The organism is Nonomuraea sp. NPDC048901 (assembly GCF_040649695.1).
Classification (GTDB): domain Bacteria; phylum Actinomycetota; class Actinomycetes; order Streptosporangiales; family Streptosporangiaceae; genus Nonomuraea.
On sequence record NZ_JBEZFW010000003.1, the window covers coordinates 876,365 to 964,349 of the forward strand.

At 69.9% G+C, this 87,985-nt stretch carries 73 protein-coding genes; 47 read left to right on the forward strand and 26 right to left on the reverse strand.

What is annotated here, in order from left to right; genetic code table 11:
• Positions 1-641 precede the first annotated feature (641 nt).
• The 4 genes from AB0C30_RS13570 (at position 642) to AB0C30_RS13585 (ending at position 5,537) form a co-directional block, all read left to right on the forward strand.
• The gene (locus tag AB0C30_RS13570) at positions 642-1,391 is read left to right on the forward strand and encodes a sulfite exporter TauE/SafE family protein (protein WP_357942957.1); all 750 of its coding nucleotides are present in this window, start codon (positions 642-644) and stop codon (positions 1,389-1,391) included.
• Positions 1,392-1,570: 179 nt separating this feature from the next.
• Complete coding sequence (locus AB0C30_RS13575) at positions 1,571-3,133, forward strand: cellulase family glycosylhydrolase (protein ID WP_357942959.1); 1,563 nt, start codon at positions 1,571-1,573, stop codon at positions 3,131-3,133.
• 1,024 nt (positions 3,134-4,157) lie between these two features.
• Positions 4,158-5,054, forward strand: coding sequence for a tyrosine recombinase XerC (locus AB0C30_RS13580; protein WP_357942961.1), 897 nt, complete (start codon positions 4,158-4,160; stop codon positions 5,052-5,054).
• Positions 5,055-5,327: 273 nt separating this feature from the next.
• Complete coding sequence (locus AB0C30_RS13585; RefSeq protein ID WP_357942963.1) at positions 5,328-5,537, forward strand: hypothetical protein; 210 nt, start codon at positions 5,328-5,330, stop codon at positions 5,535-5,537.
• A gap of 1,644 nt (positions 5,538-7,181) precedes the next feature.
• Here the strand turns inward: AB0C30_RS13585 and AB0C30_RS13590 are convergent.
• Positions 7,182-8,096 (reverse strand): M23 family metallopeptidase, encoded by a 915-nt coding sequence (locus AB0C30_RS13590; RefSeq protein ID WP_357942965.1) that lies wholly within the window; start codon positions 8,094-8,096, stop codon positions 7,182-7,184.
• A 519-nt stretch (positions 8,097-8,615) separates the two neighbouring features.
• On the opposite strand from AB0C30_RS13590, the gene AB0C30_RS13595 reads away from it, so the two are divergent.
• Positions 8,616-9,092, forward strand: coding sequence for a GNAT family protein (locus tag AB0C30_RS13595; RefSeq protein ID WP_357942967.1), 477 nt, complete (start codon positions 8,616-8,618; stop codon positions 9,090-9,092).
• Positions 9,093-9,406: 314 nt separating this feature from the next.
• Here the strand turns inward: AB0C30_RS13595 and AB0C30_RS13600 are convergent, their stop codons facing one another.
• Positions 9,407-10,783, reverse strand: a complete 1,377-nt coding sequence (locus AB0C30_RS13600; protein ID WP_357942969.1) for an MFS transporter — start codon at positions 10,781-10,783, stop codon at positions 9,407-9,409.
• A 68-nt stretch (positions 10,784-10,851) separates the two neighbouring features.
• Here AB0C30_RS13600 and AB0C30_RS13605 point away from each other — a divergent pair, with 68 nt between their 5' ends.
• The 6 genes from AB0C30_RS13605 (at position 10,852) to AB0C30_RS13630 (ending at position 16,075) form a co-directional block, all read left to right on the forward strand.
• A complete protein-coding gene (locus AB0C30_RS13605) occupies positions 10,852-11,460 on the forward strand; it encodes a winged helix-turn-helix domain-containing protein (protein WP_357942971.1) in 609 nt (202 codons plus the stop codon).
• 220 nt (positions 11,461-11,680) lie between these two features.
• Positions 11,681-12,610: a 30S ribosomal protein S2 gene (rpsB, locus tag AB0C30_RS13610; RefSeq protein ID WP_357942973.1), complete on the forward strand. Its 930-nt coding sequence runs from the start codon at positions 11,681-11,683 to the stop codon at positions 12,608-12,610.
• 300 nt (positions 12,611-12,910) lie between these two features.
• The gene (gene tsf / locus AB0C30_RS13615; protein WP_357942975.1) at positions 12,911-13,744 is read left to right on the forward strand and encodes a translation elongation factor Ts; all 834 of its coding nucleotides are present in this window, start codon (positions 12,911-12,913) and stop codon (positions 13,742-13,744) included.
• 123 nt (positions 13,745-13,867) lie between these two features.
• Positions 13,868-14,566: a UMP kinase gene (gene pyrH / locus AB0C30_RS13620; RefSeq protein ID WP_225290523.1), complete on the forward strand. Its 699-nt coding sequence runs from the start codon at positions 13,868-13,870 to the stop codon at positions 14,564-14,566.
• 43 nt (positions 14,567-14,609) lie between these two features.
• Positions 14,610-15,167, forward strand: a complete 558-nt coding sequence (gene frr, locus AB0C30_RS13625) for a ribosome recycling factor (protein ID WP_357942977.1) — start codon at positions 14,610-14,612, stop codon at positions 15,165-15,167.
• Positions 15,168-15,235: 68 nt separating this feature from the next.
• A complete protein-coding gene (locus AB0C30_RS13630) occupies positions 15,236-16,075 on the forward strand; it encodes a phosphatidate cytidylyltransferase (protein WP_357942979.1) in 840 nt (279 codons plus the stop codon).
• Between the two features lie 7 nt (positions 16,076-16,082).
• Here AB0C30_RS13630 and AB0C30_RS13635 read toward each other — a convergent pair whose 3' ends face one another.
• Positions 16,083-17,105, reverse strand: coding sequence for a suppressor of fused domain protein (locus tag AB0C30_RS13635; protein WP_357942981.1), 1,023 nt, complete (start codon positions 17,103-17,105; stop codon positions 16,083-16,085).
• A 132-nt stretch (positions 17,106-17,237) separates the two neighbouring features.
• Here AB0C30_RS13635 and rlmN point away from each other — a divergent pair, with 132 nt between their 5' ends.
• Positions 17,238-18,338, forward strand: a complete 1,101-nt coding sequence (gene rlmN / locus AB0C30_RS13640) for a 23S rRNA (adenine(2503)-C(2))-methyltransferase RlmN (protein WP_357942983.1) — start codon at positions 17,238-17,240, stop codon at positions 18,336-18,338.
• A gap of 24 nt (positions 18,339-18,362) precedes the next feature.
• Here rlmN and AB0C30_RS13645 read toward each other — a convergent pair whose 3' ends face one another.
• The 3 genes from AB0C30_RS13645 to AB0C30_RS13655 form a co-directional block, all read right to left on the reverse strand.
• Positions 18,363-19,064 (reverse strand): GDSL-type esterase/lipase family protein, encoded by a 702-nt coding sequence (locus tag AB0C30_RS13645; protein ID WP_357942985.1) that lies wholly within the window; start codon positions 19,062-19,064, stop codon positions 18,363-18,365.
• Positions 19,065-19,145: 81 nt separating this feature from the next.
• Positions 19,146-19,817, reverse strand: coding sequence for a hypothetical protein (locus AB0C30_RS13650; RefSeq protein ID WP_357942987.1), 672 nt, complete (start codon positions 19,815-19,817; stop codon positions 19,146-19,148).
• Positions 19,814-20,551 carry an ATP-binding cassette domain-containing protein gene (locus tag AB0C30_RS13655; protein ID WP_357942989.1) on the reverse strand — a complete coding sequence of 246 codons (738 nt, stop codon included), beginning with the start codon at positions 20,549-20,551 and terminating at the stop codon, positions 19,814-19,816. The genes AB0C30_RS13650 and AB0C30_RS13655 overlap by 4 nt, the downstream gene beginning before the upstream one ends.
• A gap of 142 nt (positions 20,552-20,693) precedes the next feature.
• Here AB0C30_RS13655 and AB0C30_RS13660 point away from each other — a divergent pair, with 142 nt between their 5' ends.
• Entirely contained in the window at positions 20,694-21,242 is a 549-nt protein-coding gene (locus AB0C30_RS13660; RefSeq protein ID WP_357942991.1) for a DivIVA domain-containing protein, read from the forward strand.
• A 44-nt stretch (positions 21,243-21,286) separates the two neighbouring features.
• Here AB0C30_RS13660 and iolD read toward each other — a convergent pair whose 3' ends face one another.
• From iolD to iolC, 4 genes are read right to left on the reverse strand one after another with little or no spacing between them, the layout of a single operon-like run.
• Positions 21,287-23,143 carry a 3D-(3,5/4)-trihydroxycyclohexane-1,2-dione acylhydrolase (decyclizing) gene (gene iolD / locus AB0C30_RS13665; protein WP_357942993.1) on the reverse strand — a complete coding sequence of 619 codons (1,857 nt, stop codon included), beginning with the start codon at positions 23,141-23,143 and terminating at the stop codon, positions 21,287-21,289.
• On the reverse strand, positions 23,140-23,979 hold the full coding sequence (gene iolB / locus AB0C30_RS13670; RefSeq protein WP_357942995.1) for a 5-deoxy-glucuronate isomerase: 840 nt from the start codon (positions 23,977-23,979) through the stop codon (positions 23,140-23,142). Before iolB ends, iolD begins: the two co-directional genes overlap by 4 nt.
• Positions 23,976-24,872, reverse strand: coding sequence for a deoxyribose-phosphate aldolase (locus AB0C30_RS13675; RefSeq protein WP_357943116.1), 897 nt, complete (start codon positions 24,870-24,872; stop codon positions 23,976-23,978). Before AB0C30_RS13675 ends, iolB begins: the two co-directional genes overlap by 4 nt.
• A 5-nt stretch (positions 24,873-24,877) precedes the next feature.
• Entirely contained in the window at positions 24,878-25,801 is a 924-nt protein-coding gene (gene iolC / locus AB0C30_RS13680; protein ID WP_357942997.1) for a 5-dehydro-2-deoxygluconokinase, read from the reverse strand.
• Positions 25,802-26,061: 260 nt separating this feature from the next.
• Here iolC and AB0C30_RS13685 point away from each other — a divergent pair, with 260 nt between their 5' ends.
• Genes AB0C30_RS13685 through AB0C30_RS13730 form a run of 10 tightly spaced genes read left to right on the forward strand, consistent with a single transcriptional unit; the run spans position 26,062 to position 37,403 of the window.
• A complete protein-coding gene (locus tag AB0C30_RS13685) occupies positions 26,062-27,456 on the forward strand; it encodes an extracellular solute-binding protein (RefSeq protein WP_357942999.1) in 1,395 nt (464 codons plus the stop codon).
• A complete protein-coding gene (locus AB0C30_RS13690) occupies positions 27,431-28,357 on the forward strand; it encodes a sugar ABC transporter permease (protein ID WP_357943001.1) in 927 nt (308 codons plus the stop codon). Before AB0C30_RS13685 ends, AB0C30_RS13690 begins: the two co-directional genes overlap by 26 nt.
• On the forward strand, positions 28,354-29,172 hold the full coding sequence (locus AB0C30_RS13695; RefSeq protein WP_357943003.1) for a carbohydrate ABC transporter permease: 819 nt from the start codon (positions 28,354-28,356) through the stop codon (positions 29,170-29,172). The genes AB0C30_RS13690 and AB0C30_RS13695 overlap by 4 nt, the downstream gene beginning before the upstream one ends.
• The gene (locus tag AB0C30_RS13700; protein WP_357943005.1) at positions 29,172-30,242 is read left to right on the forward strand and encodes an ABC transporter ATP-binding protein; all 1,071 of its coding nucleotides are present in this window, start codon (positions 29,172-29,174) and stop codon (positions 30,240-30,242) included. The genes AB0C30_RS13695 and AB0C30_RS13700 overlap by 1 nt, the downstream gene beginning before the upstream one ends.
• Entirely contained in the window at positions 30,239-31,423 is a 1,185-nt protein-coding gene (locus tag AB0C30_RS13705) for a CehA/McbA family metallohydrolase (RefSeq protein ID WP_357943007.1), read from the forward strand. The genes AB0C30_RS13700 and AB0C30_RS13705 overlap by 4 nt, the downstream gene beginning before the upstream one ends.
• Positions 31,414-32,307: a TIM barrel protein gene (locus AB0C30_RS13710; RefSeq protein ID WP_357943009.1), complete on the forward strand. Its 894-nt coding sequence runs from the start codon at positions 31,414-31,416 to the stop codon at positions 32,305-32,307. The genes AB0C30_RS13705 and AB0C30_RS13710 overlap by 10 nt, the downstream gene beginning before the upstream one ends.
• A 34-nt stretch (positions 32,308-32,341) precedes the next feature.
• Positions 32,342-33,433, forward strand: coding sequence for a Gfo/Idh/MocA family oxidoreductase (locus AB0C30_RS13715; RefSeq protein WP_357943011.1), 1,092 nt, complete (start codon positions 32,342-32,344; stop codon positions 33,431-33,433).
• Positions 33,430-36,219 (forward strand): alpha-mannosidase, encoded by a 2,790-nt coding sequence (locus AB0C30_RS13720; RefSeq protein WP_357943013.1) that lies wholly within the window; start codon positions 33,430-33,432, stop codon positions 36,217-36,219. The genes AB0C30_RS13715 and AB0C30_RS13720 overlap by 4 nt, the downstream gene beginning before the upstream one ends.
• Positions 36,220-36,268: 49 nt before the next feature.
• Positions 36,269-37,114, forward strand: a complete 846-nt coding sequence (locus AB0C30_RS13725) for a hypothetical protein (protein WP_357943015.1) — start codon at positions 36,269-36,271, stop codon at positions 37,112-37,114.
• 34 nt (positions 37,115-37,148) lie between these two features.
• On the forward strand, positions 37,149-37,403 hold the full coding sequence (locus AB0C30_RS13730) for a hypothetical protein (RefSeq protein WP_357943017.1): 255 nt from the start codon (positions 37,149-37,151) through the stop codon (positions 37,401-37,403).
• Between the two features lie 54 nt (positions 37,404-37,457).
• Here AB0C30_RS13730 and AB0C30_RS13735 read toward each other — a convergent pair whose 3' ends face one another.
• Positions 37,458-37,952, reverse strand: coding sequence for an Lrp/AsnC family transcriptional regulator (locus AB0C30_RS13735; protein ID WP_225290547.1), 495 nt, complete (start codon positions 37,950-37,952; stop codon positions 37,458-37,460).
• A 265-nt stretch (positions 37,953-38,217) separates the two neighbouring features.
• Between AB0C30_RS13735 and AB0C30_RS13740 the strand changes: the two genes are divergently transcribed.
• The 7 genes from AB0C30_RS13740 to AB0C30_RS13770 all read left to right on the forward strand — a co-directional run bounded on the left by AB0C30_RS13740 (position 38,218) and on the right by AB0C30_RS13770 (position 45,983).
• A complete protein-coding gene (locus AB0C30_RS13740; protein ID WP_357943019.1) occupies positions 38,218-39,651 on the forward strand; it encodes a gamma-aminobutyraldehyde dehydrogenase in 1,434 nt (477 codons plus the stop codon).
• 9 nt (positions 39,652-39,660) lie between these two features.
• Positions 39,661-40,728: an ABC transporter ATP-binding protein gene (locus AB0C30_RS13745; RefSeq protein ID WP_357943021.1), complete on the forward strand. Its 1,068-nt coding sequence runs from the start codon at positions 39,661-39,663 to the stop codon at positions 40,726-40,728.
• 39 nt (positions 40,729-40,767) lie between these two features.
• A complete protein-coding gene (locus AB0C30_RS13750; protein ID WP_357943023.1) occupies positions 40,768-41,961 on the forward strand; it encodes a spermidine/putrescine ABC transporter substrate-binding protein in 1,194 nt (397 codons plus the stop codon).
• Positions 41,962-41,964: 3 nt separating this feature from the next.
• Positions 41,965-42,816 (forward strand): ABC transporter permease, encoded by an 852-nt coding sequence (locus tag AB0C30_RS13755; protein ID WP_357943024.1) that lies wholly within the window; start codon positions 41,965-41,967, stop codon positions 42,814-42,816.
• Positions 42,813-43,598 (forward strand): ABC transporter permease, encoded by a 786-nt coding sequence (locus AB0C30_RS13760; protein ID WP_357943026.1) that lies wholly within the window; start codon positions 42,813-42,815, stop codon positions 43,596-43,598. The genes AB0C30_RS13755 and AB0C30_RS13760 overlap by 4 nt, the downstream gene beginning before the upstream one ends.
• 35 nt (positions 43,599-43,633) lie before the next feature.
• On the forward strand, positions 43,634-45,028 hold the full coding sequence (locus tag AB0C30_RS13765; RefSeq protein ID WP_357943028.1) for an FAD-dependent oxidoreductase: 1,395 nt from the start codon (positions 43,634-43,636) through the stop codon (positions 45,026-45,028).
• An 82-nt stretch (positions 45,029-45,110) separates the two neighbouring features.
• Positions 45,111-45,983, forward strand: coding sequence for an alpha/beta hydrolase (locus tag AB0C30_RS13770; protein ID WP_357943030.1), 873 nt, complete (start codon positions 45,111-45,113; stop codon positions 45,981-45,983).
• Between the two features lie 3 nt (positions 45,984-45,986).
• On the opposite strand, the gene AB0C30_RS13775 is transcribed toward AB0C30_RS13770, so the two are convergent.
• The 8 genes from AB0C30_RS13775 to AB0C30_RS13810 all read right to left on the reverse strand — a co-directional run bounded on the left by AB0C30_RS13775 (position 45,987) and on the right by AB0C30_RS13810 (position 55,568).
• Positions 45,987-47,507 (reverse strand): MFS transporter, encoded by a 1,521-nt coding sequence (locus AB0C30_RS13775; RefSeq protein ID WP_357943032.1) that lies wholly within the window; start codon positions 47,505-47,507, stop codon positions 45,987-45,989.
• A gap of 35 nt (positions 47,508-47,542) precedes the next feature.
• Positions 47,543-50,362, reverse strand: a complete 2,820-nt coding sequence (locus AB0C30_RS13780) for a BTAD domain-containing putative transcriptional regulator (RefSeq protein WP_357943034.1) — start codon at positions 50,360-50,362, stop codon at positions 47,543-47,545.
• Positions 50,363-50,431: 69 nt separating this feature from the next.
• The gene (locus AB0C30_RS13785) at positions 50,432-51,184 is read right to left on the reverse strand and encodes an isocitrate lyase/phosphoenolpyruvate mutase family protein (RefSeq protein ID WP_357943036.1); all 753 of its coding nucleotides are present in this window, start codon (positions 51,182-51,184) and stop codon (positions 50,432-50,434) included.
• Positions 51,181-51,966, reverse strand: coding sequence for a cytochrome P450 (locus AB0C30_RS13790; protein WP_357943038.1), 786 nt, complete (start codon positions 51,964-51,966; stop codon positions 51,181-51,183). The genes AB0C30_RS13785 and AB0C30_RS13790 overlap by 4 nt, the downstream gene beginning before the upstream one ends.
• Before the next feature lie 111 nt (positions 51,967-52,077).
• Positions 52,078-52,806, reverse strand: coding sequence for a DUF998 domain-containing protein (locus AB0C30_RS13795; RefSeq protein ID WP_357943040.1), 729 nt, complete (start codon positions 52,804-52,806; stop codon positions 52,078-52,080).
• Entirely contained in the window at positions 52,803-54,017 is a 1,215-nt protein-coding gene (locus tag AB0C30_RS13800; RefSeq protein WP_357943043.1) for a glycosyltransferase, read from the reverse strand. Before AB0C30_RS13800 ends, AB0C30_RS13795 begins: the two co-directional genes overlap by 4 nt.
• Positions 54,018-54,110: 93 nt before the next feature.
• Entirely contained in the window at positions 54,111-54,914 is an 804-nt protein-coding gene (locus AB0C30_RS13805; RefSeq protein WP_357943044.1) for a DMT family transporter, read from the reverse strand.
• A gap of 36 nt (positions 54,915-54,950) precedes the next feature.
• Positions 54,951-55,568 (reverse strand): DedA family protein, encoded by a 618-nt coding sequence (locus tag AB0C30_RS13810; protein ID WP_357943046.1) that lies wholly within the window; start codon positions 55,566-55,568, stop codon positions 54,951-54,953.
• Positions 55,569-56,006: 438 nt separating this feature from the next.
• On the opposite strand from AB0C30_RS13810, the gene AB0C30_RS13815 reads away from it, so the two are divergent.
• Positions 56,007-56,984, forward strand: coding sequence for a hypothetical protein (locus AB0C30_RS13815; protein ID WP_357943048.1), 978 nt, complete (start codon positions 56,007-56,009; stop codon positions 56,982-56,984).
• On the opposite strand, the gene AB0C30_RS13820 is transcribed toward AB0C30_RS13815, so the two are convergent.
• The 3 genes from AB0C30_RS13820 to AB0C30_RS13830 all read right to left on the reverse strand — a co-directional run bounded on the left by AB0C30_RS13820 (position 56,892) and on the right by AB0C30_RS13830 (position 59,716).
• Positions 56,892-57,521 (reverse strand): VC0807 family protein, encoded by a 630-nt coding sequence (locus AB0C30_RS13820; RefSeq protein ID WP_357943050.1) that lies wholly within the window; start codon positions 57,519-57,521, stop codon positions 56,892-56,894. The two genes, AB0C30_RS13815 and AB0C30_RS13820, sit on opposite strands and share 93 nt — an antisense overlap.
• Before the next feature lie 261 nt (positions 57,522-57,782).
• Positions 57,783-58,463 (reverse strand): leucine efflux protein LeuE, encoded by a 681-nt coding sequence (leuE, locus tag AB0C30_RS13825; protein ID WP_357943052.1) that lies wholly within the window; start codon positions 58,461-58,463, stop codon positions 57,783-57,785.
• 47 nt (positions 58,464-58,510) lie between these two features.
• The gene (locus AB0C30_RS13830; protein WP_357943054.1) at positions 58,511-59,716 is read right to left on the reverse strand and encodes a serine hydrolase domain-containing protein; all 1,206 of its coding nucleotides are present in this window, start codon (positions 59,714-59,716) and stop codon (positions 58,511-58,513) included.
• A gap of 196 nt (positions 59,717-59,912) precedes the next feature.
• Here AB0C30_RS13830 and AB0C30_RS13835 point away from each other — a divergent pair, with 196 nt between their 5' ends.
• Positions 59,913-61,007, forward strand: coding sequence for a putative sulfate exporter family transporter (locus tag AB0C30_RS13835; RefSeq protein WP_357943056.1), 1,095 nt, complete (start codon positions 59,913-59,915; stop codon positions 61,005-61,007).
• Positions 61,008-61,096: 89 nt separating this feature from the next.
• Complete coding sequence (locus AB0C30_RS13840) at positions 61,097-64,429, forward strand: BTAD domain-containing putative transcriptional regulator (protein WP_357943058.1); 3,333 nt, start codon at positions 61,097-61,099, stop codon at positions 64,427-64,429.
• Here AB0C30_RS13840 and AB0C30_RS13845 read toward each other — a convergent pair.
• Positions 64,402-65,985, reverse strand: a complete 1,584-nt coding sequence (locus tag AB0C30_RS13845) for a CocE/NonD family hydrolase (protein ID WP_357943061.1) — start codon at positions 65,983-65,985, stop codon at positions 64,402-64,404. The genes AB0C30_RS13840 and AB0C30_RS13845 overlap by 28 nt on opposite strands.
• Before the next feature lie 231 nt (positions 65,986-66,216).
• Here AB0C30_RS13845 and AB0C30_RS13850 point away from each other — a divergent pair, with 231 nt between their 5' ends.
• From AB0C30_RS13850 to AB0C30_RS13860, 3 genes are all read left to right on the forward strand, one after another.
• Complete coding sequence (locus AB0C30_RS13850) at positions 66,217-68,049, forward strand: M14 family zinc carboxypeptidase (protein WP_357943063.1); 1,833 nt, start codon at positions 66,217-66,219, stop codon at positions 68,047-68,049.
• A 392-nt stretch (positions 68,050-68,441) separates the two neighbouring features.
• Positions 68,442-70,130 (forward strand): carbohydrate-binding protein, encoded by a 1,689-nt coding sequence (locus tag AB0C30_RS13855; RefSeq protein WP_357943065.1) that lies wholly within the window; start codon positions 68,442-68,444, stop codon positions 70,128-70,130.
• Positions 70,131-70,428: 298 nt separating this feature from the next.
• A complete protein-coding gene (locus tag AB0C30_RS13860) occupies positions 70,429-72,093 on the forward strand; it encodes a carbohydrate binding domain-containing protein (protein ID WP_357943067.1) in 1,665 nt (554 codons plus the stop codon).
• Between the two features lie 56 nt (positions 72,094-72,149).
• Here AB0C30_RS13860 and AB0C30_RS13865 read toward each other — a convergent pair whose 3' ends face one another.
• The gene (locus AB0C30_RS13865) at positions 72,150-73,733 is read right to left on the reverse strand and encodes a molybdopterin-dependent oxidoreductase (protein ID WP_357943069.1); all 1,584 of its coding nucleotides are present in this window, start codon (positions 73,731-73,733) and stop codon (positions 72,150-72,152) included.
• Between the two features lie 117 nt (positions 73,734-73,850).
• Between AB0C30_RS13865 and AB0C30_RS13870 the strand changes: the two genes are divergently transcribed.
• On the forward strand, positions 73,851-75,242 hold the full coding sequence (locus tag AB0C30_RS13870; protein WP_357943071.1) for a hypothetical protein: 1,392 nt from the start codon (positions 73,851-73,853) through the stop codon (positions 75,240-75,242).
• Here AB0C30_RS13870 and erm read toward each other — a convergent pair.
• Entirely contained in the window at positions 75,231-76,052 is an 822-nt protein-coding gene (gene erm / locus AB0C30_RS13875) for an ErmE/ErmH/ErmO/ErmR family 23S rRNA (adenine(2058)-N(6))-methyltransferase (RefSeq protein ID WP_357943073.1), read from the reverse strand. The two genes, AB0C30_RS13870 and erm, sit on opposite strands and share 12 nt — an antisense overlap.
• Before the next feature lie 226 nt (positions 76,053-76,278).
• Between erm and AB0C30_RS13880 the strand changes: the two genes are divergently transcribed.
• From AB0C30_RS13880 to AB0C30_RS13925, 10 genes are all read left to right on the forward strand, one after another.
• The gene (locus AB0C30_RS13880) at positions 76,279-77,340 is read left to right on the forward strand and encodes a MoxR family ATPase (RefSeq protein ID WP_357943118.1); all 1,062 of its coding nucleotides are present in this window, start codon (positions 76,279-76,281) and stop codon (positions 77,338-77,340) included.
• Positions 77,337-79,115, forward strand: a complete 1,779-nt coding sequence (locus AB0C30_RS13885; RefSeq protein ID WP_357943075.1) for a hypothetical protein — start codon at positions 77,337-77,339, stop codon at positions 79,113-79,115. Before AB0C30_RS13880 ends, AB0C30_RS13885 begins: the two co-directional genes overlap by 4 nt.
• A gap of 41 nt (positions 79,116-79,156) precedes the next feature.
• Positions 79,157-79,837: a response regulator transcription factor gene (locus AB0C30_RS13890; RefSeq protein WP_357943077.1), complete on the forward strand. Its 681-nt coding sequence runs from the start codon at positions 79,157-79,159 to the stop codon at positions 79,835-79,837.
• Positions 79,834-81,222, forward strand: coding sequence for a HAMP domain-containing sensor histidine kinase (locus AB0C30_RS13895; RefSeq protein WP_357943079.1), 1,389 nt, complete (start codon positions 79,834-79,836; stop codon positions 81,220-81,222). The genes AB0C30_RS13890 and AB0C30_RS13895 overlap by 4 nt, the downstream gene beginning before the upstream one ends.
• Before the next feature lie 44 nt (positions 81,223-81,266).
• Positions 81,267-81,809, forward strand: coding sequence for a hypothetical protein (locus tag AB0C30_RS13900; protein WP_357943081.1), 543 nt, complete (start codon positions 81,267-81,269; stop codon positions 81,807-81,809).
• Positions 81,810-81,843: 34 nt separating this feature from the next.
• Positions 81,844-82,938 (forward strand): peptidoglycan-binding domain-containing protein, encoded by a 1,095-nt coding sequence (locus AB0C30_RS13905; protein WP_357943083.1) that lies wholly within the window; start codon positions 81,844-81,846, stop codon positions 82,936-82,938.
• On the forward strand, positions 82,938-83,642 hold the full coding sequence (locus AB0C30_RS13910) for an ABC transporter ATP-binding protein (RefSeq protein WP_357943120.1): 705 nt from the start codon (positions 82,938-82,940) through the stop codon (positions 83,640-83,642). The genes AB0C30_RS13905 and AB0C30_RS13910 overlap by 1 nt, the downstream gene beginning before the upstream one ends.
• Positions 83,639-84,841, forward strand: a complete 1,203-nt coding sequence (locus tag AB0C30_RS13915; RefSeq protein ID WP_357943085.1) for an ABC transporter permease — start codon at positions 83,639-83,641, stop codon at positions 84,839-84,841. Before AB0C30_RS13910 ends, AB0C30_RS13915 begins: the two co-directional genes overlap by 4 nt.
• Before the next feature lie 101 nt (positions 84,842-84,942).
• Entirely contained in the window at positions 84,943-85,803 is an 861-nt protein-coding gene (locus tag AB0C30_RS13920) for a hypothetical protein (protein WP_357943087.1), read from the forward strand.
• A gap of 59 nt (positions 85,804-85,862) precedes the next feature.
• The gene (locus tag AB0C30_RS13925) at positions 85,863-86,585 is read left to right on the forward strand and encodes a DUF6597 domain-containing transcriptional factor (RefSeq protein WP_357943089.1); all 723 of its coding nucleotides are present in this window, start codon (positions 85,863-85,865) and stop codon (positions 86,583-86,585) included.
• Here the strand turns inward: AB0C30_RS13925 and AB0C30_RS13930 are convergent.
• Entirely contained in the window at positions 86,542-87,582 is a 1,041-nt protein-coding gene (locus AB0C30_RS13930; RefSeq protein ID WP_357943090.1) for an AI-2E family transporter, read from the reverse strand. The two genes, AB0C30_RS13925 and AB0C30_RS13930, sit on opposite strands and share 44 nt — an antisense overlap.
• Positions 87,583-87,985 lie beyond the last annotated feature (403 nt).

Consider the following 87,985-nt stretch of genomic DNA (forward strand, 5'->3'; position numbering starts at 1 on the left):
GGGGCGAAGGGGCGAAGGGGCGAAGGGGCGAAGGGGCGAAGGGGCGAAGGGGCGAAGGGGCGAAGGGGCGAAGGGGCGAAGGGGCGAAGGGGCGAAGGGGCGAAACGCCTACCGATCTGGCCCCTGGGCGACCACCCGTTGTCTTATTTCCCGTATAACCACGCCATTCACGACGGCTCCCGCCGCTTCGCCCGATCTACGAACGCAGCCTCCGATCCGACGTCGTTGCGGCGGCGGCGATTCCGGTGGGGCGGATCAACGGGCCGGTGCTGCTGGTGACCGGAGAGGACGACCAGGTCGGGTCGGCCAAGCGTTTCTCCCGTGAGCCCGAGGCGTGGCGTGGCGTGGCGGGCCGGTCTGCTGACCCAGATGCGGATCGAGGCGGGGGCGGGGGTCACCGGGTCTTGCTACCGGGGGATTAGCTGCCCGGCCGGGCGATCGTCCACGGCGGCGCACCGGAAGCGGACGCGCGCCGCCGCTCGGCGGCCGCGTGGCCTGGCGGCGTTCGGGGCGCTGGTCCTGTACGGCCCTGGGCCACGCATCCGGCAAGGTCGTGATCTCCCTCTGAAACCACGCCCGATCATTCCCATATATTGGACTGATTTGTCTTAGAAAGAGAGATACGCTCTAGAGTTCCGAGCATGGCACCACTTGAGATGGTCGCGGTGCTGGCGGCCGGGATTGCGGGCGGAGCGATCAACACCGTCGTCGGCTCCGGGTCACTGATCACGTTTCCCACGCTGCTGGCCGTCGGCCTGCCGCCGATCACGGCGAACGTCTCCAACAACATCGGCCTGGTCCCCGGCGGCCTCACCGGTGTCATGGGCTACCGGGCCGAGCTGAAGGGTCAGCGGGAGCGGCTGCTCAGGCTGGCGCCGGCCTCCGTCATCGGCTCGCTGGCCGGCGGGCTGCTGCTGCTCACCCTGCCCGAGGGCAGCTTCAACGTGATCGTGAGCGTGCTGATCGCGCTGTCCTGCGCGCTGGTCATCACCCAGCCCAGGCTGAGCCGTCTGCTGTCCGCCCGGCCGGGGCACGCGCACGGCGGGCCGTGGCTGTGGCTGGGCACGCTCGCTGCCGGCGCGTACGGCGGCTATTTCGGCGCGGGCCAGGGCATCCTGCTCATCGGCCTGATGGGCATCATGCTGGACGAGGAGTTGCAGCGCATCAATGCGGCCAAGAACGTGCTCGCCCTGCTGGTCAACTTCACCGCCGCTGTCCTGTACATCCTGGTCGCGGACGTCGACTGGCAGGCCGTGCTGCTGGTGGCGCTGGGTTCGATGATCGGCGGCTTCTTCGGCGCACGCCTGGGCCGCAGGCTGCCCGCGCCGATCCTGCGCGGCGTGATCGTCTGCATCGGCGTCGTCGCGATCGCCAAGCTCCTGACGGCCTGATCAGCCGGAGGGTGGCCGCGGGCATGCACCGGTTGTTCCCCGCTCCAGAGCACTAGTCTGCCCAGTGAAACTTTCAAGCATTCTGCCTGGTCACAGCCATAGAACCCACGGTGCATTGACGAGCGTGAAGACAGCAGCCGAGCATGACGCCGCGTTCTCCCTCTCCGAAAGGCACCCCCATGCACTTGTCCAAGGCGATGACGGCCGCCCTGGCCACGCTGGTGGCCGGAGCGGCAGTCGCTGTCGCGGTGACCACGGCTGCCCCGGCAGGCGCAGCCGGCGGCACGGGCACCGGCTACCTGCACACCAGCGGCAACAAGATCGTTGACAGTACTGGCGCGACCGTGCGCCTGACCGGCCTCAACTGGTTCGGCATGGAGACCGACAACCGGACCTTCCACGGCCTGTGGTCGAGCACTCCCTGGAAGGGCCACCTCGACAAGATGGCCTCGCTGGGCTACAACACGATCCGCGTGCCGTACTCCAACGACGCGCTCAAGTCCGGCGCCACGGCCACCGGCATCAACGACTACGTCAACCCCGACCTGATCGGCCTGTCGCCGCTGCAGATCCTGGACAAGATCATCGCGTACGCGGGCGGCAAGGGCATGCGGATCATCCTCGATCGTCACCGCCCGACCGCCGCGGGCCAGTCCGCGCTCTGGTACGTCTCCGCCACGCCGGAGAGCACCTGGATCAACGACTGGAAGGCGCTGGCCCAGCACTACGCGAACAACCCCACCGTCATCGGCGCCGACCTGCACAACGAGCCGCACGCCGAGGGCACCAACCCCAACGCGACCGGCTCCTGCTGGGGCTGCGGCGACCAGGCCCGCGACTGGCGGCTGGCCGCTGAGCGGGCCGGCAACGCGGTCCTGTCGGTCAACCCCAACTGGCTGATCTTCGTGGAGGGCGTGAGCTGCCCGAGCGGCGGCCTGTCCAACGTGTGGGACGGCGATCCCAGCAACGACGAGGACTGCGGCTGGTGGGGCGGGAACCTGTCGAAGGCGGGCCAGTATCCGGTACGGCTCAACGTGGCCAACCGCCTGGTCTACTCGCCCCACGACTATGCGACCTCGGTCTACCACCAGACCTGGTTCGACGCCCCCGACTACCCCGCCAACCTGCCGGCCATCTGGGACAAGTACTGGGGCTACCTGTACAAGCAGAACATCGCGCCGATCATGATCGGTGAGTTCGGCACCACCTTGGCCGCGAACGTGGACAAGATCTGGCTGCAGGAGCTCCTGAAGTACACGGGTACCGGGGTGAACGGGATGTCGTTCACCTACTGGTCGTGGAACCCGAACTCCGGTGATACCGGGGGCATCCTCAACGACGACTGGACCACCGTCAACCAGGCCAAGCAGGCCATTCTCCAGCCGTACCTGATCCCGCCGACCGGCGGCACCGGGCAGCCCTCCGATACGCCCACGCCCAACCCTCCCGGGCAGTGCACGGTGACGTACAAGCAGACGAACTCCTGGCAGGGCGGCTTCCAGGGCGAGCTGACGGTGAAGAACACCGGCACCGGCACGATCAGCGACTGGACCGCCACCTGGACGTTCCCGTCGGGCGTGACGCTGGTCAACGGCTGGAACGCGGTCGTGACCCAGTCGGGCACGACGTGGACCGCCAAGGGCCCCGACTACGCCAAGAACCTCGCCCCCGGCGCGTCGGTCGCCGTCGGCTTCACCGCCAACGGCCCGGCCGTCCAGCCCACCAACGCCACCTGCTCCTGACCCTTCCTCCACGCCACCTGCTCCTGACCCTTCCCACCGTCCCGAACTCGCGCTCCTTCCCACCGTCACGGGCTCCCCGCTCCTCCCCACTGCCATGGGCGCTCGACTCTTCCCACCGTCAAAGGCTGCTGGCCTTACGACCGTCGCGAGTTCCTGACCCTCCCGCCGTCGCGGGCGGACGCGCTCCCGCCCGCGCCTCCGAACGAGCGCCCGCCTCGCGATCCACGACCGAGCACCGCGGGGCGGGCGCTCGCCTTCCCTCTTCAAGGGGCGGCACCCCAACGGCCCTCCCCCAAGGACGGCGAATTCCAACGCATCCGAGGTCTCTGGCTGGGGCTGCCGGGCGGCCGGCGCAGATTGCACTGACAGCCGCTGGGGGAGCATGGGTTGCTCATCCCTTCACGGGGGAGGCGCTGCCGCGAGCAAGGGATCATCGAGGGTGGGCCCAGCGGGTGTGGGCGCGTGATCGCGATCTGAGCCGCCTCGGGCCAGGGCGGCGGGTCGTGTCTCACCCCAGTGGTGGATCAACGATCTTGTTGTGTGTTTCCTACATGGCGAACAACGAGCGCGCAGAAACTACACCGCTCTGCGGGACGTCATCTTCGACCGACGACCGAGTGCGGTGGACAGGTTTTGCCAGAGGTGGAAACGGTCGGTGACCCGGACCGCTTCTGGCGCGCCGGTGCGAGCGGGCGATCTCGGCTTTCAGCTTGGCTAGATCACTGATCTGCCGGTGGCGTCCCACTGAGTGGTGGATCCACGAACTCGCCGCATGGCTTGGTTTCTACCAGGGAGGATCGGTCCGAGCGACCGAGAAACCACGCCACTCCGCGGGGCGTCATCGATTCGCGACCAACGAGACACCGCCCCATCGGTCGGCTGCTGGTCGTGGACCAATGTGCAAAGGTGAAAGAAACGAGGCGACGGTAGGCCGATATACGGGTACAAGCCCGGCCGTGGGCTGTCGATCGCCTGGTGCGCGTGGCTCCGGCAGCGGTCGGCTTCTGTGGGAGGGGAGGCACTTATGACCGACGGGTGGCTGGGGGCGGATGAGGTGACAGCCGAATTCGGCAGGTACTTGCGGTTTGAAAGAGACCTGTCCCCGCATACCGTGCGTGCTTATCTCTCCGACGTCACGGCCCTGTTCGAGCACCTGGACGGTCAGCTCCACGGTCTTGATATCAGTACGTTGCGCGAATGGCTGGCCGAGCAGCACGCTAACGGCAAGGCGAGGGCGACGCTGGCGCGCAGGACCGCCTGCGTACGTACCTTCACGGCCTACTGCCATCGCAGAGGCTGGTTGCCGGACGACCCCGGCCTGCTGTTGGGCAGTGCCAAGGCTCCCCGTCCGTTGCCTGCCGTACTCGATCTGGAGCAGGCTCAGGCCACCCTTGAAGTGCCGTCGGACGGAGAGCCCAAGGAATTGCGGGATCAGGCCATCCTGGAGCTGCTTTACGCCACAGGGGTGCGGGTGAGTGAGCTGTGCGCGCTGGACGTCGACGATGTCGATCGGGATCGGCACGTCATCAGGGTGCTCGGCAAGGGCCGTAAGGAACGGTCGGTGCCGTTCGGGTTGCCCGCGCTCCGTGCTTTGGACAGGTGGTGCGTCCACGGACGCCCCCGGTGGATCCGCGCCGGCTCGGGGGTGGCGGTGTTTCTTGGGGTACGAGGCGGGCGGATCGACGCGGGTACGGTGCGCCGGGTGGTGCACGCTCGCTTGCGTGAGGTCGAGGGAGCACCGGACATGGGCCCGCACGGGCTGCGACACACCGCGGCGACGCACCTGCTTGAAGGCGGCGCCGACCTGCGCAGCGTCCAGGAGCTTCTCGGACACGCATCGCTGCACACCACCCAGATCTACACGCATGTCTCGATCGAGCGCCTCCGCACGGCATACCGCCAGGCACACCCCAGGGCGTGACTGGACATCTGTTCGGGGCCCAGTGGGGGATTGGTTCGGGTCCTATCGCGGGAGCTTCGGCAAGACCGAGGTAGACACAGCTCAGGCCCCTCTCCGGGATCAAGGATGAGGGGCCTGAGTCCTTCCGGGAGCCAACGGGGGAGCCACTACCCAGCTTGGTCGCCGTTGCCGAAGACAGCATCCATGGTCTCAGCGCCATGGACGATGACCGGTCTGATCTGGTGTCGATAGACAGTTTGCGTGGTGGGCGTCGAGTGCCCGACGAGATCGGCGATGCGTTCCACCGAGACGTCCCCATCGCTCAAGATCGAGACGAAAGAGTGGCGGAGCTCTCGTACCTTCAAGGCGGCCCAAGGAGCCGCACGCGCCGCCGTCACGGCGCACGCCACCACCTCCCGCTGCGCTCCCGGCGGCGACGCGCAGAACGCCGGACGGCTGGCGCGGACGAGTGGAAGGGGCCGCCAGGCGACAGTACAGACCTGACCACACAGGGGGCGCACTTCTCGGTTCACGTGGACGAGCCAGCCAGCGCACGCGTGCGCGGTCACGGGGCCGGCCTCACTGCATGCCTCCGGCGGGGGCGCTCCGGCTCCGGGATGTCGATCGCACGCACGTGCGGGTTGTGGGGTGGCTGGTGGGGTCCATCCCGCCTGCCATCGACCCAGGCAAGCCCAGCAGACCGCCTCCTCCGCCGCAAGCCCGGCTGTAACCGTTGGCGGCCAATGAACGTGGAAGCTGCCCACGCTGAGGGACACGTCAAGCCGGGCTTGCACCTCCGTCGTCGGCCCGCTGCCGCTCCGCGGTGGGTCAACGGCAGGATGGACAGAAGAATGCGTGGTCGGCTCGGCTCCTCAGCTGATATTTCGGCCTGAGGATTAGTTTGCGTCGCGTAGATGCTGTTCCCATGCATCTATAAGATCCAGTCGGCGTCCAGGTGCACTTTCCCAGCCACACCTACAAGCCACCCGAGATTCTCCGTTGGAATCAGTCCACCGAGTCGCATCGCTCTCATCGTGCTCGAAATATGCACGCGCCTTGCGCAGGTGCTTTTGCCAAGCGTCTGCGGGCTCTCCCCAGTATGCCTTCTTTTGCCAGCCGCAAGAGCACCCAACGGTTGGAGATGACATGCTGTCGTCACCCAATATAAATTCGTGATCCAGCCAAGGCATGCAGCCCCCCTTCATCTCCGCACTAATACCCGTTAAGTCGCGCAGCTTGTATTGATTTCTGAATTTTTGACTTTTCGTAAGTCTCTGGGAGGGGGCATTTTGCGGACGGTTTAGACCCGCCGGCTGAAAGGTAGCCTGCTCGTTGCGAGCGCTCCTCGCGTGAGTGACTGTCATCGCGCTGCTGCGCCCTCGACAGCACAGTGGTTCAACTGCTGGCAGGACTCTATGCCCTGGCCGTCGGACACGCCCAAGCTGGAGAGGCGTGATTGGCTGAGAGCCCGAAGGGAGCCAGAATGGGAGCCACACAGCGTGAACGGGCGCGAACGGGTCTGGGCTCGATTGACCGGCCTAACCACGCACCTGAACTCGCGTGGACTCATCAAAACCCTGAACTCCTGGTTCGAGTCCAATAGCGGACTGAGTTCCGGGTTCAGCGGGGGCTTGGTTCCCTGGTTCGAGAGAGGGAGATGGTGTCCCGCCCAGTGGCGGAACAACGATCTCGTTGTGCCTTTCCTACGTGGGCGAACAGGGCCGAGGGGGTGAGAAACTTCACCGCGTTGCGGGACGTCAGCTCGAGAGGGCTGGGTTTCGGGTCCTGCGGGATTCGGGTTTCCAGTCCAGCGGGGTTGTTGCTGGGGCTGGGTCCGGCCGGGGGACGAAATTGTGGGGTTCGGCGGGGTGGACCTAGTGCGCGCTGGCGTATGACCGACTTCGCTCGGTGAGATTTGGCGGGTTCGTCGGACCGACTGGCCGCATGACCGTGTCAGCTGGGGTCCCGTGTGGCAAGGCCTGGATGACGTCCCGCGGAGCGGTGTCGCTTCTCGGCTCCTCGGCTCCTCGGCCCTGTGAGTCCCCGGTAGAAGTCCTATAGCGAGATCGTGGATCCACCACTCAGTGGGACGCTGCCTCACAGAGGCTGGCAGCAGCCATCAGCCATCAGGCAGGCGGGCGCCCTGGGTTATCGCTTGATGGGCCTGGCTCTGCGTCGGCGCTTTCGTGGGGGTCGATTTCGCTGCTGTTTGCGGTGTTGACCTCGTGTGGTGCGCGGGTGCTGCGTGCGCGTACTTCGATGGCGGCGGATCAGGGTCATCAGCAGTAATGCGCTGAACAGCGTGCCCACGCTGATGATTGAGATGGCGGGTGTCGAGGCGGAACGTGCCGCGAAGCGGAAGGCGGGATTGGCGTCGGGAGGCCAGGAGGGTTCGTTCGAAACGGTGGGGCCGGGCGCAGGGGTGCGACCTGGCTGAGGTGGCGATGTCAGCGGTCGGGTAGTTGCCGTTGTTGCCGTAGAGGGAGTCATGTCGGCGGATGCCGGGTGGAGGTGTTCGGTGCTTGAGGGTGGTGGCTGCGTCCAGAGGGCGGCGGTGTCCAGGGCGTCCAGGTTCCAGTAAGGGAGGAGGCGGATGTGGGCTTGTCCGAGGAGGAGCAAGGGGTCCAGGTAGTGGGAGCCGCGCAGGAGGCCCCAGTGAAGACAGGATTCTCGGCAGTGGCCAGTTGGCCGTTCGATGACTCCCAGGCGGGTGCCGGGCGTTACGCGCTGGTGCCGGCGTACTGATGCGTTGACCGGCAGATACGTCGTGCGTAGGCCGTCCGTGTGCTCGATGGTGACCACACCCCGGCCCGCGAGGGGGCCAGCGAAGCGGACGATGCCTGGGCCTGCGGCTACGACAGGGGTGCTGGGTGGGGCGCCGAGGTCGATGCCCCGGTGGCCCGACAGCCACGGCTCGGGTGGGGGTGCGAACTGGCGGAGGACTCTGGGGTGTCCGCCCAGTGGCCATCGCCAGGTGGGGCGGTCGGCAGCGGCGGCGGGGCTTGCGAGTGCCAAGGAGATCAGGGGGATGGCTAGGGCGAGGAGGGCGGCCAGAAGCGTCACCGGGTATGACGGCGCTCCTCGCTGAAGGTGCTTTGTTGGCGGGGGATGGGTTGACCTGCCGCCTTCGGAGGGGCGTGGGCGGATTGTGGGGGTTTCGTGGTTGAAGGGGTGGTGGTGAGTTGTGGGCTTTGGTGGGCGAAGAGGTGCGTGGGTTTGAGGCCGAAGAGGCGTGGAGCTGTGGGGCCGAAGAGGTGCGGGGATTCGGGGCTGGAGTGGCTGTTGGGAGTGTCAGGGCGGGAGTGAAGCGGATGGTTGCGATGCCGTGATGGAGGGGTGGGGTGGGAGCGATGCCGTGATGGAGGGGCGGGGTGGAAGTGATGCGGTGATTGAGGGGCGGAGTTGGAAGAGGTAAGAGGTGGCGGACAGCAGGGGGTGGGATGGATGGGCATGCGGTGAGTTTGCGGGAAAGGTGGGGGCGGTCGGAGGGGCGAACGTAATTCTGTGGAAAAGGAGGGTGCGGGTCGGTAAGCCTGTGGATTACTGCTGCCATCGTGGCGCAGGCGGGGTTGGGGAGGCGGCATGGTTGAGCTGCGTGGGTCCCGGGTGATACTGCGGGACGTCGTACGGGATGACGAGGCGCGGCTGCGGGAGATCGCGGGGACGCCGGAGGTGGCCAAGTGGTGGGGGCCGGTCGATGAGTTCGACGACATGCTCGCCATTACGGTCGGCGGCGAGGTGATCGGGGCCATCCAGTACGAGGAGGTCGAGGATCCGATGTATCGCAGCTCGGGGATCGACATCTTTCTCGGACCGCGGTGGCACGGACGCGGGTTCGGGCAGGAAGCCGTTCGTACGTTGGCGCGATGGTTAATCGAGGAGCGGGGGCATCACCGGCTGACCATCGATCCTGCGGCGCACAACACGGTGGCCATCAATGCCTACGAGCGGGTGGGGTTCAAGCGGGTGGGGATTATGCGGGCCTATGAGCGGAATCCGGTGACTGGAGAGTTTCACGATGGGTTGCTTATGGACCTACTGGCGGACGAGTTGATCTAGCCAAACGAGGGGCCGCGTCTGGCTGGGTGAAGGATTGTGTTTGAGGGCCTGTGCTCGAAGGGTTGGTGGCTGAGGCCGGGGTGTAGTTGCCTGAGCCGTATGTCACGGATGGCGACGCTGGATGCTCCACGCTGCGGTGTTCGCAGAGCTGGGCCGTCAGGTTGATGTTCGGTCGCCATGGTGCGTGGTGCGGATGGTGGACGTTGGTCGCCATGGTGCGTGGTGCGGATGGTGGACGTTGGTCGCCATGGTGCGTCGGTTCGATGGGGAACGTCAGTGGGTGGCGGTGAACGAGGCGTTCTCGTCTGGAAGGGTCAGGACTTCGAGGGCTCTGGTGAGGGCTGGGCCGATGCCGGGTCAGTGGGGTCCGCGAAGCGACGGCGGCGGCCAGGGCGCAGGGGAGAGGCCCAGATCCAGATCGTACTGAGTGCGATGCCGACCGCTGAGACGACAATGACGGGACGCAGGCCTGCGAACTCGGCCAGCGCGCCACCCGCGAGGCCGCCCAGAGCCATGACACCCTGTACGGCGAACGTCATGGTGGCATTGACGCGGCCACGGAGTTCGGGGGCGGTTTCGCGCAGGACGATCGCGCCCATGCAGGTCGCGAACGCGACTACGACGCCACCTGTGACGACGCCGGTGAGCGTGAGCAGAGCCAGCTTCCACCAGAGGGGTCCGCTGAGCAGCCCCACTGCCAGTATTTCGATCGGGAAGAAGAGTACGGAGGCGAGGAGCACGCGGTTCTCGCCGTAGCGTTTGGCGGCGCGGGTGGTGATCCAGGCGCCGATGAGCCCGCCGACGCCGCCGAGGGCGATGAGGGCGCCGATGAGGCCCCTGGGGATGCCGAGGGTGTTCACCATGTACAGCATGTAGACGGCCGTGTAGGCCAGGGCGAAGAAGTTGATGGTGACGCCCGCGCCGAGGAGGGCACGGAGTACGGGATGGGTGGCGCTGACGCGGAGCCCTTCGGTCACGTCTCGCCACATGCCTCGGGAGGGGGCCGGCTCGTTCTTCTCCGGGGTACGGATCGAGCGCAGCAGCAGTGCCGAGGCCAGGAACGACAGCGCCTCCGTGAACACCGCCAGCGGGGCCGTCAGCAGTTGTACGAGGAGCCCGGCCAGGCCGGGGCCGCCGACGGAAGCCACTGAGTAGGAGGCGTGGAAGCCGGCCATGGCCTCCGTTCGCTGTTCGGGGGAGACGATCGCGGCCACGTGCGGGAAGTTCGCGGCCCTGAAGAGCACGCCCGCTGAGCCGATGACCAGGGCGACGACGATGAGCCAGAAGGCGTTGAGCACGCCCAGGAGCCAGGCCACAGGGACCGTCAGTGCGGCGGCGCAGGAGACGAGTTCGCAGGCGATCATGAGGGGGCGGTGGCGCGAGAGGCGGTCGGCGATCGCGCCCGACTGGAGGCCGAGGAGCAGGGCGGGGAGTGAGGCCGCCCCAGTGAGCAGGCCCATTTCCATGGGGGAGGCGGCGAGCAGGGTGACCGCGGTCAGCGGCACGGCCAGCTTGGACACCTCGGAGCCGGTTATGGAGATGGTGCGAGCGGTCCAGAGCAGTCGATAGTCGCGCTGTTTGAGGAGCGGGGTGAGGTCTGGCGCCGGTGGGGCGTCCCCAGGTGAGGCCGGCGCGCCTCCGGGTGCGATCGGATCGCGAGTTGGCGCCGATTTGTGAAGGGAATGCTTCATAACTATGAAAGTAACCCTTCAGGGTTATGAAGGCAATGCTTCACATCACTTCCGGGTACCTTGGTGCCATGACGCGGGAGAGCCTCAGTGACCCCAAGGCGATGCGGGCCCTGGCGCACCCGGCCCGGCTGGCGATCCTGAACCGGCTGGGTGTCGACGGCAGCGCCACCGCCACCGAGGTCGCCGAGGTCGCCGGCATCACTCCGAGCGCCGCCAGTTACCACCTGCGCATGCTGGCCAAGTACGGGTTCGTGGAAGATGCGCCGCCGCGCGGCGACGGGCGGGAGCGGGTCTGGAAGCCGACGAGTACGCCCCTGTCGGTCGGCGTGCAGCCCGGCGATCAGCCGGAGGTGCGTGAGGCCAAGCACCTGCTGATCCAGGCGTTTCGCAAGGAAGCGGACGAGGAGGCCCGGCGGGCGCTGGAGAACATCGACCAGGAGCCCGAGGAGTGGCGCGAGGCGACCCGCTTCAGCCGCCTGATGCTGCGGCTCGACGCCGAGGAGATGGCGCGGCTCAATGTCGAGGTCGAGAAGCTGTTCGAGCCGTACCTGGCGCGCCATCGCGATGAGCGGGCGGCGCCTCCCGGTGCCAGGATCGCCGAGGCCCAGGTCAATCTCTTCCCGCATGTGCGGAGGGCGGCGCCGGGGCTGCCCACGGAGGACCACGACGCGGGCTGACCCGAGGCGGTCAGGCCGGGGCGGCGTGGGAGGTAGACTTTTGGGTGGCCTGCGCATCACAGGCCGACTTCGCATGCCCCATCGCGGACCGCCCCATCGGTCCGAGCCACGGCTCGGCTGGAGCGGGTTCGGGGCATCAGGGCGACAGCCACTGGGCTGTCGCGGCACAACCGAGAACCGCGCCCGCCCGCACGGGCGCCCAGACCTGGAGGACCATCACATGGCCCCCGTCGTCACCATGCGACAGCTGCTCGAGAGCGGCGTTCACTTCGGGCACCAGACCCGCCGCTGGAACCCGAAGATGAAGCGCTTCATCTTCACCGAGCGCAACGGCATCTACATCATCGACCTGCAGAAGTCGCTGTCGTTCATCGACCGTGCCTACGACTTCGTCAAGGAGACGGTCGCCCACGGCGGCACGATCCTGTTCATCGGCACCAAGAAGCAGGCGCAGGAGGCCATCTCCGAGCAGGCGGCTCGCGTCGGCATGCCGTACGTCAACCAGCGCTGGCTGGGTGGCATGCTCACCAACTTCTCCACCGTGCACAAGAGGCTTCAGCGTCTGAAGGAGCTCGAGGAGCTCGACTTCGACAACGTCGCCGCCTCGGGGCTCACCAAGAAGGAGCTCCTCATGCGCCGGCGTGAGAAGGACAAGCTCGAGCGCACGCTCGGCGGCATCCGTGACATGGGCCGCGTGCCCAGCGCGGTGTGGATCGTCGACACCAAGAAGGAGCACATCGCGATCAGCGAGGCCAAGAAGCTTGGCATCCCTGTCGTCGCGATCCTCGACACCAACTGCGACCCCGACGAGGTCGACTACCCGATCCCCGGCAACGACGACGCCATCCGCGCCGTCGGCCTGCTGACCAGGGTCGTCGCCGACGGTGTCGCGGCCGGTCTGATGGCTCGCTCGGGCGCCGCCCGCGGTGACGAGAAGCCCGCTGCCGCCGAGCCGCTGGCCGAGTGGGAGCGCGAGCTCATCGAGCAGGGCGCCGCCGAGCAGGCCGCCCCTGAGCCGGCCGCCGAGGCCGCCGCTCCCGAGGCTGAGGCCGTCGCTCCCGAGGCTGAGGCCGCTGCCCCTGAGGCTGAGGTCGCGGCTGAGGTCGCTCCGGCCGCCGCCGAGGGCGAGACCGAGCAGCAGCAGGCCTGACCGCTCACACCTCGGGTGAACACCGAGGTGGCGAGCAGTCGCCTACCCAGCCCGGCTCCGTGGAGTGACCCGCACGCGAGGCCGAGCGGAAATCGCAGACGCTGAGCCCGGCGGCGGGGGGTCGAGACCCCCGCCGCCGGGCAAGGCCGGAAGAGCCGGGCAGGCCGCGAAGGCAGGGCTGCTCACCAGGTAAGACGCTGAGCTCCTGTACGGCAGCCGCCGGCCGTTCGAACCATAGGGTGGGTGCCGGAAGGTCGGCGCCCACCCGATCCACGACGAAATCCCACAAGGAAAAAAGCAATGGCTTCCGTGAACATGGCCGACGTCAAGCGGCTTCGCGAGATCACCGCGGCCGGAATGATGTCTTGCAAGAAGGCGCTCGAAGAGGCTGACGGCGACATCGACCGCGCCATCGAGCTGCTGCGCCTCAAGGGCGCCAAGGACGTGGGCAAGCGCGAGGCGCGCACCGCCTCCAACGGCCTGGTCGCGCTCAAGCAGGACGGCGACTCCGCCGCGGCGCTGCTGGAGCTCAACTGCGAGACCGACTTCGTGGCCAAGGGCGAGCGCTTCCAGGAGCTGGCCGGTCAGGTCGTCGCGCACATCCTGGCCACCAAGCCGGCCGACGTGGCGACGCTGCTCGAGTCCTCGCTCGACGGCAAGACCGTCAAGGAACTCCTTGACGAGGCCAACGTCGCGCTGGGCGAGAAGATCGAGATCCGCCGGTTCGCGGTGCTGGAGGGCGGCTACATCGGCGCCTACATGCACCGTACCGACCCGGCGCTGCCGCCGGCCGTCGGCGTGCTGGTCCAGCTCGACAAGCCGAACTCCGAGGTCGCCAAGGACATCGCGCAGCACGCCGCCGCGATGGCCCCTCAGTACCTCAACGCCGCCGCCGTGCCCGCCGACGTCGTCGACAAGGAGCGCAAGCTCTTCGAGGAGATGACGCGCGAGGAGGGCAAGCCCGAGGCCGCCATCGGCAAGATCGTCGAGGGTCGCGTCAACGGCTGGTACAAGGACTTCACCCTGCTCCAGCAGGCGTTCGTCAAGGACAACAAGAAGACTGTCGGCAAGTACGCCGAGGAGAACGGTGCCGAGGTGCTGGCCTTCGTTCGCTTCAAAGTCGGCCAGGCTTAGGCTTGAACGAAATTCCAGCCCATCGAACCGCCTAAGAGGGAGGCCGCCGCCGTGCAGGAGAACCAGGAGCCAGCTACGTCGGCGGCTTCTTCGTATCAGAACCCGCTCCGGTGGAAGCGGGTCATGCTGAAGCTGTCAGGTGAGGCGTTCGCCGGTGGCGACCCGCTGGGGATCGACCCGCTGGTGGTCGACCACCTGGCCGACTCGATCGCCGAGGCCGTACGCGAGGGTGTGCAGGTGTCGGTGGTGGTCGGCGGCGGCAACATGTTCCGCGGCGCGGCGCTGTCCGAGCAGGGCATCGACCGCGCCCGCGCCGACTACATGGGGATGCTGGGCACCGTCATCAACTGTCTCGCGCTGCAGGACTTCCTGGAGCGGCGCGGCGTCGAGACCCGCGTGCAGACCGCCATCACCATGCAGCAGGTCGCCGAGCCGTTCCTGCCGCGCCGCGCGATCAGGCACCTGGAGAAGGGGCGCGTGGTCATCTTCGGCGCCGGGCTCGGCTCGCCGTTCTTCTCCACCGACACCGCGGCGTCCCAGCGCGCCCTGGAGATCGGCGCCGAGGCGCTGCTCAAGGGCACTCAGGTGGACGGGGTCTACGACTCCGATCCACGGAAGAATCCCGACGCGGTCAGGTTCGACCACCTCGACTACGGCGAGGTGCTGATCCGCGACCTCCAGGTCATGGACGCCACCGCGATCAGCCTGTGCAAGGACAACGACCTCCCGATCGTCGTCTTCGACCTGATGGGCGAGGGCAACATCCTGCGAGCGGTCCGCGGTGAGAAAATCGGCACGCTGGTGAGTCCCGCAGGCAAATGAGGGAGCGCGCCCGACATCGCCAGCCAGAAGACAGGGAGCCGCTGTGATCGACGAAACCCTCCTCGAAGCCGAGGAAAAGATGGACAAGGCCGTTACGGTCGCGAAGGAGGACTTCGCGGGCATCCGGACGGGCCGGGTAACCCCTTCGATGTTCAACAAGATCAATGCCGAGTACTACGGCACGCCGACCCCGATCCAGCAGTTGGCCTCGTTCCATGTGCCCGAGGCCCGCATGGTGATCATCCAGCCCTACGACAAGGGTTCGATGGCCGCGATCGAGAAGGCGATCCGTGAGTCCGACCTGGGCGTCAACCCCGGCAACGACGGGGCGGTGATCCGCGTGTCGTTCCCCGAGCTGTCGGAGGACCGGCGCAAGGAGTACATCAAGGTCGCCAGGAACAAGGGCGAGCACGCCAAGGTGTCCGTGCGCAACATCCGCCGCTCCGCCAAAGAGATCCTCGACAAGATGATCAAGGACGGGGAGGCGGGCGAGGACGAGGTCCGCCGCGCGGAGAAGGAGCTCGACGACATCACCCAGAAGCACGTCGCCAAGATCGACGAGCTGCTCAAGCACAAGGAAACCGAGCTGCTCGAGGTCTGAGCGGCGCGCCGCACGGCCCTCGCCCGGTGGCGGGGGCCGTGGCTCATGGAAGACCCAGGAAGAGATCTGTGGACGAAAGTACGGCTGGCACCAGCCCGAGCGGCGGCAGCCGTACCGGACGGAACCTTCCTGCCGCCATAGCGGTGGGCTTGGGGTTGGGCGCGCTCGTCATCGGCACGCTCTACACCGTCAAAGAACTCTTTCTCCTGGTGCTGGCGGGAGCCGTGGGCGTCGGGGTCATGGAGCTGATCCAGGCGTTCGGGAGCCGCGGCATCAAGGTGCCGGCCGTGCCCCTGCTCGGTGGCATGGTCGCGATGTTCGCCGGTGCCTACTGGGGCGGGCCTGTCTGGCTGCTCGGCGCGTTCGTGGTGGTCGTCTTCGTCCTGCTGATCTGGCGGATGTTCAGTGACGGCACCGACGGCTACGTACGCGACACGACCGCTTCGGTGTTCATCCTGGTCTATCCGCCGCTGCTGGCCGGGTTCGCGGCGTTGCTGCTGGCGCCTGGTGACGGCCGTGATCGGGTGGTCATCTTCATCGCGGTGACCGTGGCCAGCGACATCGGCGGCTACATCGCGGGCGTGCTGTTCGGCAAGCACCAGATGACCGTCATCAGCCCGAAGAAGACCTGGGAGGGGATGGCCGGGTCCATCATCGCGTGCGTGGCGGTGGGCGCCTGGCTGGTGAGCTGGCTCATGGACGGGCAGCTCTGGCAGGGCGCCCTGATCGGCGCGCTCGTGGCGGTGCTGGCGACCGTCGGTGACCTGATCGAGTCGATCATCAAGCGGGATCTCGGCATCAAGGACCTGGGCACGCTCCTGCCGGGCCACGGCGGTCTCATGGACCGGCTCGACTCGCTGGTGACCACGCTGGTGCCGGTCTGGCTGCTGATGACGCTGTTCTTCTGACGTGTCGCTAGTGGCGGTGTTCTTCCATCGCCTCGATGGTGATCGGCTGGAGCCAGAGCCAGCGGACGGCTTCACCGCCGAAGGCGAATCCTGATAAATCCGGCATGGCGGGTGGGTCGGCGACCATCATGACCCCCGCGTACTGCGGGCCCAGCGGGAACGTGGCCGGCTCGTGATACCACTTGGCGGTATGCCCGTGCCCTAGCCACGTGACCGAGTGCCACGGATACTGCGACAGCCACACCAGCAGCAGCGCCGCCTCACGCGGATCCTCACGGGTGGCCACGGCCAGCTCGATTCTGGCGTACGCGCCCGGCCGGTCGATCCACTGCTCGACGGTGGGCATCCGCTGGCAGCTCATCCCGACCGTGGAGAGCACCGTGAACCCCCGGCGCCCGTACGGCGGCCGCTCGGTGACGCCGACAGTCGGCAGCCGCTCCCCGCTCACGTCCCAGTAGCGCCCGGCCGGCCCGAGCCCCCGTTCCAGATGCCCCATGACGAACTCCTGGAACGACGCCCAGGACCCCTCCAGATGCCGCCAGCGCCAGTAGGACCTGGCGTTGGAGATGCGCGGCCGCAGCCCGTCGAGCGCCTCGGACAGCGCCCAGGCGAACGGCGTCTCACCCACGGCGTCACGGGCGTAGCCGGGCATGCCCCTGCTCATGTCGGCCCACCCGGGGATGACCGCCAGCAGGTCCTCGTCCTCATAGACCGCGACCCCGTCGCCCTCCTCGAACCACAGCGCCGTCAGCTGCCCGAGCGGCCGGCGCCCGGCCGGGTGCGTGGTGTTGGGCCGGGGCATGAGCGGCGGCAACCCGGAGTTGAGCCTGGCCAGATCGACCACCTCGGGCGCGGGACGGTGGTTGGCCAGCCACACGGCGCCGTGCACGGCACCGTCAGGCGAGCACAGGTAAGCTACCGAGGCGTCCTCGTCCCGCTCGACCACGAGCGTTCGGCTGCCGTACGGGTTGCCGGCGGTGAGGACGACCTCGGTCTGCCCCTCGCCAGAAGCCGACCGGAAAATCGCCATACGAAATGCACTCTAGATCGGCCCATACCCTCATGCGAGAGCTTCCGCCACCCGGAGCTCCCTCATGGAATGACACCTGGGAGCCGAACGTTCACTAACCTGGTCGGTAACCACCCAAGCAAAGGCAGGAACGTGTCCCAGCAGCCAGGCCAGCTCACCTTCGTCGCGCCGCGCAGGGCCAAGCCGGCTCGGCACCTGGCGGACCTGTCCATGCCCGACCGCCGCGCGGCGGTGACGGAGCTCGGCGAGAAGGCCTTCCGCGCCGACCAGCTGTCCCGGCACTATTTCGAGCGCCTGAACGCCGACGTGCACGCGATGACCGATCTGCCCGCGGCGGCCCGCGACAAGCTGTCGGTGCTGCTGCCGTCGCTGCTCACCCCCGTCAAGGAGCAGACCACCGACGCCGGCACCACCCGCAAGACGCTGTGGCGCCTGTTCGACGGCGCGCTGGTCGAGTCGGTGCTGATGCGCTATCCCGACCGGGTGACGATGTGCGTGTCGTCACAGGCCGGCTGCGGCATGAACTGCCCGTTCTGCGCCACGGGCCAGGCCGGGCTGACCCGCAACATGTCCACCGCCGAGATCGTCGAGCAGGTGGTCTCCGGCGCACGCGCGCTGGCCGCGGGCGACGTGCCCGGCGGCACAGGGCGGGTGAGCAACGTGGTCTTCATGGGCATGGGCGAGCCGCTGGCCAACTACAAGCAGGTCATCGGGGCCGTACGCCGGATGGTGGAGCCCGCCCCGCACGGCCTCGGCATCTCGGCGCGCGGCGTCACGGTCTCCACGGTCGGCCTGGTGCCCGCCATCGGCAAGCTCGCCGACGAGGGCCTGCCGGTCACGCTCGCCCTGTCCCTGCACGCACCCGACGACGAGCTGCGCGACACGCTGGTGCCGATCAACACGCGCTGGAAGGTGTCGGAGGTCCTCGACGCCGCCTGGGCGTACGCGGCCAAGACCAAGCGGCGGATCTCGATCGAGTACGCGCTGATCAAGGACATCAACGACCAGGAGTGGCGGGCCGACCTGCTCGGCAAGCTGGTACGCAACAAGCTGGTGCACGTCAACCTGATCCCGCTCAACCCGACGCCCGGCTCCAAGTGGACCGCCTCCCGGCCGGAGGACGAGCGGGCGTTCGTGCGGCGGCTCGAATACCACGGTGTGCCGGTGACCGTCCGCGACACCCGCGGCCGCGAGATCGACGGCGCCTGCGGCCAGCTCGCCGCCGCCGAATAGCCCCGGGAAGAGCTCTAGGAAGGCTCAGGAAGAGCGCACGACGCCCTCGATCAGGTCCGCGATCATCCCGGCGCCGCGGCTGTTCAGGTGGACGGTGTCCGTGGTCAGCAGCAGGCCGCGGCTCTTGGCGATCGAGTCGAAGCCGCGCCCGAGAAAGAAGTGCTGCATCGCGGCGGTGGGCGCCAGCAGGCTGTCCGCCCGGTAGTGGACGCGCGGCTTGCGCTCCGCCTTCTCCAGGTGCGCCACCATCTGCTCGTTGAGCGGGAGATACTGCACGAACTGCTCGGCCGCCACCTTACGTACGATCTCCCCGAACTCCGACGTCCGCCGCAGCGCCTCCGAGTCGAGGTCCTCGCCGAGCACCGGCGGCGAGATCAGCGCGATGCGGGCCCGAGTCTCGTCCTTGAGCCGGGTGGCGATGGCGGAGAGGTTCGCCGCGTAGCCGTCGGGGCTGATGTCCTCGCTCAGCTTCCACCGGTCGCGCAGCTTGCGGGCGGTGCTCTCGCCCAGCGTGGCGGTGGCGTCGTTGGTGCCGATGAGCACGGTGACCACGTCGGGATCCTGGTCGACGACCTCGGAGAGCCGGTCCAGCACATGGGCGGAGACGTCGTAGTTGACGCCCGCGTTGATCACAGTGGTGCCCGGCAGCCTGGACTCCAGCATTTTCACGTAGTTCGCGCTGACCTGACCACGCGTGATGCTGTCGCCGACACAGATCACTTTCATGACGCCTGACTCCTCATAGGTGGGTGAGTGCTCACTAACCTAGTGGCTAAAGGAGGCAGACGCGACGTACTTGTCGGGTTTTCAGGGTCGGGTACGGCGCAGCCAGGCGTAACAGCCCAGGCCGAGCAGGCACCACGCCAGCGAGATGGTCGCGAGCTCAGGCAGCCGGGCGGTCAGCTCGGCGGAGTTCGCGGATTTCATCCAGGTGATGACCGGGACCGTCAGCCAGTACAGGGGCGAGGCGCTGAGCATCAGCATGGCCAGGAAGCCCAGCAGCAGCGACATGATGGAGATCGCGGGGGAGCGCAGGATCGCCCGGCTGGTGAGGGCGCCGAGCGTGACCCCGGCGAGCGTCGCGAGGCCGTACAACGTCAGGACCGCGGCAAACTCCTCGGGCGCCGGGACCGTGCTGACGCCCAGTGCCAGGCCCCAGCCAAGGGCCAGCGCGATGAGCACCAGGGACGTCGCGAAGGCCGCCAGCAGGCCCGCGCTCAGCTCGCGCAGCCGGCCGCCCACGCTGATCGCCGACATGGCGCGCTGCTGATCCGGCTCGGTGTCGAGCACGCTCCTGCTGGACCAGGCCAGGATCGGGATCACCAGCACCGCGGCGTCCGTGAGGACCTCGGTCTCGGCGCCCTTGGGCGCGCGGCTGCCGTAGAGGATGGCGACCAGCGCGAGCATGAGCAGGAGCGCCTGGAAAATGCGGTGGGACCGGATGTAGGCCGCGACCCGGAAGACAGTCAAGGCGATCATCGCTGCTCCTCGGTGACGTCGGCGACGTTCGTAACGTTGGCGTCGGTGACTTCCGCGACGTGGCCGACCTCTGCGACGGATGTGGCGACGGACACGTCTTGGACCCGGTAGCCCTCGTCACGCATCCTGGCCACGAACGACCGGACCTCGTCCACCGGCAGATCCACCCGCACGGTCGCCCGCTGCCCCGCCGTACCCTCCTTGACCAGGCCGTCCACCACCGTCCAGTGCCGGATGGAGGGAAGGTGACGCAGGCCGCCCTGGTGGTCACTGGCGACCACGATGGCGCCGCCCTCGGAGAGCTCCGTGACGATGGACGGCAGCACCTCGCGGGTGTCGGCGTCGAGCCCCGCGAACGGCTCGTCCAGGATGAGCAGGCCGGGCCCGCACATCAGGGCCTGGGTCAGCCCGACCTTGTGGGCGCTGCCCTTCGATAACTCGCCCAGCCGCAGGCCGAGCAGGTGAGCCATGCCGAGGCGTTCCGCCCAGGGCTCCCATCGGGCGCCGCCGCGTATCCGGGACATGTGGCGCAGGTAGCCGGAGACCGTGAAGGGCTGCTCGAGCGGGAAGCGGTCCGGGGCGAAGCCGACCACCGCCGGGCGGTCGGTGATGGTGCCCGACGACGGCTTGGTGAGCCCGGCCAGCAGGCGGAGCAGTGTGGACTTGCCCGCACCGTTGACGCCGGCGACCTCGATCACGTCACCGGGATCAAGGTGCGCGTCCACGTCCTTCATGACAGAAGGATCACGTCTTCGATAACGGAAAGAGACCTTGGTCAATCTCATGGTCCAGTAACGGTATATCTCAGTTCGCATTGTCAGGATAAAGAGCCCCACAATATGAGCAGGCCCCCAGCACACCGCAGAAGGAGTGAGCTTGAACCGCTTTCCACGCGTCATGGGTATGCGTTCAGGCTACGACCCGGTCGAGGTCGACGCCCTGATCGGGCGCATCGAGGCCACACTGGGCAGGGGGCCGCGCGACATCGAGCAGGTCACGGCCGACGACGTACGCAGGGCGACGTTCCGGGCCAGGCGCGGCGGTTATCAGGAGACCGCGGTGGACTTCGCGCTGGAGGCGTTCGTGGTGGCGCTGGAGACGCGGGCCAAGAGTCCCGTACGGCTGGCCATGGCCGAGCCGACCGGTGAGATGCTGCGCGAGGAGTGGTTCGAGACGCAGGCGGCGCGGGTGGAGCGGGTGGCCTTCCGGCCCGGGCGGATGGGCACGGGCTACAACGAGGACGAGGTCGACGCCTTCCTGGACCGGATCGTGGCCACGCTGCGCGGCACCACCGACTATCCGGTGACGGCCAAGGACGTCCGCGAGGCGAAGTTCTCGACCGTGCTGCTGCGGCCCGGCTACCTGATCGCGGACGTCGACTCGTTCCTGGCGGGCATCGCCGACGTCCTGAAGCAGCGCGCCTGAAGCAGCGCGCCTGAAGCAGCGCGCCTGAAGCAGCGCCCCTTCTGTCAGGTGGGCGTGATGTGCGGCTTCTGGGCGCTCTTCTCGGACTCGTACGAAGCGCGCACCATAGGGCCTTCCGGCGCGGTCGAGAGCTCGGCGACCGGGACGTCCCACCACGCCTCCGACGACGGACTGTCGATCATGGGGTCGGCGCGGACATAGATCACGGTCGTCTCCTCGGCGGCGCGGGCCGCCTCCAGAGCCTTGCGGAAGTCGGTCAGCGTGTCGGGCCGCAGCACGGTGGCGCCGAGGCTGGCGGCGTTGGCGGCCAGGTCCACCGGCAGGCCGTCGCCGTCGTAGCGGCCGGTGCCCCGGTAGGCGTAGGAGGTGCCGAGCCGCTGGGCGCCGACGCTCTCCGAGAGGCGGCCGATCGAGGCGAAGCCGGAGTTGTCCACCAGCACCACGATCAGCTTGATGCCCTCGGAGACGGCCGTGACGATTTCCTGGGCCATCATCAGGTAGGACCCGTCGCCCACCATGACGAACACCTCGCGGTTGGGGACGGCCATCTTGATGCCCAGCCCGCCGGCGATCTCGTAGCCCATGCAGGAGTAGCCGTACTCCACGTGATAGCTGCCAGGGCCGCTCGGCCGCCACAGCTTGTGCAGGTCGCCGGGCATGGAGCCGGCCGCGCAGACCACCACGCCGTCGTCGCCGGCCGCGGCGTTGACCGCGCCGATCACGGCCGACTGTGGCATCGGCCGGCCGTCCAGCGCGTACGCCTCGTCCACCACCGCGTCCCAGGCGGCCGACAGCTCGGCGGCGCGCGAGCGGTAGGACTCCGTGGTGCTCCAGCCCGCGCAGGCCCCGGTCAGCTCGGTCAGGCCCTCGCGGGCGTCGGCCACGAGCTGGAGTCCCGACAGCTTGGCCGCGTCGAAGCCGGTGATGTTCAGGTTGACGAACCGGGCCTCAGCCGAGAAGAGCGTGCGGGAGGCCGTGGTGAAGTCGCTGTAGCGGGTGCCGACGCCGATGATCAGATCGGCCTCGCGGGCCAGCGCGTTGGCCGCGGTGGTGCCGGTCGCGCCGACCGCGCCCATCGCGAGCGGGTGCCCGTACGGCAGCGCGCCCTTGCCCGCCTGCGTCTCGGCGACCGGGATGCCGTACGCCTCGGCGAAGGCCCGCAGCTCGGCCGTGGCCTCGCTGTAGATCACCCCGCCGCCGGCGATGATCAGCGGCCGGCTGGCCGACTTGATCAGCTCGGCCGCCCGCGTCAGGGCCGCCCGCTCGGGGCGTGGTCGCGGCACGTGCCAGAGGCGGCGCTCGAACAGCTCCTCCGGCCAGTCGTAGGCCTCGGCCTGGACGTCCTGCGGCAGCGCCAGCGTCACCGCGCCCGTCTCGGCCGGGTCGGTGAGGACGCGCATGGCGGCCAGCAGCGCCGATGGCAGCTGCTCGGGCCGGTTGATCCGGTCCCAGAAGCGCGACACCGGCTTGAAGCAGTCGTTGACCGAGATGTCGTACGAGCGGGCGTCTTCGAGCTCCTGGAGCACCGGATTGGCGACCCGGGTGGAGAACACGTCGCCGGGCAGCAGCAGCACGGGCAGCCGGTTGATCGTCGCGCCCGCCGCGCCGGTGATCATGTTGGTCGCGCCGGGGCCGATCGAGGTGGTGCAGGCCAGGGTGGACAGCCGGTTGGCGGCCCGCGCGTAGGCGGCGGCCGCGTGCACCATGGCCTGTTCGTTGCGGCTGAGGCGGTAGGGCAGGTCCTCGGTCGAGGTGGCCAGCGCCTGGCCGAGCCCGGCCACGTTGCCGTGGCCGAAGATGCCGAAGCAGCCGCCGAACAGCCGGTGCTCGACGCCGTCGCGCTCGCTCCTCTGGTGGGACAGGAAGCGCACCACAGCCTGCGCCACGGTCAAACGGGTCATGAAGTCCTCCCGAACGGCAGTCTCGCATCGATGGCCTGGCCGTCCCAGGAAGAACGGATCCAGGCGTGCCGGGGGTCGTCGCAGAACGCCATCGACCGCTCGTCGGCGGGACCGGCCAGGACGTTCAGGTAGTAGAGGTCGTAGCCGGGCGCGGCCATCGACGGTCCGTGGTAGCCATAGGGCACCAGCACCACGTCACCGGAGGAGACCTCGGCCAGCGTGTCGATCTGGCCCCGCTCGGAGGAGTAGACGCGCTGGTAGCCCAGGCCGCCGTCGGCCACCTCGAAGTAGTAGATCTCCTCCAGCACGGCCTCGCCCTCGTTGGGGGTGTCGTGCTTGTGCGGGGGATAGGACGACCAGTTGCCGCCCGGCGTGAGCACCTCCACGGCCACGAGCTTGTCGCACTCGAAGACGCCGGGGGCGCAGAAGTTGTTCACCTGGCGGCTGGCCCGGCCCGCGCCCCGGATCTCGACCGGCACCTCCGAGGCCGGAACGTACCGCGGTGCCAACCGCCGGGTCGCCCGAGCGGAGGGGAACGCGATGCGGCCCGTCCCCTCCACCGTCACATCCGTAGAAATCGGGATATAGGCGAAATCAGAAGGCCCGGCGAAGACCGACGTGCGGCCTGTCAGCTCGAACCGCTCGGCGCCGCACGTCACCGTGCACGAGCCCGACAGCGGCAGGACGAGCATCTCCTCCTCCCCGGTCGAGAAAGAGACCGGGGCGCCGCCGAGGTCGGCCACGCGTAGCCCTGAGTAGGTCCAACCGGCCAACGCGGGCGTGATCTCCACCGACCACGACCCGCCGGCGGCCTTGCCGTACGGAAGGTATGTCATGAGCGCACCTCTCGAACCAGCGCGGCCGCGCCGTCCACCGCGGCGGCCACGTCGTCGTCCGGAGGGTAGAGCAGCGCGCGGCCGATGACGAGCCCGCGCACCCCCGGCAGGCGCAGCGCGCGGTCCCAGTCGGCGTAGGCGGCGTCGATGTCGGGCGGGTCGCCGCCGAGCAGCAGCGCGGGCAGCGTGGTGGCGGCCATGACGCGCTCCATCTCGGCGACCGCGGGGATCTTCAGCCAGGTGTAGGCGGAGGTCGTGCCGAGTGCCTGGGCCACGCTGATCGACCGGATGACCGCCTCGGGCGACAGGTCGTTGCGCAGGACGCCCGCCTCCGTACGCGCCGCCCAGAACGGCTCGACCATCGCCAGCAGCCGCCGGCGGGCCAGGTCGCTGACCGCGTGGGCGCATGATTCGAGCGTGGTGACCGTGGCGTGGTCGGCCGGGTCGATGCGGCAGAGCATCTTGCCGCCGTCGAGGCGCATCGCGTCGATGGCGGCCGCGTCGAAACCGGTGAACCGGTCGTCCAGCTCGAACACCGAGCCCTGCAGGCCGCCCCGGTTCATTGAGCCGAAGGCCAGCTTCTCCTCCAGCGCGCCGAGCAGCAGCAGGTCCTCCAGCACGTCGGGGGAGGCCAGGATGCCGGCCACGCCGGGCCTGGCCAGCGCCGTCTGGAGCCGGTCGAGCAGGTCGGGGCGGCTGGCCATGGCCAGCGGCCGGTCGCGGACGCCGAGCGACCCGCGCGCCGGATGGTCGGCCGCGATGATCAGCAGGCGCTCGCCCTCACCTGGCAGCCCCCGGCGCTGCCGCCGGGCGGCGGCGCGCTCGATCTCCTCCGGCCTGGTGGCCCGGATGTGGGTCAGGTGGTCGTAGCGGGCGGTTCTGGGCAGCGTCATGTCGCTCATAGGAGTGCCTGCACCTCGTCAGTCGTGGGCATCGCGTCGGCGCAGGCCAGGCGGGCGGCCACGTAGGCGCCGGCGGCGTTGGCGAAGCGGATCGTCCGCTCCAGCGGCCAGCCGCTCAGCAGCCCCAGGCAGACGGCGCCGCCGAACGCGTCGCCCGCGCCGATGCCGTTGACCACGTCGACCTTGACCGGCTCCGCCACCACGTACTCGTCCCTGCTGCGGGCCAGCACCCCGTTGGGGCCCATCTTGACGATGGCGACGCGCATCCCGGCGTCGAGCAGCGCCTGCGCGGCCGCCACCGGGTCGCGGGTGCCCACCGCGTTCTCCACCTCGTCGAGGTTGCCGACGGCCACGTTCGCGTGCGGAAGGGCCTGGCGTACCGCCTCCTGGGAAGCCTCGGGCGACTCCCACAGCATGGGGCGGTGGTCCAGGTCGAAGACGGTCCAGCCGGATGTGCGCGCGGCCAGGGCGGCGGCGTGCGCGGCCCGGCTCGGCTCCTGGCTCAGGCCGGTGCCGGTGAACCAGAACAGCTTCGTGTCCCGGATGGCGGCCAGGTCCAGCGACTCGGCGGTCAATTGCAGGTCCGGCGGATGCTCGCCCCGGTAGAAGTAGAGCGGGAAGTCGTCCGGCGGGAAGATCTCGCAGAACGTGACGGGCGTCGGGGGGCCTTCGACGGTGGCCACGAAGGAGTCGTCCACGCCGAAACCGCGGATCGCCTGCCGTACGTACTCCCCGAAGGGGTCGGCGCCGACCGCGGTGATCACGGCGGCGCGCAGCCCGTGGCGCGCGGCCGCGACCGCGACGTTTGTCGGGCTCCCGCCGAGGAACTTACCGAAGGTGTCGACGTGGGCCAGGCCCACGCCGGTCTGCAGCGGATAGACGTCGACCCCGGAGCGGCCGATCGTGATCAGGTCGTACAACGCACCTCCAGTGACGGAGCCTTCGTGCCTACTATGGCATATTGTCATGACATTCGGATGTCCGCTATGCCGGGCTTTTTTCCCTGACCGAAACCCCCGATAGGTGGATCGTCTAGGGTCGGACCTCTCGCCGAGACCTCCTCGTGACAAAGATGCAGCATGCGGACACACTCCTGAAATATCGGCAGGCCTTTACGTCATCTGGATGTCATGACATATTGGCCGGGTTCCTGGCTTTAAGGACATGTCGGAGGGTTTGCATGGGATTGCGGAAAAGGTCGGTAGGCGCGGTCGCGGTCCTCGCCGTGTCCGCGCTGGGGCTCGCCGCGTGCGGCCAGTCGTCCGGCGGCGACTCCGGTGGCACGATCGAGTTAACGATCGCCCAGAACGCCATCGCGGGCGGCAAGAACGCGGCGGCGGCCGATTTCCTCGCCAACTGGGTCGCCCCCAAGTTCGAGGCGGCCGAGAAGGCGAAAGGGAAGGACGTCAAGGTCAAGTTCGTCCCCAGCGGTGTCGACGACGAGCAGTACAAGACCAAGCTCTCCCTCGACCTGAAGTCAGGCAAGGGCGCGGACGTGATCGACCTCGACGGCATCTGGGCCGGTGAGTTCGCCGAGGCGGGCTACATCAAGCCGCTGTCCGACGTGGTGGGGGCGAGCGCCGACAGCTGGGACGGCTGGCAGCAGATCCCCGAGTCGGTCCAGGGACTGGCCACCTTCAACGGCAAGAAGTACGCCCTGCCCGTCGGCACGGACGGCCGGGTGCTCTACTTCAACAAGACGCTCTTCCAGAAGGCCGGGCTGCCCGCCGACTGGCAGCCGAAGAGCTGGCAGGAGATCCTCGACGCGGGCGCCAAGCTGAAGACGGCGGGCGTACCGGTGCCGATCCAGATCAACGCCGGCACCGCGATGGGCGAGGCCACCTCGATGCAGGGCGTGCTCCCGCTGCTGGCGGGCGCGGGCGGCGAGGTGCAGAAGGACGGCAAGTGGACCGGCGCGTCCCAGCCGCTCAAGGACGCGCTCGGCCTCTACCAGAAGATCTACGGCGGCAGCGGCCTCGGTGACCCCAAGCTCCAGCAGGAGGCCAAGGGCCGCGACAAGTCCTTCCAGCAGTTCGCCGGCGGCAAGATCGGCATCCTGATGGAGGGCGACTACTTCTGGCGCGGCGTCGTCAACCCCAAGGACGGCGTGGCCAAGATGGCCGACCGTGACCAGACCGTCGGCTACGCCCTGATCCCCGCCATGGAGCCCGGCAAGGGACTGCGGGGCCAGGACTTCGTCAGCATGTCGGGCGGCGCGCTGCGGACCGTCAACCCCAACAGCAAGCATCCGAAGGAGGCCTTCGACCTGCTGGCCTTCACGCTCTCGCCGGAGGGGCTGAAGGAGGAGACCAAGAACGGCAACGTGCGCATCACCCCGCGCACCGACGTCAACAAGGAGATCCTCGCCGGGGAGCCGCTGCTGACGTTCATCTCGGAGAAGGTGCTGCCGCTGACGGCCTACCGGCCGCCGGTCGCCGTCTATCCCCAGGTGTCGGCCGCACTCCAGGAGGCCACGGCCGCCGTCGTCGGGGGCACGGCACCCGACCAGGCCGCCGCGGACTACCAGAAGAAGCTCGAAGGAATCGTCGGTGGCGCAGGCAATATCGCCTCCTGAAGCTCTCGAGGACGCACCGGCCCGTCGCTACAGCTCGGACGCGGCGGGCCTGGGCAGGCTGAGAGCGGGCGCGTTCGTGGCGCCCGCGCTGGCGCTGATCGCGGTGTTCCTGGTCTTCCCCGCGCTCTGGGTCCTCTACCTCGGCCTCACCAACTACCGCCTCACGGGCACCGCCGCCGCCGAGCCTCAGCTCGTCGGCCTGGACAACTTCGTCAAGGCGGTCTCCGACCCCGCGTTCTGGAACTCGACCTGGCTGACCGTCCAGTTCGTGCTCGGCTCGGCCGTCATCGGCCAGGTCGTGCTCGGGTTCACGATCGCCTGGCTGATGCGCGATCGCACCGGACCGCTCAAACGGACCGTCGAGGGCCTGGTCATCCTGGCCTGGATTCTGCCCAGCGCGGTGGTCTCGTTCCTGTGGGTGGCGCTGCTCGACCGCGACGGCGGCACGCTCCAAGCGCTGCTGCACGTCCCGGGATTCGCGCCGCTGCTCGACCACCCGATGCTGTCGATCGTCATCTTCAACACCTGGCGCGGCGCCGCCTTCTCGATGATGTTGTACGGCGCCGCGCTCGGGAACGTGCCGCCCTCGCACCTGGAGAGCGCCCGCCTGGCCGGGGCCTCCGGCTGGCAGCAGTTACGTGACGTGGTGTTCCCCCACATCAGGGGACATATCCTGACGAACCTCCTGCTGATCAGCCTGTGGACGTTCAACGACTTCACCCCGTTCATGCTCACCGCGGGCGGGCCCGATGGTCAGACCGAGGTGCTGGCGGTCCACGTCTACAAGGTCGCGCTGCAGGGCAGCGAGCTGGGCTACGGCGCGGCCGTCTCCACGGTCATCCTGCTGATCAACCTGGTCGTGGCGGTGTTCTACCTGCGCCTGCTCAGGAGAAAGAAATGACGCGGTTCGTGCTGGGCCGGATCGGCTTCTACACGCTGATCGCGGTGCTGCTGGCCTTCTTCACCATCCCCTTGCTGTGGCTGGCCGCCGCGCCGTTCACCTCGGACCCCACCTACGAGGTCCGGGTGCCCGACTTCACGCTGGACAACTTCACGGCGATCCTGGAGCATCCGTACGCGCTGCCGTCGCTCCTGAACTCGCTGGTGCTGGCGGTCGGCACGGCCCTGCTCGTGGTGGTCTTCGCGGCGCTGGCCGCGTACGCGCTGAGCCGGGTGCGGCTGCCGGGCCGCGACGCGCTGCTCTACGCGCTGCTGCTGCTGTCCTCGATCATCACCGGCACGGCCGCGATGGTGCCGCTGTTCCAGCTGGCCGTCGAGCTGAACCTGATCGATTCGCAGTTCGGGGTGATCCTCATCCTGACCGGCGGCCTGCTGCCCGCGGCGATCTTCATGCTCAAGGACTTCATGGACTCCACGCCGAAGTCCTACGAGGAGTCGGCGCGCGTCTTCGGGGCCTCGCCGCTGCAGATCGTCCGCCACGTGGTCGTCCCCCTGGTACGGCCGGGGCTGGCGACGATCGCGGTGTGGGCCGTGGCGAACGTGTGGGGCAACTTCCTGATGCCGTACCTGCTGCTCAGCGATGTCGAGAAGCAGCCCGCGGCGGTCATCATGTACACGCTCTACACCGAGGGCGGCCAGGCCAACCTCACCCTGCTGTCCACGTTCGGCCTGCTCTATTCGGTCCCCGTGGTGCTCATGTACCTGTTCGTCAGCAAGAAGTATGGCTTCCGCTTCCACGGAGGGATCAAGCGCTGATGGCCGCAATCGAACTGCGAGCCCTGACCAAGGTCTACCCCGGGGGAGTCAAAGCGCTCGACTCGCTCGACCTGGCCATCCCCGACGGCGAGTTCTTCGCCCTGCTCGGCCCGTCCGGCTGCGGCAAGACCACGCTGCTGCGCACGATCGCCGGGCTGGAGACCGCCACGGGCGGCGCCGTCGTCATCGGTGACCGCGACGTCACCGGCGTCCAGCCGGGCGGCCGGGACATCGCGATGGTCTTCCAGGACTACGCGTTGTTCCCGCACATGGACGTCACCGACAACATCGCCTACCCGTTGCGCATCAAGAAGGTCGGCAAGGCCGCCCGGCAGCGCAAGGCCGAGGAGGTCGGCGCCAGGCTGGGCCTGGACCAGCTCATGGACCGGCGCCCCGGCCAGCTGTCCGGCGGCCAGCAGCAGCGGGTCGCGCTGGCCCGCGTCATGGCGACGCAGGCGCAGGCGTTCCTGTTCGACGAGCCGCTGTCGAACCTCGACGCCCGGCTCCGCCTGGAGGCCCGTACGTTCCTGAAGAAACTCCAGCGCGAGCTCGGCGTCACCACCGTCTTCGTCACCCACGACCAGGCCGAGGCTTTGGCCATGGCCGACCGGATGGCCGTCATGGAGTCCGGGCACATCCGTCAGATCGGCACGCCGGCCGAGGTGTTCCAGCGGCCCGCCAACACCTTCGTCGCCGCCTTCATCGGCTCGACGCCGATGAACCTGCTCGACGGGACCGTCCGCGGTGACAGGCTGGAGGTGGCCGGATGCAAGGTGCCGGTCCCCGTCTCGGCCGAGGGCCTGCTCACCGACGGCGAGCGGGTCGTGTACGGCGTGCGGCCCGAGTACAACACCTACTCGGCCGAGCCCGCCGAGGGCTCGCTGGGGGGAAAGGTGGTCATCGTGGAGAACCTGGGGGCGTCCCACCTGGTGACGCTGGAGGTCGGCGCGGTGCTCGTGCAGGCGGTCGTGCCCGAGGGCGGCGAGCCGTCCATCGGCGCCGACGGCTTCGCCACGCCGCGCCGCGATCGGGCCCTGGTCTACCGGGACGGCGAGCTGGTGTCGGCATGACCATGATCCGCGGCCATTGGAGCCTGGACGACCGGCTGGAGCGGATCCTGCGCGAGGTGCCCTTCGAGGTGCCGGCCGGCACCGCCGCGCTGACCGTACGGCTGAGCTTCGACCGGTCACAGGGCGTGCTCGACCTCGGCTGCGGCTCGCCGGACGGGTTCCGCGGCTGGTCGGGCGGCGCGCGCGACGAGTACACGATCACCGCCGACTGGGCGACTCCCGGCTACCTGCCCGGCGAGCCGGCGCCGGGGACGTGGCAGGTGTGGCTGCGGCTGCACCGGGTGCCGCCGCAGGGCCTCGACTACACGCTGGAGATCCACACCGAGGCCGCCGCGCCCCCACGGCCGGTGATCGAGGAGCCGCCCCACGGGGACCGGCCGCCGCGCCGCGACCTGCCCGGCGTCGACGGTCTGCGCTGGTTCGCGGGCGACTTCCACTCCCACACCGTCCACAGCGACGGCGTGCTGACCGTCCCCGAGCTGGCCGAGCTGGCCAAGGGCCGTGGCCTCGACTTCCTGGTCGTCACCGACCACAACACCGTCAGCCACCACCCCTGGCTCGGCGACGATCGAGGCATCGCCCTGCTGCCCGGCCAGGAGGTGACCACGGATCGGGGGCACGCCAACGTGTTCGGCGACGTGGGCTGGGTGGACTTCCGGCAGCCCGCCGACTCCTGGGTCCGGCACGCCGCGCGCGAGGGCGGGCTGATGTCGATCAACCACCCGCTCGGCGGCGACTGCGCCTGGCTCCAGCCGCTGAGCGAGCGGCCGCGGATCGCCGAGGTATGGCACTCCGGTTGGTGGGATCGGCGCTGGGGCGCGCCCCTGGCCTGGGCCGACGCCTGGGGACCCGACCTGGTCGCGATCGGCGCCAGCGACTTCCACCGCGTCGGCGACGACGGCCTGCCGGGCGCGCCGACCACCTGGGTCCTGGCCGAGGACACCAGCACGATCTTCGATGCCGTCGCCGCGGGCCGTACCGCGATCTCCGCGGGCCCCGGCGAGCCGCTGCTGCTCAGGCTGGGCGACGAGCTGCTCGCGCTCGGCGCCGACGGCCTCGTCCTGGTGCGCCCCGGCGGTGATCGCCAGGTAATCCGCGGCGAGCGGGTACTGGTCTCCGCGGGAGAGGGACGGCACCGCCTGGAAACGTACGAGAACGAGGTGATCGCCATATGCGCGTGACACGAGTCGCCAACGCCCCCGTGAGCTTCGGCGTGTTCGAACTGGCCGACGCGCCGCCCCCGCTGAGCGCCGACCAGATGGTCCGTGCGCTCGCCGACGCCGGGTACGCGGGCATCGACCTGGGGCCCATCGGCTATCTCGGCACCGGCGCCGACCTGGTGGAACGCCTCGACGGGCTGCTGCTCGCCGGCGGCTGGGCCGACCTGCGCTACAGCGACGCCGTGGAGTTCGAGAAGGGACTGGCCGCGCTGGACGCGACGCTCGACGTGTTCGCCGCCGCGCCGGCCGCCCCCGAGCACCTGGCGCCCCGGCCCACGCTCGGCTGCTCGGGCTCGCCGGCGAGGTTCGCCAGGCCCGGTGGGAACGCTCCGGGGTTGGCCGCCGCCGACTGGCCCGGCTACGCCTCCCGCGTCCAGATCGCGGCCGACCGCTGCCGCGAACGCGGCTTCGAGCCCGCCTTCCACCACCACCTCGGCACCTACGTCGAGACGCCCGAGGACGTCGAGCGGCTGCTGGAGCTGACCGACGTACAGCTCTGCCTGGACACCGGCCACCTGCTGCTGGCCGGCGGCGACCCGGTGACCGCCCTGCGCGACTGGTCGGACCGGGTCGGCCACGTGCACGTCAAGGACGGCGACACCGCGATACTCGGCCAGGCCCTCGCCGACGGCGTGGACCTGCGCGAGCTCATGGGCCGGGGCGGCTTCGCGCCGCTGGGAGAGGGCGAGCTGGACCTGCCGGGCGTCGTCCGCGCGCTCGACGAGATCGGCTACCAGGGCTGGATCATCATCGAGCAGGACACCCTGCCGGGCCGCCGGTCGGTTGAGCGGAACATCGCCGATCAAGCCGCCAACCGCGAGAAGCTGAGAGAACTGGGACTGTGACCCCCAGGCTGACCCCACGCTGGAGGATCGGGTTTTGAAGATCGCGCTTGTCGGGTGCGGCGCCGTCACGCAGGCGGTGTACGTGCCGCTGCTGTCGAGGCGCCGCGACCTGTTCGAGGTGACCGCCGTCTGTGACCTGTCGCGGGCCCTCGCCGACGTCGTCGGTGACCGGCTGGGGGCGTCCGGGCGCTTCACGGCCGTGGAGAGCATGCTGGATGAGGGCGGGTTCGACGCCGTGCTCATCCTCGCCTCCGGCTCCCATGGCGAGCCGGTACGCCGGGCGCTGGCCGCGGGCTACGCCGTGCTCTGCGAGAAGCCGCTCGCGCTGACCAGGGCCGAGGTCGAGGCGCTGCCCGAGGGGCGGCTGATGGTCGGCTACATGAAGCAGTACGACCCGGCCGTGCGCCGGGCCGAGGCGCTGCTGGCCGAGCTGGGCGGTCCGGCCGCGATCCGGTCGGTCGAGGTGACCGTGCTGCATCCGAGCGCCGAGTCCCAGCTGGCCTTCGCGAGCCTGACGCCGGCCCGCGACGTCGACCCCGCGCTGCTGGCCTCGCTGCGCGCGGCGGAGCACTCGCTGGTCTCCTCGGCGCTGGGGGAGTCGGCTCCCGACTCGGTCCGGGCCCTCTACGGGGTAGCCCTCGGATCGATATGCCACGATTTGTCACTCCTGAGGCGATTTAGCGGGTCGCCAGCGGAAATTTCGGCTGTTGAGACGTGGGGGCCGGGTCCCGGGTCCGTCGAGATCTCCGGAACGCTGCCGGTCAGCGGACGGTTCTCGATCCGGTGGCACTACCTGGAGGACTACCCGGCCTACCGGGAGACCGTGGTCATCCACCACGACAAGGGCTCGCTGGAGCTGGTCTTCCCCTCTCCGTACCTGATGAACGCGCCCACGACGCTGACCGTGGTCTCGGGTGACGGCTCGGGCGGCGAGAGCCGGACCGAGTGGCGTGATGTGACCGAGGCGTTCGAGGTGCAGCTGGCCGCCTTCCACGCCTACGTCACCGAGGACGAGCCGCCGCTCACCGCCGCGGCCGGCGGGCTGGCCGACATCGTCACGGCCCAGAGCATCGCCGCGCGCTATGCCGTACAGCATGACCTGCCTATCGGAGGGGAAGCCGCGTGAGCGCCGAAATCGTCGTCGTCCCGCACACGCACTGGGACAGGGAGTGGTACGAGCCCTTCCAGCGCTTCCGGCTGCGGCTGGTGGCGCTGCTCGACGAGGTGCTCGACACGATGGAGCGCGAGCCCGACTACCACTTCACCCTCGACGGGCAGCTGGCCTGCGTGGACGACTACCTGGAGGTCCGGCCGGAGAACCGCGACCGCATCGCCGCGCTGGTCGAGTCCGGGCGGCTGGCGGTCGGGCCGTGGCAGATCCTGCTCGACGAGTTCCTGTGCTCGGGCGAGAACATCGTGCGCAACCTCGAACTCGGCATGAACCGGGCCGACAAGCTCGGCGGGGCCATGCCGGTGGGGTACCTGCCCGACATGTTCGGGCACACGGCGCAGATGCCGCAGATCCTGCGGCGGGCCGGGCTGCTGCACGCCTGCGTCTACCGGGGTGTGCCGTCGTCGGTGGTGACCGACGCCTTCGCCTGGGTCGCGCCGGACGGCTCGGCGCTGCGGACCCAGTACCTTCCGGCCGGCGGCTACGGCAACGGGGCGCACCTCTTCGAGGATCCGGCGCGTCTGCCGGAGCGGGCCGCCGAGTTCACCGAGCGGATGCGGGAGTGGCACGGGCCCGAGGGGGCGCTGCTGGCGATGTATGGCACCGACCATTCGGCCCCCGTGCGCGGGTTGCCCGGCATGGTGGCGGACATCGGCGCCCGCATGGACACCTTGTCCGGATATATCGGCGCTTATTCGGGTTCTGTGGACGGGCTGCCCCGAGTCTCCGGCGAGCTGCGCTCCCACGCCCGCGCGAACATCCTGCCCGGCGTCATCTCCGTACGCGCCCACGTCAAGCAGGCCATGGGCCGGGCCGAGCGGATGGTCGAACGCTACGCCGAGCCGCTGGCCACCCTCTGGGGCGGCGACTGGCCCGGCCGCTTCCTCGACATGGCGTGGTGGCGGCTGGTGGACGCCAGCGGGCACGACTCGGTGACCGGCTGCGGCGTCGACGACACGGCCCAGCAGGTCGCCGCGCGCATCGCCGAGGCCGAGCACCTCGGGCAGGCCGTACGCGACATGGTCACCGCCCGGCTGTCGGCCGCCGTCCCGTCGGACGGGGTGCTCGTCGTCAACCCGACGCCCGCCACGCGACGCGGCGTCGTACTGGTGGACGTGGCGGGCCTGGACCCCCTGGTGGACCCGACCGGAGCACGGGTGCCCGCGCAGCCCCTGGAGTACGCGCCCACGCTGCTGCTGGACGCCGAGATGGACCCGGCCACGGCGCTGACGTTCATCCACGGCACGGAGCTGTACGGCCAGCACATCACCGGCTGGTCGGTGGACGACGGCACGCTGACGTTCACGGTGGCGCGGGAGTCGGCGACGGCCTTCAACGTGGCGCAACTGCGCGGGGCGCTCGACGGGGTGACCCGGGTACGCATCGTCGCCGAGGCCCGCCGTACGGTCGCCGCACTCGTCGATACGCCACCTCTGGGACACACCAGCATCCGACCGGCATCCCACGACAACTTGCGCGACACGGCGTCCGGCGGCTCCCAGGAGGCGTCGGGTGGCTCTCCGGCGGCATCCGGTGGCGAGCGTTTGGCGTCCGGTGGTGAGGGTTCGACGCCCGGGGCCTCCACCGCGATGATCGCGCCAGTCACCGGGGTGCGGGCCGAGGAGCGGGCGCTCGACAACGGGCTGCTGCGCGTCGAGGTGGCGGCGGACGGGACGCTGGCGCTGACCGGCGCCGACGGGACCACCCTCACGGGCGCCGGCCGCGTCGTCGACGGCGGCGACGTGGGCGACACCTACAACTACGCGCCCCCGGCCGACGACCGGATCGTGTCGGACCCGGTGTCGGTCGAGCTCACGCTGGTCTGCTCGGGCCCGCTGGTGGCCGCCTTCGACGTCCGCCGTACCTACCGCTGGCCCGCCGCCGGTCAGGGCATCGAGGGCACTCCCGAGATCCCGGCCGCCGCCAGGAGCGAGGCGACCGAGGAGATCGTCGTCGACACGCGGGTCGAACTGCGGGCCGGAGAGCCGTACGTCAGACTGCACGTCTCGTTCGACAACCGCTGCTCCGACCACCGGGTACGCCTGCACGTACCGCTGCCCACACGGGCGGCGGCCTCGCACGCGGAGGGCCAGTTCGCGGTCGTCACCCGCGGCCTGTCCTCGGAGGGCGGCTGCGGCGAGGAGCCGCTGCCCACGTTCCCGGCCTCCGGGTGGGTGGCCGCCGGTGGTGTCGCGGCGCTGCTGGAGCACGTCACCGAGTACGAACTGGTGGAGGACGGGGCGGAGCTGGCCCTCACCTTGCTGCGCTCGGTCGGCTACCTCTCCCGCAACCTGCACGTCATGCGCCCGGAGCCCGCCGGTCCCCAGCTGCCGACCCCGGCCGCCCAGTCGCGCGGCCTGCGCTCGGTCAGTCTCGCGCTCATGCCGTACGGCGGGTCGTGGGCGGCGGTGCCACCGGCGGCCGAGACGTTCCGGCACGACCTCCTCGTGGTGCCGGGCACCGGCGACCCGTCGCTCGCCCTGCCCCCGGCGGCTTCCGGCCTGTCGGTGACGGGCGACGGCGTGGTCATGACCTCGCTCAGGGTCCGCGACGGCCGACATGAACTCCGCGTCGTGGCGTACTCGGAAACCCCCACGAACGCGATCATCTCCGGCACGTTCACTCAGGCCCGCCACGCCGACCTCCGCGGCCGCCCAGGCGACCCGCTCCCCGTCTCCTCTGGCACGATCCACCTTCCCTTGCGCCCTTGGGAGATCGCCACCGTCCAACTTGGAAACTGAGAGTATTTTCATGACTACGTAGAGTAATATCTCGGCCATGATCACCCCATTGCACGAGGGGCTGGTCGGGATCACTACTCTCGACCCCGAACTTACGGCGCGGATGCTGCGCGAGCTGTTCGCCCTCCCGATACCCGACGAGTCCAAGGGCGCCCAGGTGTCCTGCGACTTGTCGGAATGCGTACCGGCCGTCTACCGGGCGGACGCGGCGCTGCTGTACAGCGATGACGCCAAGAGCAAGCTGGGCGTCATCGCCGAGGTACAACTGGAGCAGGACAAGACGAAGCGCTTGTCCTGGCTCGCCTACATCGCCAACCTCCGCGCCCGCGACAACTGTCCCGTCTGTCTGGTCGTCATCTGCCCGAAGCGAAGCACCGCCGAGTGGGCGTCGCTTCCCATCGAAACCGGCCATCCCGGCCTGACTCTCACCCCGTTGGTGATCGGGCCCGACAACACCCCGGTCATCACGGATGTGGCCGAAGCCGTCGGCAACATCGGGCTGGCGGCCATCTCGGCGATCACGCAGAGCAGCCATCCGCAGATAGCGACCATCCTCGCCACCCTCACGAAGGCTTTGGACAGCCTCGATCCGCAGGTGGCCCGACGCTACGCTGAATATGTCACCGTGGCGCTGAAAGGCAACGCACACAAGGAAATGGAGCGACTCATGGCCACAGAGACCTACCTCTACCAAGGGGAGTACGCCCAGAGCCTGCTCGCCAAGGGGCGTGTCGAGGGCGATATCGAATCCCTGCTCATGGTGCTCGAGACTCGAGGGATGACGTTGTCCGACGGCGACCGTGAGCGCATCACGACCTGTGGCGACATCGCACGCCTCCAGCTGTGGCTCAAGCGGGCGGTTCTGGTCTCCACGGTGGAGGAAGTCTTTGCCTGAGAACTCTCTCTACTAGGAGGCGTGCGCCCAGAGTTTGATCGCCGAGGGATACGCCGAGGCGATCGCCCAGGGGTATCCCGAGGGGATGGCCAAGAGGTACGCCAGGAGATACGCCGAGGGCGTGACCAAGGGGATGGTCAAGGGGCTCCTCAGGGTGCTCGCGGCCTGCGAGATCGTGTTGTCCGACAGCGACCGCGAGCACATCACGACCTGCGATGACGCCGCACAGCTCGAGCTGTGGCTGAAGCGGGCGGCTCTGGTCTCCACGGCGGAGGAACTCTTCGCCTGACCCGCAGCCGAACGATGACTTGAGGCGGGCGTACACACCCCGCCTCCAGTCAGCTCAGCGCGTCCCCCACGAGTAAGTCTGCTTGCGCAACTTCAAATACACGAACGACTCGGTGGCCCGCACCGCCGGGATGGCCCGGATCTTGCTGAGGATCTCCAGCAGGTGCCCATCCCCCTCACACACCACCTCGACGATCACGTCGAACGACCCGGCCGTCAGCACGACATAGTCGATCTCGTCGATCGCCGCCAGTTCGTCCGCGACCGACTCCAGGTCGCCCTCGCAGTTGACCCCGATCATCGCCTGCCGTGGGAAGCCGAGCGTCAGGGGGTCCGTCACCGCGACGATCTGCATCACCCCGGCCTCCTGCAGGCGCTGCACCCGCTGCCGGACCGCCGCCTCCGACAGGCCCACGGCCTTGCCGATCGCCGCGTACGGCATGCGCCCGTCGCTCTGCAGTTGTTCGATGATCTGCTTGGAGAGATCGTCGAGCACGAACGGCCCAGAGGGCGCGTCACTGTTGCGTCGTACGCGGGGCGGCGTGGACATTGCGAGGATCCTCCTAGCGGTCCGGCGTTGCGGGCGCATTCCCGCGGTGTTGCCGTCCTGGTGCGACATGGTGTCAGTTCTGATCGCTCTGTCAAGCGAATTCGTAGCAATTTGGTATATTCGCCACGAAATCCCTTGTCGTGAGGCGTGTGCTCTGTAAGAGTCTCGGCATCTCAGCCACCTCACCAGGAGGTCACATGACCGAGCTTGTCGAGGTCATCCATAGGCACAGCACCTTGGTCAGGCGACCGACGAAGGAGAGCGCATGACGACCCGTCTGCAGAACTTCATCAACGGTGAGTATGTGGACGCCAAGAGCGGCCGATTCTCCGATGTCATCGACCCCTGCACGGGCGAGGCCTATCTGCAGGCCCCGATCTCGGGCAGCGAGGACGTCGACACCGCCTACGCCGCCGCGGCTGCCGCGTTCGAGTCATGGGGCCGGACCACCCCGGGCGAGCGGGCCAACCTGCTGCTCAAGGTGGCCGACGCCATCGACGCCCGCGCCGACGAGATCAACGAGGCGGAGTGCCTGAACACCGGCAAGCCGCGGGCGCGCATGGCCGAGGACGAGACCCCGGTCGCATCCGATCACTTCCGCTTCTTCGCCGGCGCCGCCCGTACGCTGGAAGGCCCCACTGCGGGCGAGTTCCTCGCCGAGCACACCAGCGTGATCAGGCACGAGCCGATCGGCGTGATCGGGCAGGTCACGCCGTGGAACTACCCGATGATGATGGCGGTCTGGAAGATCGCCCCGGCGCTGGCCGCCGGCAACACGATCGTGCTCAAGCCGTCCGACACCACCCCGGCCTCCACGCTCAAGCTGGCCGAGATCCTCGGCGAGGTGCTGCCCGCCGGCGTCTTCAACGTGGTCACAGGTGACCGGGAGACCGGCGCGCTCGTCGTGGGCCATCCGACCGCGGCCATGGTCGCCATCACCGGCTCCGTCGGCGCCGGCATGTCGGTGGCCAAGACCGCCGCCGACGACCTCAAGCGGGTGCACCTGGAGCTCGGCGGCAAGGCGCCCGTCGTGGTCTTCGAGGACGTCAAGGACCTGCGCAAGGCCGCCGGCGACATCGCCACCGCGGGCCTGTACAACGCGGGCCAGGACTGTACGGCCGCGTGCCGCGTACTGGTCCACGAGAGCGTGCACGACGAGTTCGTCGCCGCGCTGACCGAGGCCGCCGCCGGCACCGTGACCGGTGACCTGTCCAACGACGAGGCGCTGTACGGCCCCCTCAACAACGAGAACCAGCTGGCCAGGGTGCAGGGCTTCATCGAGCGCGTCCCGGCGCACGCCAAGGTGCTCACCGGTGGTCACCGCGTCGGCGAGAAGGGGTACTTCTTCGCCCCCACGATCGTCGACGGGCTCAAGCAGGACGACGAGATGGTGCAGAACGAGGTGTTCGGCCCGGTCATCACCGTCCAGACCTTCTCCGACGAGGCCGACGCGCTGACCAAGGCTAACGACGTCAGGTACGGCCTGAGCGGCTCCGTCTGGACCTCCGACCACGGCCGCGCCATGCGCATGTCCAACAGGCTCGACTTCGGCGTGGTCTGGGTGAACACGCACATCCCGTTCGTGTCGGAGATGCCGCACGGCGGCTTCAAGCACTCGGGCTACGGCAAGGATCTCTCGGTGTTCGGTCTGCATGACTACACCCGGGTCAAGCACGTCATGCACTACATCGGCGACTAAGGACTGTGCATGGCCGAGTTGAACGCGATCGAACTGGATGACGTCGTCAAGGAGTACCTCTCGCACGGCGAGGTCGTCCAGGCCGTGAAGGGCATAACGCTGGGCATCGCCGAGGGGGAGTTCTTCTCGCTCCTTGGCCCGTCCGGGTGCGGCAAGACCACGACCATGCGGATGGTCGCGGGGTTCGAGGACCCCTCGCGTGGCGTGGTCAGGCTGCACGGCAAGGACGTGACGGATGTCCCGCCGAACAAGCGTGACGTGAACATGGTTTTCCAGTCCTACGCGCTGTTCCCGCACATGAGCGTGTGGGACAACGTGGCGTTCGGGCTCAAGCAGCGCAAGGTGCCGCAGCAGGAGATCAGGCAGCGCGTCGGCGAGATCTTGGAGATCGTCGATCTCACCGGCCGGGAGAAGCGCCGGCCGCGCGAGATGTCCGGCGGCCAGCAGCAGCGGGTGGCGCTGGCCCGCGCCCTGGTCAACAAGCCGCGGGCGCTCCTGCTCGACGAGCCGCTCGGCGCGCTCGACCTCAAGCTCCGCCAGGCCATGCAGATCGAGCTCAAGCGCATCCAGCGCGAGGTCGGCATCACGTTCGTGTACGTGACGCACGACCAGGGCGAGGCGCTCACCATGAGCGACCGGATCGCGGTCATGAACGACGGCCTGGTCGAGCAGCTGGCCGGGCCGCGCGAGATCTACGAGCGGCCCGCGACGGCGTTCGTGGCCGGGTTCATCGGCACCTCCAACCTGCTGGCGGGCACGGCGGCCGGCGGCGTGCTGACCGTCGGCGGCGGCCGGGTGCTGGTGCCCGAGCGGAACGGTCAGGTCACCGTGACCGTCCGGCCGGAGAAGATCACCATCTCGACGGAGCAGCCCGACGGCGACGTCAGCGCCGTGCCCGGCACCGTGGCCGAGGTGGTCTACCTGGGGACCTACAACAGTTACGCCGTGAGCCTCGCCGACGGGGCCGAGATCACGGTGTTCCAGCAGAACGCGCTCGACTCGACGACCACCGCGGAGCGGGGCGATCCCGTCTGGCTGTCGTGGAGGGCGCAGCACTCTTATGCGATCGGAAGTTGATTCATGGACCCCTCGATCAACCCAGCCCTCCTGAGGGGCATGACCCAAGCCCGTACCCGTCGAGACGCCTTCAGGATCGCCGGTCTGTCCGCCGCCGGGCTCGCCCTGGCTGCCTGCGGCGTGCAGGGCAAGAAGGCGGCGCCGCCCAAGGCCGACGCCGTCAAGGAGTTCTGGGCCAAGCAGACCAAGCACGGCCGGGTGGTCTTCGCCAACTGGCCCGAGTACATGCCCGAGGACCAGGCGCCGCTGAAGAAGTTCCAGCAGGCCACCGGCATCTCGTACGAGTACAAGGAGGTCATCCAGGAGAACGCCGAGTTCTTCGGCAAGGCCGACCCCGTGCTCAGGGCGGGCCAGTCGCTCGGCTTCGACATCGTCGTGATGACCAACGGCGTCCAGCTCCAGCACATGATCGACCTGGGCTACGTCACGGCGCTCGACCACTCGCAGATGCCGAACTTCCTGGCCAACGTCGGTGACAAGTACAAGGATCGCGCCTACGACCCCGGCAACGTCTACACGATGCCGTACACGTCGGGTGTGACGGGGATCGCCTACAACACCAAGTACGTCAAGGACGAGCCCAAGAGCATCGAGGCGCTCTTCGATCCGAAGTACAAGGGCCGGGTCGGCATGATGAGCGACGCGCAGGAGATCGCCAACTTCGGCATGTTCGCCCTGGGCCTGGACCCGGAGAAGTCGACCGAGGCCGACTGGCAGAAGGCCGGGGCGAAGCTCAAGGCCCAACGCGACGCCGGAATTGTCCGGAAATATTACGACCAGAGCTATATCGATGCCGTGTCCAAGGGCGACGTCTGGATCAGCATGGCCTGGTCGGGCGACGTCTTCCAGCGGCAGCTCGCCGGTGAGCCGGTCAAGTTCGTCGTGCCCGAGGAGGGCGGCACGATCTGGACCGACAACATGCTCATCCCCAAGAACGCCGCCAACCCGCTCGACGCGCTCATCCTCATGGACTACCTCTACCAGCCGGCCGTCGCCGCCGAACTGGATGAGTTCATCCAGTACGTCACGCCGGTGCCGGCCGTACAGGATCTGCTGCGCGAGAAGGCCGGGAAGGCGACGGGCGAGGCGAAGAAGTCGCTGGAGGACATGGTCGACAGCCCGCTGATGTTCCCGTCGGAGGCTGACTACGCCAAGCTGCGCACGTACACCAAGTTGAGCACCAAGCAGGAGCAGGTGTTCAACCCGATCTTCCAGTCGATCACGCAGGCGTAGCCGATGAGGCGGCTCACCCCCTATCTGCTGGCGCTGCCGAGCTGGATGTGGCTGGGAATCTTCCTGGTCGTGCCGATGGCCGCGATGGCGTCGGTGTCGTTGCAGACGGGCAACGCGATCGACGGCTTCGCCATGACGTTCAGCTTCTCCAACTACACCGACGCGCTCAGCCGCTACAGCCCGCAGCTCCTGCGCTCTCTCCTGTACGGCGGGCTCGCCACGGTGGCGATGCTGGTCATCGGCTATCCCGTGGCGTACTGGATCGCCTTCAAGGGCGGCGCGCGCAAGTCGATGTACCTGTTCCTGCTGCTGCTGCCGTTCTTCGTGTCGTTCGTGCTGCGGACGATCTCGTGGGGCTTCCTGCTGGCCGACGACGGCGTCCTGTTCGGCCCGCTGAAGAGCTGGGGCGTGCTGCCCGTCGGCTTCCACGTGCTGGCCACGACGTTCGCGGTGGTGGGCGGGCTGACCTACAACTTCCTGCCGTTCATGATCCTGCCGATCTACGTGGCGCTGGAGCGGGTCGATCCGCGGGTCATCGAGGCGGCCTACGACCTGTACGCCTCGCGCACGGCGGCCTTCCGCCGGGTGGTGCTGCCGCTGTCGCTGCCGGGGGTGTTCGCCGGGGTGCTGATGACGTTCGTGCCCGCCACGGCGGACCCGGTCAACGCGCAGATCCTCGGCGGCACGTCCAACACGATGATCGGCAACATCATCCAGACCGAGTATCTGACGAACCTCGACTACCCGACGGCCTCGGCACTGTCGTTCACGCTGATGGCCGTGCTGCTTGTGGGCATCTTCATCTACGCCAAAGCGCTCGGCACCGAGAACGTCCTAGAGGCGGCGGCGCGATGAGGGGCCGCGGGCTCGGGGACCGGCTGCTGCACGTCTACACCTGGCTGATCATCGTCTGGCTGTCGTCGCCGATCGCGGTGATGATCCTGTTCGGGTTCAACGACAAGAAGAGCAAGTCGAACACCACCTGGCAGGGCTTCACCCTCAAGTGGTACGGCCAGCTCTTCGACATCTCCGACCTGACCGTCGCGCTGCGCAACTCGCTGGTGATCGCCCTGGTCAGCACGCTCATCACGGTCGTGATCGGCACCATGCTGGGACTGGCCATCGGCCGATACCGCTTCCGGGGCCAGGGGGTGACGAACTTCCTGGTGTTCGCCGCGATCTCGACGCCCGAGCTGGTCATGGGGGCGTCGCTGCTGTCGCTGTTCGTCTCGGGCAACGTGCCGCGCGACGCGAACACGATCATCGTCTCGCACGTGCTGTTCTCGCTGTCGTTCGTCGTCGTCACCGTACGGGCCAGGGTGATCGTGCTGGATCCGGCGCTGGAGGAGGCGGCCAAGGATCTCGGGGCGACCAGCTGGGGGACCTTCCGGCAGGTGACGCTGCCGTCGATCCTGCCGGGCGTGCTGGCCGGGGCGATGCTGTCGTTCGCGCTGTCGATCGACGACTACGTGGTGACCAGCTTCGTGAACGGCTCCACCGTCACCTTCCCGCTGTGGATCGTCGGGTCCGTCAAGACCGGCATCCCGCCGCAGGTCAACGTCATGGGTACGCTGATCTTCGGCGTCGGGGTACTGATCGCCATCGCCACCTCGGTCACGGCTCGCCGTCGTGCCTGAAAATTCCTGACTGACACTGTGGGGAAGTGGAATGTGTGGATCCGCTGAAGGCGCTTGCTGACGCGGAGCGCAAGCCGTACTGGCTGGACAATCCGGCCAGACCGGAGCCGCGACCGCGGCTCTTCGGAGACACCAGCGCCGACCTCGTCGTGGTCGGCGGCGGCTTCACCGGGCTGTGGACCGCCCTGCTGGCCAAGGAACGCGACCCTGACCAGGACGTCGTCCTGCTCGAAGGCCGCAGGATCGGCTGGGCGGCCTCCGGCCGCAACGGCGGCTTCTGCATGGCGACCCTCACCCACGGCCTGCCCAACGGCCTCGAACGCTGGCCCGACGAGATCGACCGGCTCGAACGCCTCGGCGTGGCCAATCTCGACGAGATCGAGCGGACGCTGGAGCGCTACGGCATCGACTGCTCCTTCGAGCGCACCGGCGAGCTGAACGTCGCCACCGAGCCATGGCAGCTCGACGCGCTCAACGAGCACCTCGATCTCGTCTCCGAGCTCGGCCTCGACTACGTGCCACTCGACCAGGACCAGGTCCGGGCCGAGGTGAACTCGCCCACCTACCTGGGCGGGCTCTGGGACCGCAGCGGCTGCGCCATGCTCGACCCCGCCCGGCTGGCCTGGGGGCTGCGCGAGGCCTGCGTGTCGCTCGGCGTCCGGGTCTATGAGCGCAGCCCGGTCCGCTCGCTGGTCGACGACGGCGTCACGATCAGCCTGCGCACCCCGCACGGCGTCGCCACCGGCCGCCGCGTCGCGCTCGGCACCGGCGTGTTCCCGCCGCTGCTGCGGCGGCTCAAGCACTTCGTGGTGCCGGTGTACGACTACGCGCTCATGACCGAGCCGCTGACCGAGGCGCAGCTCGCCGAGGTGGGCTGGCGCAACCGGCAGGGCGTCGGTGACGGGGCCAACCAGTTCCACTACTACCGGCTGACCGACGACAACCGTGTCCTGTGGGGCGGCTACGACGCCGTCTACTACAACGGCGGCCTGGTCAAGCCGGAGTACGACCAGCGCGACGAGACGTTCGTCAAGCTCGCCGGGCACTTCGCCACCACGTTCCCGCAGCTCGCCGACGTGCGCTTCACGCACCGCTGGGGCGGCGTGATCGACACCTGCAGCCGGTTCAGCGCCTTCTACGGCCAGGCGCACGCCGGCCGGCTGGCCTACGCCGTCGGCTACACCGGCATGGGCGTCGGCGCCACCCGCTTCGGCGCGAACGTGATGCTCGACCTGCTCTCGGGCGAGCGTACCGAGCGGACCGACCTGCGGATGGTACGCGAGAAGCCGATCCCGTTCCCGCCGGAGCCGGTGCGGTCCGGGGTGATCCAGTTCACCCGGTGGTCGATCGCGCAGGCCGACCAGCACGAGGGCAGGCGCAATTTCTGGCTGCGCGCACTCGACCGGATGGGCCTCGGCTTCGACTCATAACCAGCCGAAGACTCATGACCCGGTCCAAGGCTCATAACCCGCCAAAGACCGATAGTCCATCAGAAGGCGAGATCATGGACATATGAGGGTTGAGTTCACCGCTGACGGGATCGTGCTGGCCGGGGACCTGCGGGTGCCCGAGGGAGCGGGCCCGTGGCCGGGTCTGGTGTTCACCGGACCCTTCACCGGGGTGCGTGACCAGGTCACCGGGCGCTACGCGGAGCGGCTGACCGCGCGGGGCTATGCGACGCTGGCCTTCGACCACCGCAACTGGGGCGAGTCCGGCGGAGAGCCGCGCCGCCACGAGGACCCGCAGGGCAAGCTGGGCGACCTGCGGGCCGCGGTGTCGCTGCTGCGGGCGCGACCCGAGGTGGACGCGGCGCGGATCGGCGCGGTCGGCATCTGCCTGGGCGGGGGATACGCGCTGCGGTTCGCCGCCTTCGATCCCCGGGTGAAGGTCTTCGCCGGGATCGCCGGGGCGTACAACAACCCCTACGCGATGCGCTCGGGCATGGACTACCAGGCGGCCCTGACCTCGTTCACCGAGGTGCTGGAGCGTCAGGACCTCGGCGGGCCGGTGGAATACCTGCCCGCCGTGGCGCAGGAGGGCGAGGCGGCCATGCCCGGCGACGAGCCGTACGCCTACTACGGTGGCGCGCGCGGCGCGTCGGCGACCTGGGCGAACGAGGTCACCCGGGCCAGTGTCCGCGAGCTGATCACCATGGACAACGTGATGGGCGCCGACTTCCTGTCGCCCAAACCGGCGCTGATCGTGCACGGCGTGGTGGACCGGTTCTGCTCGCCGGAGGGCGCGGAGGAGGCGTTCCGGCGGCTCGACCAGCCCAAGAAGCTCGTCTGGGTCGACGCCAAGCAGCACATCGACCTCTACGACCAGGAGCCGTACGTCACTCTGGCCGTCGACGCGACAGCGGACTTCCTGCGCGAGCACCTGTGAACGTCAGACTCTGGCCGTCTCGGACACGGTCTCGGGAATGACCTTGGGCACGCCGCGCAGCCCCACCAGCGCGAGCACCGCCACCACGGCCAGCATCGCCGCGGTGGCCAGCGCCGTGACCTGGACGGCCTCGACGTAGGCGACCCGGGCCGCCTCGATGAGCTGCCCGGCCTGGGCCGCGGGCAGCGTCTGGGCCGTGTGCAGCGCGCCCGCGATCGACTCCCTGGCGGCCTCGTCCGGCACTCCGGCGGGCAGGCGCAGGCCGGCGCTGTAGGAGCTGTTCAGCAGGGTGCCCAGGATGGCGATGCCCAGCGCCCCGCCCAGCTCGAACGCCGTCTCCGACACCGCGGCCGCCGCCCCGGCCCGCTCCTTGGGCGCGGTGGCCAGCACGTTGTCGTGGTTGACGGTGAAGGCGAACCCGATCCCGATCCCGCTGAGGAACTGCGGAGCGAGTATGGCGAGCAGGCTCGTGTCGAGCCCGAACGTGCTGTAGCAGAGGAACGCGCCCGCGGCCAGCGCCAGGCCGAGCGCCACGACGCCGTTCCTACCCAGGAGCCCGATGACCCGGCCCGCCAGCATGCCGCTGATCGCGCCGCTGAGCCCGCCCGGCAGGCTCGCCAGCCCGGCCTGAAGCGGCGTCCAGCCGAGCACGAGCTGGAAGTACCAGGCGGACATCAGCGACATGGCGGTCATCGTGAAGATCGCCAGTAGGTTGGTGCCGATCGACGCGCTGAAGGCCCGGTTCCTGAACAGCCGCACGTCGATCAGCGGCTCCGCCAGCCTGGTCTGGCGCCACCCGAACAGCCCCAGGCACGCCACGCCCAGCACGGCCGCCACCGGCACGCCGACGTTCCCGAACCCCTGGTGGGCCGCCTCCTTGATCGCGTAGATGGCCGTCACGATGCCGACGAAGGAGAGTGCCACGCTCGGCAGGTCGACGCGGCCGGCGTCGGGGTTGCGTGACTCCGGCAGTACGAGAACGCCGCCGACCAGCACCAGCGCCATGATCGGCACGTTGATCAGGAAGACCGAGCCCCACCAGAAATGGTCGAGCAGCAGCCCGCCGATGACCGGCCCCACGGCGAACCCGGCGGCGCTCATCCCACTCCAGAGGCCGACGGCGGCGGTCCGCTCTCCGGGATCGGTGAAGACGTTCCGGAGGATCGACAGCGTCGACGGCATGATCGTCGCCCCGGCCACGCCGAGCAGCGCCCTGGCCGCGATGAGCAGCTCCGGATTGGGGGCGTAGGCGGTCACCGCCGAGGCGACCCCGAACGCGGCGGCGCCGATGAGCAGCAGGCGCTTGCGGCCGACGCGGTCGCCGAGATTGCCCATGGTGACGAGCAGCCCCGCGAGCGCGAAGCCGTATATGTCGCCGATCCACAGGAGCTGCGTGGCGTTCGCGCCGAGGTCGCCGACCAGCCTGGGCAGGGCCAGGTGCAGGACTGTCATATCGAGCGAGAGGAGGAGGCTGGCCAGGCACGCGACGGCCAGACAGGACCATTTGCTGTTGATGGTGCGCATGCGGACCACCATGTTCGGAGGCGCTGACCGATCGCCTACCGCTCGCTGACGATCTCCCCGAGCTCGGTCAACCCGGCCTGGATACGGGCGCGGACCTCTCCCGCGCTGTACCAGTCGCCAGGGCACTCGGCCAGGGCCTGCTCCATGAGCGCGCGGGCCTCGTCGCGGTCGCCGCGGAGCATCGCCAGCTCGCCCAGCCCCACGTGCGCCCTGGCCATCGTGTCACCCGAGCCGATCCGGCGGGCCATCTCGGCAGCCCGCAGATAGTCGACCCGCGCCCCGTCGAGGTCGCCCAGCCGGGCCACGGAGTCGGCGCGCAGGCACAGGCACTCGGCCATGTCCGCCTTCGCGCCCAGCTCCCCGGACGTCCGCAGCCCCTGGTCGGCCAGGTCGCGCGAGGCCGCGTAGTCACCCTGCTCATAGGCCAGCTCGCCGAGCCCGCCGAGCGCCAGCGTGGCGCCCCAGCGTTCACCGAGGGCCCGGAAGGCGGTCAGCGACAGCTCGAACTCGGCCCTGGCCTCGTCGCCACGGCCGATGATCTGCAGCATGAACGCGAAGCCGCAGTGCGCCAAGGCCCGTGACCAGGGCGGCAGGGTGTCGGAGTGGTGGGCCACCAGCTTCTGGAGGCTCTCGTAGTCGTCGGGCGGGCCGGTGAACATCGACAGCATCATCGTCAGGGACTCCAGCCGCGTCGGCAGGTAGGCGATCGGCAGCAGGCGGCGGAGCTTGTCCAGCCGGGCACGCAGCTCGTCACCCGGCTGCCTGCCCCAGGCCGCGACCAGCACGCACATGGCGTACTCCTCTTCGAGGCCCTCGGGAGGGGTGCTGCCCATATCGGCGATCAGCCCGTCGGCCAGGTTCGCACTGGTGCCCCGGTGGCCGCGCATCCACCAGTAGTAGGCGGAGTAGGCGAGGATCCGAAGGCCCAGCTCCTGCCGGCCGGTCTCGGCCGACCAGCGCACGGCGGCGGCCAGGTTGTCGCTCTCCTCGTCCAGGCGCGCCAGCCACTCCAGCTGCTCGGCCTTGCGCATGTGGCCGTCCGCCTCGACGGCCAGCGCCAGGTAGCAGTCGGCGTGCGCCTCGCGCACCACCTCCGTCTCGCCCGACTCCGCGAGCTTCTCGGCGCAGAACGCCCGGATCGTCTCCATCATCCAGTAGCGGCCGTCCACGGCCTCGACCAGCGACTTCTCCGCCAGCGAGAACAGCACCTCCTCCGGCAGCCCGCACACCCGCTCCGCGGAATCGGGCGTGGCACCGCCCACGAACACCGTCAGCCGCCTGGCCATCCGCTGCTCCCGCTCGTCGAGCAGGTCCCAGCTCCACGCCACGACCGCGCGGAGCGTCTGGTGCCTGGGCAGGGCCGTACGGCTGCCGCGGGCCAGCAACCGGAAGCGGTCGTCGAGCCGCGCCGCCACGTCGCCGACCGACATCGTGCGCAGCCGCGCGGCCGCCAGCTCGATCGCGAGCGGCAGCCCGTCGAGCGCCCGGCAGATGCCGGCCACCTGGGCCAGGTTCGTCTCGTCGACCGGCTGCCGGACCGCGGCCGCCCGGTCGGCGAACAGCCGGACGGCGGGGTAGTCGAGGGGGTTCGCGGCGTCGGGCGGCGGCAGCCGCAGCGGCGCCACGGGCAGCAGGGACTCGCCGGTGATGCCCAGGGCCTCGCGGCTGGTCGCCAGCACCCGCAGCGCGGGGCAGGAGGCCAGCAGCAGGTCGGTCAGCTCGGCCGCGGCCGCGACGAGGTGCTCGCAGTTGTCGAGCACCAGCAGCAGCGCGCGGTCGGCGAGCGCGGCGAGCAGGCGGGACACGGGATCGACGGCGGGCCGGTCGTGGCCGGACAGCCGGGTGTCACGGATGTCGAGCGCCGCCAGCACCGCCTTCGGCACGTCGGCGGGGTCGGTGACGGGCGCGAGCTGCACGACGCAGACGTCACCGGTGGTCCGCTCGGCGGCCTCCATCGCGAGCCGGGTCTTGCCCGCCCCGCCCGGTCCGATGAGCGTGACGAGCCTGGCCGCCTCCAGCTGGGCGCCCACCTGGCGCAGCTCCTCGGCCCTGCCGACGAAGCTGGTGAGCTGGGCGCGCAGGCCCTGCCTGCTCACGGCCGCCACTGTGGTCGCCACTGTGGCCGCCAGCGAAGGGTCGGCCCTGAGCACGGCTAAGTGCGCCGCGGCCAGCTCGGCTCCCGGCTCGACGCCCAGCTCCTCGTCGAGGATCCGCCGGGCGTCGGCGTAGGCGGTCAACGCCTCGGCCTGCCTGCCGCTGCCGTACAGGGCCCGCATGAGCTGGGCCCGCATCCGCTCGCGCAGCGGGTGGGCGGCCGTGAGCCGCCGCAGCTCGGCGACCAGCTCGCGATGGGCGCCCAGCTCCAGATCGGCCTGGACACGGTCCTCGACGGCGGCCAGGCGCAGCTCCTCCAGCCCGGCGGCGGCCGCCTCCGCGTGCGGGGCGTCGGACAGCGGCGCGCCTCGCCACAGGGCCAGCGCCTCGCGCAGCAGTGACGTCGCGCGGCGGGGGTCGCCCGCGCCGAGGGCGAGCCGGCCGTCACCGGCCAGCCGTTCGAACCGGTGCGCGTCGACGTCCTGCGGGTCGGCCGCCAGCCGGTAGCCCGCCGGGTGGAACTCCACCCGGTCCTTGCCCAGCGCCCGGCGCAGCCTCGACACCTGCGCCTGCAGCGCGTTGGCCACGCCCTCGGGCGGCTGCGGGCCGTACAGGGCGGCGGCCAGTCGCTCGGCGCCGACGACCCGGCCCGCGTCGAGTGCCAGCAGTGTGAGCAGCCCCCGCACCCGGGGGCCGCCGAGCGCGATCGGCTCGCCGTCCTCACCCAGCGCCCGGGCCGGGCCGAGGATTTCGAAGCGCATGCCTCGATTATCGCGGCGATCTCCGCTTAGTCCGCTATCGCGGCGCCGGCGGCATCGCCACGATCTCCGCTATCGCGGTCCCGGCAGCATCGCGACGATCTCCGCGTACGTCGGCGCCGGCGGTGCCGTCTTCCCCTGTACGGCCAGCAGGCTAGTCAACGCCCCGTGCAGCGAGGCCCGGTACAGCAGCGACCCGGTGCTCACCCTGGCGACGCCCACCGAGGCGAGCTGGGCCAGCGTGGGCCCGTCAGGCAAAAAGAGCACGTTGACCGGCAGCGGCGTGCTCGCCACCACCTCGGCGATCTCCCCCAGCTCGCGCAGGCCGGGGACGAAGACGCCGTCGGCGTGCCCGTAGGCGCTCACCCGCTCCCGCGTGTCGCCCGTCTTCAGCCAGTGGGTGTCGGTCCGGGCGTTGACGAACACGCCGTGGCCCTTGGCCGCCTCGATGATCCGCTGGTGCAGCCCGATCGGCCGCAGCGTGCCGTCGGGCCGGCCGTCCTCCAGGTTGACGCCCGCGACGCCCAGGGCCGCGAGCGCCGCGACCAGGTCGGACACCTGTGCCGGATCGTCGCTGAAGCCGCCCTCGATGTCGACGGTGATCAGGACGCCGAGGTCCGTGAGCAGCTCGGCCAGCTCGATCGTCTCCGCCTTGGTGGCGCCCGCGGCGTCCGGCTTGCCGTGTACGGCGGCCACGCCGAGGCTGGTGGTGCCGATCGCCGGGAAGCCCTGGGCGGCCAGCATGGCGGCGGACCCGTAGTCCCAGGCGTTGGGCAGCAGCAGCGGGTCGCCCGGCCGGTGCAGGTCGCGGAACGCGGTGCTCATCGGATGTCCTTCGGTCGCAGGATCGCCTCCAGCACGCCGGCCGCCAGGGCGAGCGCGTGGGCGGAGGCGGGGCAGGGGCGCACGCCCGAGCCGAATGTCAGGTGGGGCGTCGGGCCGCGCGAGACGTCGAACAGCTCGGGTCGCTGGAAGACGGCCGGGTCGCGGTTGGCGGCCACCAGGTCGATCGTGACCTCCTCGCCCGTCTGCCGGTCGAGCCTGCGGCTGGCCTTGAGCGGCGGATCGTGGCGGAGCGTCTCGTGCAGCAGGTCGTCGGTGTCGTCGCCGGGTTCGGCGTGGGTGAGCGCGTTCGTGATGAGGGCCGTCGTGGCGGCGTGGGCCTGCAGGAGGATGGTGATCCCGGGGATCGGGTCGCCCGCGCCGGACAGGAGCTCGACCAGCTCGGCCACCGCGGCGTCGGCCTCGGGCCCGGCCTCGCCCGACAGGTAGCCCGCGGCGGCGGCCGTCACCGCTCCCGTCAGCCGCTTCTCGTCGGTGACCCCGAGCGCGGCGCCGAGCACCGCCGTCGGGACGCCCGGCCAGTCGCCGCCCCGCTCCAGCGTCTTCGCCGTGGCGGCCTGTCTCAGCGCGGCCGGGTCGAGCGCGGCGAGTCGTTCGGTGACCAGTCGGCGTCGTTCGGCGTGGACCTCGCCGGTGCTGAACCGGGACACCTGGGAACGGAGCCAGGCCAGCGTCCCGTAGGGCGCGTCCTGGCGCACCGGAGGCGGCACGTAACGGGTGTCGGCCAGCACCGATACGGCTTCGGCATGGCGGGTGATGAGCATGGGACCCACGCTAGGCCGGAATCCCTTCGACGCCGGACGAAGTGTCGGCGCGTCAGACCGCCGGGGAGCGTCCCCCTGGCAGGCTGACGGGCGAGGCGACGTGCCGGCGCGTCAGGCCGCCAGGCGCTCGGGGTGCTCGGGGTGCTCGGGATGCTCGGGGTGCTCGGCCGGACCGGGCCGTGCCGCTGACCGGGCTGCGGGGCGCCGTTCCACGGCGGTCATGGCCATGCAGACGACCAGCGCGATGTCGGCCAGCACCACGCCGCGCTCCAGCAGCCCGTAGTAGGCGCCGCCGCCGATCAGCGGCGAGGTGAAGGCGGCCGGGTGCGCGGCCAGATAGGCGACCAGCGCCACCACCGAGGTCACGCTGAGCGCCCTGACCCGGTTCCACTTCGGCAGGGGCGCGCGGCCCCTGGCCAGGGTCCAGCCGGCCACGGGCAGGGTGGTGAAGATGACGGCCGAGGACCAGCGGTGGATCTCACCTGCCAGCGAGCCGACCGCCGCGTTGCCGGGGTCGGTGGGGAAGACCGCGCTCAGCATCAAGCCGGCCGTGGCGGCCAGCAGCAGTACCCGGGCGGCCGCGCTGCGCGCGGGCTCGCGGGTCGCCAGCGCGTACGCGAGGGACAGGCAGGACCCGGCCAGCGCGAGCATGCCGATCAGCACGGGCGCCATCCCGCCGGGGATCAGCGCGTAGTCGCTCAGCAGCGGCTGACCGGGCAGCGCGAACTGCGCGTAGCCGAGCGCGGCGACGGCGGCCAGCGCGCCGGCCACGGCGCTCACCACGGGCACCGTCACCGGAACCGGCTCCACACCGCGACCTGGGAGGTCCGTCCGGGTCATCGGGTCACCTCGTCATAGATCTTCTCGAAGCGGGCCAGGGAGTTCTGGTGGTCGTGCGTGAGGGCCAGGTCGCGGCTCGCCTTGCCGAGGCGGGCACGCAGGTCGTCGTCGGTGAGGATGGTGGTCATGTGGCGGGCCAGCGCCATGACGTCTCGCGGCTCGAACAGGTAGCCGTTGTCCGCCACCAGATGCGGCAGGGCCATGGAGTTCGCCGCGACCACGGGCAGCCCGCTGGCCATGGCCTCCAGGGTCGCGATGCTCTGCAGCTCGGCGACGCTCGGCATGGCGAACAGGTCGGCGGCGGCGAAGGCCTGCGGCATGTTCTCGTCGGGCACGTAGCCGAGGAAGAACACCCGCTCGCGGACCCCGATGCGCTCGGCCAGCCGCTCCAGCTCCGGCCGCTGGTTGCCCTGCCCGACGAGCGCGATCTGCGCGTCGGTCTCGTTGAGCACGTACGGCAGCGCGCGGACGAGCTCGTCGAGGCGCTTCTCCTCGTCCAGGCGGCCGACGAACAGGGCGGTGGGGCGGTCGGGCAGGTCGAACAGCTTGCGGGCCCACGCCTTGGGCTCGGCGTGCGGGTAGAAGCGGGCCAGGTCGATGCCGCAGGACACCGGCTCCACCTCGCGGGCGAAGCCCTGGTCGGCCAGCAGCTTGGCGGCCAGCGGCGTGGGCGTGGTGATGCGGTCGGCGCGGTCGAAGATCCGGGCGAAGTCGCGCCAGGCCAGTTGACCGGCCTTCTGCCGGAGCCGGTCGGGGATGTGGCCGAACTGGAAGAGGTTGTCCGGCATGAAGTGGTTGGTGGCCACGATGGGCACCTGGCGGCGGCGGGCGGCGGCGATGGCGGCCCGGCCGACCACGAAGTGGCCCTGGGAGTGCAGGACGTCGGGCTGGACAGCGTTCATCAGCCAGTCCAGCCGGGTGGGGACGGTGACCCGCATCGTGGGGTGGACCAGGAGGGGCGCGGAGCGCAGCCGGTGCACCACCACGCCGTCGACCACGTCGGCCGTGGCCGGGCCCTGGTCCGACTGGCAGACGACGTGCACCTCGTTGCCGCGCGCCGCCAGGCCGCTGGCCAGGCGGTAGGTGAAGACGGCGGTGCCGTTGACATCGGGTGGGTAGGTGTCGGTGGAGATCAGGATGCGCCGCGGACGCGCGGGGGCGGGCGCGAGCTCGGGGCGCTGGGCGGCGGTGGTGCGCAGGGGCATGACCATGACAGGGGACTCCAGTCGAAAGGATGATCGCCGACCGGCTGGGGAAGGCCGGTGCGGGAGTAGGTGGTGGGGGGTAGGTGGTTCGGGGGCAGGTCAGTGGCGCGCCTCCAGCGGAGTGGTGCGAGCCAGTGCGAAGGTCCCCGCCGCGGTCAGCGCCGCCGCCGCGATCGGGGCCAGTCCGGAGGGCAGCGGCTCGCCCAGCAGCAGCGCGCCGAAGGCGACCGCCGTGAGCGGGTCGGCGATCTGCAGCGAGGCGAAGGAGACGCCGAAGTGGCCGACGGCGTAGGCCCGCTGGAGCATCATCAGCGCCAGCAGTGCGGGCACCGGCATCGCCAGCAGGTACCACCAGTTCCAGGAGCCGTCGACCAGCGCCCGCATGAGCGTGGCCGTGGCGCCGTACAACACGCCCGAACTGGTGGCCAGCAGCGCCGCCCGGCCCGCCGGCGAGGCGATCTTCGAGCCCGCCCAGAGCAGCACCGACGCGATGCCGGCGACCGCCAGCAGCGTCAGTACGCCGTTCGGGCTCAGGTACGTCGGGCCTTCGGCCGCGGGCACCAGCAGGACCAGGCCGATCAGCCCGGCCGCCACCACACCCGCGGCGCTCAGTTCCTTGCGTGAGGGCCGGCGGCCGTGCAGCGCGGCGGCGATCGGCAGAGCGAACAGCAGGCTCGCCACCCCCATCGGCTGCACGACGGTCAGCGGGCCCAGGCCCAGGGCGACGATGTGCAGGCCGCCGCCGGACAGGATCGACAGGCCGCCGAGCAGCCAGCGCGGCCTCCGCAACAGCATGAGCAGGGTGGGCTTGGTCGTACCGGCCGCTTCGAACTGCTGAAGCGCGGCGCCGAGCGCGAAGAATAGGGAACCGACCAGGGCGATAACGGCGGCCAGGACAGTCATGCCCACTCCTCTCAAACAGATGGTTACCGGGCGAGGTCAAACAGACGTGTCCACCGGAAGGCGCTCCGGGGAAGCCTGGGTGGCGCGTCGCTTCCGCGCCCACCGGATGACCTCGACCAGGCCGGTGACGGACAGGGCGATGCCCAGGCCGAGCAGCAGTCCCTTGATCGGGTCGTTCTCGAAGGCCATCCCGCCGAAGAAGCCGATCAGGCCGGAGTACAGGCCCCACGAGGCGGCCGCGATCGCGTCGAAGAAGGTGAAGGAACGCAGCGGATGGCGTACGGCGCCCATGGTCAGCGTGGTCGCGGTGCGCCCGCCGGGGATGTAGCGAGCGGCCACGAGGATCATCCCGCCGCGCTCGGCCAGTGCGTTCCCGGCCCACACGAACGCCTTGCGGTGCCGCAGCCGCCCGCCCGACTTCTTACCGATCAGGTAGGAGACATGGTCGCCCGCGAAGGCGCCCAGCGCGGACACCACGATCACCAGCGCCAGGTTCGTCTGCCCGGAGGCGGCGAAGACGGCCGCGGTGATCACCGCGGTCTCCGCCGGCACGACCGGGAAGAACCCGTCGAGCAGCGCCAGCGCGAACAGCGCCACGTACAGCCAAGGTGACGACATCACCTGCTGGACCAGTTCCAGAATGGCGTGCGACATTGCGTGTACTCCGATCGTTGAGGCGCCCTCACAGCGTGTCTGTGTGAGGTGCCGTGGGACATCGGGGATCACCCCGGTCGAACGCGTGCCCCACCCCGATAGGGGTCAGGGCGCGCACCTTTTGAAGCTAGAAACTCCGCAGGTCACGGCACATCAGTCGATCGGCACACATGACCCCCGACTTTCGTCAGGGGCGGTCATACGACCTCCGGGCGACACTCTTCGATCAAAGCGGGTCGCCGCTACCAGCACAGGAGTGTGGGTGGGCGGCTTTGGGGTGGGGTTAACACCACCGGGGATGGTTTATCCAGCACCACCCTGACTTTCGTCAGGGTAGTTCCCCTACTCCCATCCGGACGCCGGGTTCCCCCTCACGGGTGAGGCGGATCCCTCCGCTGCGGGAGGGATGGCCGGGGTGGCGAGGCGCACTGTGGGCACATGACTCCCCAGAAGGCCGGAATCGGCCGCATCACGGCGGCGGTCGTGGCGATGGCCGCCATGCTCCCGTACCTGACTTTGAAGATCTTCTGGCTGACCGGCCGTCCGGTGGGCGTCTCCGACCCGGCGTTCATGAACGATCCGGCGATGGTCGGGCTGAACGTGATGACATTCGGCATGGACGCGGTCGCGCTGCTGCTGGCGCTGGCGTTCACCACGCGGCGGGGCATGCGGCTGCCCGCCTGGCTGGTGCTGCTGCCCCTCTGGGTCGGCACCGGCCTGCTGTCGGTGGTGATCGTCACGGTGCCGGTCAGCGTCCTGGTCTCCGGCCCGTCGATCTTCGTGACGGACGGGCCCATCGCGCCCTGGGTGTACATGATGGTCTACGGCGGGTTCATCGGGCAGGGCGTGGGGCTGATGGTGGCGTTCGTCCTGTACGCCCGGGACCGGTGGCCCGTCGTCTTCTCCACAGCCCTTGGGTACGGCTACGTGAGCCCGACCAGGTCGTTCCAGACCGTCGTCGCCAGAGGGGCGCTACCGGTGTCGGCCGTGCTCGGCGCGACCCGCCTGTATTGGGCCGCCGGTAACGCCGCGCCGGATCAGGTGCTGCAGGACGGCTTCAAGGGCTTGCTCGCGCTCGGGGCGGGGCTCGCGCTGGTCCTCCTCGTCAGAGGCCGGGGCTCCGGGGCGTTCTGGCCGCCACTGGTGGTGGGCTGGCTCGGCACGGGCGTCATGTTCGGCTGGGGGCTGTACGCGATGATCCTCACGGTCACCGCCGGGCCGCTCGGGGCAAAGATGACCGGCGCGGCGGGCCTGGTGGAGCTGTTCGGCACGCTGACCGGGCTGGTGATGGCGATGTGCGGGGCGTTCCTGCTGGCCGAACGGTCAGGCGTGGGCCACGTGCAACCGGCGCAGGAGGCGCTTGAAGGCGAAGATCGAGAAGGTGATCGCGAGACCGCTGATCACGGCCACCACTGAGGTGCGGAGCAGCATGAAGGTGCTGAGCGACTCGTGCAGCGCGAGCCAGATGCTCACCGTCGAGTTGGCCATCAGCACGAACGCCCACAGCAGCGTGATCCTGGCGAAGAACCTGCGGACCCGCTCATGCTTGAGCACCGCCGACGGCAGGTGGATGTAGTCGAGCGTGAGTTTCTGCACGAGCGGCCTGTTGAGCCGTACCGAGGCCAGGAAGGCCACGCTGATGCAGAGCGTGCCCAGCTCCGGCTGGATGAAGTAGACCACCCAGCTGCCGGTCCAGAAGCCCACGGCGGCGCGCGCGGTGATCGCGATCGCGGCCAGGATCATCGTGGCGGGCACCCGGATGCCCCTGATCAGCCGCCAGGCGACGCCGAGGTAGACCCAGGACACGGCCGCGGCCAGCGCCCCGTTGAGCCCCAGCACGGCCAGGGCGGCGTAGAACACGGCGAGCGGCGCGACCACGCCTTCGAGCAGCCGAGGCACCGCCTGTCGCACAAGAGCGGTCAGACGCGGCAGGGTTACGGGAGGGTGATTCACGACTGCTCCGCAAATTGGCCGACGATCAGCGAACTACCCGAGCTTCGGGAGACCAGGCTTCCCGGACGGACCGGTGGAGATTACGAATTGGTTACTCCGGGTCTGCCGGTGGCTTACCGTACCCGACGAATCGGTATGCCACTGCCTCTTTTGCCACGTTCCATGAGTTTGTGGCTGTCCGACTCGGTGCGGCGCGGGTGGCGCGCCGCCGCCGATCGTCACTCAACCAGAGCTCGCTTGAGCCCCGCCGTAGAAGCGGTTTCAGCTCAGTGAAGTGGTCGCCAACTTGGCCCCGAAACCGAGGAAAAGGGCGCCGACACCCGAGGTCAAGCCCGCGCTAAGTTTTCTGCGGGCGCGGAACTGGGTGGCCAGGAAGGTGCCCCCGAGGATGAGCGCGGTGAGGTAGAGCAGGCTGAAGACCTGGATGATCGCGCCCAGGATGAGGAACGACAGCACGGGCGCGGTGTAGCCCGGGTCCACGAACTGGATGAAGAAGGAGACGAAGAAGAGGATCGCCTTGGGGTTGAGCAGGCTGATCGTCAACGCCTTGCGGAACGGGCGTAGGCGGCTGCCCGGGATTTCCGCGTCAACGGCCTTGGCCGGGGCGGTGTCGGCGGTCTCGGCGGTGCCGGGCCGGGAGCGCCAGGCGCGCCAGGCACTCCGCAGCATCTGGAAGCCGATCCACGCCAGGTAGCCGGCGCCCGCGTACTTGACGATGCTGAACAGCACCGGGCTGGAGCGCAGCAGGGACGCCGCGCCCGCGGCCGTGAACGCCATGAGAACCGTGTCACCGACGAAGACGCCCGCCGCGGCCCGGTAGCCGTGCCGCACCCCGTGCTGGGCGGCCGCGCTCAGGACGTACAGGGAGTTGGGGCCCGGCAGCAGGATGATGAGGAAGGCACCGAGGACATAGGTCGAGAGATCCGTGATACCGAAGAACATGCCGCTCGCTCCTGGAATGCGTAATGACAAGCCAGGGTATCGCGCGATTAATCCCTCGGCGCGTACCAAATTCCTCCATGCACCTGCTGGTAACCGAGCGCCCGATAAGTGGCGTCCGCCAGGGCCTGGCCGCGCGGGTTGACGCCGAGTCCGATGCCCTGCTTGTTCATCGTGTAGCCGAAGGCCAGCCGGGCCGCCGGGTCGCAGAAGCCGAGCGAGCCGCCCATGCCCGCGTGCCCGAACGCGGTCGCCGACAGCAGCGCGCCCTCGCTGTCGGCGGGCGGCAGGTACCTGTTGTCGACCGCCTTCATGAACCCGGTCGAGAACCGGGTCGGCACGGCCAGCACCGCGTCGGTCCCGGCCGAGGCGGTCAGCCCCATGACGGTCAGCTGCTCCTCGGTCACGAGTTCACCACCCCCGAGGGACAGCGGCCGGTACATGCCCGCCAGGCCCCTGGCATTCGTCACCGCGCCGACGGCGCCGTATTCGGCCGCGTGCGCCTGGCGGCTGTCCGACTCGCCGGGCGTCGTCATGTAGCCGCCCTCGTTGGCCAGCAGCAGCCCCGGAATCGAGGCGGGATCGGTGAACGCCTTGACGTAGAACATGGGCGGGTCCGACGGCGGGTCGGCGGGGATCGTGGGCGCCACCCGGCCTTCCTGCTCCTCCGGCAGGCCCAGCCAGAAGTCCAGGCCGAGCGGCTCGGCCACCTCCTCGCGGAAGAACGTGCCGAGCGAGCGCCCGCTCACCCTGCGGACGACCTCGCCGACCAGGAACCCGAACGTCAGCGCGTGATAACCGTGACGGCTGCCCGGCTCCCAGAACGGCCGCTCGCCGGCCAGCCGATCGACCATCAGCTTCCAGTCGTAGAACGCCCCGGGCGCCAGCGGCTCGCGCAACACCGGAACCCCCGCCTGGTGCGAGAGCAGATGCCTGACCAGCGTCGCCTCTTTGCCGTGGGCCCCGTACTCGGGCCAATAGCGGACGACGGGGGCATTGAGATCCAGCTCACCGCGCGCGGCCAGCATGTGCGCGCAGAGCGCCGTGGCGCCCTTCGTACATGACCAGACATGGCCGATGGTGTCGTGCAGCCAGGGGACGCCGGGCGCGGCCTGGCCGCCCCAGAGATCGACGACCATCTCACCGTCGAGCACCACGCACACCGATGCGCCGACCTCGCCGCGAAGTGCGAGGTTACGATCGAACTCCTCCGCGACCTGGGAGAACCTGGGGTCGCACGTCCCTTGTACGGTCATTGCCCGAATCCATCACGAAAGCCGACCGGTGTAAACCGGCTACCCCGATGACTGCGGACCCCCTTTACCTTGATTCCATGTAGGTTTAGTGTGAAAACATGCGGTCGATCAACGAAGACTGGGCGGCGACCATCGTCGGCCTGGCGCTGCTGTTGCTCGTCATCACCGGTGTGATCCCGGCCGGGTTGGTGCCCTGATGAGCGCCGAAGCAACCGAAGGCCGGACGGCCACCGGTCTGGACGTCGCCGGAGGAGTGCTGGTGGTGCTGGTGCTCGGCGCCGCCACCAGGTTCCTGGAACAGAGCGTGCCCGACGCCACCAAAGGAGGGCCGTTCGAGCAGCTGGGCGCGGCCGTCGAGTATCCCGTCTACGCCATCGCCCTCGGCCTGCTCGGCAATGCCGTCCTGAGCGCCACCGGGCTGCGGGAGCGGCTCGCTGGCGGCTTCAGGACCGAGTTCTTCATCAAGACGGGCCTGGTGCTGCTCGGCGCGTCGATCAATCTCAAGGTGATCGTCACCGCCGCGGGCCCGGCCATCGCCCAGGCGGTCGTACTGATCAGCTGCGTCTTCCTGTTCACCTGGTGGCTCGGCGGGCAGCTGGGGCTGGACGACAAGCTGCGGGCGCTCCTCGCCTCCGCCGTGTCGATCTGCGGCGTCAGCGCGGCCATCGCCGCGGCCGGAGCCGTACAGGCCAAGAAGGAGCAGCTGGCCTACAGCGCGAGCCTGGTGATCGCGTTCGCGCTGCCGTCCATCTTCGTGCTGCCCTGGCTGGCCGGGGTGCTGGGGTTGAGCCCTGAGGTGGCGGGCGCGTGGATCGGCGGCAACATCGACACCACAGCGGCGGTCACGGCGGCCGGGGCGATCGTCGGCGAGCAGGCGCTGCAGGTCGCCACCATCGTCAAGGTGACGCAGAACGCGCTCATGGGCGTCGTCGCCGTCGCGCTCACCGCCTACTTCGCCTTCAAGGTCGAGCGCCGCCCCGACGCGCCCCTGCCGCGCCTGGCGGACCTGTGGCACCGCTTTCCGAAGTTCGTGCTCGGCTTCGTCGCCGCCTCGGTGATCGCCACCTGGTATCTGGGCGCGGGCGGCGACAAGGCCGCCATCGCCGTGGTGAACGACCTGCGGGTGTGTTTCCTGATCCTGGCGTTCGTCAGTATCGGGCTGGAGTTCCGCGTCTCCTCGCTCAGGGAGGCCGGCTGGCGTCCGGTCGGCGTTTTCGCCGCCGCGACGGCGGTGAACCTGCTGCTGGCGCTGGGGCTGGCCGCGCTGTTGTTCGGCGGGTTCGCCGTTTGAGAGTGGGTACGGCTCGCGTGGCTAGGGGTGGTCGCGCGAGCCGTACCACTTGAGCGCCCATCCGGGGGGAAAGCGGCAGGATGGGTTTCGTGCGGATATCCATCCTGGGGACACTGGAAGTGACCGGCGCGGAGCCGATCGCGGTCGGTGGGTTCCGGTTACGGGCGCTCCTGGCCATCCTCGCCCTCGAAGCCGGGCGGACCGTCACGTCGGAGCGGCTCATCGACATGCTCTGGCCGCAGGAGCCGCCGAGCAACGCCGCCAACGCGCTGCAGACGCTGGTCAGGCGGCTGCGAGTGGCGCTCAGGCCGTACGAGATCGTGGAGAGCCGGGCGGGTGGCTACGCGCTGGCCGTCGACGCCGACCAGGTCGACGCGCTGCGCTTTCGCCGCCTGACCGGCCTCGCCAAGCTCGATCTGACCGGTCTGGCGCAGCTCGATGAGGCGCTCGCGCTCTGGCGGGGGCCCGCGCTCGCCGGTCTCGGCGCCGTGCCGCACCTGGCCAACGCGGCCGCCGGGCTGGAGGAGGACCGGCTGGCCGCGATCGAGACCCGCGCCGAGGCGCGGCTGGCGGCCGGGCTGCCGGCCGACTTGGCCGCCGAGGTGGCCGCGCACCCCCTCCGTGAGCGGCTGTGCGCGCTGGAGATGCGCGGGCTGGCCGCCGCCGGGCGGCAGGCCGACGCGCTGGCCCTGTTCGAGCGCACCCGCCGGACACTCGCCGACGAGCTCGGCGTCGACCCGGGGCCCGAGCTGCGCGCCGCCCACCTGGCGGTCGTGTCGGGCGAGGTCCCCGTACGGCAGGACCCTCCCAAGGGCCTGCCCAAGGGCAACGTCCGGGTCCCCCTGACCACGTTCATCGGCCGCGAGGACGAGCTGGACCTGCTGACCACCGTCCTCGGTCACGCCCGGATGGTCACGATCGTCGGCCCGGGCGGCTCGGGCAAGACCAGGCTGGCCGCCGAGGCGGCCCTGCGCATGGACACGCGGTTCGACGGCGCGTGGATGGTCGAGCTGGCCTCCGTCACCGACCCCACGGCTCTGCCCGGCGCGGTGCTCGACGCCCTTGGCCTGCGCGAGGACCGGCCCGGCTACTCGCATCACCGGCCGGATATGACCGACTATCCGCGCCAAAGGCCGGACACGCCGGGCGCCTGGGCGGACGGGCGACCGGGAGGGGGCGGAGAACCGGTAGGGGCCGGGCGGCTTGGCGGGGCCGGGCCGCTCCAGCAGGTGGTCGAGGCCCTGGGCGAGCGTCAGGTGCTGGTCGTGCTGGACAACTGCGAGCACCTCGTCGACGCCGCCGCGCGCCTGGCCGATGACCTGCTGGCCGGCTGCCCCGGCCTGCATGTGCTGGCCACCAGCCGGGAGCCGCTCGGCGTGCCGGGGGAGCGGCTGGTGCCCATCCCGCCGCTGGAGCCGCCCCCGACCGGCGTGGACGCGACCCGAGCGGCCGAATACCCGTCGGTACGCCTGCTGCTCGACCGTGCCACGGCGGCCCGGCCCGCGTTCGCCCTCGACGCGGGGAACGTCACGGCCGTGGTGGCCCTGTGCCGCCGGCTGGACGGCATGCCGCTGGCCATCGAACTGGCCGCGGCCCGGCTGCGGACGATGACGCCGCGGCAGCTCGCCGACCGCATCGACGATCGCTTCCGGCTGCTGACGGGCGGCAGCCGTACGGCGCTGCCCCGCCAGCAGACGCTCAGAGCGGTGGTGGAGTGGAGCTGGGACCTGCTCGACGAGCCCGAACGCGAGCTTGCCCGCGGGTTCGCGGTCTTCGCGGGCGGCGCCACACTCGAATCCGTCGAGGCGGTGTGCGGTGGCACCGCCCACGTGCTGGGCGCGCTGGCCGACAAGTCGCTGGTCCAGGTGTCGCCGGAGGGCCGCTATTCGATGCTGGAGACGATCCGCGCGTACGCCGCCGACCGGCTGGCCGAGACCGGGGAGACGGCGGCCTACCGGCGGCGCCATGCCGTACACCTGCTCGATCTCGCCGAACGGGCGGTTCCCCAGCTGCGGACCGGCGCGCAGATCGAGTGGATCGAGCGGCTCTCGGCCGAGCGAGACGACTGCTCGGTGGCGCTGCGCTGGGCGCTCGACGAGGGCGACGTGGAGATCGCGCTGCGGCTCTGCGCGGCTCTCAACTGGTATTGGTGGATGTGCGGCTACCGGCACGAGAGCGCGAACTGGGCGGCGCAGGTGCTGGACTTGGCGGGCGACACCCCGCCTCCGGGTCTGGTGAGGGCGTACGTGGCCTGTCTGTTCGCGGATGGGGTGAGTAAGTTCGCGTCGATCGTCAGTGATCGGGCGGCCATGCGGGTCCTGTCCGTGCGGATGAACGAGCTGATCACGGCCGCGGAGCGGGAAGGACCCGTCCACCCGCTGCTGCTGATCAGCCGGGCCGTCATGGCGAGCGCGGCCGGGCAGGACGAGCGGGCCGCCGCGCTGCTCGATCACCTCGCCGAGAGCGACGACCTCTGGCTGGCCAGCTCGGCCAGGATGCTCGGCGGGCCGCACGCGTCCGAAGAGCGGCTCGAGCAGGCGGTGGCCGGGTTCAGGAAGCTGGGCGAACGGTGGGGGCTGAGCGAGGCGCTGCTGAATCTGGCCGCGCTGCGCGCCGCGCGCGGGGAACCCACGGAAGATCTGATCGCTGAGACCCAGTCTCTCACCAGCGAGTGGGTGAGCTCGGAGGAGACGATCTCGACGCTGACCCGGTTGGCGACGCTCCGCGCGCAGAGCGGCGACCTTGACGGCGCCGCCGCCGACCTGGCCAAAGCCCGACGCGGAGTCACAGCGGACCGGATCACCAGCCGGGCCGCCGACGGAACCACCGATCGGGCCGCCGACGGAACCACCGATCGGGCCGCCGACGGAACCACCGATCGGGCGGCCTACCGGAGCCGTGCTCGGCTCGGCGCGGATGCGGAGATCTCGGCGTTCACCCTCATCCAGCTCGGCATGGGGGAGGCCGCGCTGGCCTACCGGCTCGGCGATGTCGAGGAGAGCCTGGCCACCTACCGCGACCTTTTCCCGCTGCTGGCCGAGGCACCGCCGATTCCGCAGCTCGCGGTGGCGGTGCACACCGGCTACGGCAGGGCGCTGACGGCCGGTGGCGACCCCGCGGCCGGGCTCGAACAGCACCGCCTGGCGCTCGGCCTGCTGGGTGCCACGCCGGATCTGCCGTACCTGTCGATCGTGCTGGCCGGGTGCGCGCTGGCCGAGCTGTCGGGCGGTGACCCGGAACGCGCGGCCGTCCTGTTCGGCGCGTCGGCCGCCGTCGAGCCGCCCGACGCGTCGGCCGACACGGTCGCGGGGACGGCGTCGGCCAGGGCCGCGCTCGGCGATGCGCGCTACGACCACCTGTACGGCGAGGGCGCCGCCATGACCAGGCAGGAGGTCTACGAGATGATCGGCAGCATCGCGTAGGAGGGTTCGTGGACCGTGGTCGTGCCCTTCTGGGGGTTCCTGGCGAACCTGGGGAGGTTCGATCCCGCCACGTCGATCCTGATCCGGTGTCCGGGGCGGAAGAGGTTCGAGATCGCGCCCAGCTCGACCCTGACCTCGCGCACCTCGCCGGGCGTCAGGTCCGTCACCCGGGTGATGGCGTCGGTCAGCAGCTCGGCCCGGCCGCCGGGGTGTACGTCGATCAGCTTGACGGCGACGTCCGCGCTGGTCGCGGTGGACGACACGAGCACGATCAGCTCGACGTCCCCGGTCACCTCCAGCGCGGCGTCGAGCGGTTCGCTCTGGTGACGCAGCACGTCGCCGCGGTCGTCGAGCGGGCGCTGGTCGAGCGGCCCGAAGGCGTCGAACGTCATCACCGCCCCGCCCACCGTGGGGACCGGGTCGTCGGGGTCGCTGACGAACTCGCCGCCCCCGCCGCCCGCCGGGACGGTGCTGAGCGTGCCGTCCGGGCCCAGGTGGTACGCCACGCGCCGGGCGGCGGGTGGCGGCCAGTCGGACGCGGTACGCCACTCGTCGGCGCCCATCAGGAAGTACGTCACCGTGGCCCGGTCGGCCGGCGGCTCCCTGCGCAACCACTGGCCGAACCACTCCAGGTGCAGGCCGGTCCAGTCGATCGCGTCCTGGCTCGCTCCTGCCCCGTAGTCACGCCCGCAGACATTGCCGTCCTGCGTGAAGTGCGCCCACGGGCCCACGACGAGCCGGGATCCGCCGCGCAGGTGCTGGTAGTGGCCGACGGAGGCGTCGCGGAAGTAGTCGTACCAGCCGGTGCCCACCAGCGCCGGCACCTCGATCTCGGCGTAGCGGACGGCGCCGTCTCGCCACATCTCCGCCGCCGGGTCGGGATGGTCCATCCAGCCGGCGTAGAAGGGCACGAGGTCGGTCAGGAGCGGCTGGTCGCTGAGCGGCAGGCGCTCGGCCAGCCGCAGCATGGTCTCGGGGAAGCGATCGGGGAAGCCCAGTGCCGCCAGATAGGCGTCCCTGTCGGCGGCGAGCGCCGTACCCCGGTTGATCCGGCGCTCCAGCTCGTCGAGCGCGAGCACGGCCGCGCTGACGGTCAGGACCACGTTGAGGTTGGGCACGCCCGAGTGGTAGACCACCTCGTGCAGTGACGCGGGCGCCACGTGCGGCGCGATGGCCCGCAGGCCCGCCGGGCGTTCCTGCGCGGCCAGGAGCTGGGTGATGCCCAGGTAGGAATCGCCGAACATGCCGACGTTCCCGTCCGACCAGGGCTGCGTGGCCGCCCACCGCACCGCGTCGTAGCCGTCGGCGGCCTCGCCGGCGATGAAGGTGAGCTCGCCGTCCGAGTCGCCGGTCCCGCGCACGTCCTGGACGGCGACCGCGTATCCGGCGGCCACCAGCCGGGCCAGGTCCAGGTGCATTCCGGGCCCCGGATCCGTCCTGCCGTACGGCGTGCGGGACAGCAGCACCGGGAAGGGGCCGGGCCCGGCGGGCCGCCAGAGCGTGGCGACGAGGGTGACGCCGTCGCGGGTGGTCATGGTCTCCGTGGTCTTGATCATGGGATCCTCCTGTCGCAGGCCCTCAGCACTGATGCTCATGTCACTCAGCGTGTCTGAACGCCCTGGTAGAGGGCTGGCATTAACCTGGCACCTGTCTGTCAGGCTCTGGAGCCAGCAGGAAACGGGCCCACCGGACGGGCCGGAAAGTTGGGCCTTTCCCAACCACCGCAACGTCCTCACCCTCGGTTCAGGCGCGTGTCAACGACATCCCACGCGCCCGAGGAGGACTAGGTGAAACGCCGTTTTGTCATCCTGCTCGCCGTCCTCGGCCTGGTCTGCCTGACCGGCATGACCGGAGCCGGGGCCGCCGCCGAGCCGCCGCCGAACCGGCAGTATCGCGTGGAGGGACCGGCGAACGCCCAGCAACGCAGCGCCGTCGCCGCGACCGGCGCCGCGATCGACGAGGTGGCCACGGGGTCGGTCCTGATCACCGCCACGACGGCCGAGGTGGACGCGATCAGGCGCCTCGGTTACCGGGTCTCGGAGGTGTCGCGCCCGTTATCGCCGTCCGGCGGCGTCGGGACCTTTGACTTCCCGCCGGCGGACTCCGGCTACCACAACTACGCCGAGGCGAACGCCGACATCAACGCGCTCGTCGCCGCTCATCCCAACCTCGCGACGGTCTCCACGTACGGCACGTCGTACGAGGGCAGAGCCCTGCGCGTCATCAAGATCAGCGACAACGTCGCGACCGACGAGGCCGAGCCGGAGGTGCTCTTCACCGCGCACCAGCACGCCCGCGAGCACCTCACGGTGGAGATGGCGCTCTACCTGGCGCACCTGCTGGTGGACAACTACGGCACCGACCCCCGGATCACGAACCTGGTGAACTCCCGGGAGATCTGGATCATGCCGGACCTGAACCCGGACGGCGGCGAGTACGACATCGCCAGCGGCTCCTACCGCTCCTGGCGTAAGAACCGCCAGCCGAACAGCGGCTCGTCGGCCGTCGGGACCGACCTGAACCGCAACTGGGCCTACAACTTCGGCTGCTGCGGCGGCTCCTCCGGCAGCACCTCCAGCGAGACCTACCGCGGCGCGGCGGCCGAGTCGGCGCCCGAGGTCAGGGCCGTGGCCAACTTCGTACGCGGCCGCGTCGTCGGCGGCGTCCAGCAGATCAAGTCGAACATCGACTTCCACACCTACGCCGAGCTCGTCCTGTGGCCCTACGGCTTCACCTTCAACGACACGGCCCCGGGCCTGACCCAGGACGACCACGACGCGTTCGCGGCACTCGGCCGGAACATGGCCTCCACCAACAACTACACCCCGGAGCAGGCCAGCGACCTCTACATCACCGACGGGACGATCGACGACTGGCTGTGGGGCGCGTACAAGATCTTCAGCTTCACCTTCGAGATGTACCCCGTCAGCTCCAGCCCGGGCTTCTACCCGCCGGACGAGCAGATCGTCCCGCAGACCACCCGGAACAGGGAGGCGGTGCTCCGCTTCCTCGAGTACTCCGACTGCGTCTACCGGATCATCGGCAAGGAGTCCCAGTACTGCGGCACCGGCACCCCGCCCGTGACCGTCTACTCCGACACCTTCGAGACGGGCACCGGCTGGACCGTCAACCCGAGCGCCACGGACACGGCCACCCTCGGCGCGTGGGAGCGCGGTGTCCCAGAAGCGACCACCTCCTCCGGCGCCAAGCAGCTCGCCACCACGGTCAGCGGCACCAACGACCTGGTGACGGGCCGCCTCGCGGGCACCGCCGCGGGTGACTTCGACGTCGACGGCGGCATCACCTCGATCCAGTCGCCGCCCATCACGCTGCCCGCCACCGGCACGCTCAGCCTCTCGCTGTCGTGGTACCTGGCGCACGGCTCGAACGCCTCCAGCGCCGACTACTTCCGGGTCAGGGTGGTCGGCAACACCACGACGACCGTCTTCCAGCAGGCCGGCGCGGCGGCCAACCGCAACGGGACCTGGGCCACGGCCACGGCCAGTCTGAGCGCGTACGCGGGGCAGACGGTCCGCATCCTCATCGACGCCGCCGACGCCTCCGGCGCGTCCCTGGTCGAGGCGGGCGTCGACGACGTCCGCATCACCCAGCAGAACTGATCGTCTCTTCGGCCGGTCACCACGGCGGAGCACCGAGTGCGGGTGCTCCGCCGTAACCATTTCTTTGGGTCTTGTAAGACCCCGGTGTCAAGGCTACGATCGCGGCAACTCTTAGGAAACTTTCCTAAAAGAAATCATGAATCAGGAAGCCATGTCCCGGTCGCCGCCGCCTTCCTCCACTCTGACCCAGAGTGTTCCGGGCCGTCGAAGTGACCCTCCGGCGTAGGCCGCTGACTGGCCGAACAAAGCGAACCCCTCCTGCTGCCACCCCCCAGCGGCCCGCGCCACCCCGCGGGCCCATGCCGTACGGCTTGCGCTCTCACCCCCCGGCGCAAGCCGTACGGCACGCCACAAGGACATGACCCGTCACAGCCGCACCACCAGGGAATGCCATGAGATTTCGCCGCATGTTCCTCGCCTTACTCGCCGCCCTGGCCATGATGGGGGCCGGGCTCACCACCGTCTCGATCAGCGCCTATGGGGCTGTGGCCCTCGCCTACCCCGCGTGGACGGCATGGACCGCCTACAGCGTGGGCACCCGCGTCACCTACAACGGCGTCGACTACGAGTGCATCCAGGCTCACACTTCCCAGCCCGACTGGACGCCGGATGCCGTGCCCGCCCTGTGGAAGACCGTCTCCGGCGGCGGCGGCGACACCACCGCCCCCTCGGTGCCGGGCAACCTCCGCTCGACCGGCACGACCTCCAGCAGCGTCTCGCTGGCCTGGAACGCCTCCACCGACAACGTCGGCGTCACCGGCTACAACGTCTACAGGGGCTCGACGCTGGTGACGACGGCCACCGGCACCACCTACACCGACGGCGGGCTCGCGGCCTCCACCAGCTACACCTACACGGTCCGCGCCCGTGACGCCGCCGGGAACCTCTCCGCGGCCGGCAACTCCGTCACCGCCACCACCTCGGCCGGCACCGGCGCCCCCGGCCAGCCGGGCTCGCCGAGCGTCAGCGGGTCCACGAACAGCTCGCTCTCCCTGTCGTGGGGCGCGTCGTCGGGCACGGTCACGGGCTATCGCGTGTACGAGGGCAGCACGGTCAAGGCCACCGTCACCGGGACATCGGCCACCATCGGCTCCCTGGGCACCTGCACCTCGCACACCTTCACCGTCAGGGCGTACAACTCGGTAGGCGAGTCGGCCTCCAGCGCCGCGGTCACCGGGACGACCATCGGCTGCACCGGCGGCGGCAGCAAGCTGCCCGGCGCCCCCTACCTCTACATGGGCTGGGGCGACCCGCCAGCGCCCGCCACGGTGATGAGCGCGACCGGCGTCAAGTCGTTCACGATGGCGTTCATCCTGTCCAGCGGCGGCTGCAACGCGGCCTGGGACGGCAGCCGTCCGCTGACCGGCGGCGCCGACGCGCAGGCGATCTCGGCCATCAAGTCGGCCGGCGGCAGCGTGCAGGTCTCCTTCGGCGGCTGGTCGGGCAACAAGCTCGGCCCGAACTGCTCCTCGCCCTCGGCGTTCGCCGGCGCGGTGCAGACGGTCATCAACGCCGTCGGTCCCGCGGCCGTCGACTTCGACATCGAGAACACCGACGAGTTCGAGAGCGAGGCGGTCCAGGACCGCATCCTGAACGGCCTCAAGATCGTCAAGCAGAACAACCCCAACATCAAGGTCGTCGTCACCTTCGGCACCTCGACCACCGGCCCCACCTACTGGGGCACCCGCCTGATCAACCGCTCGAAGGAGCTCGCGGTCCCGATCGACAACTACACGATCATGCCGTTCGACTTCGGCGGCGGCTCGAACATGTACCAGAGCACGGTCAACGCCTCCGAAGGGCTGAAGAACACCCTCAAGACGGCCTTCGGCTGGTCGGACGCACAGGCGTACGCGCACATGGGCATCTCGGGCATGAACGGCCTGTCGGACCAGCAGGAGCTCACCTCCACGGCCACCTGGACGCAGATCCGTGACTACGCCAGGAACAACGGCCTGACCAGGCTCGCGTACTGGGCCGTCAACCGCGACCGGCCGTGCCCGGGCGGCGGGGTCGTGTCCAACTGCAGCGGGATCGCCCAGTCGAACTGGGACTTCACCAGGATCACCGCCGGCTTCTGAACCGGGACCGGCCCCACCGTCGGCTTCTGAACCAGGACCGGCCGACCGCCGGTTTCTGAACCGAACCGACCCACTGCCGATTCCTGAACCGGGACCGGCCCACCGCACCCGTCGCACCGGTGTCCCGCCGCCGGTGCGACGGGTGGCCCACGGGGGCGCGGCGGCACTTTCGCGAAGACCGAGTTCCACGAAGACCCGAGCTTCGCGAAGACCCGAGCTTCGCGAAGACCCGAGCTTCGCGAAGACCCGAGCTTCACGAAGACGAGAACGTGAAGACCCGAGAACATGAGGGATCTCCATGAACCTGCGAGGACTCGCGGCGACCGCCGCCATCGCCCTGGGCCTCATAGCCCTCCAAGCCACACCCGCCTCAGCCGCCAACATCCTGACGAACCCCGGCTTCGAGTCCGCTCTGTCCGGCTGGACCTGCCAGACTTCCGCCGCCGCCCAAACGGTGTCACAACCCGTTCACGGCGGTACGAAGGCCCTGCAGGCCACCCCGGCGGGCAATGACTACGCCAGATGCCAGCAGACCGTGACGGTCCAGCCCAACACGACCTACCAGCTGTCGGCATGGGTCCAGGGCAACTACATCTTCCTGGGAGCGACGGGCACCGGGATCGACGTCAGCACCTGGGGTGCCCCGGGCGGTCAATGGCAGCAGCTGAAAACGTCGTTCACCACCGGCGCGGGTGTGACCAGCGTGATCGTCTACGTCAACGGATGGTACGGCCAGGGCGCCTACTACGCCGATGACGTCGTGCTAGACGGACCGGGCGGTGCCCCGGACACGCAGGCGCCGACCGTGCCGGGAAGCCCGGCGGTCGGCGGTGCCACCAACTCCAGCCTGACCGTGACATGGTCCGCCTCCACCGACAACTCCGGCAGCGTCGCCCGCTACGAGGTGTCCAGGGACAACGCGTCCCCCACGGCGGTCACCGGAACCACCTACACGGCCACCGGGCTCAGCGCCGCCACGACTTACGGCTTCCGCGTCCGGGCGTGTGACGCCGCCGGCAACTGCTCGGCGTACACGGCCTCCGTCAGTGGGAAGACCACCAACGACACCACGCCGCCGCCGACCGGTGACATCCGCTACGCGCCCTACATCGACATCACCATGAACACCCCGTCCCTGACCGGCGCCGCCGCCGCGACCGGGGTGAAGAACTACACGCTGGCCTTCGTGCTCGGCGACAGCACGGGCTGCAACCCGGCCTGGGGCGGGGTCATCCCGCTCACCGATTCCAGGATCATCAACGACGTCAAGGCGCTCCAGGCCCAGGGCGGCCAGGTGGTCGTCGCCAGCGGCGGCGCCCAGGGCCCGTACCTGGAGCACAACTGCGGCACCACCGCCACCCTGCTCGCCGCCTACAAGAAGGTGCTCGACGCGGTCGGCACGAACCAGCTGGACGTCGATGTCGAAGCGTCGATCGATGTGAACAAGGTCAACAGCGCGCTGAAGCAGTTGCAGTCCGAACGCGGCACCGTGGTGAGGTACACGCTGCGCGTGCAGGCACAGGACTACGGCCTCGACCCGTTCTCGGTGCAGATCCTCCAGGACGCCGCCGCCAAGGGCCTGAACGTGATCGTCAACCCGATGGTCATGGACTTCGGCTACACCGGCAACTGGGGCGACGCGATGGTCTCGGCCGCCCAGGCGACGCTCGGCCAGATGAAGGGCGTGTGGCCGTCGAAGACCGATGCCCAGCTCAAGCGCATGCTCGGCGTGACCCCGATGATCGGCAAGAACGACACGGGCCAGACCACCACTCAGGCCGACGCCCGCAAGCTGCGCGACTGGGCCAACACCAACCACATCGGCTTCGTCGGCTTCTGGTCGGTGGGCCGCGACAACGGCGGCTGCCCCAACGGCAGCGTCTCGCCGACGTGCAGCGGGATCTCCCAGTCGGCGTACGAGTTCACCGGCATCTTCAAGGGCTTCACTGGGTTCGCCGGATGAGCGCCGGCTAACGCACCAAGCCAGCTAACGCGCCAGCCGGCTAACGCGCCAGCCGGCTAACGCACCAACTGGGTCGGTTTCACGGGCAGGCCCTGCCCCGGCGGACGGTACGTCGGCAGGGCCTCCCCGTACTCGTGCATCCACGCGTGATCGACCAGCAACCGCATCCGTCCTCCGGCGGCGACCCCCGCCGGATCCGGCGCGGCGGGCTCCATGTGATCGACGGTCAGCTTGGCCACCGCGTCCGCCACCAGGTAGGCGTCGGGCGGCGCGAGGTCGCACCGGTCGTCGGGCCCGATGAGCAACTCCACCTCGGGCGGAAGCGGATAGATCGGGCGCGGGATGGCCAGCACGCGCGGCGTCGGCGCCATCGGCAACCCGTCACGCACCGCTTCGAGCAGCATCGACCGCGACGACCGCCGGTCGAACAGCCCCTCGGCCAGCGGCCAGCTCAGCGCGCCCACGTCCGTGCCGTCCTCGCCGCACGCGTGCAGACACAGGTACGGCACGAGCGGAATGGCCGACCCCGCGCCGGCCTGCGCCCAGCCGCCGCCACAGCCGGTCAGTACGAGCAGCGCCAGCATCGCCCGGTAGGCGGTGTCGGCGTGGTTCGTCTCCAGCCGCCCCGGCACGATCATGCACCGCCCGCCGGTCCGCTCCGCCGTCGCCCCCAGCTCCCGCGCGATCTTCAGCGTGCGCGCGGCGGCCACCCCCGTGTACGCCTCCTGCCAGGCGGGCGTGTACGGCTCACCGCGATCGCCATAGCCGTCGGGCCAGCAGCCCGGCAACCCGTCGCGCGCCACCCCGTACACCGCCAGCAGCAGGTCGAACACCGTCGTCACCGGCTCGTCGCCGTCCCTGACCACCGGCACCCCGCGGCGCAGCAGCCCCGGCCCGTCGTCGAAGCGCGGCAGCAGCACCTCCACCGAGTCGCCGCCGTACACGCTCAGTCCTTCGGCGGGCCGCCCGGTCAGCCCGCCGGCCACGAAGGCGCCGCCGTGTTCGCGCAGCCGCACCAGGTATGGCAGGTCCGTATGCTCCATCGCGTGCCCGGCGAACGCCGCCCGCTCCAGGAAGAACTCCTTGAGCAGCACATGCCCCATGGCCATGGCCAGCGCCCCGTCGGTGCCCGGCCGGACGACCAGGGTCTCGTCCGACAGGCGCGTCGGATGCGGCCCGATCGCCACGACCTTCTGGCCCTTGTAGCGCCCGGCGATCACCAGGGGCATGTCGGGCGTGCGGACGAGCCTGTTGTTCTCGCCCCACAGCAGCACATACGCCGCTCGCGGCCAGTCCTCCGGCGAGGTGCCGGGGAACCCCTGGCCGAGCAGCTGGTCCGGCACGCTGGACTGCTCGGTCAGCACCGCGCCGCCCAGGCCGCCGATCAGCCCGGCGAGCGGCGAGGTGGACAGCGCGGCCACCCGGTCCGCGCCGTGCTCGCTGGCCGTGTGCACGATCGCCGCGGCGGTCAGCTCGGCCGCCGTCCCGTCGTCCAGCGGAACCCGCCTTCCACCCCTGGCCTGCTGGTAGACCTGCGAATTTCCTGTGAGTTTCGCCCACGCCGCGACCGGGTCACGCAGCCCGTCTTTCACCTCGAAGTAGAGCCTGACCAGAGCCTGGTTGACCTGCGATCCCCCCATGAGAAAAGTTCAGCACAGAGGGTCATGTTCTATCGCGTTACGACCCGCCATGTCAGAGTTAAGAATCGGAACCCTCGGTGGAAGTACTCAGAGGAGTACGGCAGGCTAGAAGCCGCCATGGATTACGCAGTTCTCACGGGGACGATCCTCGTCGCAGGTGTCTTGTTCGCTCTCATCGCCCAATGGCGTGACTGGCGACCCCCTCTCCTTGTCTCCGTGCTGGTCGGCGTGGCGGTACGCGTGGTGTTGATGTTCACCGCGGCCCACGACTCCTGGCAGCCCGTCGACTTCATGGAGAGCTTCCAGCCGGCGGGTCAGGCGGTGCTGAACGGTCAGGACCCGGTCCTGGCCAGCGAGGGCGGCTGGCACTTCCTGCCGACCATCCCCTACGTCTACGGGATCCTGCTGTGGCTGGGCATCCCGTGGGTCTACGCCGGACGCCTGGTCACCGTGGTCGCCGACATCGTGCTGATCCCGCTGGTCGCCAAGCTGGCCGGCGGCCCCAAGGCGTCGCTGCGCGCCCTGCAGTACGCGCTCAACCCGCTCGCCCTGCTCGTCGCCTGCATCCATGGCCAGGTCGAGCCGGTGGCGCTGGCCTTCGGCGTGGCCGCCTTCGTGGTGGCCCGCGGCCCCGGCTCGCCCGATCGGGCTGGCGTCACGACTCAGGTGGTCGCCAAGGTACGCCGAGGCGTCGCGGCCTACGGCTGGCGGGCTTCGCTGCCCCGTGTCATCGGCCCCGGCGGCATGCTCCACCGCGCCCTCATGCCCGGCCCGATGGACCGGGCCGATCTGAAGCGCGGCGCGCTGGCCGGTCTGCTGATGGGCCTGGCCCTGTGCGCGAAGAGCTGGCCGATCTGGCTGATCCCCGGCATGCTGCTGCTCCTGCCCAACCTGCGGGCCAGGATCGCGGCTCTGTTCATGACCGGCGCGCTGCCGGTGTTCTTCCTGGTCACCCTGCCGATCTTCGCCGGCACGTCGCTCAAGCAGATCCCCGCGGTCATCGACACCATTCAGGACATCCGGCCGATCATCGGAGAGTGGGGCTGGACGCCGCACTTCACCGGCGGCGACTGGGCGCTGATCCCCGGCCTGGCCAAGATCGGCACCTACCTGATCTACATCTGCGTCGTCCTCGCGGTGCTGATCTGGCGGCGGGCCGACCCGATCGACATGACCCTGGCCATCCTGCTGATCTTCATGGTCGTCACGCCGCGGCTGGGCGCCCAATACCTCCTGTGGTTCATGCCGTTCCTGATCGCCAGGCCCACCAAGTTCGCCTGGCCGGCGATCATCGGCGTCTCGTTGTGGTCGGCGTACGGCTATCTGTACATGACCCAGTTCGACGACAACGCCTGGTGGCTGCTGCACCGCGACTGGTCGAGAGCGTCGATCGTGCTGCTGCCGATCCTGCTCATGGCGATGCCCTGGGGCCGCCGGTCCCCGGCGGTCCAGGTGCTCGCCCCGCCCGTCGGGCCGGCGGAGAAGGCCACGGTCACGTCAGCGGCATAGCCGCTCCCACAACGTGATCCACTGGTCGGGGTGGACGTGGCCCACCACCGTGTCGCGGGCGATGCCCGCGGCGGCGATGGCGACGTCGACTCCCTCATAGCGGCGTCTGAGCGAGGCGCGCACCGAGCCGCCCACCCCGCCGAACCCCACCTCCACCAGCTCCTGATAGCCACGCCGGGCCTCGACCAGCGGCGTGGGCCGCCGCTCGATCCGCAGGATCGCCGAGTCGACCGACGGGACCGGCCGGAAGCTCTCCCTGCCGATCCGGTCGCCCAGCCGCCAGTGGAACCACGGCCACGACTCCACCGTCACCAGGCTCCAGCGGCCGAAGTCGCCCGAGCGCTTGCGGGCGTACTCCCGCTGGGTGAGCAGCGTCGCCGAGGTGAGCCCCGGCGCCCGCAGGCACCAGTCGACGATCCGCGAGGTGACCGAGTAGGGGATGTTGCCGACGACCGCGAACGGCTCACGCGGCGCCCGCGCGCTCGTGAAGTCGCCTCTGACCACGTCGATCCGGGGATCGTCGCGGGTGCGCGCGGCGAGCCGGCCGGCCAGCCGCGGGTCGATCTCGTAGCCGATCACCTGGGCGCCGGCCTCGGCCAGTGCCCAGGTCAGTACGCCCTCGCCCGAGCCGGGTTCGAGCACCAGCCCTTCGGGGGCGGCCGCCTTGACCACCAGCTCGACGGCATGCCGGTCGACCAGGAAGTTCTGCGACAAGGCCCGCCTGGCCCGGTCTCTGGGCGTGCGACCGCCGCTGTTCCTGGCGTTCTTCTGGGTATGTGAATAGTTTCCGTGCGCGAAGTTCTGCGCCACAGCCGCCCTCTCGGGTCTTCGAGATGTATGGGTCTCTCGAAGGGCCCGGGGCGCGCCGGCGGACGCCTAGGTCGTAACCGCGTCAGCTAGCGGGCCCGAGCCCGGTCGCTGCGCAGACGCATGAAGCAGCAATACATGCCGACGATGCTAGGAACGCGGCAGCCGGCGCGGCAACCCAATAAAAAACCTGATGCGCGTGACAGCCACGATTCGCCACTCTGAAGACGTGCAGGCGACGGTCACGGTCACTCCCATGCAGCTCCCCGAGCTGCTGCTGCACGTCGCCGTCGTCCGGCCGGTGTTCCTGTGGGGCGCGCCCGGCATCGGCAAGAGCTCGCTGGTCCGCGAGTTCGCCGACTCCCTCGGCCTCGACTGCGTGACGCTGCTCGGCACCCAGCTCGCGCCCGAGGACCTCATCGGGGTGCCCGAGCTGGTCGACGGCCGCAGCCGGTTCGCGCCGCCCGAGTCGATCGCCCGCGCCGAGCCCTACTGCCTGTTCCTCGACGAGCTCAACGCCTCGGCGCCCGAGGTGCAGAAAGCGTTCTACTCGCTGATCCTCGACCGCAGGATCGGCGCGTACGAGCTGCCCGCCGGATCGGTCGTGATCGGCGCGGGCAACCGGGCCACCGACAACGCGCTCGCCCGCCCGATGGCCTCGGCGCTGATCAACCGGCTGGTCCACGTACACCTGCGGGCCTCGCCCGACGACTGGCTCAAGTGGGCCGCCGCCAACGGCATCCACCCGTGGATCGTCGACTACCTGGCGCAGCGGCCCGACCACCTGTGGAGCGCGCCGCCCAAGACCGAGGAGCCGTTCTCCTCGCCGCGCGCCTGGCACATGCTCTCCGACGTGCTGACCTCCTACGGCGATGACGTCGCCGACGAGACGCTCGCCATGCTCGCGTTCGGCACGCTCACCGCCAACCACGCCTCCGCCTTCCGCGCCTACGTCAAGACCGTCCGGCACGCGTACGACCTCAACGCGGTGATCAAGGGCGAGGCGCCATGGCCGCGCCGGCCCGAGGAGCGCGACCTGCTCTACTTCCTGGCCGAGGCGTTCCGGGCCCGGCTGGTCAAGGAGCTGCCCGCGGACAAGCGCGGCGCCTCCTCCAGAGGGCGTGACCTGGGCTTCCGCGCCAAGACGCTGCTGGTCGAGCTGGCCGAGATCTCGCTGGAGTGCGCCCAGCTCGTCATCGCCTCCGACGCGAACGGCGCGCCCGCGCTGCCCACCTGGTTCCTCGTCGAGGTCGGCAGGGACGTGCCCAGGCTGATGGCGGCCCGATCATGAGCCCCCGCAACAAGGCCAAGACCGACCCGTGGCGCGCCGAGGTGCGCAAGGGCTGGCAGCTCGTCGACCGGCACCCGCTGTTCTCCGTCTACCACAGCTGGCTCTACGCGGCGGATGAGGGGGAGCTGTCGGCCGACACCTGGGCGGTGGTGACGGAGGACGGGGACATCCGCCACCACCCCCGCCGCCGCGCCGAGGCGGCCGAGTGGGCGTGGATCTTCGCCCACCTGCTGCTCCATCTCGGCTTCGGCCACGCCGACCCGCGCACCTGCGCGCCGAAGGACGTCGAAGGCGACCGTCCCGAGCCCGCCTACCGGGCCGCGTGCTGCCTGGCCGTCGACCGGTTCCTGCGGACGCTCAAGATCGGCCGCTGCCCCGCGCCGCTGCCCGCCGAACTGCCCGAGCAGGACGAGGTCACGCTGTCGGAGCGCTGGCGCAGGCTCGGCATCCCCGAGGCGTACAAACCGCTCGGCGAGGAGGACTTCCGCGTCTGCTCGGCGGAGATGGCCAAGCACTTCGACTTCCCGTCCATGTTCGCGGTGGGCGTCGCCGAGGCGGCCACCGCCGCGCTCGACCAGGCGGGCACCCCGCGCGTCACGACCGACAAGCACGTCGAGGGGCCGTGGGACGCGGCGCTGCGCTGGTTCGTCTCCTCCTACCCGCTGCTGGGCGCGCTCGCCGCCGGCATGAAGATCGTCGCCGAGGTGGAGCTGGCCAGGAGCTGGGGGATCTCCATCGCCGCGGTCAGCGCGGAAGCCGGCGAGATCTACATCAATCCGCTCGCCCGGCACTCCGAGGAGGAGTGGCGGTTCGTGCTGGCCCACGAGATGCTGCACGCCGCGCTCCGCCATGGCGAGCGGGTCGGCCCGCGCGAGCCGTACATCTGGAACGTCGCCTGCGACTATGTGATCAACGGCTGGCTCACCGAGATGGGCGTCGGCGAGATGCCCGAAGGGCTGCTGTTCGACCAGGCCCTGTCCGGCATGTCGGCCGAGGCGGTCTACGACACGATCGTCACCGACCTGCGGCGGATGCGGAAGCTCGCCACGCTGCGCGGGCGCGGCCTCGGCGACGTCCTCGACCGGCCACCACGCCCGGCCCGCGGCGGCGTCGACCTCGACGAGTACTACCGCAGCGCCCTCTGCACAGGCCTGGCCTTCCACCAGGGCAACGGCCGCGGCTACGTACCGGCCGGGCTGGAGCAGGAGATCCGGGCGCTCGACCAGCCGCCGCTGCCGTGGGACGCGCAGCTGGCCCGCTGGTTCGACGAGCACTTCCAGCCGGAGGAGACGCGGCGCTCCTACGCCCGCGCCTCCCGCCGCCAGGCCGCCACCCCGCACATCCCGCGCCCCGGCCGGGTGCGGCCGGAGGAGGTGGTCAGGAAGGCCACGTTCGGCGTGGTGCTGGACACCTCGGGCTCGATGGACGTCAAGCTGCTCGGCAAGGCGCTCGGCGCGATCGCCTCCTACGCCTCGGTCCGCGACGTGCCGCGGGCGCGCGTGGTGTTCTGCGACGCCATCGCGTACGACGCCGGCTACCTGCCGGTCGAGGACATCGCGAACCGGGTCAAGGTACGCGGCCGGGGCGGCACGATCCTGCAGCCCGGAGTCAGCCTGCTGGAACGGGCCGACGACTTCCCGACGGACGGGCCGATCCTGCTCATCACCGACGGCCAGTGCGACGTGATCCGCATCCGCCGCGACCACGCCTTCCTCGTGCCACAGGGCGCTTCGCTGCCGTTCCGGCCGCGCGGGCCGATCTTCTTCATGAAATGACTTTGAGCCGGCTTTGAGCTGGCTTGGGTAGACCTTTGACCATGGATCGACCGGCCAGGGTGCTCGTCGTGGACGACGAGCCGAACATCCGTGCCCTGCTCTCGCAGACGTTGCGCCTGGTCTCGTTCGAGGTCAGGACCGCCGAGTCCGGCGCCGAGGCGGTGCGGGCCGCCAGGGAGTTCGAGCCCGACATCGTGGTGCTCGACGTGATGATGGCGGACATCGACGGGTTCGAGGTGGCCAGGCGGCTCGGGGAGAGCGTCCCGGTGCTGTTCCTGACCGCGCGCGACACGGTCGAGGACCGCGTCAAGGGGCTCACGCTGGGCGCCGACGACTACGTGGCCAAGCCGTTCAGCCTGGAGGAGGTGGTGCTGCGCATCCGGGCCATCCTGCGGCGCAGCCGTACCGAGACCGGGCGCGCGGACGTGCTGCGCTACGCCGACCTGGAGCTCGACGTGGCCGCGCACGAGGTGCGCCGCGGCGGCGTGCTCGTCGATCTGTCGCCCACCGAGTTCAACCTGCTCGAATACCTGCTGACGAACGCCGGCCGGGTGGTGAGCAAGGCGCAGATCCTCGACAGCGTGTGGCGCTACGACTTCGACGGCGACTCCAGCATCGTCGAGTCGTACGTCTACTACCTGCGCAAGAAGATCGACAAGTTCGAGCCGCAGCTCATCCACACCGTGCGCGGTGTCGGCTACACGCTCAGGACCCCGCGGTGAGGCCGGGCAGGTGGACGCTGCGCGCCCGGCTCGTCATGGCGATACTCGGGCTCACCACGGTCGCGCTCGTGCTGGCCAACGTGGTCGGCATCGCGCTGCTCGGCGACAATCTCCTGCGCCGCGTGGACTCCCAGCTCAACACGATGGGCGGCGCGGTCGGCAAGCTGCCCATGATGGCCGGCCTGATCTCCGGCGGTCAGACCATGGACTGGGAGAAGGTGCTGACCAAGCGGGTCGCCTCCGTGGCCAGGATCTACATCTACTCCGCCGACGGCAGGCTGGTCAGCGAGCTGCCGGGCGGCTCGGACCCCGGCCCGGTGCTGGGTGACGTCCACGTGGGCGATCCCTACACGGTGAGCGGCACCACGGGGCCGTCCTGGCGGCTGAAAGGGATCACGACCCGCGACGGCGGCACCGTGGTGGTCGCGCAGTCCCTCGGCGAACTGGAGGCGACCCGCGCCTCGCTCGTCGCCATCGCCTTCGCCGTCAGCGCGCTCATCCTGCTCCTGCTCGGCCTGGCCGCCGACGCCGTCGTACGCCTCGGCCTGCGCCCGCTGACCAGGATGGAGCGTACGGCCGGTCAGATCGCCATGGGCGACTTCGCCAGCCGGGTCCCCGCCCCCGACCCGCACACCGAGGCGGGCCGCCTGGGCGCGGCCATGAACGTCATGCTCGACCGCGTCGAGAACGAGATCGCCGCCAGGACCGACTCCGAGTCCCGCATGCGCCGCTTCCTGGCCGATGCCTCGCACGAGCTGCGCACCCCGCTCACCTCGGTCCGCGGCTTCGCCGAGCTCTACCGCCGGGGCGGCGGCGACGAGCAGGAGACGATGCGCAGGATCGAGGAGGAGGCCGCCAGGATGGGCATGCTCGTCAACGACCTGCTCACCCTGGCCCAGCTCGACCAGGAACGCCCCATCGACCGCCACCCCGTCGACCTGCTGGAGGTGGCGGCCGACACCATCCGGGACGCCCGCGTCCGGGTGCCCGGCAGGCAGGTCAGGCTGAGCGGCCTGGGCGGGACGCTGGCCCCGGTCTCGGTGGTGGGCGACGAGGCCCGGCTGCGCCAGGTCGCCGCCAACCTCGTCGGCAACGCCCTCACTCACACCCCGGAGGACGCGTCGGTGACGGTGAGCGTGGGCACCGCACGCGGCATGGCGGTGTTCGAGGTGGCCGACACCGGGCCCGGCGTGCCGGAGCAGCACATCCCCCACGTCTTCGACCGCCTCTACCGCGTCGGCCAGGGCAGATCGAGGATCGACGGCGGCGCGGGACTGGGCCTGGCCATCGTGGCCGCGATCGTGCACGCCCATGGCGGCACGATCGAACTCGACTCCGCGCCGGGCCGGGGCGCCACCTTCCGCGTGCTCCTACCCGGCTCCTAGGCGGCTCCCAGGCTCCTTTGATCGGCGCTCGGCACATTCGGGACATGAAGCGAAGATTCCTGACCAGAAAAATCCTGAGCGCCACCGGCGTGCTGGCCCTGGCCGCCGCCGGATGCGGCTCGGCGCCCAGCTCCGCCGGAGTCGCCTCCGTCAAGACCACCTCGCCCGCCGCCACGGCCAGTCCGTCGCCCTCGGCCAGCGTGGACAAGGCCGAGCAGGGCAGGAAGTTCGCCGCCTGCTTACGTGAGCACGGCCTCGACGTTCCCGACCCCGACCCGAACGGCGAAGGGATGTTCCAGGCGCTGCCCAAGTCGGAGATGAACTCGGGCAAGGTCCAGAAGGCGTTGCAGGCCTGCCGCTCCGTCGCCCCCATCAGGGACGCCAAGGAGCTGAGCCCGGCGGACCAGGACAAGATGCGCCAGTTCGCCGCCTGTATGCGCGAGAACGGCATCGACCTGCCCGACCCGGACTTCAGCGGGAAGACCAACCAGAACCTCGCCAAGAGCTTCAGGCTGGACGACCCCGACTTCAAGCAGGCCTATGAGGTCTGCCGAGCCAAGTTCCCGCAGCTGGGCAAGACGCAATGACGCGGGTCACGTTCTCGCAGTTGGGACGGACTCGATGACGCAGGTCAAGTCCCAGCCTGAGGTCGTTCCCGGCCGCCCGCTCCGACCTGGGCGGCGCTCGTTCCGCACCGTCGCCTGGGCCGGAGGCACCGCCCTGCTCGCCGCCGCCGTCGCGGCCGCCGCCATCGGCTTCGGCGGCAACGGCTCGGGTACGGCCGTCGCCGGCCGTACGCCCCCGGCCACCGCGAAGGTGACCCGCACGACGCTCACCGAGACCAAGACCGTCGACGGCACGCTCGGTTACGGCGACACCATCACGGTCACCGCGAAGTCGCCGGGCACGATCACCTGGCTGCCCGAGGAAGGCGCCACCATCACCCGGGGCAAGGCCGTCTACAGCGTCGACGCCGACCGCCGCCCTCTGCTCTACGGTGGCATGCCCCTCTACCGCGTGCTCAAGGACGGCGTCGAGGGCAAGGACGTCGAGTTGCTGGAACGGAACCTGGCCAAGCTCGGCTACACCGGCTTCGACGTCGACAAGGAGTTCACCTGGGCCACCCGCGAGGCCGTCGAGGACTGGCAGGACGACCTCGGCCTGGACGTCACCGGCGAGGTCCAGCCCACCGACGTGGTCGTGGAGCGCGGACCCCTCCGCGTCGCCGGCCTCAAGACCACGCTCGGCGCCGGCGGCACGGGGCCTGTGCTCACCGCGACGGGCACCACCCGCCAGGTGCTCGTCAACCTCGACGTGGCCGACGCGCACCTGGTCAAGAAGGGCCTCGGCGCCACGGTCGAGTTGCCGGACGGCTCCACCGTGAAGGGCAAGGTCACCAGCGTGGGCAAGGTCGCGACCGAGACGGGCACGGGCGGCGACGCCACCACCACGATCGAGGTCAAGGTGTCGGTGAGGGGTCTGAAGAAGCCGTTCGACTCCGCCCCGGTCGACGTCACGATCGTGTCGGCCCAGCGCGAGGACGTGCTGGCCGTACCCGTCGGAGCGCTGCTGGCCCTCGCGGAGGGCGGCTACGGCGTACAGGTCGTGACGGGCGGCACCACCCAGTACGCGGCCGTCGACATCGGCATGTTCGCCGACGGCAAGGTGGAGGTCGGCGGCGTCCAAGAGGGCGCGACCGTGGCGGTGCCCAAGTGATCGTCCAACTGCGTGCGGTGAGCAAGGAGTACGGCGAGGTGGCCGCGCTGCGCGGCGTCTCCATGGGCATCGAGTACGGCGAACTCGTCGGCATCGTCGGCCCGTCGGGTTCCGGCAAGTCGACCATGCTCAACATGATCGGCACCCTGGACCGCCCGTCGAGCGGCACCGTGCGCATCGCCGGGCACGACGTGCTCACCCTCAACGACAGGCAGCTGTCGGCGCTGCGGGCGAACGTCATCGGCTTCGTCTTCCAGCAGTTCCACCTCGCCGCGGGCGTCCCCGCGCTGGACAACGTCGCCGACGGTCTCCTGTACGCGGGCCCCTCCCTGCGCGAACGCCGCCTGCGCGCCTGCGAGGCACTCGAACGGGTCGGGCTCGGGCACCGGCTCGGCCACCGGCCGCACGAGCTGTCCGGCGGCGAGCGGCAGCGGGTGGCCATCGCCCGTGCCGTGGTCGGCGGGCCGCGGCTGCTGCTGGCCGACGAGCCGACGGGCAACCTGGACTCGCGCTCCGGCGCGGGCGTCATGGACCTGCTGCGCGAGCTGAACGCCGGCGGCACCACCGTGGTCGTCATCACCCACGACCGCGACATCGCGGCCTCGCTCCCGAGGCAGGTCGAGATGCTCGACGGCCTCGTGGTGGACGGCGCTGTAGACGGCCTTGTGGTGGGCGGCTTTGTTGCGGACGGACGTGGGCTATGACCGCCGCCATCCTCACCTCCGCCCGGCTGCGCCCGCGCGACGTCCTCAGGGTCGGCGGCGCGGGCCTGCGGGCCAGGCCACTGCGGGTGTTCCTGTCGGCGCTCGGCATCGCCATCGGCATCGCGGCCATGCTCGGCGTCGTCGGCATCTCCGCCTCCAGTCAGGAGGACCTGAACCGCCAGCTCGAAGCGCTCGGTACGAACCTGCTCACCGTCTCACCCGGCCAGACGCTCTTCGGCGAGAGCCCCCACCTGCCCGCAGAGGCGGAGGGCATGATCGAGCGGATCGCACCCGTCACCTCGGTCACCGCCACGGGCACCACGCCCGCCAAGGTCTACCGCAACGACCACATTCCGGCGGCCCAGTCGGGCAGCATCTCGGTCACGGCCGCCCGCCTCGACCTGCCGCACGACGTGGGCGCCCAGATCGTCAGCGGCACCTGGCTGAACCAGGCCACCCAGCGGTACCCGGCCACCGTGCTCGGCGCCAAGGCGGCCGACCGGCTCGGTGTCGTACGGGCGGGCCCTGACCAGCGGGTTTGGCTGGGCGGGGAGTGGTTCACCGTCGTCGGCGTGCTCGGTCCCGCGCCGCTCGCCCCCGAACTCGACACCGCGGCACTGATCGGCTGGCCGGTCGCCGAGGAACGGCTGGACTTCGACGGCTACCCGACCACGATCTACGCCAGGGCCGAGGAGGCGTCCGTCGTCGCCGTACGCGATGTGCTGGGCCCCACCGCCAACCCGGAGAAGCCCAACGAGGTCGAGGTCTCCCGACCGTCGGACGCGCTGGCCGCCAAACAGGCCACCGACGCCACGCTGAATGCCCTCCTGCTCGGTCTCGGCGGCGTCGCCCTGCTGGTCGGCGGGGTCGGCGTGGCCAACACGATGGTGATCTCCGTGCTCGAACGACGCGCCGAGATCGGGCTGCGCCGCTCGCTGGGCGCCACCCGCGGGCAGATCCGGCTGCAGTTCCTGGCCGAATCGCTGCTCCTGTCCGCCATCGGTGGTGTCGGCGGCGTCATGCTGGGCATCGGCGTCACCGCCGCGTACGCGAGCTTCCAGGGCTGGCCGGCGATCGTGCCGGTCTGGGCCATGCTCGGCGGCGTGCTCGCCACCCTGGTCATCGGCGGGATCGCCGGGTTCTATCCGGCCGTACGAGCCGCCCGCATGTCGCCCACGGAGGCCCTGGCCACGCCGTGACGAACAGGCGGGCGGAGATGCCCGTGCGGCGCGCACCCCGGCGCCCCGCGTGTCCGTTTCTTACAAGAAGAGCCTGGCCAGACCGGGATAGCTTCACCGCTATGGAGCTGAATTCGCGGGCGGTCTCCCGCGCTGAGAGATACCTGCTGCTGCACGGGCGGCTGATCGACAGGCTCAGGTTCGAGGCCCTGTTCAAGGGTGCCTCCTGTACACGCGTGCTCGACGCCCTGCGCTGCTACCGGAACGACGACGGCGGCTTCGGCAACGCGCTCGAACCGGACCTGCGCGGGTCGGGCAGCCAGCCGGAGCCGGTGGAGGTGGCGTTCTGGATCCTCGACGAGCTGGACGCCTTCGACGATCCGATGGTGGCCGCCGCCTGCGACTACCTCCTGGGGATCACGGCCAAGGACGGCGGCGTGCCGTTCGCGTTGCCGAGCGTCCGCGACACGCCGCGGGCGCCCTGGTGGGAGCCCGGTGACGAGTCTCCGGGCAACCTCATCCCCACCGCGTCGATCGCCGGGCTCCTGCACAAGCACGGCGTCGCCCATCCATGGCTCGGGCCCGCCACCGACTTCTGCTGGGCGGCGATCGCCGGCATCTCGGCCACGACCCCGTACGAGGCGCGGGCCGTCGTCCAGTTCCTGGACCTCGTCCCCGACCGGGCACGGGCCGAGGCGGAGTTCGCCCGGCTGCGCGAGGCCCTGCTGGCCATGGTCACCTTCGACCCCGACGCGTCCGGCGAGGTGCATTTCCCCCTCGACTTCGCTCCGTCGCCGCTGCGGCTGCCGCTCTTCACGCAGGACGTCCTGGACCGGCACCTCGAGGCGCTCGCCGCCGCCCAGTCGGACGAGGGCGGGTGGCAGGGGAACTGGCTGATCTGGACGCCCGTGGTGGAGCACGAGTGGGGCGGCTTCATCACCGTGCACCGGCTGCGGACGCTCCAGGCGTACGGGCGGCTGTGATTCCTCGGGCGTACGGGCGGGTGCGACTTCTTGTCGGTGGGGGTGCGTAGCTTGGAGGCATGTACGAAGAGCGGCCTCCTGGGGACGGCTTCGACAGACGGGTCGCCTGCGTGTGGCGGCAGGTGAGCGACGTCGACGGCGCGCGACTCGTGGTGCCCGATGGGTGCGTGGACCTCATCTGGGGGCCTTCGGGGGCGTTCGTGGCCGGTCCGGACACCGGGCCGATGCCGGTGCGGGTGCGCGCGGGGGATGCCTTCACCGGGATCCGGTTCAAGCCGGGCGGCGTCGGGGACGTGTTCGGCGTTCCGGCGCACGCCCTGCGCGACCAGCGCGTGCCGGTGGCGGACCTGGGGTTCTCCGTGTCCGACGGGGGGTCGTCCGTGTTCGACGGGGAGTTCTCCGTAGGGCGGCATGTGGCGATGTCCGGTGGGCGGCTCGCGAGCATGCGGGCCGCGGTCGTGGCCCGGCTTCGGGCCACCGCGCCCGCCGACGCCGCGGCGCCCGCGATAGCCGAGGCGCTCCGGACGGGGCGGACCGTGGGAGAGGTGGCCTGGACGCTGGGGTTCAGCGAGCGGCAGCTGTTGCGGCGCAGTCTGGCCTCGTTCGGATACGGGCCGAAGGTCCTGCAGCGGGTCGTCCGGTTCCAGCGGGCGCTGAAACTGGCCCGTGCGGGGGTGGCGCCGGTGGAGGTGGCGGTGGTCTCGGGCTACGCGGATCAGGCGCACCTGGCCAACGAGGTCAAGCGCTTGAGCGGCGTGACTCTGGCGGAGCTCCGGAGATGAGAGCGGCCGCCCAGCCCGCGCTGGGATCGCTGTCGACGAGGATCGCCCGCGTGAGCAGGCTCAGCGGGATCGCCAGGAGCGCGCCCAGCGGCCCCAGGACGAACGCCCAGACGATCAGTGACAGGAACGTCATCGTGGTCGACAACCCCACCGCGTCACCCAGGAACTTGGGCTGGATGAACGATTGGATCACCACGTTGATGGCGATATAGGCGGCGACGACGAGGAGCATCTGCTTGATGCCGCCGTCGAGCAGCGCCAGCATCGCGGGCGGGATCAGTCCGAGGACGAAGCCGATGTTCGGGATGTAGTTGGTGATCAGCGCCAGGACACCCCAGAGAAGGGGCAACGGCACACCCAGGATGGACAGGGCCACGACGTCCAGCGCCGAGCAGATGAGACCGAAGATCGTGGAGACGATGAGATAGCGCCTGGTGTTGTGGGCGAACGTGCCGAACGCCTCCACCAGGTGCGGCTTGGCCGCCTCACCCGACGCGATGATCCTGGCGATGGCCGGGGTGTCCAGGCACATCCCGAGCAACAGCACCACGATGAGAAACAGGCTGGAGAGGATCCCCAGCAGACTCGACAACAGACTCTGCGCCAGCCCGAGCACCTTGGCCGGATCGAAGGCCTGGATCGCCTTGTCGAGCTGGGCGTTGCTGACGCCGTGGGTGGTGGCGAAGTTCTGGGCGTCGGTGAGCAACTGCTGAAACTGCGGGGCGTACGCGGGGAGCAGCGAGGCGAGCTGGGTGACGGAGACGGTCAGCACCGCGACCATGCCCAGCAGCACGAACAGCACGATGAGGAAGGGCACGACGACCTGCACCCAGCCGGGAGCGCCCGCGCGGGCGAGCCGGCCGCGCACTGGGGCGACGGCGATGACCAGCACGAGCGCGAGCACGACCGGACCCAGGATCGACGCGACCTCGCGCATGCCGAACAGGACGATCACCGCGCAGGCGATACCCAGCAGGATGGTGAGGGCTCGGGGCACAGTGGCTTCCTACCCGTGGGCGGCGGATGACACCGGCGGGTGGTTGATTTGACGGTTCCGGGAGGCGTACATAGAGTTCACCAGTCCCACGAGGACGGCGATGATCGTCGGTCTCACTCGGGGGCAACCTCCAAACAGATCCCTTCGGATGGTGTTCGCATCACTCAGGATGGTCTGGTAAGTTAGAGGGGTTGTCCCAGAAACGGGGCGGTCTTTATTCCAGCAGGTCGGAGCGGGTCGGGTCAATTTGACACCGGGCCGGGCGGCTGAAAAGATAAAGACACAACGAAAACAGAAAACGAAATGTGCGCCTCTCGCAGGTTGGGGAGTACGCGTCCGTTTCTTGAGAACTCAACAGTGTGTTAAAAGCCAGTGCATGATGCACAACCCCGTCATGTCTGCG

Coding starts and splice junctions, on each gene's coding strand:
- AB0C30_RS13570 (WP_357942957.1), top strand. CDS start 642: ATGGCACCACTTGAGATGGTCGCGGTGCTGGCGGCCGGGATTGCGGGC.
- AB0C30_RS13575 (WP_357942959.1), top strand. CDS start 1,571: ATGCACTTGTCCAAGGCGATGACGGCCGCCCTGGCCACGCTGGTGGCC.
- AB0C30_RS13580 (WP_357942961.1), top strand. CDS start 4,158: ATGACCGACGGGTGGCTGGGGGCGGATGAGGTGACAGCCGAATTCGGC.
- AB0C30_RS13585 (WP_357942963.1), top strand. CDS start 5,328: ATGCGTTCCACCGAGACGTCCCCATCGCTCAAGATCGAGACGAAAGAG.
- AB0C30_RS13595 (WP_357942967.1), top strand. CDS start 8,616: ATGGTTGAGCTGCGTGGGTCCCGGGTGATACTGCGGGACGTCGTACGG.
- AB0C30_RS13600 (WP_357942969.1), bottom strand. CDS start 10,783: ATGAAGCATTCCCTTCACAAATCGGCGCCAACTCGCGATCCGATCGCA.
- AB0C30_RS13605 (WP_357942971.1), top strand. CDS start 10,852: ATGACGCGGGAGAGCCTCAGTGACCCCAAGGCGATGCGGGCCCTGGCG.
- rpsB (WP_357942973.1), top strand. CDS start 11,681: ATGGCCCCCGTCGTCACCATGCGACAGCTGCTCGAGAGCGGCGTTCAC.
- tsf (WP_357942975.1), top strand. CDS start 12,911: ATGGCTTCCGTGAACATGGCCGACGTCAAGCGGCTTCGCGAGATCACC.
- pyrH (WP_225290523.1), top strand. CDS start 13,868: ATGCTGAAGCTGTCAGGTGAGGCGTTCGCCGGTGGCGACCCGCTGGGG.
- AB0C30_RS13635 (WP_357942981.1), bottom strand. CDS start 17,105: ATGGCGATTTTCCGGTCGGCTTCTGGCGAGGGGCAGACCGAGGTCGTC.
- AB0C30_RS13645 (WP_357942985.1), bottom strand. CDS start 19,064: ATGAAAGTGATCTGTGTCGGCGACAGCATCACGCGTGGTCAGGTCAGC.
- AB0C30_RS13650 (WP_357942987.1), bottom strand. CDS start 19,817: ATGATCGCCTTGACTGTCTTCCGGGTCGCGGCCTACATCCGGTCCCAC.
- AB0C30_RS13655 (WP_357942989.1), bottom strand. CDS start 20,551: ATGAAGGACGTGGACGCGCACCTTGATCCCGGTGACGTGATCGAGGTC.
- iolD (WP_357942993.1), bottom strand. CDS start 23,143: ATGACCCGTTTGACCGTGGCGCAGGCTGTGGTGCGCTTCCTGTCCCAC.
- iolB (WP_357942995.1), bottom strand. CDS start 23,979: ATGACATACCTTCCGTACGGCAAGGCCGCCGGCGGGTCGTGGTCGGTG.
- AB0C30_RS13675 (WP_357943116.1), bottom strand. CDS start 24,872: ATGACGCTGCCCAGAACCGCCCGCTACGACCACCTGACCCACATCCGG.
- AB0C30_RS13685 (WP_357942999.1), top strand. CDS start 26,062: ATGGGATTGCGGAAAAGGTCGGTAGGCGCGGTCGCGGTCCTCGCCGTG.
- AB0C30_RS13695 (WP_357943003.1), top strand. CDS start 28,354: ATGACGCGGTTCGTGCTGGGCCGGATCGGCTTCTACACGCTGATCGCG.
- AB0C30_RS13700 (WP_357943005.1), top strand. CDS start 29,172: ATGGCCGCAATCGAACTGCGAGCCCTGACCAAGGTCTACCCCGGGGGA.
- AB0C30_RS13705 (WP_357943007.1), top strand. CDS start 30,239: ATGACCATGATCCGCGGCCATTGGAGCCTGGACGACCGGCTGGAGCGG.
- AB0C30_RS13710 (WP_357943009.1), top strand. CDS start 31,414: ATGCGCGTGACACGAGTCGCCAACGCCCCCGTGAGCTTCGGCGTGTTC.
- AB0C30_RS13735 (WP_225290547.1), bottom strand. CDS start 37,952: ATGTCCACGCCGCCCCGCGTACGACGCAACAGTGACGCGCCCTCTGGG.
- AB0C30_RS13740 (WP_357943019.1), top strand. CDS start 38,218: ATGACGACCCGTCTGCAGAACTTCATCAACGGTGAGTATGTGGACGCC.
- AB0C30_RS13745 (WP_357943021.1), top strand. CDS start 39,661: ATGGCCGAGTTGAACGCGATCGAACTGGATGACGTCGTCAAGGAGTAC.
- AB0C30_RS13750 (WP_357943023.1), top strand. CDS start 40,768: ATGACCCAAGCCCGTACCCGTCGAGACGCCTTCAGGATCGCCGGTCTG.
- AB0C30_RS13755 (WP_357943024.1), top strand. CDS start 41,965: ATGAGGCGGCTCACCCCCTATCTGCTGGCGCTGCCGAGCTGGATGTGG.
- AB0C30_RS13760 (WP_357943026.1), top strand. CDS start 42,813: ATGAGGGGCCGCGGGCTCGGGGACCGGCTGCTGCACGTCTACACCTGG.
- AB0C30_RS13770 (WP_357943030.1), top strand. CDS start 45,111: ATGAGGGTTGAGTTCACCGCTGACGGGATCGTGCTGGCCGGGGACCTG.
- AB0C30_RS13775 (WP_357943032.1), bottom strand. CDS start 47,507: ATGCGCACCATCAACAGCAAATGGTCCTGTCTGGCCGTCGCGTGCCTG.
- AB0C30_RS13780 (WP_357943034.1), bottom strand. CDS start 50,362: ATGCGCTTCGAAATCCTCGGCCCGGCCCGGGCGCTGGGTGAGGACGGC.
- AB0C30_RS13785 (WP_357943036.1), bottom strand. CDS start 51,184: ATGAGCACCGCGTTCCGCGACCTGCACCGGCCGGGCGACCCGCTGCTG.
- AB0C30_RS13790 (WP_357943038.1), bottom strand. CDS start 51,966: ATGCTCATCACCCGCCATGCCGAAGCCGTATCGGTGCTGGCCGACACC.
- AB0C30_RS13795 (WP_357943040.1), bottom strand. CDS start 52,806: ATGACCCGGACGGACCTCCCAGGTCGCGGTGTGGAGCCGGTTCCGGTG.
- AB0C30_RS13800 (WP_357943043.1), bottom strand. CDS start 54,017: ATGGTCATGCCCCTGCGCACCACCGCCGCCCAGCGCCCCGAGCTCGCG.
- AB0C30_RS13805 (WP_357943044.1), bottom strand. CDS start 54,914: ATGACTGTCCTGGCCGCCGTTATCGCCCTGGTCGGTTCCCTATTCTTC.
- AB0C30_RS13810 (WP_357943046.1), bottom strand. CDS start 55,568: ATGTCGCACGCCATTCTGGAACTGGTCCAGCAGGTGATGTCGTCACCT.
- AB0C30_RS13815 (WP_357943048.1), top strand. CDS start 56,007: ATGACTCCCCAGAAGGCCGGAATCGGCCGCATCACGGCGGCGGTCGTG.
- leuE (WP_357943052.1), bottom strand. CDS start 58,463: ATGTTCTTCGGTATCACGGATCTCTCGACCTATGTCCTCGGTGCCTTC.
- AB0C30_RS13830 (WP_357943054.1), bottom strand. CDS start 59,716: ATGACCGTACAAGGGACGTGCGACCCCAGGTTCTCCCAGGTCGCGGAG.
- AB0C30_RS13835 (WP_357943056.1), top strand. CDS start 59,913: ATGAGCGCCGAAGCAACCGAAGGCCGGACGGCCACCGGTCTGGACGTC.
- AB0C30_RS13845 (WP_357943061.1), bottom strand. CDS start 65,985: ATGATCAAGACCACGGAGACCATGACCACCCGCGACGGCGTCACCCTC.
- AB0C30_RS13855 (WP_357943065.1), top strand. CDS start 68,442: ATGAGATTTCGCCGCATGTTCCTCGCCTTACTCGCCGCCCTGGCCATG.
- AB0C30_RS13860 (WP_357943067.1), top strand. CDS start 70,429: ATGAACCTGCGAGGACTCGCGGCGACCGCCGCCATCGCCCTGGGCCTC.
- AB0C30_RS13865 (WP_357943069.1), bottom strand. CDS start 73,733: ATGGGGGGATCGCAGGTCAACCAGGCTCTGGTCAGGCTCTACTTCGAG.
- AB0C30_RS13870 (WP_357943071.1), top strand. CDS start 73,851: ATGGATTACGCAGTTCTCACGGGGACGATCCTCGTCGCAGGTGTCTTG.
- AB0C30_RS13885 (WP_357943075.1), top strand. CDS start 77,337: ATGAGCCCCCGCAACAAGGCCAAGACCGACCCGTGGCGCGCCGAGGTG.
- AB0C30_RS13890 (WP_357943077.1), top strand. CDS start 79,157: ATGGATCGACCGGCCAGGGTGCTCGTCGTGGACGACGAGCCGAACATC.
- AB0C30_RS13900 (WP_357943081.1), top strand. CDS start 81,267: ATGAAGCGAAGATTCCTGACCAGAAAAATCCTGAGCGCCACCGGCGTG.
- AB0C30_RS13905 (WP_357943083.1), top strand. CDS start 81,844: ATGACGCAGGTCAAGTCCCAGCCTGAGGTCGTTCCCGGCCGCCCGCTC.
- AB0C30_RS13915 (WP_357943085.1), top strand. CDS start 83,639: ATGACCGCCGCCATCCTCACCTCCGCCCGGCTGCGCCCGCGCGACGTC.
- AB0C30_RS13920 (WP_357943087.1), top strand. CDS start 84,943: ATGGAGCTGAATTCGCGGGCGGTCTCCCGCGCTGAGAGATACCTGCTG.
- AB0C30_RS13925 (WP_357943089.1), top strand. CDS start 85,863: ATGTACGAAGAGCGGCCTCCTGGGGACGGCTTCGACAGACGGGTCGCC.